Below are 111,959 nucleotides of genomic sequence, written 5' to 3' on the forward strand. Positions count from 1 at the left end.
TGGGCTCAGCGCGTGCTCGGCTTGGCCGGCGCACGACGGCGATCGGCCGCCGGTTGATAGGCCACCCGCGAGTGCTGGGCGCAGTAGGGCAGGCCGGAGAGCGCCTTGCCGCCGCAGAAGAAGAAATCCGGGCTCGAGGGATCGCCGACCGGCCAGTGGCAGGTGGCTTCGTTCAATTCGAGCAGCGAGAGCCGCTGGCTCATCGGCACCACGTTGTCGTAGGTAACAGGCTCGGCCTCGACCTCGACCTCGAAGGCCTGCGCCAGCGCGGTGTTGCCGCGTGCGATGGGGCGGCTCACCCGCATCATGTGCTGCGCTGGACGCGCCTTGCGCGGCCGGGGAGCTGCTGACGAGGGGCTCTTGGCGCGGCCGGACAGGCCGAGCCTGTGCACCTTGCCGATCACGGCGTTGCGGGTCACGTTACCAAGCTCAGCGGCGATCTGGCTGGCCGAAAGTCCGGCCTCCCAGAGCTTTTTCAGCTGCTCGACGCGATCATCTGACCAGGTCAAAACCGTCATTGCACCCTTTCCTTCGCCGGCGCCAGCCATCCTGGGGCCTCACGACGAATGCCTAAGCTTCGAAAAACCCGTGCCGCCAGAATCCCTTAAGGCTCGCCGGGCGCACCAGATGCGCCCGAACGTTTACGCCGGTACATGAGGACTTAAGGGATCAGAACCGCTGCACGAGATGTCGTATCTGACAAGCCAAACGCTACAATATGGCGTGACTCACGCGCAAGAGTCCGCCGACTCGCTTCCACATGTTCCGTGGCGAAAATCCCGTAAATTTAGCACCGCAAGACTACGGAATCAGCGTTTCCTGGGGCTTTCCGGGCGGCATTGACACCCGTGGTGCCAAGCATAAGATAGTTGCGCGTGCCGCCCTTAAAAGGCGGCACGTTTCGTTTTCCGGGCTAAATGACGCGCTGCGCAAGGCGCGTTCAGGCCGTCCGAAACACCCTGAGTGACCACCAAAGAGACCGTCATGACCAACAGCGCAGCGCCGCATTTGCTCCCCGTTTTCGCCAGGGCCGACATCGGTTTCGAGCGCGGTGAAGGCGTCTGGTTGATCGCAACCAATGGCGACCGCTATCTCGATTTCACCTCGGGCGTTGCCGTGAATGCGCTCGGCCATGCCCATCCCGCGCTGGTCAAGGCGCTGCAGGAGCAGGCGACGAGGCTCTGGCACATGTCGAACCTGTTCCAGAGTCCTGACGGTGAGAAGCTCGCTGCGCGCCTCTGCAACGAGAGCTTTGCGGACTTCGTGTTCTTCTGCAATTCCGGCGCCGAGGCGCTGGAGGGCGTGATCAAGCTGGTCCGCCATCATCACTTCTCCAAGGGCCATCCCGAGCGTTACCGCATCATCACCTTCGAAGGCGCCTTCCACGGTCGCACGCTGGCGACGCTGGCCGCGACCGGCTCGGCAAAATATCTCGAAGGCTTCGGTCCGCCGATGGACGGCTTCGACCAGATCCCGCATGGCGACATCGAGGCCGTGAAGAAGGCGATCGGCCCGCACACCGCCGGCATCCTGATCGAGCCGATCCAGGGTGAGGGCGGCGTACGTCCGGCGACCCCCACCTTCCTCAAGGCGTTGCGTCAGCTCTGCGACGAGAAAGGCCTGCTGCTTGCGTTCGACGAGGTGCAGACCGGCATGGGCCGCACTGGCGAGCTCTTTGCCCATCGCCGCACCGGCGTCACGCCTGATGTGATGTCGCTGGCGAAAGCGCTCGGCGGCGGCTTCCCGATCGGTGCGATCCTGGCGACCGCGGATGCGGCCGCCGGCATGGGCCCCGGCTCGCACGGCTCGACCTTCGGCGGCAATCCGCTGGCGATCGCCGCCGCGAACGCCGTGCTCGACGTCATGCTCAAGCCCGGCTTCTTCGACCACGTGCAGAAGATGTCGCTGCTGCTCAAGCAGAAGCTCGCCTCCGTGATCGACCGTCACCCCGATATCGTCAGCGAAATTCGCGGCGAGGGGCTCTTGATCGGCATCAAGGCCGTGGTGCCATCAGGTGATCTGGTCGCTGCGCTGCGCAACGAGAAGCTGCTCACCGTCGGCGCCGGCGATAATGTCGTGCGCTTCCTGCCGCCCTTGATCGTCACCGAAGCCGAGATCGAGGACAGCATCATCAGGCTCGAACGCGCCTGCACGGCGCTGTCGGGCAACAAGCGGGCGGCAAGCTGATGAGCAAGGCACCCAAGCACTTCCTCGATATCAATGAGCTGCCGCTGTCGGAGCTCAAGAGCATGCTCGCGGCCTCCTCCGCCATGAAGGCGAAGCAGAAGGCGCATCAGCCGGTGCGTCCGCTCGAGGGCAAGACGCTGGCGATGATCTTCGAGCGCCCCTCGACCCGCACGCGCGTCTCGTTCGACGTCGCCATGCGCCAGCTCGGTGGCGAGCCCATCATGCTCACCGGTGCCGAGATGCAGCTCGGCCGCGGCGAGACCATTGCCGACACCGCGCGCGTGCTGTCGCGCTATGTCGATGCCATCATGATCCGCATCCTCAACCACGAGGCGTTGCTGGAGCTCGCGGCCTACGCGACCGTACCCGTGATCAACGGCCTGACGCGGCGCTCGCATCCCTGCCAGGTGATGGCCGACCTCATGACCTATGAGGAGCACCGCGGCCCGATCGAAGGCCGGACCGTGGCCTGGACCGGGGACGACAACAACGTGCTGGCGTCCTGGGCGCATGCCGCCGAGCGCTTCAAGTTCAAGCTCAATGTCGCAACGCCGCCGGAGCTTGCCCCGAAGAAGGTGATGCGCGACTGGATCAAGGCGACCAATGCGCCGATCGTGCTCGGCACCGATCCCGAGGCCGCGGTGAAGGGCGCCGATTGCGTCGTCACCGACACCTGGGTGTCGATGGGCGACAAGGAAGGCGAGCACCGTCACAACGTGCTCAAGCCGTACCAGGTCAATTCCAAGCTGATGTCGCTGGCCAAGCCCGATGCGCTGTTCATGCACTGCTTGCCCGCCCATCGCGGCGAGGAGGTCACCGACGAGGTGATCGACGGTCCGCAATCGGTCGTGTTCGACGAGGCCGAAAATCGCCTGCACGCGCAGAAGGGTATTTTGGCCTGGTGCTTCGACGCGGTGAAGTAGCGGGTGGTTGGCGTCGCGCCGGCCACAAACACCGCTGTCGTCCCGGCTCTACGCTTGCGCTTGTCCGGGACGACACCGAGTTTGAGAGTGCCGCTGCTCACACCCCCTTCCATTTCCTGCCCTCGACCCCAGATAAAGCGCCATGGTTTCCCAATCCCCTGACATGAAAACCAGGCCCGAAGGCCCGGTTCGCGCGCCTTCCGCAGTTCCCGTCGATGACGCCGTGCTGCCTTACGAGGTCGATGCGCTCGATGTGCGCGGCCGTCTGGTGCGGCTTGGCCCCGCACTCGACGAGATCCTGACCAAGCACGATTATCCCGCACCGGTCGGCAAGTTGCTCGGCGAAGCCATCGTGCTGACGACGCTGCTCGGCTCGGCGCTGAAATTCGAGGGCCGCTTCATCCTGCAGGCCCAGACTGACGGGCCGGTGTCGTTCCTGGTGGTCGACTATCAGGCGCCCGATCGCTTGCGCGCCTATGCGCGCTTCGATGCCGAACGCCTCGGTGATGCCAGGGACTCCGGCACGCTGCTCGGCCGCGGTCATCTCGCCATGACCATCGACCAGGGGCCGGACATGAGCCGTTACCAGGGCCTGGTTGCGCTCGACGGCGGCAGCCTGGAAGACGCCGCCCACGAATATTTCCTGCGCTCCGAGCAGATCCCGACGCGCGTGCGCCTTGCTGTCGGCGAGGAATGGCGCTCGAGCGACGGCGGCAAGCACCGCTGGCGCGCTGGCGGCATGCTGATGCAGTTCCTGCCGAAGGCGCCGGAGCGCGCGCGGCAGGCCGATCTGCATCCCGGCGATGCGCCCGAGGGCCTTGAGGTTCACAGCGTCGCCGAAGACGACGCCTGGGTTGAGGCGCGCTCGCTGATCGAGACGGTCGAGGATGTCGAGCTGATCGATCCCGATCTCTCCGGCGAACGGCTGCTCTATCGTCTCTTCCACGAGCGCGGCGTGCGCGTGTTCAATCCGCTGGTCCTGAGCGCGCAATGCTCCTGCTCGCGCAACGCAGTCGCGTCGATGCTGAAGAGTTTTTCGCCCGACGACCGCTCCGCGATGGTCAAGGACGACAAGGTCGTCGTGACCTGCGAGTTCTGCAGCTCGGTGTATGAGTTCACGCCGGACGAAGCGGGCGTCGAGGACGCGTAGGCACGGGAGCTGCCCGCCACAAGCGGGAAGTCGTAGGGTGGGCAAAGCGACTTGTCCGCCGTAGCTCGACGAGCGAAGGCGGAAGCGTGCGCGCCTTTGCCCACCCTCCGGCACCGTCATCCGCCCCTAATTCAACACCCGCTTGTTGTCGGGGCTGTCCAGCGAGAACGTCGGCACGTCGATCTCGAAGCGCTCGCCGCTTTCGCTGACCATCAAATAGCGACCGGTCATGAAGCCGGAGGCGGTGGAGAGCGGCACGCCCGAGGTGTATTCGAAGCGCTCGCCGGGGGCGAGGGTCGGCTGCTCGCCGACGACACCTTCGCCCCTGACCTCCTGCTGCCGGCCCGAGGCATCGGTGATGATCCAGTGCCGCGTCTTGAGCTGCACGGTCTCGTCGCCCGAATTGGTGATCACAATGGTGTAGGACCAGAAATACCGCGATCGGTCGGCCGAGGACTGTTCCGGAACAAAGTTCGGCTCGACGGTCACTTCGATCTGGCGGGTCACGGCGCGGTACATGGTTGCCATCATAACGAAAACCCCTCCAGGAACCAAACGCCGCAGGCCGTCCTGGCGACATCGTCCCGCCCGAATTCACGAGGAAGTAGACCCGAATTGTGATCCGGCCGCTTTGCGAGGCGGCGCCTGGACCGGTACACTCCTGAAACGTCGCGATTTGCGGAAGGGTTTTTGGCCCCCAATGACCATTGCCGATCAAGTGACGGGATCGACGATCGCGGGAACCGCTGGCGCCAAGCCTGCGGAGGTCAAATCTGTCGACGCCAAGCCGCGCATTGCTGCGCCGGCCATCACGCTGCCGGCCATCGGCGAGCGCGAGCTCAGGCTCGATCTGTTCCGCGGCCTCGCGCTGTGGCTGATCTTCATCGACCATCTGCCGCCGAATCTCCTGACCTGGTTCACGATCCGCAATTACGGCTTCAGCGACGCCACCGAGATCTTCATCTTCATTTCCGGCTACACCGCAGCCTTCGTCTACGGCCGCGCGATGCTGGAGAACGGTTTCGTCATCGCCACCGCGCGGGTTCTGCGCCGGGTCTGGCAGATCTATGTCGCCCACGTCTTCCTGTTCACGATCTTCCTCGCCGAAATCTCCTACGTCGCGACCAGCTTCGAGAACCCGCTCTACACCGAAGAGATGGGCATCATGGATTTTCTCAAGCAGCCCGACGTCACCATCGTGCAGGCGCTGCTGCTGCGCTTCCGTCCCGTCAACATGGACGTGCTGCCGCTCTATATCGTCCTGATGCTCGCGCTGCCGCTGATCCTGTGGTCGATGAAGTGGCGGCCCGATGTCACGCTCGCGCTCTCGGCGCTGCTTTACGCCGCGACCTGGGAGTTCGACCTCTACTTCTCCGCCTATCCGAACGGCTTCTGGGCCTTCAATCCTTTTGCCTGGCAGTTGCTGTTCGTGTTCGGCGCCTGGTGCGCGCTTGGAGGCGCGCGACGCATGTCGCGCATCCTGGCGTCGCCCGTGACGATGTGGATTTCGATCGCCTATCTCGCCGCGGCGTTCTATGTGACGCTGACCTGGTATGTCCCGCAGCTCTCGCACTTCATGCCGAAGCTGATCGAGCAGTGGATGTATCCGATCGACAAGACTGACCTCGACGTGCTGCGCTTCACGCATTTCCTGGCGCTGGCCGCGCTCACCGTGCGTTTTCTGCCGCGGGAATGGCCGGGTCTGAAATCGCCGTGGTTACGGCCGCTGATCGTGTGCGGCCAGCATTCGCTGGAGATATTCTGTCTCGGCGTCTTCCTGGCCTTTGCCGGCCATTTCATCCTGGCCGAGGTCGCGAGCGGCCCTGCCATGCATGCGCTGATTAGCCTCTCCGGAATTCTGATCATGTGGGCGATGGCCTGGGTGATTTCGTGGTACAAGCGCGTAGCTGACAAGAGCGGTGTAAAAACCAAAAACGCCGTCGGCAACGCCGATCTGGCGGGAGGGGGCTGATGAAGGCGAAGGTTCTCCTGAGCCTGATCCTGCTGTGCGGATACCTTGCCGCGCCTTCGGCGCGCGCGGACGATGCTGCGCCCGCGGTCCCTGCTGCCTGCGAATTGCCGCCTTATCTGCTCGCCACCGAGAGCCAGCTCCACAAGGTCGCCGACGCCGTGACATCAGGCAAGCCGCTTGAGATTCTGGTGGTCGGCAGCCGCTCCACCACCATTCCGTTTTCGGAGGACAGCTCCTACCCGGCGCGCATGCAAGCCATCTTGAAGGAGAAGCTGCCGCCTTCGGAGACGGTCCACGTATCCGTAGAAATACAGAGCAAGAAGACGGCGGAGGAGGCCGCCGGAACCTTCGTTAAGCTGATGGAAGCAAAATCACCTACTTTGGTCATCTGGCAGACCGGGACCGTGGATGCTATCCGATCGATCGATCCCGATGATTTCCGCGGCGCCGTGACCGATGGGGTCGCTGCGCTGCAAAATGCAGGGGCTGACGTCGTCTTGATGAATTTGCAGTACAGCCCACGTACCGAATCCATGATCTCGGCGCCGCCCTATCTCGACAATATGCGGGTTGTGGCGCAGGAGCATGATGTCCCGCTGTTCGATCGTTTCGCGATCATGCGGCAGTGGAATGATCAGGGTCAGTTCGACCTATTCAGTCCCTCTCGCGGCCCTGAGCTGGCGAAGCAGGTCCATGATTGCATTGGCCGGGCGTTGGCGCAGTTTGTGCTCGACGCGGCCCATCTGGGCTCGGCCCAGCAGCAAAATTGAGGTCTAGCGTTAATGAGTTCTCTCCGCCCTTTTGGCCTGTCGACATGCTTGGCGGCGCCTGCAGCGGCAATGCTGCTGATGCTGACGCCTGTGCTGCAGGCACCCGCTCAAGCTCAGGCCGCCCTGGCGACTCCAGCGCCGCAGCAGGCTGCTAATCCCGCACCCACATCGCCGTCCCAGACCACGGTTGCTGCGACGACCCCGCAGTCCACCGATCAGCGCGGCCTCACCTCGCGCGCCATCGACAAGGTGAAGCAGGTCGCGAAATCCGCCGGCGATATTTTCAGCCGCGTGCCGTGCCTGCCGCCAAAGGGCGGCGCGAAGACGATGGGCTCGCTGCCGCATGTCGCGAACAAGCTCATTGCCGGCCAGCCCGTCGTGATCGTCGCGTTCGGCTCGTCCTCGACCGCAGGCTATGGCGCGAGCTCGCCCGACTTCAACTATCCGAACCGCCTCGCCGCGCAGCTGCGCCGGCAATATCCGACCGCTAACATCACCGTCATCAATGCCGGCGTCGGTGGCGAGGATGCGCCCGAGATGATGAAGCGCCTCCAGAAGGAGGTGATCGATGTGCATCCGGATCTCGTGATCTGGCAGGTCGGCACCAACGCCGTGCTGCGCAATCTCGATCCCGGCGACACCGCCAAAATGGTCGAGGACGGTATCACCCGCATCCAGGCGGCCGGCGATGCCGACGTCGTGCTGGTCGATCCGCAATATTCGCCGCGCGTCACCGAGCGTCCCGAAAGCGCAGGCAAGATGGTGAAGCTGCTCGGCAAGGTCGCCGAGCTTCGTCACGTCGGCATCTTCCCGCGCTTCGAGGTGATGCGCGACTGGCACGAGAAGCAGGCCCTTCCGGTCGAGAGTTTTGTGATCGCCGATGGCCTGCACATGAACGATTGGGGCTATGCCTGCTTCGCCCAGCTGCTCGGCGACGACATCATCCACTCGGTCGGCCAGCTCAAGCTCGGCGTGAACGTGCCCGCGGACGTGCGGACCTATCGGCCGATGTAGGCGACGGTGCCGTAGGGTGGGTTAGGCGAAGCCGTAACCCACCTCTTTAGTTTCCGCGGCGACAGAAGTGGTGGGTTAAGCCGAGCAGATGCGCTTCGCGCATCTGCAGGGCTAACCCACCCTACGATTCCGCGCTCACCTCACGCCTTCTCCAGCGCCGCAGTCAGATCCTCGATCAGATCGTCCGCATGCTCGAGCCCGGCCGAGAAGCGGATGAATCCCTCGCTGATGCCGAGCGCGGCGCGATCCTCGGGCTTCAGCCGTTGATGCGTCGTCGTCGCCGGATGCGTGACGAGGCTCTTGGCGTCGCCGAGATTGTTCGAGATCTTTGCGAGCTTCAGCTCGTTGAGCACGCGGAACGCTGCCGCCTTGCCGCCCTTGACCTCGAAGCCCACCAGCGTCGAGCCGCCGCGCATCTGCTTCTTCACCAGCGCCGCCTGCGGATGATCCTCGCGGCCGGGATAGACCAGCCGCGAAATCTTCGGATGGCTTGCCAGCACGTCGGCCACGCGCGCCGCGGTCTCGGTCTGTGCGCGCACGCGCACGGCGAGTGTCTCCAGGCCCTTGAGCAGAACCCAGGCGTTGAACGGCGAGATCGACGGGCCAGTCTGGCGCATGAAATTGTGGATGTGCTCGGCGATGAAGGCTTCCGAGGACAGGATGATGCCGCCCAGACACCGGCCCTGGCCGTCGATGTGCTTGGTCGCGGAATAGACGACGACGTCGGCGCCGAGCGCGAGCGGGCTCTGCCAGATCGGCGTCGCGAACACGTTGTCGACGACGAGCCGCGCGCCGCCCTTGTGAGCGATCTCGGCAATCGAGGGAATGTCGAGCACGTCGAGCGTCGGATTGGTAGGGCTCTCCAGGAAGAACGTCTTGGTGTTCGGCTTCACCGCGCGCTGCCACTGGTCGAGATTGGCGCCGTCGACCAGCGTGGTCTCGATGCCGTAGCGCGGCAACAGATCCTGAATGACGTAGAGACACGAGCCGAACAGCGCGCGCGATGCCACGACATGATCGCCGGCCTTGAGCGGCGCGAGGATCGCCGTCGTCACCGCGGCCATGCCTGTCGCCGCCGAGCGCGCCGCTTCAGCGCCTTCGAGCTCGATCATGCGGCGCTCGAACATCGCGATCGTCGGGTTCGAATAGCGCGAATAGATGAAGCCGGGATCTTCGCCCTTGAACCGCGCCTCGCACTCCTCGGCGCTGTTGTAGACATAGCCCTGGGTCAAAAACAGCGACTCCGACGTCTCGCCATATTGCGAGCGCAGGGTGCCGGAATGGACCAGGCGGGTTTCGGGGCGGTAACTGGCAGGCGACTTCGACATTGAACCCTCCGATATGACCGTCTTGTCGAAAACGGTCACAAAAAAACCGGCCTGGATATCTCCACGGGCCGGGATCACAGAGGTCCCCGGCCTGTTTAGCGACTTATTTAACGTGGCTGCAAGCCGGCCGGCTCAAATCACCACGGGATAAGTGATGCTCATATTCCGCAATGCCCTTTCCGTCAAGGCGTCCATCGGATAGCCGTAAAAGGCTCGTATTTCCCGCAAGTCCGGGCGTGCGTGCCCCCTGATGAGGACCCCCGGTTGACGTTCACGGTTGCCGCCGACGCCAATGGTATCCTGCCCGACCGCATGATCGCGGCGATGGCGGAAGCGGGCCTCATCCTGCCTGCCTATGATTTCGTCGAAAGCCAGATCCAGCCGGCGAGCCTCGATTTGCGCCTCGGCGACATCGCCTATCGCGTGCGCGCGAGCTTCCTGCCCGGTCCCGGCGCCACCGTCGCCGAGCGCATCGACCGGTTGAAGCTGCACGAGTTCAGCCTCGCCGACGGCGCTGTGCTCGAGACCAACTGCGTCTACATCGTGCCGCTGCTGGAGAGCCTCGCGCTGCCGCCGGAGATCGTCGCGGCCGCGAACCCGAAAAGCTCGACCGGCCGGCTCGACGTCTTCACTCGCGTGATCGCCGACGGCACGCGTCGTTTCGACATGATCGGCGCCGGCTATCACGGCCCGCTCTATGCCGAGATCAGCCCGAAGACGTTTCCCGTGCTGGTGCGCGAAGGCTCGCGCCTGTCCCAGGTGCGCTTCCGAACCGGCGATGCCATCCTCAATGCCGACGCGCTCGAAACTTTGCATGCCACCGAGCGCCTCGTCGACATCGACGATGCCGATCTCACCGGCGGCGTTGCCGTCTCGGTCGATCTCTCGGGCGAGAAGGGCAGTGGCTTCGTCGGCTATCGCGCCAAGCGCCACACCGGCGTCGTCGATGTCGATCGCCGCTCCGGCTATGCGGTGGAAGATTTTTGGGAGCCGATCTCGGCCCGTCCTGATGGCAGCCTGATCCTGGATCCCGGCGAGTTTTATATCCTCGCGTCGAAAGAGGCCGTGCAGGTCCCGCCCGACTACGCCGCGGAGATGGTGCCGTTCGATCCGCTCGTCGGCGAATTCCGCGTGCACTATGCCGGCTTCTTCGATCCCGGATTCGGCTATGCCGGCGCCGGCGGGCAAGGCGCGCGCGCCGTGCTGGAAGTGCGCTCGCGCGAAGTGCCGTTCATTCTCGAGCACGGCCAGATCGTCGGCCGCCTGGTCTACGAGAAGATGCTGGCTCGCCCCGACGCGATGTACGGCCAGCGCATCGGCTCCAACTATCAGGCGCAGGGCCTGAAGCTGAGCAAGCATTTCCGGGTGTAGCTGTATCTTCGTCCTCCGCTGTCATTCCCTGCGAACCGGCTACGCTAAGGCTTCGCCGAGGTTGAGGTCCAGGAGCGCCGAAGCTTTAGCGTAGGCGGCAAGCGGGGAATCCAGTACGCCGCGGCCTGTCGATTTGATCACCGCTGTCTCGGAGTACTGGATCGCCCGATCAGGTGTTCAGGTCGGGCGATGACATCGAATGTGTGCCAGGATGTGCAAAATCCAACGAGATCTCGCCATGACCGATCCATCCCAACTCGACGCAAATATCCTCAACGACGCCGCCGACGCGGTGATCTATGCCGATCGCTCCGGCACCATCACGCGCTGGAATCATGCATCCACCGCGCTGTTCGGCTTCACCGCAGAAGACGCGCTCGGCCAGAATCTCGATCTGATCATTCCCGAACATTTACGCGCTGCGCACTGGAAAGGTTTTGAAGCCGCGCTTGCGAGCGGCGCGATGAAGCTTGCGGGCCGGCCGACGCTGACTCGCGCGCTGCACAAGAGCGAACGCAAGCTCTATATCGAAATGACTTTCGCATTGGTGCGTGACGCCGGCGGCAACGTGCAAGGATCGGTCGCAATGGCGCGCGACGTCACCGAGCGCGTCGAGCGGGAGCGGGCGGCTAAGGCATCGCAAACTTCGTGATGCGGAATTGACCTGATGTCGTGCAGGGCCTCTTGCGCGCATCATGTTGCCTGTCATCCGGCACAGTGACACACTCGATCAAAACAACGATCGGGAGTGAACATGACCGCAGCAGATACAGCGCAGGAAGCGCAATGGAAACGCTGGCGCGCGGTGGCCGATCTCTACCATGCTTACTTCACCGGTCTGATCCTCACCGTGGTCACCCGGCGCGGCACGGCCGATGCCGCCGAATTCGTCTTCCGCGTGTTCCGCCGCCAGCAGCAGGAGCGCTTTCTGCCGGGGCTTAGGAAGCTCGGGATCGATCACCTGCCGCCGGCGGTGGCGGCGGCGCAATATCATTATCTCTCCAACTGGATCGGCGGCGTGCACGTCGAATACATGTACGAGAGCGACACCAAAGCCTGGATCCGCTATCCGCCGCCGCGCTGGATCTGGAAGGGCCCGGCGATCTGCGGCGTACCCGGCGAGGTTAGCCGCGCGATGCTGCGCGGCTGGCACGCCAACAACGGCGTCGTGCTCGGTGATCTCAGGCTCGGCTTCGTCTGTACCAAGCAGAGCGTCGACGGCCAGGACGGCCTCGAGGGTTATTATCACCAGTACGACCATCCGCTCGAACCGGACCAGCGCCTGGTCTACGCGCGGCATCTCGAAGCGCCGCTGTTCGACGCCAAGGCCGCGCCGGCGCTGCCTGTCGCGAGTTGGCCGAAGCCGCGGCTGGAAAAGGCCTATCGCAACTATGCCATGGAATATGTCCGTACGGCCGCGCCGGTGATGGTGCAGCTGTTCGGCCCGGAAGATGCCGGCTATCTCCTGCACATCACGGGCAAGCTGATCGGCATGCAGTTCTTCGATGAGATCGCGGAGCCGCTGGCGATGCGCAGCGGCGGCGCGAGCGAGTTCGCGTCCTTCCTCGGCGCACTGTTCGCCGCGCAGGATGACGCGGCCGAGACCACGCAATCCGAAGGCACGTTCGAAATCCGTCAGCAGAGCTGGAAGCTGATGGACGACGTCGCCGATTATCACGGCGCGTGCACCAAGTTGCTGGAGGGAATGTTCGAGGGACTCGCCGCCGGATGCGGCCGGCACATCGACGTACACCTTCGCCCAACGACAGGCCGCCGCGCGCCGCTGGCTTGGACGGTCGGTTAATTCCACCGGCTGAAATGCGCTGCCGCAGGGCACGCCTGCACCTAACGCAGGAGGAATCGGTAACCAGCGTGCTAACAAGTGCTCGTCGCGCCTTACGCGCGAGCAAATTGATTGATGCACCTAAGCATTGCCACGCCGCAAATGGCGCATTTGTCCGGGAGAGGAAATGACTGAGGTCGCCGAGATCCCGGTCGATGAGCAGGAACGTCCGCTACCGCCGCCCGCGCGCCCCGTACGGAGCGCGCTGACCGACGGGCCAATCCTGCGCACGCTGCTGGGGCTCGCCTGGCCGAACGTGGTTGCGCTCTCGGCGGGCACCTGCGTGGTGATCGCGGAGACCTCCTATATCGGTCGTCTCGGGGTGGAAGCGCTGGCCGCGATGGCGCTGGTATTTCCGACAGTGATCCTGACCATGACAATGTCGGGCGGTGCCATGGGCGGTGCGGTCGCCTCCGCCATCGCACGTGCGCTCGGCGCCGGCGACCGCGAACGCGCCGGGACGCTCGCCGCGCACGCACTGCTGATCGGCATCACCTTCGGCCTTGTTTTTATGCTCGGCATGCTGATCTTCGGACCCAAGGTGCTCGAGATGCTCGGCGGCCGCGGCACTGTGCTGACGCATGCGATCGCCTATACCCAGGTGTTCTTCGGCGGTGCCGTGCTGCCCTGGACGCTCAATACCATGGCGGGCGTGCTGCGCGGCACCGGCAATATGCGGCTGCCGTCGCTTCTCATCCTCAACTCGGCCGTCTGGCAGATCGTGCTCGGCGGCACGCTGGGCCTCGGGCTCGGGCCATTTCCGCAACTCGGCATGCGCGGCGTCGCCGCCGGCGCGCTGATCGCCTATTCCATGAACATCTGCGTGATGGGCTGGTATCTCTTTTCCGGCCGCGCCCGCGTCGTTCCAAAACTCCGCGGCCTGCACATCCAATGGGTGATGTTCTTCGACATCCTGAAGGTCGGTGCCATCGCCTGCTTCTCGCCGCTGCAATCGGTGCTGACGATCTCGATCTTCACCCACATGCTGGCCAAGTTCGGCACCGCGATCCTTGCCGGTTATGGCATCGGCGCGCGGCTCGAATTCCTACTGACCTCGATCGCGTTCTCGTTCGGCATCGCTTCGGTACCGATGATCGGCATGGCGGTCGGCGCCGGCCGGATCGCCCGCGCGCGGCGCATCGCCTGGACCGCAGGCGCCAGCGCTTTCGTTGCCGTAGGCACGCCGGCCTGCCTCGTCGCGATGTTCCCCGATCTCTGGGTCAATATCTTCACGGATAGTGCCACGGTGCGCGCGACCAGCCATCAATATCTGTCGACGGTGGCGCCGTTCTACGCCTTCATCGGCCTCGCCTCGACGATGTACTTCTCCTCGCAAGGTGCAGCCAAGGTGATCGGCCCGGTGCTGGCGCAGACGGCGCGGCTGATCTACATCTCTGCCTGCGGCTGGTGGTTGTCGACGCACGACGCCACCGCACAAAGCTTCTTCTGGCTCGCCGCGAGCTCGATGGTCGTGCTCGGCGTGCTCTCATGCTCCAGCGTGGTGCTGACGCGCTGGGGGCCGCGCCAAGCGAAACCGTCGGTCCGTCCGGCGCTCTCGGCCGCCGACTAGCGATGCTTGTGGCGGCGATGGCCGCCACCGCCGAGATTGGCGAGCCGCATGATCTGCGGGATCATCGCCATCATGTCGCCGCCGCCGGCGCCGCCGAGCATGCCCATGATATCGCCGCCGCCCATGCCGCCCATTCCCATCGGGACTGTGCCTCCGCCCATCGGCGCATAACCGGCGCCGTAATTGGGTGCGCCGAACCCGCCGCCGAGATTGCCGCCGGCGAGGCCGCCCATGCCGCCGCCCATCATGCCGCCGAACCCGCCGCCACCGTTCTCCATCATGCGGCTCATCATCGGGCCCATGGTCTGCATCAGCATGGCGAAGCGGCGCTTGCCCATCTTCGCCTTCATCATCTCCAGCATCGGCGCCATCTGGGTCATCATGTCCTGCCCTCCGGCACCTCCGCCGCCGAGGAATTGCGCCTTCGCCGGCGCGCTCGAAATCGAAAGCAGCAGCAACACGGCAGCTGCCTGGCAGATCACCTTGTCCGCACCTCTCATGGCATGCTCCTCGCGTGCGTGGCGCCGCCGGGAGAGCGAGGCCGTCAGGACGCACGCGGCCATGGTTACGGCCGATGAGGCGCGGGCTCTGTGAGAAAGATCACGCAGGAAATGCTTTGTGCATGGCGGCGACAGCCGCCTTGGTCTGCTCCTGCACGTAAGTCGCAAGCTCGTTCGGCAGCATGTCGATGGTCCAGACCAGGCGGCATTTCGTCTCGCCCTCGGCGATCACCTGTACCGAGGCGCTGTAGTGCTTCAGCCGCTCGTTGTTGATGGCGTAAACCAGCCGCTGCCTGATATCATCGCAATCGACTAGCACCTCGCGGGCGTCAGAGCCATTGGCGAAGGTGACGATACGCGCATCGCCGTCGAGCCGGCATGCCGTGACGAAGCCCGGCACCAGCCGCTGAGGCAGCGCGCCAAAATCGCGCACTGCGTCCCAGACGTCGCGGGCCGGGGCGGGGAGGGAGACGTCGTTGTGGATGGAGGCCATGAAAGTATCCTTGATTTCGGTAACTGGTCGCCAAGTCCTCCGTCATTGCGAGCGCAGCGAAGCAATCCAGAAATGTCTCCGTGGAAACAGCCTGGATTGCTTCGTCGCATGGGCTCCTCGCAATGACGGAGGAGAGAGCTCACGTGCAAACCGCCTCGACATTGTTGCCGTCGGGATCGATCAAGAACGCCGCGTAGTAAGTCGGACTGTAATCCTTGCGCGGGCCGGCGCCGCCATTGTCATGGCCGCCGCTCTTCAGGCCCTCGCGGTGAAACGCCTTCACGGCATCATGGTTCTTGGCGCGAAACGCGATGTGTGCGCCGTCGGCCTTACGGCCCTTGTTCAGATGCAGCCAGAGCGCCGGCTCGCCCTTCGGCCCGAAGCCGGCATAGCCGTCGCCGCTCGAGCACAGCACGTAACCGAGCGGCGCCAGCGCCGCGGTGTAGAAGCGCGTGGCGGCGTCGAGGTCGGCAACGCGCAATCCGATATGGTCATACATGGTCGTCTCCATTGCAAAGCGCGCCGCTCGTGGCGCGCGCCGGAGAGGACCCTAGTCAGTTGAGCGCCAGCCGTTCTTGGAGAATCTTGCGCTTGCCCTTCGAGGCCTGCCGGAACTTGGTCGGCGACAAGCCGGCGGCGCGATGGAAGGTGCGGACGAAGTTGGAGAGGTCGCCGAAGCCGACGTCATAGGCGATGTCGGTGACCGCGATGTCGTCGTCGGTGAGCAGGCGTGCCGCGTGCCGCAGCCGCGAGCGCACCAGATATTGATGCGGAGTGACGCCGAGCACGTTGGAGAACAGCCGCAGGAAATGGAACGGGCTCAAATCTGCCAGGCGTGCAGCCTGTTCGAGATCGATCTCCGCGTGCGAATTGTCGTCGATCCACAACGCGGCCTCGACCGCACGGCGGCGATCGCGCGCCGTCGGCGTCGCCGGCTTTCGCCGCTTGCCCGACACCACGTCAACAAAGCGGCTCGCAAAAATCTGGCCGACCTCGTCAAGGCCCAAATCGCTGTTGCCATCTGCCGCCGTCTGGGCAAGCTCGCCCAGCACCATCAGCTCGGGCAGCGGCGGTGTCGCCCCAACCTGCCAGGTCTCACGCCGCCCGCCGAGGGCATCGACCAGAGTCTCGCTGAAGAAGAAGCCGAGGCAGACGTCGCCCGACACATGCTCATGCGTGCAGGTGTATTCCTCGCCGGGCGCGCCGACCAGCAGCGAACCCGCCACCAGCTCGAAGAAGCCGGCGCGGCAATGGCAGCCAAAGCTGCCTGAGCGGACATAGGCGATGGAATGGCCGGTGCGGCACTCGGCAAACGGCGTGTCGCCCGGCCCCGCGTCGCAGCGAAACTCGGAGACCGTCATCGTCTGTGTCGTCAGCAGCGTGGTCGCATCCATTCCGAGTATTTAGGAGGCGGACCGCGGCGGGGCAACGGGCAGCAACACCTCGAACAGCGTCTTGCTGGCGATCGGGTGGGCGCCTTCCAGCGCCAGCAGCCGTCGTTTGGAGATCACCCCGCCGTATGGCGAGATCCGGTCGGCATAGCCGCCCGCTTCCAGCACCCGGTGGCAAGGCACGATGATCATGTAGGGATTCTTGGCGATCGCTTGCGCCACCGAATGCGCGGCGCCGGAGGCGCCCAGCGCCTTGGCGATCTCGTGATAGGTGCGCGTCTCCCCCCGCGGGATGGTGCAGGTGTATTCGTAGACTCGCCGGTTGAAAGCCGGCACGTCGCCGGCATCGAGGCTGACCTCGGAAAAATCGGGGTCGCTGCCCTGCAGCAGGCCCACGATGCCCTCAATGGCGAGCTCGGTGTTGACAGGCACCGCCTGCTCACGCGCTTCGGGATGGACCTGGAAAATCCGTCGGCGAGTGTCGATCTCCCGCGCCTCGGGCAATTGCACGGCGACCACGCCGGTGCTGCTCCAGATGATGCCGCAGCGCCCGATCGTCGTGTCGAATATCGTGTAGGCACGCCCCACCATGCACACGCCCCACTCAGTGCACGTTTCTCCCCCGACAGAGCAATCATAACACTGCCACAATTCGGCGCACCTGGAATCTTGCCAGGACGTTAACATCGGTCCGGCCTGACGCGCCAAACCGCTTGGCGCCGGACACCGTCTCGGCTAATCAGGGTGGGCGCAGGACACGCGCATAGGGCGGGCGTAGTTCAATGGTAGAACGGCAGCTTCCCAAGCTGCATACGAGGGTTCGATTCCCTTCGCCCGCTCCAATCCCCGGGACAGCAAATGGCCGACAACGACGAAACCACGCGCTTGGTCGCGATTGCCTGTGATCACGGGGGCTTTGCCCTCAAGGAAGCGCTGAAGTCAGCGTTGCCCGATGTGACATGGCTGGACCTCGGCACCGATAGCGCCGCGTCCGTCGACTATCCTGACTTCGCCCACAAGCTCGCCGACGCCATCAAGGACGGCAGGGCGGGGCGCGGCATCCTGATCTGCGGATCGGGCATCGGCATTTCCATCGCTGCCAATCGTCATGCCCATATCCGTTGCGCGCTCGTGCATGATGTCACCGGCGCACGGCTGTGCCGCCAGCACAATGACGCCAATGTTCTGGCGCTCGGCGGACGCACGACGGGCGACGTGGTGGCAAAGGAATGCGTCGAAGCGTTCCTGGGTACGGCCTTCGAGGGCGGGCGCCATCAAAAGCGCATCGACAAGCTGGGGCCCTGCTAGGGGCCGCTCAACGCGGCAAGCTCCGCAGGAAGTCGACGAGCGCCGCATTCACCTCGGCTGGCCGCTCCTGCTGCGTCCAGTGTCCGCAACCCGGCAGCATCTTGATCTCGCGCAGCTGTGGCACCCATTGCTTCATGTTGGCGAGATGCTCGGCCGCGCCGGGAAAGGCGATGACCATGTCGAGGTCGCCGGCGATGAACAGCGTGGGCACGGTTACCTTCACGCCCTCGAAGGCGCCCATCAGCTCCCAGTTGTGATCGATGTTGCGGTAATAGTTGAGCGGTCCGCGAAAACCGCTGCGGGCGAATTCGGCGGCGTAATAGTCGAGGTCGGCGGCGCTGAGCCATGACGGCAGCGGCACCGGCACTTTCGGCAGCAAGCCGTCCTTGCGCGAGACCATGCCGACGCCTTTTGACGTCTGGCCGCTCGCAGCCGCCATGGCGCGAATGGCGGTGACGCCCTCGCCGGAGCCCCCGAACAGCATCGCGGCGAGCGTCTTGCGCGGGTCCGCTTCGAACTCCGCTTCGGCGACGCCAGGCTGCTGAAAGTAAAGTTGATAGAACTGGGCTTCCTCAGTCTGCGGCATCACGCTGGTCGGGCGCACGTCGCTGCGCGGGCGATAAGGCACGCTGAGAATGGCGGCGGCGCGAAAGCGGTCGGGGCGTAGCCGGGCCGCGTGCCAGGCGATCCCCGCGCCCCAGTCATGGCCGACGATGATGGCGCTCTTTGCCTCGAACGCATCGAGCACGCCGACGAGATCGCCGATCATATGGAAAATCGTGTACTGGTCGATCGCCTCGGGCTTGTCGCTCTTGCCATAGCCGCGCATGTCGGGCGCGACGGCATGGTAGCCGGCCGCCGCCAGCGCCTCGATCTGATGGCGCCAGGAGTACCAGCCTTCGGGAAAGCCGTGGCAGAGCAGCACCAGCGGACCCTCGCCCTGTTCGGCGACGTTGAGGCTGATGCCATTGGCCTTGATCGTCCGCTGCGTCGGTCCGCTCATGTCGTCGCCTCCCGCTCATCGTTGTTGCGCGCATTCTAATCAAGGCTACAGGCCCGGCAAAGATTCTAATATATTAACCTCTCGCGTCCGGCATTCACGGCCCGCCCGGCCTAAGCTGCTGTCGCCCTCATGGGTGCGGTCCTCATGTCGGGCAAATCTGGATGAAGACCAAGGCCTACGACAAAATGGACCAGCAAAAACTCGACCGCGCGATCGGTCGCCGCTTGAAAATCTTGAGGACGCAGGCCGGCATGACCTTGAACGAACTCGCCAGCCGCTCGGGTGTCAGCCGGGCCATGATCGGGCGGGTGGAGCGGGCGCAGAGCAGCGCGACCGCGGCGCTGCTCAACAAGCTCTGCGCAGCGCTCGACGTCTCGCTCAGCGACGTCGTCGCTCTCTCGGAGAAGCCGCCGGAGCGGCTGACGCGGCTCGCCGATCAGCCGCAATGGCGCGATCCCGAAAGCGGCTACCGGCGGCGCCATGCCTCGCCGGTCGACGCAGCCAGCGGCATCGAGATCATCGTCGTCGACATGCCGGCCGGCGCGCGTGTACCTTACAGCCCTTGGGGCCGCAACGCCTTCACCCAGCAGCTGCTGATGCTGGAGGGCGCGGTCTGCGTGCATATCGACGCCAAGACGGTGCGGCTGCGCGAAGGCGACTGTCTCGACTTCGACGTGATGCGCGCGGTGACCTTCGAGAACGAAACCAAACAGGATGCCCGCTACGTCATCATCACGCGGCGCGGCACATCTTACGGGAAATTATGATGTCGCTGATCGTACGGGACGCAACGCTGGAGGATGCCGCGGACATCCTCGCCATCTACAATTTCGCCGCGATCAACACCACGGCGGTCTGGACCGACGGCCCGGCCGATCTCGACTCGCGGCGCGAATGGATCCGCACAAGGCAGCAGGCGGGCTATCCGGTGCTGGTGGCGATGAGGGGCGGGGACGTCGTCGGCTTCGCCTCGTTCGGCGATTTCCGTCCCTTCCCCGGCTATCGCCACACCGTGGAGAATTCGGTCTATGTCGATGAGCGGCATCATCGCGCCGGTATCGGCCGCAGCCTGGTGGCCGCGCTGATCGAGCGCGCCACGACGCTGAATAAGCACGCCATGATCGCGGGCATCGAGGCTCTCAATGTCGGCTCGCTCGGCCTGCACGCCTCGCTCGGCTTTGTCGAGGTCGCCCGCATGCCGGAGGTCGGCTGCAAGTTCGGCCGCTGGCTCGATCTCGTCTTCATGCAGAAGCAACTCGCAAGTGACGTGAGGCCCTGACGATGCAGATTCGCATTGGCGACACCTTCGATCCGCGCGTCGTCGCATTGCTCGACCATCACGTCACGGCGGCGCGGGCGCAGACCGCTCCGGGCAGCGCCCATGCGCTCGATCTCGCCGGACTTCGCGCCAGCGACGTCGCGTTCTGGACCGGCTGGGACGGCGAGACGCTGGTCGCGACGGGCGCACTGAAGACGCTCTCGGCCCGGCATGGCGAGGTGAAATCGATGCATACGCTGCAGGCCACGCGCCGCCGCGGCTTTGGTGGCCTGATGCTCCGCCACATCATCGCCGAGGCGCGCAGGCGTGACCTGACGCGGCTGAGCCTCGAGACCGGCTCCTGGGACTATTTCAAGCCGGCGCATGCGCTCTACCAGGCCCACGGCTTCGTGCCTTGCGCCCCGTTCGAGGGCTATGTCGAGGATCCCAACAGTCTCTTCCTGACGCTCGATCTCCGCGCAGAAGCGTTTTCAAGCGAAGTGGATAACGGTTAGCGCAAATAAAACGCGTCAAAACAAAGAGCTAGGCGAAGTCCCGGCGCAACCGGCACTCGAAAATGCCGTCATGTCCCTCAAAATGAGTTGCGCACCTCAAAACGCCTCTGCTAGCCTTCAGTCATGGCCGAAGAGACCGCCTCCGCCGCGCTGACGCTGAAGGACATCGCCCGCGAGGCCGGTGTCAGCCTGGCTACGGTCGATCGCGTCTTGCATAACCGTCCCGGCGTGCGGCCGGACACGGTCCGGCGTGTCCAGGAGATCATCGCGCGCAACGCCTTTCAGCCCCATGTGGCCGCAGCCGAGCTCGCCCGCGGCCGCGCCCGCCGGTTTGCCTTCGTGATGCCTGTCGGTGCCAACCCGTTCATGCTGCAGATCCAGGCCTATCTCGGCGAGATGTCGGCGTGGCTCTCCGCCCGCCGCCTCGCCGTTGAGATGGTCATCACCGACGTGTTCGACCCTTCGGTGCTGGCGGCCTCGCTGGAGGAGCTCGCCGGGAGCGAGTATGACGGCGTCGCCGTCGTCGCGCTCGACCATCCGAGCGTGCGCGCCGCCATCAACGATCTGGTCGATCGTGGCATCAAGGTCGTGACGCTGGTGTCCGACGTGCCGTCCTCGCGCCGTCACCACTATGTCGGCATCGACAATATCGCCGCGGGCCGCACCGCGGGTGCGCTGGTCGGAAGGCTGGTCGGCCAGAGGTCCGGCAAGATCGCCATCATCGCGGGTTCGCAGGGCCTGCGCGACCACGCCGAGCGCATTTTTGGCTTCAATCAGGTGATGGCATCGGAGTTTTCGCACCTCGACATCCTGCCCCTGCTCGAGGGGCGCGACGAGGACGACCGCTCGCAGCAGCTGATTTCGCGGCTGCTCGCCAAGCACCCTGATATCATCGGCCTCTACAATGTCGGCGCCGGCACGCAGGGCGTGGCCACGGCCCTGACCGAGGCGGGCCGCGACAAGCAGATCGTCTTCATCGCTCACGATCTCACGGCGATGACACGAAGATTGTTGCTGCAGGGCACGCTGGATGTCGCGATCTCGCAGAATCCGGGGCACGAGGCGCGTGCCGCCGTGCGCGTGCTGCTGTCGCTTGCGCGTAACGAACCGATCTTGAGTGAGCAGGAGAAGATTCGCATCGACATCCTGATGCGGGATAATCTGCCGTAGCCGAAGGGCTCGGTGCGTTGTGTGTTGAGTTGAGTGATTGCGGAAAGCGCGACGTCAGATCGTGCACCGCGCCAGCGTGATCCGGAACAGTATGGTTTCCGGACGGACCACGCTCAAAACGAAGAGGGAGGGACGCGTTTGTTTATCGGATTGGACATCGGCACGTCCGGTGTGAAAGCGGTGCTCGTGAACGAGGCTGGCGCGGTTGTCGCGACGGCTGCGCGCGAGCTTGCGCTGTCGCATCCGCAGCCGCTGTGGTCCGAGCAGGATCCGGATTCCTGGGTCGAGGCTGCCATTGGCGCCGTCGACGATCTCGCCGCCGCTCATCCCGGTGATGTCGCGAGCGTGCGCGGCATCGGCCTGTCGGGCCAGATGCATGGCGCGACGCTGCTTGGCGCTGACGGACACCCGCTGCGGCCGGCGATCCTCTGGAACGATGGCCGTTCGCATGCTGAATGCGTCGAGCTCGAGCGCCGCTGCCCCTCGCTGCATGCCATTGCCGGAAATCTGGCGATGCCCGGCTTTACCGCGCCAAAACTGCTGTGGGTCGCGCGGCATGAGCCCGATGTTTTCAAGCGTGCCGCCAAGGTGCTGCTGCCAAAGGCCTATGTCCGCTATCGCCTGACCGGCGAGATGGTTGAGGACATGTCGGATGCCGCAGGCACGCTCTGGCTCGACGTCGGCCATCGCCGCTGGTCGGCGCTGCTGCTGCACGCCACCGGGCTCGATCTGCACCACATGCCGCGCCTGGTCGAGGGCAGCGAGGCGAGCGCGACGCTTGCGGGCGAGTTCGCGCAGCGCTGGGGCATGGCAAAGAACGTCGTCGTTGCCGGCGGCGCCGGCGATAACGCGGCGAGCGCGATCGGGCTCGGGGCGATCGCACCGGGCGATGCCTTCCTGTCGCTCGGCACCTCCGGCGTCATCTTCCGCGTCACCGACAAGTTTGCGCCGGCGCCGGCCTTCGCCGTGCACGCCTTCTGTCATGCGCTGCCCGGCCTCTGGCACCAGATGGGCGTGATGCTCTCGGCCGCCGCTTCGCTCGCCTGGCTCTCCGCCGTGATGGCGACGCCGACGGCATCGCTGCTCGCGCCGCTCGGCGACAGCGTGGCCGGACCGGGCCCGGTGAAGTTCCTGCCCTATCTCGATGGCGAGCGCACGCCGCACAACGATGCCGCCGCGGCCGGTGCCTTCGTCGGCCTGCGCGGCGCCACCGGGCGCGACGCAATCGTGCAGGCCGTGCTCGAAGGCGTCGCCTTTGCCGCGCGCGACAATCTTGCCGCGCTCGGCAGTGCCAGCTCGGCCATCTCGGAACTCGATCTCGTCGGTGGCGGTTCGCGCTCGGCGCTGTGGGCGCAGATCTGCGCCGACGTGCTCGGCATTCCCGTGCATCGCGTCGAGGAAGGCGAAGTCGGCGCCGCGCTCGGCGCTGCCCGGCTCGGCCGGCTCGCCGCCACGGCGGAAAATCCCGCGCAAGTCTGCACGCGTCCGCGGCGCCTTGCGACTTTCGCACCCAACCCGTCGCGCACTGCGGCCTATGGCGAGGCCTATCACCAGTGGCGCAAGCTCTACCCCGCGCTGAAGGAGTTTTCACTGTGAACGCGTTACCAAAATTCTTCGGCGCAGCCGACCCGGTCGCCTATGGCGGCAAGGACGCCAAAAATCCGCTGGCCTTCCGCTGGTATGACAAGGATCGCGTCGTTCGCGGCAAGCGGCTCGAGGATCATCTGCGCTTCGCGGTCTGCTACTGGCATTCGTTCTGCTGGCCGGGCGGCGATCCCTTCGGCGGCGAGACGTTCCTCCGTCCATGGCATCACGGCACCGACGCCATGGCGATGGCGCGCGCCAAGGCCGACATCGCCTTCGAGCTGTTCCGCCTGCTCGACGTCCCCTTCTTCACGTTCCACGACGTCGATGCCGCGCCCGAAGGCGCGACGCTTGCCGAATCCGTCGCCAATCTCAACGCGATCGGCGATCTCTTCGAGAAGAAGATGGCGTCAGCGAAGGTCCGGCTGCTGTGGGGCACCGCGAACCTGTTCACGCATCGCCGTTACATGGCGGGAGCCGCGACCAATCCCGATCCTGATATCTTCACCTATGCCGCCGGGCAGGTCCGCGCTGCCTTGGAGGTGACGAACCGGCTCGGCGGGCAGAACTACGTGCTGTGGGGCGGCCGCGAAGGCTACGAGACCCTGCTCAACACCGATCTCAAGCGCGAACTCGACCAACTGGGCCGCTTCGTCTCGCTCGTCGTCGAGCACAAGCACAAGATCGGCTTCAAGGGCCCGCTGCTGATCGAGCCCAAGCCGAAGGAGCCGACCAAGCATCAATATGATTTCGACGTCGCCACCTGCTACGGCTTCCTGCAGCGCTATGACCTGCTCAAGGACGTCAAGCTCAACATCGAGCAGAATCACGCCATCCTCGCCGGCCATTCCTTCCAGCATGAGGTGGCCTTGGCCCAGGCGCTCGGCGTGTTCGGCTCGCTCGACATCAACAGAGGCGACGATCTGCTCGGCTGGGACACCGACCAGTTCGCCATGAATGTGCCGGAGCTGGCCCTGGTGTTCCACGACATGATCAAGGGAGGCGGCTTCAGCACTGGCGGTCTCAATTTCGACGCCAAGATCAGGCGTCAATCGATCGACCCTGACGATCTGATCCACGCCCATGTCGGCTCGATGGATGCCTGCGCACGGGCGCTGCTCGCCGCGGCCGACATGCTCGACGCCGAGGCGCTGACCGGGCCGGTCACCGAACGGTATGCCGGATGGACCAATAGCGAAGGGCAGGCCATCATGGCAGGCAAGCGATCGTTGGCCGATCTCTCTGATCGCGCGCTAGCCCCCGGCTTCGATCCGCAGCCGCGGTCGGGCCGTCAGGAATATCTCGAATCTCTCGTCAACCGCTACGTCTGAGTGAGGCCGAGCATGACAACCTCTTCCACAAGCGGCCAGCCGGTGCTGGAATTGACCGGGATCGGCAAGGAGTTCGGCGCGATCCGCGCGCTGCATGACGTCGATCTGCATGTCCACCCGGGCGAAGTGGTCGGTCTGATGGGCGACAACGGCGCCGGCAAGTCGACGCTGGTCAAGATCATCGCCGGCAACTTCCGCCCAACCCACGGTGAGATCCGCTTCGACGGCGCCGCGGTCCATTTCAACCGGCCCATCGACGCACGCGCCGTCGGGATCGAAGTCGTCTATCAGGACCTTGCGCTCGCCGACAATCTGACGGCCGCGGCCAACGTGTTCCTCGGCCGCGAGCTCAAGCGCAAATTCGGCCCCCTCGCGCTGCTCGATCACAAGGCGATGGCGGCACGCGCGCTGGATCTGTTCGGCGAGCTGCGCTCGGAAACCAGGCCGCATGATCTGGTCAAGCAGATGTCGGGCGGCCAGCGTCAGGCGGTGGCGATCGCGCGCACGCGGCTGTCCAACGCCAAGCTCGTGATGATGGACGAGCCGACGGCCGCGATTTCGGTGCGCCAGGTCGAGCAGGTGCTCAGCCTGATCCACCGTCTGAAGGAGCAGGGCGTCGCCGTGATGCTGATCTCCCACCGCATGCCCGACGTGTTCGCGGTTTGCGACCGTGTGATCGTCATGCGCCGCGGCGAGAAGCGGGCCGACAAGCCGATCCACGACACGTCCCCCGAGGAAGTCACCGCCCTCATTACCGGCGCGAAGGAGGCGGCGTAATGTCCGTACCCATGGAAAACCCGATCTCCTTCGCCAATGTCGGCCGCAGCAAATGGTGGCACCGCGGCATATTTGCCTCGCAGACCGGCTACGTCCTGCTGGCGCTCGTGGTGCTGATGATCGTGATGCGTTTTGCCAGCCCTTACTTCTTCACCGAGGGCAACATGCAGAACGTGGCGAAGAATTTCTCATTCATCGCCATCGCAACGCTCGGAATCACGTTCGTCATCATCACTGGCGGCATTGACCTCTCCGTCGGCTCGATGATGTGTTTTTCCGCCATGATCACCTCCATGGTCATGGTCGAGCTGTCGACACCAGGATCGTATTTCGTCCACATGGCAGCGGACGGCAAGACGGTCATCGCCAATTTGCCCGGATTGATCCTGGTGATCTCGGTGCTTGCCGGGCTGTTCGCCGCGTTCATCGTCGGGATTATCAACGGCTTCTGCATTGCGGTGCTCGGGCTGTCGCCCTTCGTCACCACGCTCGGCATGCTTTCGATCGTGCGCGGGCTCGCTTATGTGGTCTCGAACGGCCGTGGCAGCTTTCCGGGCGGGCCCGATGCGGATCTGTTCTACGCGTTGACCTCGGGTGACGTATACGGCGTGCCCGCGCCGTTCATCTACCTGATGATCCTCGCCGTGGTGATGGCGGTCGTGCTGCATCATACGACCTTCGGTCGCCACGTCTTCGCGCTCGGCGGCAACGAGAAGGCGGCGGAATTGACCGGCATCCCGGTCGTGCGCGTGAAGATCGAAGTCTATGTGCTCTGCGCGCTCGCCGCCGGCCTGCAAGGCATCATCATCTCGGGCTGGCTGGGATCCGCGCCCGCGAACATGGCGACATCTTACGAGCTCAACGTCATCGCCGCCGCGGTCATCGGCGGCGCCAACCTCGCCGGCGGCCTCGGCGGTCCGTTGGGCGCCATCGTCGGCTGCGTGCTGCTGGAGGTGATCCGCAACGGCCTCGTGCTCGCGCAGGTCAACTCCTACTGGCAGCAGACGCTGGTGGGCGTGATCATCATCCTTGCCGTGCTGGTCGATCGCATTCGCTCGCGCATGACTTAACACTTAACCAGTTACTCCGGCAGGACAACGAAAGATCGTCTATCCGCCTGCCGGGGCATCACATCACAAATGGATAGGCATCACTGTGTGGAGGGAATAGTATGAAGAAGCTTCTGTTGGCCGGCGTGACCATCGCGATGATGGCAACCCCGGCATTTGCCCAGACCTATAAGTTTGCCGTCGTTCCCAAGGCGATGAACAATCCGTTCTTCGACGTGGCGCGTGACGGCTGCCTGAAGCGAGCCAAGGAGCTCGGCAATGTCGAGTGCATCTACAAGGGGCCGATCGAGCACGAGCCGGCGACGCAGGCGCAGATCATCCAGGACTTCATCACCCAGAAGGTGGATGGCCTCGCGATCTCGGTGGCCGACGTTGCGTCCATGACCAAGTCGATTGAGGCTGCGACCGCGGCCGGCATCCCCGTCATCACGTTTGATGCGGACGCGCCGGGCTCCAAGCGCATCGCCTATATCGGCACCAACAACAAGGACTTCGGACTTGCGCTGGGCAAGCAATTGCTGCAGCTCCGGCCCGAGGGCGGCAAATACGCCATGGTCTCCGGTGGCCCGGGTGCGAAGAACCTTGCGGAACGCGTCGATGGCGTCCGCGAGGCGCTCAAGGGCTCGAAGTGGGTCGAGGTGCAGGGTTCGCCGACCTTCTGCAACGACGATTCCGCGCTTGCGGTCCAGCAGATGACGGACTTGCGGACCGCGACGCCGGATCTCGCCGCGATCGTTCCGGTCGGCGGCTGGCCGATGTTCGCGCCTGAGGGCTTCAAGGCCTTCGTCAACAAGAACAAGAAGGAAATCGATAGCGGCAAGCTGACGCTCGTCGTCGCCGATACGCTGAAGATGCAGCTCGAGCTGCTGCGCGACGGCTACTCCAACGCGCTCACCGGCCAGCGCCCGTTCGAAATGGGCGAGAAGTCGATGGACACGTTGCTCGCGATCAAGAAGGGCCAGAAGGTTCCGGAAGTGATCTACACCGGCCTCGACCTCGTGACCAAGGATAACGTCGCCAAGCTGTTGAAGTAGGAACGTTACCAGCCCAACGTTCCTGCGCTACACTCCCTCTCCCGCTCGCGGGGGAGGGAGTGCTACTTTTTGCGCATGGGAAGGACATTGCAATGAAGCGTACGCAGTTGGCTCACGGTCTCGATGTCACTTCAATCGGCCTTGGCTCGGCGCCGCTAGGCGGCCTGTTCTCGGCGGTCAGCGATGCGGACGCGGAGGCGACCGTCGCCAAGGCCTGGTCGCTAGGTGTCCGCTTCTTCGATACCGCGCCGCTCTATGGCTTCGGCCTGGCGGAAGAACGACTAGGTGCTTTCCTGCGGCAACAGCCGCGCGAGTCCTATGCGATCTCGACCAAGGTCGGCCGCTTGCTGCGCACGCCGGACAGTACGACGGTCGAGGACGATCATTTCAAGGACGCGCCTGCGCTGCGGCCGAAATTCGACTTCAGCTATGACGGCGTGATGCGCTCGGTGGAGGAGAGCCTCGACCGCCTCGGGCTAGATCGCGTCGACGTCCTGCTCGTGCATGACCCCGACGATCATTATGATGCCGCCGTCAATGGTGCCTTCCGCGCGCTGATGCGGCTTCGTGACGACGGCACCGTGAAGGCGATCGGTTCCGGCATGAACCAATGCGAAATGCTCACGCGTTTCGCCGAAGCCGTCCCGGTCGACTGCTTCCTGCTTGCCGGCCGCTACACGCTGCTCGACCAGGGCGCGCTGGACGCGCTGTTCCCGGTCTGCGCTGCGAAGAACATCGGCATTCTGCTCGGCGGTATCTACAACAGCGGTATCCTTGCCAATCCGCACACGGGCGCGAAGTTCAACTATGAGGACGCCGGCGCGGCACTCGTGTCGCGCGCGATCGAACTCGACCAGCTCTGCCGCAAGCATGGCACCGAGCTGAAAGCCGCCGCGCTCCAGTTCTGCATGGCCCATCCGGCTGTGACGGTCGCCGTGATGGGCGCGCGCAACGCGAGCGAGGTCGCCGACAATATCGCGATGTCGGAGCGCGCGGTGCCGCAAGCCTTCTGGCAGGAGCTGCGCGCCAAGAACCTCGTGGACGCCCGGGCGCCGCTGCCGGGCGGAGCGTGAGCCATGCCCATCGACGCCCACCAGCATTTCTGGGATCCCGCGCGCGCCGACTACCCCTGGATGATGGCGCCTGAGCTTGCGCCGATCCGCCGCGCCTTCGGCCCCGCCGATCTGGCGCCGCTGCTGCAGGCGAACGGCATCGATGCAAGCATCGTGGTGCAATGCCGCTCGTCGCTCGCGGAGACCGAGGAGTTCTTGGGCGTCGCGCACGCCACGCCCTCCGTCATCGGCGTCGTCGGCTGGGCCGATCTGACCGACGCCGCGCTCGGCGATACCATCGATCGCCTGCGCACCTTGCCGGGCGGCTCAAAGCTGGTCGGCATCCGCCACCAGGTCCACGACGAGGCCGACCCCGATTGGCTGCTGCGCGGCGACGTCCGGCGCGGACTGGCTGACATGTTCGCCCGTGATCTCACCTACGATTTCCTCGTCCGCACCCGCGAGCTGCCTGCCGCGATCGCGACTGCAAAGGCCTTTCCGCAAGCCCGCTTCGTGCTCGACCACGCCGCAAAACCGCCGATCACCGACGGCGGCAGCGCCGAATGGTCCGAGCGCATCGCGACGCTGGCTGCCTGCGACAATGTCTGGTGCAAGGTCTCGGGTCTTGCGACGGAAGCGAAGTGGGATGATTGGGACGCCGAGCGGCTGTTTCCCTTCGTCCAGCACGTCGCGAATTGTTTCGGCGAAGACCGCCTGATCTTCGGCTCGGACTGGCCGGTGTGCCTGCTCGCCGGCGGCTACGGCGAGATCAAGAGCGCGCTGGAGGTGTGCCTGGCGAAGCTCGGGCCGAGCGTGCGCGAGAAGGCATTCGGGGTGAATGCGAAGGCTGCGTATCGGTTGGTAGATTAAGCCGAGCACGAGCCACATCACAGCTGTCGTCCCGGCGAAGACCGGGACGACAGCGGAGTTTGAGGCGATGCTCGTCCCTCATGCGCCCGCGGGCACCTGATCCAGGAATCCCGTGATGCTCCTGATCCGCCCGTCCTTCAGCACGGCGAAATCTGTCCCCTTGATCGGACTGTCGACGCCATCAGGGCCGAGGCCCCATGAGAAGCGGACATGGTCGCCGTAACCGTTGGGCTCGCCGATCAGGCTGAACCTGAAGTCAGGAAAGCGCTGCTGCACGCCCGATATCAAGGCATCGATGCCATCTCGTCCATCGCCCTTCATCAGCGGATCGACATAGCTTGCATCCGTCGTCCAGAACTCGCTGAGCAATTCGCGGCGGCGAACTTGCGCGCGCTCGTTCCAGAGATCGATATAGCGGCGGGCGATGGTGACGTGGTCGCTCATGGTGCTCTCCTGCGATGGCGCCGTTCTGTTTCGGCTGAGCGGACTATCGAAGGTTCGCGCGCAGGGATCGATTACCTCGGAGATCATGTGCCCGCAAAAAAAGAGCGCGATGAGAATCTCATCGCGCTCCGGTCGCATGTTGATGCTGCGCGAATTACTTCGCTGCGGTCACCATGATCTCGACGGTGTACTGCGGCGCGGCCAGCTTGGCTTCGACGGTGGCGCGGGCCGGGGTGTTGCCGGGCGAGACCCAGCCGTCCCACACGGCGTTCATTTCCTGGAACGTCTTCATGTCGGTGATGTAGATCGTGGCCGACAGCAGCTTCGACTTGTCGGTGCCGGCCTTGGCGAGGTGGCCGTCGATGGTCTTCAGGATGTCCTGAGTCTGCTTGGTCACGCTTTCGCCGGCCGCGTTGCTGGCGACGACGCCGGCGAGATAGACGGTGTCGCCGTGCACGACGACCTGGCTCATGCGCGGGCCGGTTTCAAAACGCTGAATGCTCATTTGCGGGATCTCCTTCAGGGAATGGCGGCCCTGTCTAGCGCAGCCCCCCGCGCTGTGCCACCCCCGGTACGCATTTGCGTTGCCCGCCATGCATGAATGGCCGGCGACGCATGCGCTGGTTCACCGAAACCGGCTGAAGAAAGCCCAAATCGTCTCGGCGCCGTCGATATCGCCATTCTGCGGCCCGAGCAGGCCGGTCGCGACCTTCGGGAAACGGGCATCCGGCGCAAAGCCGGGCATGCGGTGCCCGCCGCCGTTGATGCGATAGAGCACGACGTCGTGCCCCGTTGGACAGCGCGAGGAAATCCGCGTGACGGTGGACTGGTCTGCGGGCGCCTTGTCGGGCATGTCCGTCACATCGGCGTCGTCGATCTCGCAGCCATTGAGCTCGCGCCAGAAAGCCACGGTCTTCTCGGTTGACCAGAACCCGTCTGCGGCAAAATAGCTCGATCCGCGTCCGCCCTCGTAGGGGATCAGCGGATCGGCCGTGCCGTTCATGAGCAGCATCGGCAGCGGTCGCGAGGGGTGGCAGGTGACTGCAGACTCATCGGTGAGATTCATGATCACGCTGGCGCCGGCGACAAACAGATCGGCGCGCGCGCAGACCAGCGTCATCACCATGGCGCCGCCGTTGGAGACGCCGGTGACATAGACGCGCTTGGCATCGGCCGTGCCATCGGCCACCAGCCTGTCGACGAGCTTTGCGATGAAGGCGACGTCATCGGTGCCCGGAGGCGGACCACGCAGCTCGGGCCCGGCCTTTGTCCGCGCATCGGCCCAGGCATGGTTGAGGCCATCAGGAAAGACCACGGCAAAACCTTCGCGCTTCGCGACCTGCGGCCACGCCGTCCGCGCGATCATATCGGCGCCGCGCTGGGTCTTGCCGTGGAGCACGACCACGAGCGGCGCCGGCTTCTTCGTGGGCGATTGCACGGTGAAGGAGCGCATCGTGCCATTGACGTCGATCGTATCGGCGGATGCGGATGGCGGTGCTGCGAGGGCCGCAACAAGCAGCAAGATGCGCATCTGCCACCGCATGGTTCAGCCCACCGCTTTCGCCGCGGCGCGGCCGGCATTGCGGCCGGAGAACAGGCAGCCGCCGAGGAAGGTGCCCTCCAGCGAGCGATAGCCGTGCACGCCGCCGCCGCCGAAGCCTGCGGCTTCGCCCACCGCATAGAGCCCGGGAATGACACTTCCCTCGGCGCCGAACACGCGCGAGTCGAGATCGGTCTCGAAGCCGCCCAGCGTCTTGCGGGTGAGGATGTTGAGCTTCACTGCGATCAGCGGTCCCTTCTCCGGATCGAGGATGCGATGCGGCGAGGCGGTGCGGATCAGTCTGTCGCCGATGTAGCGCCGTGCGTTGTGGATGTTCATCACCTGCGCATCCTTGACGTAGGGGTTGGCGATCTCGCGGTCGCGCGCCTCGATCTGCGTCCTGATGTGCTCGAGCTTGAGCAGATCGTTGCCGGCAAGCTTGTTCATGGCGGCGACGAGGTCCTCGAGCTTGTCGCGCACGATGAAGTCGACACCGTGGCTCTTGAACGCCTCCACCGGCGCCGGCGCGCCCTTGTTGGTGGCGCGGCGCAAGGTCATGCGCCAGCTCTTGCCCGTGAGGTCAGGGTTCTGCTCCGACCCCGACAGCGCAAACTCCTTCTTGATGATGGCCTGGGTCAGGACGAACCAGGAATAATCATAGCCAGATGACATGATGTAATTGAGCTGCCCGAGCGTGTCCGAGCCCGGGAACAGCGGCGCCGGCAGCCGGGCGCCGGTGGCGTCGAACCACATCGAGGAGGGCCCGGGCAGGATGCGGATGCCGTGGCGCGGCCAGATCGGATTCCAGTTTTGGATGCCCTCGACGTAATGCCACATGCGGTCGCGGTTGATCAGCCGCGCGCCTGTCTTCTCGGTGATGCCGATCATGCGGCCGTCGACATGCTCCGGCACGCCTGAGATCATGAATCTCGGGGGATCGCCGAGCCGCTTCGGCCAGTTCGCGCGCACCAGGTCATGATTGCCGCCGATGCCGCCGGAGGCGACGATCACGGACTGCGCCTTCAGTGCGAACTCGCCGACGACATTGCGCGACGAGCTCTTGCCGCGCTCGACGTTATCGGCTGCGAGGATCGCGCCGCTGACGCCGTCCACCGTGCCGTTGGTGACGGACAGCGCGTCGACGCGGTGACGGAACTTGAAGACCAGGCGGCCGCTCTTTGCGGCCTCGCGGGCGCGGCGTTCGAACGGCTCGACGATGCCGGGGCCGGTGCCCCAGGTGACGTGAAAGCGCGGCACCGAATTGCCGTGGCCCATCGCGTCATAGCCGCCGCGCTCGGCCCAGCCGACCACGGGGAAGATGCGATGCCCCATCGCGCGCAGCCAGTCGCGCTTCTCGCCGGCGGCGAACGCGACGTAAGCCTCGGCCCATTTCCGCGGCCAGTGATCTTCGTCGCGATCGAAGCCGGCGGTGCCGAGCCAGTCCTGCATCGCGAGCTCAAACGAGTCCTTGATGCCGAGCCGACGCTGCTCCGGCGAATCAACCAGGAATAATCCGCCGAACGACCAGAACGCCTGGCCGCCGAGCGACTGCTCCCCTTCCTGGTCGACCACGATCACGCGCTTGCCGGCGTCGGCGATCTCGGTCGCCGCCACCAGTCCCGATAGTCCTCCGCCGACGACAATGACGTCGGCCTGCTCGGTCGAATGCCCGGCCATGAGTTCCCCCCTGTAGTTGCCCGGAATTGAAGCCAGTTGCCGTAACTGAGATCAAGGGCGTGTCGCGTAAGGCATCGTTAACTTGTTCCACTTTGGGATTGAGGCTGCCTGAGTGCAGCGCGGACGCAACACTGGATTTGAATTTGTTTTGATCGAGCCGGCCTGCCTAGACAAAACCACGGTAACGACCGACGCTAGGCACGCATCACCACCTGACACGCAGATTCGAAACGACTGGGGCGGGGGCCAATGAAGTTTCTGACGGGGTTGCTTGCGGCGGTTTGTTTGATCGCTTGCATGGGGGCGTCTCACGCGGTGGTTCGGATCGCGGATGACCGCGGCGGCCGGATCGGAACCTACGTCGACAAGTACCAGGACCTGCGGCAATCAGGCGACACCGTCATCATCGATGGCCTGTGCGCGTCCGCCTGTACCATCGTCCTCGGCGCCATCCCGCGCGATCGGATCTGCGTCACCTCAAACGCGACCCTCGGCTTCCACGCCGCCTGGGATTTCGGCAGCAACGGCCGCGCCGTCACCAATCCCGAAGCCACCCAGATGCTCTATGCGATGTATCCCTCGCAGGTGAAGCGCTGGATCTCACAGCGCGGCGGCCTCACGCCGCATATGCTGTTCCTGAAAGGCAGGCAGCTTCAGGCGATGTACAAGCCCTGTTACCTCGACGCGCAGGCCTCGGCGATCAAGCCGTCGCGCCGGCCCCTGCCGCAATCTGATCAGCTCGACTCCGCCCGGGGCCAGCTGCTTCACTGACATCGGCTAACGGCATCGTTTTGGCCCGCCGGCGGCGCCTTGCCCGCCGGCGGGCCAAGGCATATCTGAAGGTCTGGAACCCGGGCCCCCCGCCCCGAACCTTGTCATGGCTCAACCAGCGCATCCGGTACGTCAGCTACAGGACAATTCGCCCACTGCCGGGCGCACGCCATCCGTGCTGCTGTGGACGGGGGCCGGCGTCGGTGGGCTTTTGGTGATCGGCGCGCTCGCGCTCTGGTTCCACTACGGCACCCAGGTGTTCTTCGAAATGATCAGGACCGGCTTTGCGGCCTGCTTCTGACCCGCGACAGGAAGTTTTCCGCTCATGAGTTCCACTGCCCGTCCGCTGGTGATCGCGACCGCCTTCGCCTCGAGCCTCGTCGTCGGCCTGCTGGTGCTGTTCTGGGCCATGGGCGGGGTCAGCAAGGTGACGCAGCCGGCGGCGATCGGCGGCCCGTTCCAGCTCACCGACCAGAACGGCAAGGCCGTCACCGAGGCGAGCCTCAAGGGCAAGCCGACCCTGATCTTCTTCGGCTACACCCATTGCCCTGACGTCTGCCCGACCTCGCTGTTCGAGATGTCGGAAGTGCTGCGCGCGATGGGCAAGGATGCCGACAAGGTCAACGCGGTCTTCATCTCGGTCGACCCCGAGCGCGACACGCCCGCCACCATGAAGGACTATCTCTCCAGCTTCGATCCGCATCTCGAAGGCCTGTCCGGCGATCCCGCCGAGACCGCCAAGGTGATCACCTCCTACCGGGTCTATGCCAAGAAGGTCCCGACCAAGGACGGCGACTACACCATGGATCACACCGCGCTGATCTACCTGATGGACCGCGACGGCCGGTTCGTCTCGCCGTTCAACCTGAAGCGGACCCCGGAAGAGGCGGCGGCGGATTTGAAGAAGTATCTCTGAGGGGGCGGGCATGACGGCGGAGTAACCACATTCCGCGCTCGCGTTCCCGGCCGGATGGTCTATAAGGCCTTCCGATCCCAACGAAATTCATTCATTTCCGGCCGATGGCTCCATCGCAACAGGCGAAATCGTCCAAATCTGTCCGTGGCTTGCTGACGGGGCTGGCTGTCGCCGCGTGCCTGTTGGCAAGCATGTCCGGCGCTAGTGCGCAGGCTCCAGCCAAGCAACCCCCCGCGGCGCCCCAGACGACCACCCCGACCGCACCCCAAGCCGCCCCCCAGGCGGTGCCAGGCTTCTGGGATCCGCGGCGGCGCCCGGAGCGGCCGGACCTGTCGCGCCTGACCGTGATCCGCTTTCTGACCGAGACCGACTACCCGCCGTTCAACTTCACCGGCGCTGACGGCAATCCGGCTGGCTTCAACGTCGATCTCGCACGCGCGCTGTGCGAGGAGATCAAGGTCAGCTGTACCGTGCAGATGCGCCGCTTCGAGACGCTGGTCGATGCGCTCACCTCGAACCGGGGCGATGCGATCATCGCCTCCATGGCGGTGAGCCCGCAGCTGCGCGCCCGTGTCGATTTCACCGATCCGTATTACCGCGTGCCGGCGCGCTTCGCCTCGCGCAAGGATGCGGTGATGCCGGAGATCCGGCCCGAATATCTCGAAGGCAAGAAGGTCGGCGTCATCGCGGGCTCCGCGCATGAGGCCTATCTGAAAGCCATGTTCACCGATGCCGAGCTGCACGCCTATCCCAACGACGACGCGCTTCGCGCTGCGCTCCGCAAGGGCGAGGTCGATTTCATCTTCGGCGACGCCATCTCGCTGGCGTTCTGGATCAATGGCACCGACTCAGGCGATTGCTGCGCCTTCTCCGGCGGCCCTTTCGTCGAGAGCCGCTTCTTCGGTGAAGGCATCGGCATCGCCGTGCGCAAGGGGAACGACGTGCTGCGCCAGGCCCTGAACTGGGCCCTGTTTCGCGTCTGGGAAAAAGGCCGCTACACCGACCTGTGGCTGAAGTATTTTTCGGTGAGCCCGTTTTAGCTTCCTCGCCTCTCCCCGCCTGCGGGGAGAGGCGGAATTTGCGAGAGCAAATTCCGGGTGAGGGGGACTCTCCGCGAGTCCAGCTCTCACCGTGATTGTGGAAGCAGTCCCTCACCCCAACCCTCTCCCCGTAAGAACGGGGCGAGGGAGTCAGAGCGGCGATCGTCGCGCCAACTTTTGCATTCTGCCCGGAAATCGCTATTTTCCGCGGCCCGGAGGCCCCTTGATGTCCGTTATCGATCCCAACATGACCCCGAGCGATCTTCGTGCGCTCGCCGAACAATCCAACGCCTGGCCGTTCGAGCAGGCGAAGGCCATTGTCGCGCGGCTCAAGAAGAGCCCGAAGGACGAGGTGTTGTTCGAGACCGGCTACGGTCCCTCCGGCCTGCCGCATATCGGCACGTTCGGCGAGGTCGCGCGCACCTCGATGGTGCGTCATGCCTTCCGCGTGCTGACCGAGGACAAGATCAAGACGCGCCTCTTGGCCTTCTCCGACGACATGGATGGCTTCCGCAAGGTGCCTGACAACGTGCCGAACAAGGATCTGCTGGCGCAATATCTGGGGCGGCCGCTGACGTCGGTGCCGGATCCGTTCTCGAACGAGCATCCGTCGTTCGGCGACGCCAACAATGCGCGCCTGCGCGCGTTCCTGGATCATTTCGGCTTTGACTACGAGTTCGCGAGCTCGACCGTCTATTACAAGTCCGGCCGCTTCGATGCGACGCTGCTGAAGATGCTCGCCGCCTACGACAAGATCATGGACATCATCCTGCCGACGCTTGGGCCCGATCGTCGCGCGACCTATTCGCCGTTCCTGCCCATCAGCAAGACCACGGGCATCGTGCTGCAGGTGCCGATGATCCGCCGCGACGTCGCGGCTGGCACGGTGACCTATGTCGACCCTGACACCAACGAGGAAGTCGAAACGCCGGTCACCGGCGGAAATGTAAAATGTCAGTGGAAGGCCGACTGGGCGATGCGCTGGGTGGCGCTTGGCGTCGACTACGAGATGGCCGGCAAGGACCTGATCGATTCCGTAAAACTGTCCGGCGCCATCGCCCGGGCGCTCGGTGCCACGCCGCCGGAAGGCTTCAACTACGAGCTCTTCCTCGACGAGAAGGGCCAGAAGATATCGAAGTCGAAGGGCAACGGCCTCACCATCGACGAGTGGTTGCGCTACGCCTCGCCGGAATCGCTGTCGCTGTTCATGTATCGCGAGCCGAAGGCGGCGAAGCGGCTGTTTTTCGACGTCATCCCGCGCCAGGTCGACGACTACCAGCAATTCATCGACGGCTTCCCCAGGCAGGATGACAAGCAACAGCTCGGCAATCCGGTCTGGCACATCCACAACGGCAAGCCGCCGCAGGGCGATATGCCCGTCACGTTCCAGCTGCTGCTCACGCTGGTGTCGTCGTCGAACGCGGAAAACGCCGAGACGCTGTGGGGCTTCATCGGCCGCTATCGTCCGGGCGTGTCGCCGCAGACGCATCCTAAGCTGGACGCGATGGTCGGCTACGCCATCAACTACTATCGCGACTTCGTCGCGCCGACGAAGCAGTTCCGCGAGCCGACCGAGGTTGAGCGCGCCGCGTTGCAGGATCTGCGCGATGCGCTCTCGCAGCTTCCGGCGGAGGCCTCGGCCGAGGACATCCAGAACGTCGTCTACGAGATCGGCCGCCGCGAACCATTCCTCGACCAGGTCAAGAAGGGTAAGGACGGTCGCCCGGGCGTGACGCTCGATTGGTTCAACATGCTGTACCAGGTGCTGCTCGGCCAGGAAAAAGGCCCGCGCTTCGGCTCCTTCGTCGCGGTGTACGGCGTGCAGAACGCGGTGAACATGATCGACGGTGCGCTGGCCAGGAGTGCGTGAGGGCGAGTTGCTCGCCGCTCCACACTCCGCTGTCGTCCCGGCGAACGCCGGGACCCATACCGCGTGATCTATCGCGGAATCGCGGTCTTCGTACCGAAGAACGCGTAACTCCTACCCTTCGCAAAACTTCTCCCCGTGGTTATGGGTCCCGGCGTTCGCCGGGACGACACTGGATGCGGGGCGACAGCCTTGCGCCTCACTGGCTCGCCCATACGATCCGTGCGACCCACGCCACATCCCCCGCCGCCATCGCCCGTTCTCCTAGCGTCGCATCGAGCGGCTGCAACTCCAGCGCCTTCGCCGTACGGCGCTTCAGCGTTGCTATCATCATCTCGCCCGCCTTCGTCTTCACCACCACACGGTCCCCCTTGCGGACCGGTGCGCCAGGCGAGACCAGGATGACGTCGCCGTTGCGATAGGCCGGCATCAGCGCGTCCCCGGAAATCTCCAGTGCAAAGGCGCTGATGTCATCACTGGTCGGCAGCGCGATCTCGCTCCAGCCCTTGCCGGACGGAGAGCCCTGCTCGTCGAACGCGCTGTTCGCGCTGGCTTGCGCGAAGCCGAGCAGCGGTATCGTGCGGCCGTCGCCCCTGTCGTCATCGATCAGCCTGGCAAAGATCTCGATCGACGCTTCAGCGGCCGCCAGTGCCTTCGCAATCGATTCGGTGGAGGGCCAGCGCTCGCGGCCATCGGAGGTGACGCGCTTGGACTTGTTGAAGGTGGTGGGGTCGAGCCCGGCCCGCTTGGCAAGACCTGATGGCGACAGTCCGGCGCGCGCGGCCAGCCGGTCCAGCGCGGCCCAGATCTGGTCGTGGGTCAGCATCCTCTGCGCTTTGGCCTGTTTGACCATGGAAGGTCCAGCCCGTCGCAACTCAGGAAAACTATCCTCAAATCAACCGGTTTTCCGTTTTTCGCGCAAGGGGTGTCGGGGAAAGCGTTTTCAAGCGAAGTGGATAGCGGTTCGCGTCCAGAAAACGCGTCAAACCCAGAATCTAGAGCTCCGTTCCGATGAAATCGGAGCGGAAAAGGCTTGAGGTCTTGAGTTCGGGAGGGGCGGCCTTTACGGTCGCGCCGGGTTTTGAGACCCGTACAAGACGAAAAACCCCAAGAGAGTCAAAGAGCTGACTCAGCGAGCAAACAGGGCTCCGGTAAGCGGTGGTCAAGATCTACAAAATCTGTCTGGCCTCGGCCTGGCGCGAAGCGGAACGGCAGGGCGTGTACCGGGGCAGCGCGGACGACGTGCGCGACGGATTCATCCATTTCTCGACCGCGAGCCAGGTGCCTGAGACTCTGCGCAAGCACTATTTCGGCCAGCGCGCGCTGTTCCTGGTCGAGGTCGACGGCGATGCGCTTGGCGCAGGCTTGCGCTGGGAGCGCTCGCGCAATGACGAGCTGTTTCCGCATCTCTATGGCGAGCTTGATCTCGGCGCCGTGCTTGCGGTGATGAACCTCAGCATCCGCTCCGATGGTGGCCACGACACGCCGGAGCTTGCGCCGTGATCCGCGCCTTCGATGCATTCTCACTGCCGGTGCTGCGCTGGCTCGATCCGGAGGACGCGCACCGCCTCGCCATCCAGGGCCTGCGCTTCCTGCCGCCGGTGAAGCCGCGCACCGACGATCCCAAGCTTGCGGTGCGCGCCTTCGGGCTCAACTTCCCGAACCCGATCGGCATGGCCGCGGGCTTCGACAAGAGCGCGGAGGTGCCCGACGCGTTGCTGCGGCTCGGCTTCGGCTTTGTCGAGATCGGCTCGGTGACGCCGAAACCGCAGGCGGGAAATCCGCGGCCGCGGCTGTTTCGGCTCGAGCGCGACGAGGCCGTCATCAACCGCATGGGCTTCAACAATGACGGCGCCGAAGCCGTGCTGCGCCGGCTCGCCGCGCGCGCGGCGAATGGCGGCATCGTCGGCGTCAATGTCGGTGCCAACAAGGACTCGCCCGATCGCGTCGCCGACTACGTCAAGCTGATCGAAACGTTTGCGCCGGTCGCCAGCTATTTCACCGTCAACGTCTCCTCGCCGAACACGCCGGGCCTGCGCAATCTGCAGGAGGGCGCGCTGCTCGACGATCTGCTCGGACGCGTGATCGACGCGCGCGAGCGTGTCAGGCAGAAGGCAGGCGATACGCCGGTGCTGCTGAAGATCGCGCCGGATCTGAGCCTCGCCCAGCTCGACGACGTCGTCCAGGTCGCGCGCTCGCGCAAGGTCGATGGCATGATCGTGTCCAACACGACCATCGCGCGGCCGAGCACGCTGCGCGAGGAGATGCGGGCGAAGGAGCAGGGCGGCCTGTCCGGCCGGCCGCTGTTCCGCCTGTCGACGCGCATGGTCGCGGAGACCTATGTGCGCGTCGAGGGCGCATTCCCGCTGATCGGCGTCGGCGGGGTAGACTCCGGCGGTGCGGCGCTGACCAAGATCCGCGCCGGCGCGAGCCTGATCCAGCTCTATTCGTCGCTGGTCTACAAGGGCCTCGGCCTCGTCGACGAGATCAAGCGCGATCTCACCTCGACGCTGCTGCGCACGGGTCGGGACTCGCTCTCCGAAATTGTCGGCGCCGATGCGGCGACACTGACGGCGGAAGACTGGCCGGGGATCTAGCTTCTTCGCCTCTCCCCGCCTGCGGGGAGAGGCCGGATTGCATCGAAGATGCAATCCGGGTGAGGGGCACTCTCCGCGAATCCAACTCTCACCGCCCTTGCGGAGACTCCCCCTCATCCCGACCTTCTCAGAGCGAGCTCTGTTCGTCTCGTCCCCGCAAGCGGGGAGAAGGAGAAGAAAACGTCGCCCGGTACAGCGCCGGATACCGCGCGCCCTGCAACCCTCCGCGCGCGACATAGAACGCGAGCAGCGCGCACCACAGTCCGGCATTGCCGAACGACTGCAGCGCCCACCACACGCCTAGGAAGATCGCGAGCGAAGCCAGCATCAGATTGCGCATCTCGCGCGCCCAGGTGGCACCGACATAGATGCCGTCGAAGCCGAACGCGAACACGCCGGGGATCGGCGCCAGCACGATGAACGGCAGGAACTCGCGCGCCGCGCGGCGGACATCCTCGCTCGCGGTCATGAAGTTGATGATACCAGGCCCGAACAGCGCGAACAGCACCGCGACGACCAGCGCGAAGCCGAGACCCCACAGCAGCACCAGCCGGGTCGAATCCGCAAAGCCCTTGGCATCGCGCGCGCCGAAAGTGCGGCCGCAGAGCTGCTGGGCGGCATTGGCGAGGCCGTCGAGGAAGAACGCGCTGACCAGCAGGAAATTGTTGAGCACGGAGTTCGCGGCCAGCGTCACGTCACCGGCGCGCGCGCCCTTGGCGGTGAAGAACAGGAATACGGTGATCAGCGCCGCAGTGCGGATCATGATGTCGGAATTGACCGCCAAGAGGCGCATCAGCTTGGCGCGGTCGAACAGCGTCGCGCGGGGCACGGCAAAGCCGCCATAGGCATAGCGCCGGCAGACGATGACGCCGAGGGCGAAGCCGATGCCCTCCGACAGCAGCGCGGCGATCGCCGCACCCGCGATGCCGGTGTCGTAGACCAGCACCAGCAGGATCGTCGCCGCCATGTTGATGAGGTTGATGACGACCTGGACCGCGAGCGCCGGATTGGCGCGGGCCTGTCCGACCAGCCAGCCGAGGATGACGTAGTTGGCGAACGCGAAGGGCGACGACCAGATCCGGATCATGAAATAGGTTTTTGCGGCGTGCGTCACGCCCGCGCTGCCGCCCATCAGATCGAACAGCACGCCGGCCAGCGGCAGTTGCAGCACGATCAGCGCACCGCCGATCAGGCCGGCGACGATGAAGCCGCGCACCAGGATCACGGTCTCTTCGCGCGTCTCGCCGGCGCCGAGCGCCTGCGCGGTGAAGGCGAGCGTGCTCATGCGCAGGAAGCCGAACAGCCAGAACAGGCAGTCGAAGATGACAGAGGCCATCGCGACACCGCCAAGCAGAGCGGCATCGTCGAGCCGGCCGATCGCAGTGGTCGAGACCACGCCGATCAGCGGCGTGGTGAGGTTTGCGACCATCGCGGGACCGGCGATGGCGAAGACCTGGCGGGAGCCGACCCTGGGATGGACGGGCGCGTGCATGTCAGAACACCAGCACCATGCCGTCTTCGGCCGCCAGATGCTCGATCGCGTCGAGACGCGACAGCACGTCGTCGCTCATATGGGTGAGCACGAGACGTTTGGCGCCAATGGTAGGAAGATGCTGTTCCAAGGTCTTCAGGCTGAGATGGTTCTTGACCACCTTCTCGTACATATAGGCCTCGGCGATGAAAAGGTCCGCGCCATGCGCCAGCGGAATGAGTGTATCAGTCCATTCGGTGTCGGCGCTGTAGGCGAGCGTGCGCCCCTCGGCCTCGACTCGGTAGGCGAGGAACGGCCCGCCGGATTCGCCGTGCACGACGGCGTAAGGCGTCACATTGACTGCGCCGAAGCTCTGGCTTTGTCCGGGGACGAGTTCGACCAGGTTCAGCTCGAAACGGTGCTTGGTCTTGGAGGAGTGCTCGAACAGCACTTCCATCGCCTGGGCGAGCCGTGTCTCGATGCCTTGCGGGCCTGCGATCGTCAGCGGTCGTGTCCGCCGCGAGAATTGCGCGTCGAGCAGAAAGAACGGCAGCCCGGCAAAATGGTCGCCGTGGAAATGCGTGATGAGGATGAGGTCGATCTCGTTGCGCTCGATCTCGAGCCGCTTCAGCGCCGGCAAAGCCGACGCGCCGCAATCGATCAGGAAATTGGCTTCGCGCCCCGAGACGTGAAAGCAGGTGTTGAGCCTGCCACCGGAGCCGAAGGCGTCGCCGCAGCCGACAAAACGCAGTTGCATCGGCCGCTAGCCTCCTGAGCCAGACTTAGCGTCGCGGTGAACCGAAGATGCGCGACAGCAGCCAGATCGGGATCACGATGACGGCGCCGAGCAGGAAGTAGCGCCACAGCCAGTTCACGGCATCGAAGCCGAGATCCCAGATGCGCTGGAACAGCAGGCGAATGCTGATGAGGATGTTCCACGGATCGAAGCCGATCGCCGCCAGCACGACGCCAACCAGGATCGAGAGCAGCACCAGGCGAAACGCGACCGCCAGCGGCGAGCCGCCGAGAAAGCGGTGCAGGCCATCGCTGTGGCCCGCCGGCAAATCTCTGACGTCTTGGACCATCTCAAACTCCTCGTGGGGATTCGCCCCGATTATAGGTCACGGCGGGGGACATGGGGAACCCGCAATGGGCCGTCAATGACCGTCGGCGGACGCCGCAACCTTAATTGTTGGTAGGGATTCGTCCGCTTTCAGCATTTTTTCCAGCGTCTCCAGCCGGTCGGCCTCCCGCGGCGGCTTGTCCCAGCGCAGGCGGCTGATGCGGGGAAAACGCATGGCGACGCCGGATTTGTGCCGCGGCGAGCGCTGCAGGCCCTCGAACGCGACCTCCAGCACCAGCCCCTTGTCCGCTTCGTGCACGACATGACGGACGGGGCCGAATTTTTCCGTGGTGTTGCGGCGGACGAAGCGGTCGATCTGCAGCAGCTCCTCGTCGGTGAAGCCGAAATAGGCTTTGCCGACCGGCACCAGCTCGTCGCCATTCTCGGTCTCGGTCCAGACGCCGAAGGTGTAGTCGGAGTAGTAGGACGAGCGCTTGCCGTGGCCGCGCTGCGCATACATCAGCACCGCGTCGATGATGTGCGGATCGCGCTTCCACTTCCACCACTGGCCTTTCGGCCGTCCCGGCAGATAGGGCGCATCGCGCCGCTTCAGCATCACGCCCTCGACGGCGTCGGCATCCTCGCCCGCGCCGGCGCTCGCGGGATCGGCGCGGGCAGCAGTGAGCGCGTCCCAGCTTGCGAAGGGGACGGTGGGTGAGAGATCGATGCGCGGGTCGCCAAGCTTTGCGATGAAGGTCTCCAGCCGCTCGCGCCGGTCAGCAAACGGCAGCTCGCGCAGATCGTTCTCGTCGTCGCCGAGCAGATCATAGGCGCGCAGATGGATCGGAAATTCCTTGATCAGCTTTGGCGAGACGATCTTGCGGTTGAGCCGCTGTTGCAGAACGTTGAAGCTCTGCACGCGCCCTTCGCGCAGGATCAGCAGCTCGCCATCGATTGCGCCCGGCAGGCGCAGCGACGGCACCAGATCCGGAAAGCTGCCGGTGATGTCTTCGCCGGTACGCGAATAGAGCCGCGCAGTGATGTGCCCATGGTCGTCGCGGCCGGCGACCGCCTGCACGCGGATGCCGTCCCATTTCCATTCGGCGATGTAGTCGGCGGGATCGAGGCTCGCGAAATCACTGTCCTCGATCGCATGCGCGAGCATGACCGGGCGGAACGGCGCGGGGTCGCGATTGACAGGCTTTTCCGCGCGGCCTTCCAGCCAGGCGAACAGATCGAGATAGGGTGGCGCGAGGCCCGGCCAGATCAGCTCGACCTCATGCGGATCCTTGCCGCCGAGCGCGGCGGCCGCGGTCTTGGCCAGACGCGCGGAAATGCCAATGCGCATGGCGCCAGTGACGAGTTTCAACAGCGCCCAGCGGCCGGTCTCATCCAGCTCGTCGAGCCAGCGCTCGAGCTGCTTCGGCAGCTCGCTCTTGCCGAGCGTGCGGAGCGTGGTGACGACCTCGGTGAGGGTAGGGGGAGGCGGGTTGTTGTGGGCCGCCATCGCGGCCTTCGGCCACATCAGCGCCACCGTCTCGGAGAGATCTCCGACATAGTCGTAACTCAGCCCAAACAGCACCTCATCGGTGCGCGCGGCAATGAGGTCGCGGATCAGCGCGGGCTTGGCGTGCTTGAAGCTGAGCGCGCCGGTGAGTGCGGCCAGCGCGTAGCCGCGGTCGGGATCGCCGACCTCGCGGAAATAGCCTTGCAGCAGCCGCAGCTTGTTGTTGCGGCCGGGCTCGTAGGCGAGGCGGTCGAGCAACTCGGCGAAGCGGTTCATGCTTCGGCCTCGCCTGGAGCTGGCGGCTCGCTCTCCTCTTCCTCGCCATAGCCGACGAGATCGAGCGGCCGCGCGCGCAGGCCTTGCGTCTTGCACCAGTGCACCAGCGCATCTTCCTGACCGTGGGTGACCCAGATCTCGCCGGCGCCGGTCGCCGCGATGGTCGCGGTGAGGCCGTCCCAATCGGCATGATCGGAGATCACCAGCGGCAGTTCGACACCGCCCTGCCGCGCGCGGGCGCGCACGCGCATCCAGCCCGAGGCGAAGGCAGTGACGGGGTCGGGGAAGCGCCGGGCCCAGATATCCGACGTCGCCGACGGCGGAGCCAGCGTGATGGTGCCGGCGAGTGCCGCCTTCTTCATGCCCATCACCGGCCGCAGCTCGCCGAGATCGATGCCGCGGCTCTGATAGTACTCGGTGATCTTCTCCATCGCCCCATGCAGATAGATCGGCGCGTCATAGCCGGCCTTGCGCAGCAGTGCGATCACGCGCTGGGCCTTGCCGAGCGAATAGGCGCCGACGAGATGCGCGCGCTCGGGAAACAGCGCGACGGAGGCCAGCAGCTTTTTCACCTCGTCGCTCGCATCGCCATGGCGAAACACCGGCAGCCCAAAGGTGGCCTCGGTGATGAAGACGTCGCAGGGCACCAGCTCGAACGGGACGCAGGTGGGGTCCGGCGCATCCTTGTAGTCGCCTGATGCGACGATGCAGGTGTCCTTGCAGGTGACCGCGATCTGCGCCGAGCCGAGCACATGGCCGGCGGGGTGGAATTTCACGCGGGTATCGCCGAGTCGGATCTCTTCGCCATAGCTGATGACCTGCGTCGATCCGGCAAAATTCTCGCCATAGCGCAGCCGCATCATGTCGAGCGTTTCCTGCGTCGCCAGCACGGCGCCATGACCGGCGCGAGCGTGGTCGGAATGGCCGTGGGTGATCAAGGCACGCTCGACCGGGCGGACAGGGTCGATATGGAAGCCGCCGGGCTTGCAGCACAGGCCGTCAGCAGTTGGCAGCAGGATGTCTTGCGGGCGCATGCCCTGCTATATAGGTCGCTCGACCGCATCTTCGAGTCATCACCTGGTTCCCAATGCCGCTCCGCCTGTTCCTGACCTCCGGCGATCTCATGGCCGACCGCCGTTTCGAGTTCGCGCGCGACCTCCAGCTCAAGGGCGATCTGCCCGCCGCCGCCGATCTCCTGGAGCAGGCGATCGAGCTCGCGCCAAATTTCACCTCGGCCTGGTTCACGCTCGGCGAGATCCGCCAGCAGCTCGGCGAGCGCGACAAGGCGATCGCGGCGTTCCGAGAAGCGCGGCGATCCGACCCCGAGGATCAGCACGGCGCCGGCCTGCATTTGATGCGGCTCGGTGACGCCGAGATGGCGGAGATGCCCAAGGCCTATGTGCAGGCGCTGTTCGATCAATACGCGCCGCGCTTCGAGCACGCGCTGATCAACGATCTCGGCTATCGCGCCCCTAGCGTGATCTTCAAGGCCGTGCTGGCCGCGCGCGTCGCTGCCAAGAAGCCTGCCTTCTTCAAGCGCACCATCGATCTCGGCTGCGGCACTGGCCTTGCGGCGGCGGCTTTTGCAAAACAGGTCGACCATTTCATCGGCATCGATCTGTCATCAGGCATGATCAAGGAGGCGCGCGCCACCGGGCTCTATGCCGAGCTCGAGGTCGCCGACATGATCGAGGGCCTGCGCACCAAGCCCGACGGAAGCGCGAACCTCGTCGTTGCCGCGGATGCGTTCGTCTATCTCTCCGATCTCGCGCCTGTGCTCACCGAGGCCAAGCGCGTGCTCGTCTCCGGCGGCGTGCTCGCCTTCACGCTGGAGACGCATGACGGCGATGGCATCGTGCTCGGCGAAGGCCTGCGCTATGCCCATTCGGCGGAATATGCGCGGGGTGCGATTGCGAAGGCCGGGCTGAAGCTGCTCACGCTGGAGCCGTGCTCGCCGCGCAACGAGAACAACGAGCCGGTGCGCGGCCTCGTCATCGTCGCCGAGAAAACTTGAGTCTAGGCGCTAAACGCCCGGCAATTTAAGCGTCATTGCGTCGCAAACCGACGACTTCCTGCTTGCGAGCTGCGCTGCGTTCCCAGCACAATGCGCGCACCAGGGAGAGAGACAAAACAATGACCAAGAATCCATCGCGCCGTGATGTCAGCGCCGCCGCATTCGCCACCATCGCCGCATCCGTTCTGCCGGCGCCTTACGTCTGGGCCGCGGAGAAGAAATACGATTCCGGCGCCAGCGACACCGAGATCAAGATCGGGCAGACCGTGCCGCATTCCGGCCCCGGCTCGCTCTACGGCGTGCTCGGGCGCGTCGGCGAGGCCTATTTCCAGATGCTCAACGAAGGCGGCGGCATCAACGGACGCAAGGTCAACTTCCTCACGCTCGACGACGCCTACAGCGCGCCGAAATGCGTCGAGGCGACGCGGCGCCTGGTCGAGCAGGAGGAGGTGCTGGCGCTCTACGGCTCGCTCGGCACAGCGCCGCAGACCGCCGTGCACAAATATCTGAACTCCAAGGGCGTGCCGCAGCTGCTGCTCAACACCGGCGCCTCGAAGTGGAATAACCCGAAAGAGTTCAAATGGACGATGGCGGGCCTGCCGCTGTATCCGACCGAAGCGCGCATCCTGGCGCGGCATGTCGTTGGCGTGAAGCCGAATGCCAAGATCGGCATCCTCTACCAGAACGACGATTTCGGCCGCGACTTCCTTGGGCCCTTCAAGAAGGTGCTGGCCGATGCCGGCGGCACTGCCCAGGTGATCATGGAGCAGACCTACGATCTCACCGATCCGACGGTCGATTCCCAGCTGATCAATCTCTCCAAATCCGGCGCCGACGTTTTCTACAACATCTCCACCGGCAAGGCGTCGTCGCAGTCGATCCGGAAAGTGGCTGAACTCGGCTGGAAGCCGCTGCAGCTGCTCTCGGCCGGCTCGACCGGCAAATCCATCCTCAGTGCCGCCGGCTTCGAAAATGCCAAGGACATCGTCTCGATCAGCTATGCGAAGGATGCCGGGCCCGGCCGTTGGGAAAAGGATGCGGGCCCCATGGCGTTCGAGGAGCTGCGCAAGAAATATCTGCCGAATATCGCGCCCGACAACACCATCGCCTATGCCGGCTACGGCCAGGCCGTCACCATGGGCGAGATCCTGCGCCGCTGCGGCGATGAGCTGACGCGGGCCAACGTGCTGAAGCAGGCATCGAACCTCAACGGCTTCCACTCGCCCTTCTTCCTCGACGGCGTCACTTACAGCTACACGCCCGACGACTACACGCCGATGAAGACGCTGTTCATCCAGGTCTTCAACGGCAAGGACTGGGAGGTCTCGGACAAGCCGGTGGTGGAGTAGGCGCTCCTCTCTCTTCCCTCTCCCCGCCGGCGGGGAGAGGGAAGGAAGTCCCACCCCTCGACGAACCCTGTCCCACGGCTTACCTCTTACGCCGTGCCGCCCCGCATCCTCAAAATCCCGGCCGAGCCGGCCGCGCTGCTGCCCGACCGCTTCCAGCAATGGTTCGCGGCCCGCGGCTGGTCGCCGCGCGAGCATCAGCTCGCGCTGCTGGCGAAGGCGCGCGAGGACCGTTCGGCACTGCTGATCGCGCCGACCGGCGCCGGCAAGACGCTGGCGGGATTCTTGCCGACGCTGGTGGAATTGAGCACTGCGCCGACTTCTCCCGCGAAATCCGTCGTCTCCACCGGCCGCAGCGTACAGCGCAGCGCCGGCCTGCACACCCTCTACATCTCGCCGCTGAAAGCGCTCGCCGTCGACATCGCCCGCAATCTGGAGCGGCCGATCGCGGAGATGAACCTGCCGATCAAGGTCGAGACCCGCACCGGCGACACGCCGGTGTCGCGCCGCCAACGACAGCGGCGCTATCCGCCTGATGTCCTGCTGACCACGCCCGAGCAGCTCGCGCTGCTGCTCTCCTCGGATGACGCACCGTTTTTGTTTTCCTCGCTCAAGCGCATCGTGCTCGACGAGCTGCACGCGCTGGTGACGTCGAAGCGCGGCGATCTCTTGTCACTCGGCCTTGCGCGGCTGTGGCGCCTCGCGCCGCAGATGCGCGCGATCGGCCTGTCGGCGACCGTGGCCGAGCCGGACCAGCTCGCGCGCTTCCTGGTGCCGCAGCCCGAGGGCAAGGAGCGAGCGGCCGACATCGTCGTCGCCGGCGGCGCCGCGCCGCCGGAGGTCGAGATGCTCGACACGCGCGAGCGGTTGCCCTGGGCCGGCCACAGCGCGCGTCACGCGCTCCCTGAAATCTACGAGCTGATCAAGCAGAACAAGACCACGCTGGTTTTCGTCAACACCCGCAGCCAGGCCGAGATGCTGTTCCAGAATCTCTGGAGCATGAACGACGACGGCCTTGCCATCGCGCTGCATCACGGCTCGCTCGACGTCGCCCAGCGTCGCAAGGTCGAGGATGCGATGTCGGCGGGGCGCCTGCGCGGCGTGGTCTGCACCTCCTCGCTCGATCTCGGCGTCGACTGGGGCGACGTCGATCTCGTCGTCAATATCGGCGCGCCCAAGGGTTCCTCGCGCCTGATGCAGCGTATCGGCCGCGCCAACCACCGCCTCGATGAAGCCTCGCGCGCGGTTCTGGTGCCCGCAAACCGCTTCGAGGTGCTGGAGTGCCGCGTCGCCATCGACGCCATCGCGGAGAATGCGCAGGACACGCCGCCCTTGCGCACCGGCGCGCTCGACGTGCTGGCCCAGCACGTGCTCGGCTGCGCCTGTGGCGAGCCGTTCCTCTCCGATGAACTCTATGCCGAGGTTCGCACCGCCGCGCCTTACGCCGACCTGTCGCGGCAGGATTTCGACGACGTCGTCGATTTCGTCGCTTCCGGCGGTTACGCGCTGAAGACCTATGAGCGCTTCGCCCGCATCAAGCAGGACAAGCAGGGACGCTGGCGGGTTGCCAACCCAAAGGTACGGCAGAGCTACCGGATGAATGTCGGCACCATCGTCGAGGACGATATGCTGAAAGTGCGGCTGGTGCGTTCGCGCGGTAGCGGTCGCGGCTCCACGGGTGTGATCGCGCGTGGCGGCCGTCTGCTCGGCGAGATCGAGGAGGCCTTCATCGAAGGACTCTCGCCCGGCGACACCTTCGTGTTCTCAGGCGAGGTTGTGCGCTACGAGACCCTGGTCGAGGATCAGGTCTATGTCTCGCGCGCGCATGACAAGGACCCGAAAGTGCCGTCCTATATGGGCGGAAAATTCCCGCTCTCGACTTATCTCGCCGAACGCGTCCGCCGTCTGCTCGATGACTTCAGGGCGTGGAAAGCCTTGCCGGAGCAGGTGCGCGACTGGCTGTCGCTGCAAAAGGACGTCAGCCGAGTGCCCGCCGTGCGCGAGCTGCTGGTCGAAAGCTTCCCGCGCGCCAACAAGCATTACATCGTCTGCTATCCCTTCGAAGGCCGCCTCGCGCACCAGACCCTCGGCATGCTGCTGACGCGCCGGCTGGAGCGCGCCCGCGCCCGGCCGCTCGGCTTCGTCGCCAACGAATATGCGGTGGCGATCTGGGGGCTTGGCGATCTCTCCTCCATGATCAGGGATGGCCGCATCGATCTCAACGCGCTGTTCAATCCTGATATGCTCGGTGATGACCTCGAGGCCTGGCTCGCCGAATCCGCGCTGATGAAGCGCACCTTCCGCAATTGCGCGATCATCTCCGGCCTGATCGCGCGCCGCCACACCGGCGAAGAGAAGAGTCGTCGCCAGGTGCTGTTCTCGACCGACCTCGTCTACGATGTGCTGCGAAAGCACCAGGCCGACCACGTGCTGCTGCGCGCCGCGCGCGCGGATGCTGCCACCGGCCTGCTCGATCTGCGCCGCCTGAGCGACATGCTGATGCGCATCCAGGGCCGCATCACCCACCGGGAACTCGATCATGTCTCCCCGCTCGCCGTCCCCGTGATGCTGGAAATCGGCCGCGAGTCAGTTTATGGCGAAGCTGCAGACGAGCTGTTGGCGGAAGCCGCCAACGAGCTGGTCAAGGAAGCGATGGGATAGAGCAGGTTTTGACGTGACGGTGGGTGCGCTGGTTTCAGGAGATGACGGGGACATGCGCGTATCCAGGGTCAGCATCAGCGATGTGACCTTCGCCGCCGATCTCTCCGGCGCGCTGTTCTGGGACGAGCAGAACCTGCTCGTCGTCTCCGATCTGCATCTCGAAAAAGGGTCCAGCTTCGCCACGCGCGGCGTGCTGCTGCCGCCTTACGACACGCTGGCAACGCTCAGCCGTCTCGCTGCTGTCATCTCCCGCCATAATCCCAGGACGGTCATCGCGCTCGGCGACAGTTTTCACGATCGTTCCGCGCACGAGCGCCTCTCGGCCGACGACCGCGCCGCCGTCGCCGCGCTCCAAACCGGGCGCGACTGGATCTGGATCTCAGGCAATCACGATCCGATGCTGCCGCGCGATCTCGGCGGCACCATCGCCGACGAAGTCGCTATTGGACCGATCACCTTCCGCCACGAACCATCAGGTGCGCCTGGCGAGATCGCCGGCCATCTCCACCCCAAGGCCCGCGTCTCCGCGCGCGGCCGTTCGATGGAGCGGCGGTGTTTCGCCAGCGACGGCCTGCGCGCCGTGATGCCCGCCTTCGGCGCCTATGCCGGCGGGCTGAGCATCCGCGACGCCGCGTTTGCGAAGATCTTTCCGAGAAACGGCTTTGTCGCGCATCTCCTCGGCGACCGCCGCGTGCACGCGATCGCCGCGTCAAGGTGTTACTAAGGGCCGCGCTCTCGTAGGGTGGGTCAGCCGAGCAGATGGGCGGATCGCCAGGCGCTGGAAAAACTACGGCGCGCTCACTGCCTCATCAGTCGTAGCCCACCTGTTCCGGCTTGTCGGTCCAAGGGTCGACGCACGCGCCGGCGTTGGTCGAGACGAGGTGCCGGTGACGGGCGAAATGAACCCGCCACGGGATGTCCGACGGAAGGATCACGAACGACACGACGTCGCGATGTTCGCGCAGCGGGGACGTAGCCTTGTGCAGCACCTTCCCGTTCTCGAACAGGATGCGCGTGCCGGGCGGCCCTTCGATGATTTCCGTGGTCGCGCCGTTCTCCAGGTCGGCCTGGACGCGCTGGATCTGGTTGCGATTGCGGAAGCCCTTGGACCGCAGCTGGTCGGTCAGCGCCTTTTTCTTGAGCCGGAAAGCGCCCGTGTCGTTGGTGACGTCGTCGAGATAGACCATCAGCTTGATCTCGGGACCCGGACAATTGTCCAGATGCCAGAGGAAGCTCGACTGCGGCTTCGTCGGCGTCGGCACGATCCTGTAGAAATAGACGCCGAAATTCTTGAAGTGCGACTGGAAGTAGCTTTCGAGCACGTGCTCGAGCTGCGCGTCAAACACATTCATGACCGATGGCAGGCGCTCGATGCCGTCGATCAGTCGGAACGCACCGTCCATCAGCGTGTGGCAATTCGCTGGCTTCGCCAAGAGCTCATCTGTCTGGTGCGCCACGTCGCTGCCGTTGAAGGCCGCGGCCGGAGGTAGGGCGAGATAGCCATTCTCGCTGAACTCCTTCGCAAGCGCCGCGTCCGACGACCCAATGCCCCTCGGCTTCCAGTGTCTGCGAGCTTCTGCATGGTACAGTGCATAGCGCAGATTGACCGCCATGGGCTGGTTGTTACGAAACAGTTTGTCGCGCACGGCGTGGCGCATGTCATGGGCTGCGAGCTTGAGCGTCCTCACTTGCGTCTCCCAAATGAAATTTGTCGACATGCAATGGACGTCTGGGGATCGGCGGGTTGCGCCGGTGAGTAAATTTTGCTCTGCAACTTAGGGACGAGTCAATTGGCATTTCGTCCCCACGGCGCGGCCCTGGTGGACCGAGCGGTGGAACTACGGCGCGCTCACCGCTTGAGGATAGGCTAGAGGCTTGCGCGCCTTACCGCCGGCCCGTCGCGCATTTGCTCGGCGATCGCCGCGTGCATGCGGCGTCAAGGTGTTACTGAGGGCCGCGCTCCTCATTTGGGTTACGACTCTCGCGACTCGCACAACTGCGTTCCCTCCCCCACAAGGGGGGAGGGAACGCACCGACCTCGTGGCGCCTACGCCGCCTTCGCCTGCACGTCCTCGCAAAACTCCGCCAAGCGATCCGCCAGCCGCAGCGTCGCGGAGCTTGCATTCGGCGCGGCCATCAGCGCCACCTCGGTCTTGTTGATCGGCGCGAAGCCGTCCTTCGCCGTCAGGACGCGGTGATCCGATTGAATCGACATCTCGGACAAAATGCTCAGCCCCATGCCGGCAGCGACGGCGGCCTGGATGCCGGCGAGGCTCGACGACATGTAGGACATGTGCCAGGCGCGGCCGGCGCTTTCCAGCGCGTGGATGGCGCCGGCGCGGTAGAGGCAGCCGAGCGGAAAGCCGATCAGCGGCACTGACGGCAGGTTGACGTCGACGGGATGGCTTTTGCTGGTGACCCAGTGCACCTCCTCCGGCCACACCGCGATCGCATCCTTGCCGCCGGCCTCGCGCTTGAACAGCGCGAGATCGAGCTCGCCGCGTTCGAGGTCGCGGGCGAGGTTCTTGCTCTGGTCGGCGCGCACGTCGAGCCGCAGGTTCGGATGCGAGCGTGCGAACGCGCCCAGCAATTTTGCCAGACGGTACGCCGCGAAATCTTCGGGAATGCCGAGCCGGACTGCGCCGCCGTCGGGCTCGCGCAACACGTCGCGCGCTTCTTCCGCTAGCGCCAGCAATCGCCGCGCATAGGAGAGCAGCCGCTCGCCGGCCTCGGTCGGGCGCACGTCCTTGCCGTCCCGGTGCAGCAGCACCTGGCCGACATCTTCCTCCAGCCGCTTGATCTGCTGGCTGACCGTCGATTGCGTGCGGTGAACGCGCTCGCTGGCGCGGGTGAAGCCGCCGGCCTCGACCACCGAGACGAAGCTGCGCAGAAGCTCCAGATCGAGCATGGATGGCCTCATTCGAAAATCCACTGATTTCGAGTTAATCATTTAATTTCCAAATGGCAAGCGGGGTGCCTAGATCGGGGCCAGAAGAAAAACATCCGAGAATGCCTCATGTCCCTCGCCACTTCGCTTCCCGCTCCCCGGAGCCGGTTCAACACCCTGCCGCTCGCCATCGGCCTGTTCTGCCTGCTCTGGAGCTATGCCTTCGTCGCCGGCAAGATCGGCGTCACCCATTGCCCGCCGTTGATCCTGCTCGCCGCGCGCTTCTCGCTCGCCGGCATTTTGATCCTCGGTACCACTTCTATCCGCGGCGACTGGTCGTTGTCGTGGCGCGATGCGGTGATCTTCGCCGTGCTCGGGATTGCCAACAACGCGCTCTATCTCGGGCTCGGTTACACCGGCCTGCAATCGGTCTCCGCCGGCCTCGGCGGCCTGATCGTCTCGGCCAATCCGGTGTTCACCGCCGCACTTGCTGCGCTGCTGCTTGGCGAGGGCATGACCTGGCGCAAGGCCAGCGGCCTGTTGCTCGGCATCATCGGCGTCACCCTGATTGTCTGGCACCGGCTCTCGGTCGGCACCGATTCGTTGCACGGCATCCTCTTCACGCTGGCCTCGCTCGCCTCCATCGTCGCCGGCACCATCCTGTTCAAGCTGCTCGCGCCGAAGGGAAGCCTGTGGATTGGCAACGGCGTGCAGAATCTCGCGGCCGGCATCGTGCTGACGCCGGTCGCGCTGACCTTCGCGGATGTCCACGCCATCGATGTCACCCCAAGCCTGATCGGCGCCTTCGCGTTCCTCGTGCTCGGCGGCTCGATCCTCGCTTACTGGCTCTGGTTTCATCTCCTGAAAGTGTGTGGCGCGACCGCGGCCAGTGCCTATCATTTCCTGATGCCGCCGCTCGGCATGCTGTTCGCCTTCATCGTGCTCGGCGAACATGTCGAGGCGCGCGATCTGCTGGGGATCATTCCGGTGGCGCTCGGCATTTACCTGGTGACGCGTCCCGCAAAGCCCGCCGCGTAAGAGGAGTTCCCATGCCCGTTTCCATCACCCTGATCGGCGGTCCCACCGCCTTGATAGAGATCGACGGCTTTCGCCTGCTCACCGATCCCACCTTCGATGCGCCCGGCGCTTATCAATTGCCGCATGTAAAGCTGGAGAAGACCGTCGGCCCGGCGATGAAGGCCGATGCGATCGGCCCCATCGATGCCGTGCTGCTCAGCCACGACCAGCATTCGGACAATCTCGACACCTCCGGCCGCGAATTTGTGCTCAAAGCGCCGCGCGCGCTGACCACGGAGGCTGGCGCAAAACGCCTCGGGGGCGATGTCGAAGGCCTCGCGCCCTGGGCGACCGCGCATCTGAAGGACGACGACGGCAACACGCTGACCATCACCGCGACGCCGGCGCGTCACGGTCCTGCCGGCATCGAGCCGCTGTCGGGCGACGTCATCGGTTTCGTGGTGCAGTCGAGCCGCAAGGATACACGTCCCGTCTATATCAGCGGCGACACCACCTGGTTTGACGGCGTCGCCGAAGTCGCGCGCCGCTTCAAATGCGGTGTGGTGATGCCCTTCGCCGGCGCCGCGCAGACTCGCGGCCCGTTCCATCTCACCATGGACACCAACGACACCATCGAAACCGCGCGCGCTTTTCCCGATGCCATGATCGTGCCCGTGCACACCGAAGGCTGGGCGCATTTCCGCCAGAACGGCGAGGATTTGCGCAAGACGTTTGATGTGCTGGGATTCGGACCGCGGCTGAGGCTGCTGGAGCCCGGCGTGCCGACAGTGATCGAGGCGCCGTGATCTTGCTCCGCTGTCATGCCCCGGCTTGACCGGGGTATCCAGTACGCCGCGGCGGTTGTTGTGAGAGCGAGCTATCTGACGAGCGTCTCTGGAATACTGGGTCGCCCGGTCAAGCCGGGCGACGACGAAGGAGAATGCGGACGCTCTTTGGTTAACTTGTCCGCGCTCAATGCGCCGCTGACGCTGATTTCTTCGTCGCGACCGGCTTCGGCGCGGGCTTTGCGGTTGCTTGCGGGGCGCTGTCCCAGCCGCCGGCGGGCGTCTGGACGTTGACGGCGTCGTCGGGCTGCGGCTCGGCGCTGAAGGTCTGGATCGCGAGCTTGGCGGCGGCGAGCGATTGCGGGTCGAGACGCTTGGCGACGTCGTCGCGCTTGGTCGCCGCGTCCGCGTCGCCCTGCCCGGCGGCGAGGGTGAACCATTTGTAGGATTCGGCCAGGTTCTGCTCCACGCCGATGCCGCGCGCATAGAGGATGCCGAGGTTGAACTGGCTGTCGGCGACACCGCGATCGGCGGCTTTCCGGAACCACTGCGCCGCGCTCTTGTAGTTGGCGCCGCGTCCGCCGCCGTCGGCATCGAGCACCGCGAGATTGTGCATCGCCTTCGCGTTGCCGCGCTCGGCGGCTTGCGTGTAGTAGCGGCGAGCGATGTCGGCGTCCTTCTTCACGCCGAGGCCCTTTTCATAGAGCGTGCCGAGGCGGAAGGTCGCGGGCACCACGCCGGCCTGCGATGCGCGGTCGTACCACTTCGCGGCTTCGTCGTAATTTGCAGGCACGCCCTTGCCCTCGGCAAAGCGCACGCCGATCTCATAGGCCGCCGTCGCATCGCCCTTCATTGCAGCGACGCGCAGGGCGGGACCGGCGATGCCGTCAGGCAGCTTCTCGCTCGGCGGGATCTGGACGACACCGAGCCGCGCACGGCTCGCGCCCGACAGCGCGCCGGTGACGTCGCTGTTCGCCGCAGCCGGCGAGGCTGCCGCAGCGGGCGCGGGAATTTCGACCGAAGCCGTGCTGCTGGAGTTCGCTGGCGCAGCATTGTTCAGGGACTGCTTGCCGATCGGCGTCGGCGAGGTCATCGATGGGGTGACCTGCTCGGGCGCGGCGGGCTTGCTCTCGGCCGGCGGCGGCGCTTGTGGTGCCGGTTGGCTCGTATTTTCCATCGCCTGCGGCGCCGGCGGCGGGCTGCCGCCGTCGAGCAGGTTCATCGCCATCTTGAAAGTGCCGAGCACGATCACGACCACGCTGGCGCCGACCAGCAGCGAGCGGATTTTCGACGTGATGGTCGAGCCGCCTTCCGAACCTGCGGCCTGTGCTTTTCCTTGAGCCTTGTCCTTGGTGCGCGCTGCGATCGCGGCCTTGACGCCGCGGGCGGGCTTCTCGGGCGGCTGCGCGGCGGCAGCTTGCGCGGCGCGGCGCGCGGCTGCGATGAAGCTCGACGACGACACCGGCTCTTTCGGTGCGGCCGGGATTTCGCTGATCGCGCTTTCGGACGCGGCAATGCGCTCGGACGGCGTGGCGGGACGGCCGCTCGGACGCGTGCCGGGTTCGAGCGGATGATCCGGCGGCAGTTCGGGCGCGATCGCGTTGCGCGCCGGCGCCGTGTGCGGCTCGAGGATCTCGCTGATCGCCCGCGGCGGCAAAGGCGGTGTAGCTTGCTGTGCCATCGGCACCGGCGGCGGCGCTGCGGGCGCGGCGGCGTGGAATTCGCGCGGCGCGGCGACGAAGCCGGAATGCGCGTGCTGCTGGGCGGCGGGATTCGGCAGCTCGGGCTTTGGATCGAATTTCGGTTGCGGCGGCTGTGGCTGCCATTGCTCGCGCGCCATCGGCGCCGGCTCGAGCTGAGCCGCCATCGGCATGGGCGCTGGCATGGGCGCAGCCATCGGCATCGGCGCAGGGGCCGGCGGTGCTGATCGCACCGCGCGCAGATCGCCCTCGATCATGGCGAGGCGATCGACGACATGGCCGAGCGTGTTGTGCACGGCCTCCAGCGAATCCTGGGTGCTGCGGTTGGTCTCGGCCTGGCTGAAGCGGATGTCGGAGAGCTCGCGCTTGACGAGATCGACCATGCCGGAATCGGGCGGCGGCGCCGAATTGCGGCTCTCCGCGAGCGCGGAATAGGTCGCCTGCTGGCGCTCAAGATGCCTGAGGATATCGTGCAGTCCGTCCTCGACGCGGCTGAAATTGCCGCCGCGCTGATCCGAGGTGGCCTCGATCCGCTCCAGGAGATAGGAGACGCGCTGCTCGAGATGCGCAAAGGTGGAGGCGGAGTCGTTGCCGACCTGCATGCGGTCGAAACGGTCGGACAGCGCGCGGATCGCGGCTTCCAGATGTTCGGTGCTCTCGGCGGGTTGCGGCCGCTCGCGCGTTTCCAGCGCGGCGGTGAGCGCGGCGATGCGCTGCTCCAGCACCGCAAAGCTGTCGCCGCGGTCCGGGGCGCGATTGACCTGGTCGACCTTGGACGACAACAGCTGCACGTCCTCGGAGAGGCGTGCCAGTGCTTCGTTGGAGGCGACGTTGGAGACGATGCCGCGCAGCGCGGAGATCGCGCCTTCGAGCTGGCGCACCGTCGACGGATCGTCATTGGCGCGCAGGATCAGGTCGAGCTTGGCGCCGAGATTGCGGATCGCCTCGTCATATCCGGTGAGCTGCTCGGCCGGGGTCAGCGTGCGCAGCACCTGCTTGATATCGGACAGGGCGCGCTCGATGCCTGACAGCACCTGGCCGTCGGTGCCGTTGGAGCGGGTCTCGTCGATGCGACGGTGCAGCGAGCGGATCTCGTTCTCGATCGATTCGATCGCGCGGCGCGGCATCGCCTCGGTGATGGCGTTGCGGATCTCGGCGAGCTCGGCGCGGAAGCCGTTGATCGCCTGCTCGGTATGGTCGGGACGCTGCAGCGATTCGATCTGGCTCGTGATCTTGAGCAGATGGCGCTCAAGCGAGGAGAAATCCGGGCCTGCCTGCGGTGGCGGCGGAGCATAGGCAGGCGCGGGCGGTGCCATGGGCGCCATCGGAGGCGCGTAGGGAGCCGCGGAGGGTGCGATCGACGGCGCGGCGCGCGGCGGCACCTGCCGCGGTGCGAATCCGTCAAGCTCGCTCTGCCGTGCGGTGATCTCGGCAACGGCGACGTCGAACGACGCCGGGCTCAGCGGAGGCGAGTTGCGATAGACCTGCGCTGCCGCGCGCTCGACCGCATCGGTCTGGCGATGGCGCGTTTCAACGGGGGAGGGCGCAGGAGCCGGGCGCGGCGACGGAGGCTGCTGCGGCTGCGGTTGCTGGGGCCGCGAGATCTGCGACAGCCGCGCATCGAGCCGCGATATCGCATCGTTGAGCTGGCGCGCTACGCCCTGCTCGCGCGAGACGTCTCTTTCACGAGAAGAGTCCTGTCTCTCACCTTGGCGAGGCGCGGCGGGCTTTGAAATCCGTTCGATCTGCTGGGTGATCGCGTCGAGCCGCTGATGGATGTCGGCGACTTCGCGACTCTCCTGGCTAAATCCTTGGCTCTGCATTTGTGCGGCGCGCGGATCGGGACGCTGCTCCTGGCGCGGCTGCTCGTAAGGCCCGCGAAAGTTCGGCGGGGCAGTCTCGCCGAGCGTGGAGTTCAGCCAATCGTTGAGTGACATGCCGGCACGGCGCGCAGCAGCTTCGGCCCGCTCCCTGACGGATGGATCGATACCGTCAACACTCCACGATACGCGCGAATTCATGACTCTGTCCGGTTCCGACTCCGGCGCCCCACCCGACGCCTCCAGTCTCCCCACGCGTGCCAGTTGCAAAGACAATCGGATTTAGCGCGGGTCGTCTGCCTCGAAGACCGACTTTTTCCTGTTACGGTAAATAACGGGTTAAGGAAGCCGTCGCCGGTGTCTTAAAGTTGGGCGGCCTCGACCTGCTCCGCTGGTTGGATGGGCTCGGAATCTCGCCCTGCCGGGAACTCTCTGGTTGCTGGCAGCTTGGAACTTCAACAACGAAGGATGGCTCAAGATGGCAGGTCTGACCGAGGAAGACGTCCGTAAGCGCGCCTATGAGATCTGGAAAAGTGCCGGCGAGCCCAGCGGGAAAATGGACACCTTCTGGTATGAGGCCGAAAAGGAGCTTCTGGCCGAACGGTCAGCGCAGGGCGAAGTGCCGCCCGGGATGACCGACAATTTGCCGGTCTAGCGGACTCAACCCTTCCCCTCCCGCTTGCCGTCCTCCAGCGGCACCACCGTGCCCTTGCCTGATATCGCGGACAGCGCCTCGAGCGCCTCTTCGCAGAAATCGGCCACCATCTGCTCGTGTCGGGCGCCGAGCTTGAGCAGCAGCAGATTGCCGAGGTCGAGCCGGCCTTCCGCCGTCCCGTCCGGAAAACGCTTCTTCAGGATGCGCTCGTAATTGGCGTGCCGGTCGCGGTGATGCTCCAGCCGGTCCATCAGATCGGTGCGGATCGGCCCGATGTCGATGCTGTCGAGCGCATGCAGCCGGACCAGCAGATCGTCCTTGATCGAGGGCGGCGTGCTCGGCCGCGCGGCCCAGTGCCGCAGCGCTGTTCGGCCTTCCGGAGTGAGCGTATAAATGAGCTTATTGGGCTTGCCAGTCTGCACGACCTCGCGGCCCTGGATGTAGCCGCGGTCGCGCAGCTTGGAGAGCTCGCGGTAAATCTGCTGGTGGTCGGCCTTCCAGAAGAAGCCGATCGAGGAATCGAACGTCTTGGCGAGCTCGTAGCCCGTCATCGGACGTTCCGTCAGGCATGCGAGGATCGCGTCGCCCAGCGCCATGTGACCTGCCTCCCTGTACCCTTAACCAACCAGCTTGACTTTATGCGCATCGGCGCATATGCGTCAATGTGCATATGAGGTGGGGCTTCAGACCCCCGGACAAGCACCCCCGGCACTCCCTTTGGCGCTACTGTGCATCGGGTTGTTTTCGCGTTTTTGCCAAAGCCCTTTGGGAGGCACCTGACAATGACCGGCCTCGACTCCTGGTACGCCTACATGACGTCTCACGACACCAAGGCGTTGTGGGAGCTGCTCCATCCTGACGCCGTGTTCGAAAGCCCCGTCGTGCACACGCCGCAGCGCGGGCGCGACATCACCTTCAAATATCTCGCCAGCGCCGAGAAGGTGCTGGGCGGTCCCGGCTTCACCTATGTCGGCGAATGGCGAAGCGACAGCGGCGCCGTGCTCGAATTCAAGACCATGATCGACGGCATCGAGATCAACGGCGTCGACATCATCACCTTCGATAGCGAGGGACGCATCACCCATTTCAAGGTGATGGTGCGTCCGCTCAAGGCCATCAACATGCTGCATCGCCTGATGGCGGAGCAGCTCGCCGCCCAATCCTAATTCAGCATCATCACTTCAAGGCCTGCCGGGAGACCACCATGCCGATCTACAAAGCCCCCGTCGAAGACGTGAACTTCCTGCTCAACGACGTCTTCCAGATCGACCGCTACGACAACCTCGCCGGCTTCTCGGACGCGTCGAGCGACGTGCGCGAAGCGATCCTCGGCGAAGCCGCCAAGCTCGCTGAAGAGGTGCTGCAGCCGCTGAATCGTGTGGGCGATCTCGAAGGCTGCAAGCGCGCGGACGACGGCAGCGTCACCACGCCGAAGGGCTTCAAGGACGCCTTCAAGCAGGTCGCGGAAGGCGGCTGGCTCGGTCTGTCGGCGCCGACTGAATTTGGCGGCCAGGGCCTGCCGGTGACGCTCAGCCAGGCCGTCAACGAATTCCAGATCTCCGCCAACATGGCGTTCTCGATGTATGGCGGCCTCACCATGGGCGCGACCGCCGCGCTGATCGTTCATGGCTCGCCGGAGCAGAAGCAGACCTACGTTCCGAAGATGGTGGCCGGCGAATGGACCGGTACCATGAACCTGACCGAGCCGCATTGCGGCACCGACCTCGGCATGCTCCGTACAAAGGCGGTGCGTCAGGCCGACGGCAGCTTCAAGATCACGGGCACCAAGATCTTCATCTCGGCCGGCGAGCATGACCTCGCTGACAACATCATCCACCTCGTGCTCGCCCGCATCGAGGGCGCGCCCGCCGGCATCAAGGGCGTCTCGCTGTTCGTGGTGCCCAAGTTCCTTGTGAATCCGGATGGCTCAGTCGGTGCCCGCAACGGCGTCGTCTGCGGCTCGATCGAGCACAAGATGGGCATCCACGGCAATTCGACCTGCGTGATGAATTACGATAACGCCACCGGCTGGCTCATCGGCGAAGAGAACAAGGGCATGCAGGGCATGTTCGTGATGATGAACGAGGCTCGCCTCGGCGTCGCCGTTCAGGGCCTCGCGCAGTCCGAGGTCGCCTATCAGAACGCCGTCGCCTACGCGCGCGAGCGCATCCAGGGCCGCGCGCTCACCGGCGTGAAGGCGCCGGACAAGCCGGCCGATCCGATCATCGTGCACCCTGACGTCCGCCGCACGCTGCTCTCGATCCGCGCCTTCAACGAAGCCGCGCGCGCCTTCGTGATGTGGACCGCGCTGAAGAGCGACGTCGCCCATCGCTCCGAGGACCCCAAGGACCGGCAGGCCGCCGACGATCACATGGGCCTGATGACGCCAGTGCTGAAGGGCTTCCTCACCGACTACGGCTTTGCCAACGCGGTGCAGGCGCAGCAGATGTATGGCGGCCACGGCTACATCGCCGAGCAGGGCATGGAACAGTTCGTGCGCGATGCCCGCATCGCCATGATCTATGAAGGCGCGAATGGCATCCAGGCGCTCGATCTCGTCGGCCGCAAGCTGCCGCGCGACGGCGGCCGAGCCATCATGGCCTTCTTCGGCGAGGTCATGGCCTTCGCCAAGGAGAACGGCGGCGACGAGGCGATGAAGCCCTTCATCACGCCACTCTCGACCTCGCTCGGTCATCTGCAGCAGGCCACGACCTGGCTGATGCAGAACGCGATGATGAAGCCTGATAATGCGGGAGCAGCCGCAACCGATTACCTGCATCTCTTCGGCTTCGTCGCGCTCGGCTATATGTGGGCCAAGATGGCGAAGGTGACGCAGGCCAAGATTGCCGAGAGCGGGGCGACGCCCTATCTCTCGACCAAGCTCGTCACCGGCCGCTTCTTCATGGAGCGGATGCTGCCGGAGACCGCGGCCAATCTCGCGCGCATTCAGTCCGGCTGCGCCACCATCATGGAATTGCCGGCGGAAGCGTTCTGAGCCTGCTTCCGCACCAATAGAATTCGAACAACAGATCAGGAGGGCGTCATGCCTGAGGCATTCATCTACGATCACGTTCGCACCCCCCGTGGCCGCGGCAAGGCTGACGGCGCGCTGCACGAAGTCACCGCGCTGGCGCTCGCCACCGTGCCGCTGAAGGCGCTGAAGGACCGCAACAATCTGCCGGAAGATTCGGTCGACGACGTCGTGCTCGGCGTGGTCGATCCGGTCGGCGAGGCCGGCTCCGACATCGCGCGCTTTGCCGCGCTGAAGGCGGGTCTCGGCGAAGCCGTCCCCGGCGTGCAGATCAGCCGCTTCTGCGCCTCCGGTCTCGATGCCGTGAACTTCGCCGCCGCGCAGGTGATGAGCGGCCAGCATGAGCTCGTGATCGGCGGCGGTGCCGAATCGATGAGCCGCGTCGGCATCGGTGCCTCCGGCGGCGCCTGGCCGATGGATCCCTCGATGGCGGTGCCCGCTTACTTCATGCCGCAGGGTGTCTCGGCCGATCTGATCGCCACCAAGTACGGCTTCTCGCGCGACGACGTCGACGCCTATGCCGTGCAGAGCCAGCAGCGTGCGGCTAAGGCCTGGGACGAGGGCCGCTTCAACAAGTCGGTCGTGCCGGTGAAGGACATCAACGGCCTCACTATTCTCGCCAAGGACGAGCACATGCGTCCCTCGACGACGATGCAGTCGCTGGCGCAGCTGCAGCCGTCGTTCACGATGATGGCGCAGATGGGCGGCTTTGACGGCGTCGCGGTGCAGTCGCATCCGGAGATCGAGCGCGTCAATTACGTGCACCATGCCGGCAACTCCTCCGGCATCGTCGACGGCGCCGGCGCCGTGCTGCTCGGCAGCAAGGAGGCCGGTGCGAAATACGGCATGAAGCCGCGCGCCAAAATACGTGCATTCGCAAACATCGGCTCGGAGCCGGCGATGATGCTGACCGGTCCGGTCGACGTCACCGAAAAGCTGTTCGCGCGTTCCGGCATGAAGAAGTCTGATATCGACCTGTTTGAGCTCAACGAGGCTTTTGCCTCGGTCGTGCTGCGCTACATCCAGGCCTTCGACATCGACAACGCAAGAATCAACGTCAATGGCGGCGCCATCGCGCTCGGCCATCCGCTCGGCGCCACCGGTGCAATGATCCTGGGCACCGTGCTCGACGAGCTAGAGCGCACCAACAAGTCCACCGCCCTGGTCACGCTGTGCATCGGCGGCGGCATGGGCACCGCGACCATCATCGAGCGCGTCTAAGGGGTAGGGAGCAACCACCATGTCGTACAAGAACTTCAAGGTTGAGACCGATTCCGACGGCATCGCGCTCGTCACCTGGGACATCCCGGGCCGTTCGATGAACGTGCTCGACGAGACCTCGACCAGCGAGCTCGATGCGATCGTCAAGGAAACCACTGGTGACGCAGCTGTGAAGGGCGTCGTCATTACCTCGGCGAAAGAGGCGTTCTGCGCCGGCGCCGACCTGTCCATGCTCGAGGGCATGAACCAGGCCTACGCAAAGGTCTTTAGGGAGCAGGGCGAGACCGCCGCGAACCAGATGCTGTTCGACCAGAGCCGCCGCTTCTCGCTGGTGCTGCGCTCGATCGAAACCTCAGGCAAGCCGTGGGCCGCCGCAATCAACGGCCTCGCGCTTGGCGGCGGTTTCGAGATCACGCTGTGCTGCCACTATCGCGTGGCGGCCGAGAATCCCAAGACGCGTCTCGGCCTGCCCGAGGTCAAGGTCGGCCTGTTCCCCGGCGCCGGCGGTACGCAGCGCGTGCCGCGCCTGGTGCCGCCGCAGGATGCCGTGACGATCCTGCTCAAGGGCGATCCTGTTACGATCGAGAAGGCGAAGCAGCTCAACCTGATCCACGCCATCGTTCCCGCTGCCGATCTCATCAAGGCCGCCAAGGACTGGATCAAGGGTGGCGGCAAGGCCGTGGCGCCCTGGGACGAGAAGGGTTTCAAGCTTCCGGGCGGTCCGGTGTTCTCGAAGGCCGGCATGATGATGTTCCCGGCCGGCAACGCGATCTATCGCCGCGAGACCTACGATAACTATCCGGCCGCGCGCGCGATCATGAGCTGCGTCTATGAGGGCCTGCAGTTGCCGATCGATGCCGCGCTTCGCGTCGAGTCGCGCTACTTCACCTCGGTGCTGCGCTCGAAGGAAGCGGCCGCGATGATCCGCAGCCTGTTCCTGTCGATGCAGGAGCTCAACAAGGGCGCGCGCCGCCCGAAGGACGTGCCCGCAACCAAGGTGAAGAAGATCGCCGTGATCGGCGCCGGCTTCATGGGCGCCAGTGTTGGCTACGTCTCGGCCCGCGCCGGCCTCGACGTCGTCCTGATCGACCGCGACCAGGAGAGCGCCGACAAGGGCAAGGCCCATGCGCAGAAGGTGATCGAGGATCAGATCAAGAAGGGCCGCGCCAAGCCCGATGATGCCGAGAAGCTGCTCGCGCGCATCACGCCGACCGCGGACTATGCCGCGCTGAAGGACGTCGACCTCGTCATCGAGGCCGTGTTCGAGGACCGCAAGGTCAAGGCAGAGACCTTCGCCAAGGCGCAGGAATATCTCAAGCCGGACGTGATCTTTGCGTCGAACACGTCGACGCTGCCGATCACCTCGCTGGCCGAGTCGTTCAAGGACCAGGGCAAGTTCGTCGGCATCCACTTCTTCTCGCCGGTCGAGAAGATGATGCTGGTCGAGATCATCAAGGGCAAGAACACCGGCGATCTCGCGCTCGCGACTGCACTCGATTACGTCCGCCAGATCGGCAAGACGCCGATCGTGGTCAACGATAGCCGCGGCTTCTTCGCCAATCGCTGCGTCGGTCGCTACGTCGCCGAGGGCAACGAGATGTTCCTCGAAGGCGTGCCGCCGGCGATGATCGAGAACTGCGCCAAGATGGCCGGTATGCCGGTCGGCCCGCTCTCGCTCTCGGACGAGGTTGCGCTCGACCTCGGCCTCAAGATCATGAAGGCGACCGAAGCCGATCTCGGCCCGAACGCCATCAACCCCGACCAGAAGAAGCTGATGGTCGAGATGGTCGAGAAGCAGGGTCGCCTCGGCCGCAAGAACAAGAAGGGCTTCTACGACTATCCCGAGGGCAAGGGCCAGAAGAGCCTGTGGCCGGGCCTCTCGGCGCTGCAGCCGAAGCAACTCGACCCCGACACGCTCGACGTCGAGGAGCTGAAGCAGCGCTTCCTCGTGGTGCAGGCGGTGGAAGCCGCGCGCACGGTCGAGGATCACGTCATCACCGATCCGCGCGAAGCGGATGTCGGCTCGATCCTCGGCTTCGGCTTCGCGCCGTTCACCGGTGGCACGCTGTCCTACATCGACTTCATGGGCACGAAAAAGTTTGTCGAGCTATGCCACAAGCTCGAGGCGAAATACGGCTCGCGCTTCGCGCCGCCGAAGCTGCTTGAAGAGATGGCGGCGAAGGGCGAGACCTTCTACGGCCGTTTCGCGCCGAAGAAGGCCGCGGCCTGATCGGCACCGCGACGATAGAGACAACGAAGGCCGGATCCTTGATCCGGCCTTTTCTATTTTCCATCCCCGAACGGCGAGAATGCGCGGCCCGTGACCGCGTTGTCAGCCAGACTGGCCTTCCAGCGGCCTTCGTCGCCGCGGCCAACGCGCACCTCGAAGCGCCAGCCATTCTGGTTGGTGAAGATGATGTCCGCTCCGCCCTTTGTCTTGGTGTAGCTGCACGGATGTTCGGTCGGCCGGTCCGGAAAGACGATCTTTCCTTCCTTGCTCTCGAACACGGCAGAGGTGATCTGCGGATGGACAATGAAGATGCAATTGCGCTGCGGCGCGACCGGGGTCGACAAGCCGAGCATCGCGAGCGGCGCGCCGGCTGCGGTCATGAGAACGATCATGTTCATGGGAGCAACTGTCTGGTGGCGATGGCCTTTCGACGTCATTGCCCGTGAAAGGGTTCACAACAAAAAGGCCGGATCGTCGATCCGGCCTTTTGCGTTTTCGCAGCCTGTGCGGGCTTACTTCGCCTGCGCCAGCCCTTCCTTGGTCAGCGCTTCCTGCACCTTCGGCCGGGCCGCGACGCGGGCCTTGTAGGCGGTCAGATTCGGCATCGCCGAAAGGTCGAACTTCATGCGGTCGCCCCAGGTCAGCATGGTGAAGAGATAGCCGTCGGCGACCGAGAACTGCTTGCCCATGAGGTAGTCCTTGCCGGCGAGCTGGCTGTCGATGTGCTTCAGCTTGCCCATGACGCGGTCCTTGAAGAACGCCTTGGCGTCGTCATTCAGCGCCGGCGCGAACATCGGGCCGAAGCTCTTGTGCACCTCGGAGGTGAGGAAGTTCAGCCATTCGAGCAGCTTGTAGCGTTCGGAGCTGTCGCGCGCGGGCGCCAGCGCCTTGGCCGGGGCCTTGTCGGCGATCATCTGGACAATGACCGGGCCTTCGGTCACGATCTCACCGTTATCGAGGCCCAGCGCGGGAACCTGACCCTTGGGATTGACCTTCAGGTAGTCTTCACCGTTTTCGAGCTTTTTGGCCCGGATATCGACCTTGACCAGCTCATAGGGCAGGTCGGCCTCCAGAAGCGCGATATGGGGGGACAGCGAGCAGGCGCCGGGCGAGTAATACAGTTTCATGGAATTTCCTCCTCTTGACGCTTGGTTGGGGCGAAAGAACGCCTACATGCATCTGCATCCAATAGTCAAGATTGATGCAGGTGCATCGAGTGGGGTAAGAAGCGGACGACGAGCTTGAGCGGGACCATGAAACGCAAACCATCAACCGAGGCAACCAGTGCCTGGATCCGCCTGATGCGCGTGCAGAGCCGCGTGCTTGACTGCGTGGAGCAGGACCTCAAGAAGGCCGGGTTCCCGCCACTGGCATGGTACGACGCGCTGCTCGAATTGTCGCGCGCGCCGAGCGGAGAGCTGCGGCCGGTGGAGCTCGAGCGGCAAATGCTGATCCCGCAATACTCCACCTCGCGGCTGATCGACCGCCTGGTCGACGAGGGCCTCGCCTCCCGGCGTGAATGCAAGATCGACAAGCGCGGCCAGTTCGTCGAGATCACGGAGGCCGGCCGCGAATTGCAGAAGCGGATGTGGGGTGCCTACTCGGCTGCGATCGAGAAATATGTCGGCTCGAAACTGTCCGATGCCGATGCCGTCAAGCTCAGCGGTCTGCTCGACCGGCTCGGGTGCTCGTGCGGCGAGATGAAGCTGCCGCCCGTCGCGAATGTCAACGAAACCTCGCCGTCGCGATGACCGCGCGGCAAACCAGCTCGTCCGTGCACCCCTGGGGGGTTCGCGGACCGTCCCCATCACCCGCGCGCCTTCGATCGAAGCGCCCTTTTGATTAGAGTTTGATATGGCGCGAGACCAGATCGATATGACGCCGCTGCAATCACGCGACGAGCTCGTCGCGTGGTTCGAGGCCGGCTGCAAGGACCCGTCCGAATTCCGTATGGGTACCGAGCACGAGAAGACGCCGTTCACGCTCGAAGGGCACCGTCCCGTGCCGTACGAAGGCGCACGCGGCATCGGTGCGCTGCTCGAGGGCATGAAACTCCTGCTCGGCTGGGAGCCGATCATGGAGAAGGGTAACATCATCGGTCTCTACGACGTCACCGGCGGCGGCGCGATCTCGCTCGAACCCGGCGGACAGTTCGAACTGTCAGGCGCGCCGGTCGAGAACGTGCACCAGACCCAGAGCGAGCTGATGGCGCATCTGGCGCAGGTGCGCGAGATCGCGACTCCGCTGGGCATCGGCTTCCTCGGCCTCGGCATGACGCCGTCCTGGTCGCGCGCCGACATCCCGGTCATGCCCAAGGGCCGCTACAAGATCATGACCAACTACATGCCGAAGGTCGGCCAATACGGCCTCGACATGATGTACCGGACCTGCACGGTGCAGACCAATCTCGATTTCTCCTCCGAAGCCGACATGGTCAAGAAGCTGCGCGTCTCGCTGGCGCTGCAGCCGGTCGCGACCGCCCTGTTCGCCAATTCGCCGTTCACGGAAGGCAAGCCGAACGGCTTCCTCTCCTTCCGCTCCGAAATCTGGCGCGACACCGACAATGCGCGTGCTGGCATGATGCCGTGGGCGTTCGAGGACGGCATGGGCTTTGAGCGCTATGTCGACTACGCGCTCGACGTGCCCATGTATTTCGTCAAGCGCGGCGACGATTACATCGACGTGTCGGGCTCCTCGTTCCGCGCCTTCTTCGACGGCCGCAACAACAATCTGCCCGGCGAGCGTCCGACGCTGTCGGACTGGGCCAACCATCTCTCGACGATCTTCCCGGAGGTACGGCTGAAGCGTTACCTCGAGATGCGCGGCTCCGATGGCGGCCCATGGGGCCGGTTGCCGGCGCTGTCGGCGTTCTGGGCTGGACTGCTCTATGACGACGTGTCGCTCGATGCAGCCTGGGACTTGGTGAAGCACTGGACTGCACATGAACGCCAGGCGCTACGCGACGATGTGCCGCGCTTCGGCTTCAAGGCCCGGATCAAGGACCACTATCTGTTCGAGATCGCCAAGGAATGCCTCGTACTGGCACATGCGGGCCTGCGTCGCCGCGGTCGCATCGACGCCATCGGCCGCGACGAAACCCGGCATCTGGAGCCGCTCGATCGCATCATCGATTCCGGTCGGACACCGGCCGAGGAGATGCTCGAGAAGTTCAACGGCTCCTGGAAGGGCTCGGTGGAACCGGCCTACGCGGAATACGCGTTCTAGCTCTAGGCAAATAGACCAACGACCAGGTTCTAGGCCGTTCATCGCCCGTACAGGTTTACGGCGATCAAATGACCGGCCGAAAAAACCTGAGCGTCGTCAATAACTCGAAAGCTGTTCCGATGGGGAAGGGCCGCCCGCCTGGGGCCGTCATGGCAAAGGTCGTGATGGCAAGGGCTTTGGCTTGCGTCGTGGCCTGTGCCGCGCTGCTTGCGCTCGCCTTTGCGAGCGTCCCTGCCCGAGCCCAGACGGCGTTTGACCGGCCCGGCGGCGATTATTTCAGCACGCCGGTCACGTCGGGTGATCCCGAGGATTGCGCATTGCTTTGCGAGCGCGATCGCCGCTGCCGCGCCTGGAGCTTCAGCTATCCTGATATCGATGGGGCCGCGGCTGTATGCTGGCTCAAGAATACCGTGCCGCCGCGACAGCCAGCCAATTGCTGTATCTCCGGCGTGCGCGGCGCCGGCGTGATCGAGCCGCGTGTCGAGGGCGTCGAGACCTCGATCGACCGCCCCGGCGGCGATTTGCGCAATTTCGAGCTCAAGGAGGGCGAGGGCGAGGAAGTCTGCAAGGCCGCCTGTACGGCCGACAACAAGTGCCGCGCCTTCACCTATGCCCGCCCCGGCTATACCGGGCGCGAGGCGCGCTGCTTCCTGAAAAAGGACATCAAGCCGCCGCGGCGGAAGGCCGGGTTCACGTCGGGCGTGGTGCGGTAGGCGCAGCCTTTTCCACCGACATTGCGAGCGCAGCGAAGCAATCCAGCGTCTCTCCGCGGAAGGATTCTCGATTGCTTCGCTGCGCTCGCAATGACGATGTGGATGCATCGCGGGGAAAGACGACATCTCACTCCGCAGCAATGACCGTAAGCTCCGGCCATAGCGCCTTCCATCGCGCCACCTTCGCCGCGTAATTTGCCGCGGAAAAATTCGGGCCGGGATTGGGGCGCGCAATCAGGTCCGCGACGTCGCCAAGCCCGTTCGGCGCGTAGACCTCGTAACCGTCACCAGCAGGCTTCACGCCCACTTGCGTGTTCTGCGTCAGGAAACGGTCGATGCCGTCAGTCGAGCACGACAATGGCGGATAGGGCAGGGCGTGCTTGGTCGGGTACCACAGATGCACGCGGGCCTGGTTGCGGGTCTCGATCTTGACGCCGAGATGATCGAGCTGCGCCTGCAGTTTGCGGATCACCGCGTCCTCCGCGTCCCAGGAGGTATCAGGATCGAAGTAGAAGATGTCGTAATCGGCGATGCCGTGATCGATGGCGCGGCCCGTGAGCACATTCCATACCGTCTGCACCAGGCATCCCGAGACCAGCCACGCATCCGGCAGCGCGAGCCGATCAAGCTCATCAAGGATCGCGACGTTGACCGGGTTCTTCAGCGCCAGCGCAAGAAAGCGCGGCTCATCCATGAGCGTCATGCATTTGCGCGCGCATCATAGTCGGCTCGCGCTGCCTTCGATGCCAGCACGCGCCAGCGCCGCCGCAAAAGCGTCTCCACGATCGCGCGCTTCGCCTTGGACAGGCGGATCAGAACGATCGGATAGTCCGCGTAATGATCGGTGAAGTAGAAGATCTTCGGTTGGCTCTCGACCAGCATCGCGCGCTCGTCGATCGGCACGTCAGGCATCACCAGGCTGTCGCCGTCCTCTTTCAGGCGCGCCAGCATCTTCTTGCGCACCTTCAGAGCGGGGGTGCCGTAGGAGGTGCCGTCCTCGACCTCCGGCCACGTCAGCGCAAATCTTCTGACGTCGTCGAAGGTCATGAGACCTCCTCAGTGCACGGCGGTGAAGAACCGCGCGAGCCGGAAGCCGGAGAGCCAGGTCCAGACCGGTTGGCCGCGCATGCCGAGATCCCAGGAGCCGAGCACGGCATCGGCACGGCCGACGAGATTGTCGACCGGCAAGAGGCCAACGCCGCCAGAGCGCAGCGGCACGCGGCTGTCGGCGGAGTTGTCCCTGTTGTCGCCGAGCACGAACAGATATCCCGCCGGCACCTTCACCTCGGGCGTGTTGTCGAGCGGACCGTTGTCGCGCATCTTGAAGATGAGATGCGAGACGCCGTTCGGCAGCGTCTCGACGTAACGATAGGCCGGCTCGCTGCCGCCATTGTCGTCCTCGGCGGCACCAACGCCGTCAGGCTTCAATTCGGCGGGACGGTCGTTGATGAAGAGCTGCCCCTGTCGCATCTGGATGCGGTCGCCGGGAAGGCCGACGACGCGCTTGACCCAGGCCTGCGAGCGGTCGCCGGGCCAGCGGAATACGACAACGTCGCCTTGCTTCGGCGTCTCCGCGAAGACCCGGCCGGTTTCCGGCAGGTTGATCTGGATCGGCAGCGACGAGGTGCCGTAGCCATAGGGGAATTTCGAAGCGAGCAGCGCATCGCCGATCAACAGCGTCGGCTCCATCGAGCCCGACGGCACGTAGAACGGCTCGGCGAGCGCGCCCTTGGCGATGAAGACGGCGGCGACGATGCCGGCGAGCTGCACCAGCTGTGCGACAAAGCCGGAGCCCTTCCGCTTGGGAGCGGCAGTTACCTTCTCAACGCTCATGCGCCCGTTCCACCCACCGTAATGCGTTCCATCAGAAGCGACGGCTGGCCCACGCCGACAGGCACGCCCTGGCCGTTCTTGCCGCAGGTGCCGATGCCGGTATCGAGCGCGAGATCGTTGCCGATCATGCGGATGCGATGCAGGTCGGTCGGCCCATTGCCGATCAGCATGGCGCCCTTCAGCGGCGCGCCCAGCTTGCCGTTCTCGATCTTGTAGGCCTCGGTGCACTGGAACACGTATTTGCCCGAGGTGATGTCGACCTGCCCGCCGCCGAAATTCGCGGCAAACACGCCGTTCTTCACCGACGCGAGAATCTCGGCCGGGTCGCGGTCGCCCGCGAGCATGTAGGTGTTGGTCATGCGCGGCATCGGCACATGGGCATAGCCCTGGCGCCGGCCATTGCCGGTCGGCTTCATGTTCATCAGCCGCGCGTTCTGGCGGTCCTGCATGTAGCCAACCAGGATGCCGTCTTCGATCAGCACGGTGCGGTTGGTCGGCGTGCCCTCGTCGTCGATCGACAGCGAGCCGCGCCTTGAGGCGATGGTGCCGTCGTCGACCACGGTGACGCCCTTCGCGGCGACCTGCTGGCCCATCAGGCCGGCGAAGGCCGAGGTCTTCTTGCGGTTGAAGTCGCCCTCGAGGCCGTGGCCGACCGCCTCATGCAGCATCACGCCGGGCCAGCCGGCGCCCAGCACGACGTCCATTTCGCCCGCGGGGGCCGGAATCGATTCCAGATTGACCAGCGCCTCGCGCAGTGCGCCGTCGGCGGCTTCGCGCCAATTCTTGCTCTCGATGAACTCGGCATAGCCGGCACGGCCGCCATAACCCTTGCTGCCGCTCTCCTGGCGGTCGCCTTGACCGGCGACGACGGAGATGTTGATGCGCACCAGCGGGCGGATGTCGCGATAGCTCTCGCCGTCGGGACGCAGGATCTCGACGACCTGCCAGGTCGCGCCCAGGCTGACGCTGACCTGCCGCACCCGCGGATCCTTGTCGCGCAAGTAAGCGTCGATCTCGGCGAGCAGTTTTACTTTCGTCTCGAAGCCCGGGGCATCGAGCGGGTTTTCATCGCCATAGAGGCGGACATTGGTGTGTGGGGGCGGGGCGGCAAAGCTGCCGGAATAGCCACCGCGCACGGCCGCGACTGCGTCGGCGGCGCGAATCAGCGCGGGCAGCGACACATCGGAGGAATGCGCATAGCCGACCGCATCGTCCTTGACGGCGCGCAGGCCAAAGCCCTGCGAGGTGTCGTAGGTCGCTTGCTTCAGCCGCCCATTGTCGAACATCAGCGCTTCGGTCTGGCTGTATTCCAGGAACAATTCGCCGTCGTCGGCACCGGAAAGCCCACGCGCGACCTCGTTGCGAACCTGGTCGCGGTCGAGATTGGCGCGGTCGAGCAGGGAGGTTGTGGCAGGATTGGTCATGCGTCCGTCCATTATCGGGGGATGTGAGGCAAGATAATGGTTTTGGATTGGTTCCGCGAGGGCGCGACGCCTCACATTACGGAAACAATAGGTTCGCCGCTGGCTTAGCCCTATGGCAGCTTGTCATAGCCCTCGCCGAGTCCGTTCAGGCTGAGCGGGAAGCCGATGCCTTCTTCCGGCGTCTCGAAGATGATGAAGGTCGCGGTCTTGGCGCTGCGGAGCTGGCCGAGCAGCTTGTCGTCCATGACGACCTCAGCGACGCAGCCATTGGGCAGGCAGCGGACGAAGCCGGCACGGCCGACGTCCTGGTTGTCGAGCTTCAGTCCGAGGCCCGAGGGCAGCAGCACGCCTAAGGGCGCGACCACGCGCATCAGGCGGCTCTTCTGATCGGCGGTCTTGAGCACGATCACGGTGAGGCCGGCATTGGAGCGGTCTTCCGCCACCACGCTCTGGATCAGGGCGCATTGCTCGGCCTGGGCGCCCGGCGGGGTGTCGCAGCGGATCTGCCAGTCGCCATGAACGGAGCGCACCGCGCCCTGCGCATGGGCGAGGCCGGGTAAGGCAAGGAAAAGGGCGACAGCCAGGAGGCCGATCAGCGTCGTGAGACCCTCAGTCGGCCATAGAACCGATCTTGGAACCGATCTTGCCATGCATCTCGAAAGCCCCATCGGGGTCGGTCCCTCTGCTCGCTTGGGTCGCTCGCGCTGGAGGACTGATACGGGAATGACGGCGTCTTGAAGGCAATTCACAAGCAAATTCCGCGCCGCCTCGGCTGCCATTGCCGCCACGAATCAGGTTCCTGCGGGGCCCTGCGCCTGTGCCTACAGCGGGCAATCCGGCTGTCAAGCCGCGGCATCCCGGGAAACGGTATTTTTGTCTGATGTTACTAGGAAATATCTTGCGGGTGATCGCAGACAGAGGGGCCTCAAGACTGCATTGCGATAGATCAAGAATTATGGTTTGAGAGGCTTGATTTCGGCGTTCTAGCGATCTGGCCCCAATTCCTCTTAGAGGTATTCTTGCGCGGCGGTTTGTCAGACGGGCGGATCGAATAAGCGTTCCCCAAAAACAGGGGAAGGCACTTGGGGTGATTTCGTTAGGGGAGCGCGAACGGCATGAAGATGTCGATGGGCCGGGTGGGCCGACACTTGCTGGGATTGGCCGTGGCGGGTCTGACGCTGGCGACGGGCGGTGCGGCATTTGCCGAGGCTGAGCTCGGGCAGCCGGCGCCGTGGGAATGGCACCTGCAGGGCTCTGCTTCCCCGGTGATGGACAACATCGTCTGGTTCCATAACTTCTTGTCCGTGCTGATCATCGTCATCACGCTGTTCGTGCTGGCGCTGCTGGTCATCGTGGTGATGAAGTTCAACGCGAAGGCCAATCCGGTGCCGTCGCGGACCACCCACAACACGCTGATCGAGGTGGTGTGGACCCTGGTGCCGGTGCTGATCCTGGTCGGCATCGCGGTGCCGTCCTTCCGCCTGCTGTTCCTCGAGCTCGACGTGCCGAAAGCGGACCTGACCATCAAGGCGACCGGCAAGCAGTGGTACTGGTCCTACGCTTACCCTGATAACGGCAAGTTCGAGTTCGACTCGTTGCTGGCTCAGGACAAGCAGCCCCGCCTCCTCGGCGTCGACAACGAGATGGTGGTTCCGGTCAACAAGGTGATTCGTGTCCAGGTCACCGGCGCCGACGTCATCCACGCGTTCGCGCTGCCGGCGTTCGGCGTCAAGATCGACGCCATACCGGGGCGCCTGAACGAGACCTGGTTCAAGGCCACCAAGACCGGCATGTTCTACGGCCAGTGCTCGGAGCTTTGCGGTAAGGACCACGCCTTCATGCCGATCGCGATTCGCGTGGTGAACGATCAGGAGTTCGCCTCCTGGGTTGAATCGGCGAAGAAGAAGTTTGCGAGCGGCGGCACCAGCACCTTCGCCTCCGCGGCCGGCCCGACGCAGTAGGCGCCGGGCGACGGCTCAAAGGGACTGAAAGCGATACAAAGGGCGGGACCTCCAAAGGTCCGAACGGGACGCAAGGCAGGATTTGAAAATGGCAACCAGCGCAGCGGCACACGGCGATCACGCGCAAGACCACGGACATGACCACGAGCACGCCCATCCGACGGGATGGCGTCGCTACGTCTATTCGACCAACCACAAGGACATCGGCACGATGTACCTGATCTTCGCGGTCATCGCGGGCATCATCGGTGCCGCGATGTCGATCGCGATCCGTGCCGAGTTGATGTTCCCGGGCGTCCAGATATTCCACGAAACGCACACCTATAACGTATTCGTGACCTCGCACGGCCTGATCATGATCTTCTTCATGGTCATGCCCGCGATGATCGGCGGCTTCGGCAACTGGTTCGTGCCGCTGATGATCGGCGCGCCTGACATGGCGTTCCCGCGCATGAACAACATCTCGTTCTGGCTGCTGCCGGCCTCCTTCGCGCTGCTGCTGCTGTCGAGCTTCGTCGAGGGCGAGCCCGGTGCCAACGGCGTCGGCGCCGGCTGGACCATGTACGTGCCGCTGTCGGCCTCAGGCCACCCGGGCCCGGCCGTCGACTTCGCGATCCTCTCGCTGCATCTGGCGGGCGCCTCGTCGATCCTCGGTGCCATCAACTTCATCACCACGATCTTCAACATGCGCGCGCCGGGCATGACCCTGCACAAGATGCCGCTGTTCGTGTGGTCGATCCTGGTGACGGTGTTCCTGCTGCTGCTGTCGCTGCCGGTCCTCGCCGGCGCGATCACCATGCTGCTCACCGACCGTAACTTCGGGACCACCTTCTTCAATCCCGAGGGCGGCGGCGACCCAGTGCTGTTCCAGCACCTGTTCTGGTTCTTCGGTCACCCCGAGGTGTACATCCTGATCCTGCCCGGCTTCGGCATGATCAGCCAGATCGTCTCGACCTTCTCGCGCAAGCCCGTGTTCGGCTATCTCGGCATGGCCTACGCCATGGTCGCGATCGGCGGCATCGGCTTCGTGGTGTGGGCGCATCACATGTACACGGTCGGCATGTCCTCGGCGACGCAGGCCTACTTCGTTGCCGCCACGATGGTGATCGCGGTTCCGACCGGCGTGAAGATCTTCTCCTGGATCGCCACGATGTGGGGCGGCTCGATCGATTTCCGCGCCCCGATGATCTGGGCCGTGGGCTTCATCTTCCTGTTCACGGTCGGTGGCGTCACCGGCGTCGTGCTGGCGAACGCGGGCGTCGACCGCGTGCTGCAGGAGACCTATTACGTCGTCGCGCACTTCCACTACGTGCTGTCGCTCGGCGCGGTGTTCGCGATCTTCGCCGGCTGGTACTACTGGTTCCCGAAGATGACGGGCTACATGTACAACGAGGCGATCGCGAAGGCGCACTTCTGGTTCACCTTCGTCGGTGTCAACCTGGTGTTCTTCCCGCAGCACTTCCTCGGCCTGTCGGGCATGCCGCGCCGCTATGTCGACTATCCGGATGCGTTCGCCGGCTGGAACCTGGTCTCGTCGATCGGCTCCTACATCTCCGGCTTCGGCGTGCTGATCTTCCTCTACTGCGTGTTCGACGCCTTCATGAAGAAGGTCCCGGCGGGCGACAATCCCTGGGGCGCCGGTGCCACCACGCTGGAATGGACGCTGCCCTCGCCGCCGCCGTTCCACCAGTTCGAAGTGCTGCCCCGCGTGCAGTAAGCAACAAAACTCCCGCGGCGCCCGTGACGGGCGCCGCGGCTCTACAACGAAACGAGCAGGTTTAAGTGTCCGTCCTCGATCAGAACGCCATCGACATCAATCCCCGCATCTCCGAGGCGGAGGTTGGTGACTACCTCGCGCTGCTCAAGCCGCGGGTGATGTCGCTCGTGATCTTCACCGCGCTGGTCGGGATGGCGATGGCGCCGGGACATTTCCACTGGGTGCTCGCAATCACCTCGCTGCTCTGCATCGCCGTCGGCGCCGGCGCCTCGGGCGCGCTCAACATGGCGCTCGAGGGCGATATCGACGCGAAGATGTCGCGCACCGCGAACCGTCCGATCCCGCGCGGCCGCATCACCCGGCCCGAAGCGATGGCGTTCGGCATGACGCTCGCCTTCTTCTCGGTGATGACGCTCGGCATCCTGGTCAACTGGATCGCGGGTGCGCTGCTCGCCTTCACCATCTTCTTCTACGTCGTCATCTACACGATGGGCCTGAAGCGCTGGACCGCGCAGAACATCGTGATCGGCGGCGCCGCCGGCGCGCTGCCGCCGGTGGTGGCCTGGGCTTCTGTCACAGGCACGGTCGATGTCGAGCCGCTGCTGCTATTCGCCATCATCTTCTTCTGGACGCCGCCGCACTTCTGGGCGCTGGCGCTGTTCCGTTCCGACGACTATGCCCGCGCCGGCATTCCGATGCTGCCCAATGTCGCCGGCCCCGACGCGACCCGCCTCCAGATCCTGCTCTACACCATCGTGCTGATCGCGGTGGCCGCAGCACCCTGGGTGCTTGGCTATTTCGACGCCGTCTACGGCATCGTCTCGCTGATCCTTGGTGCCGGCATGCTGGTGCTCGCGATCAACGTCTATATGCGCCGGACGCGAGCTGCGTCGCTGCGCGCGACGCGAAAGCTGTTCGCCTTCTCGATCCTGTACCTGTTCGCGCTGTTCGCGACCTTGCTGGCCGAGGTCGTGTTCCGGGCGCTTGCTCCGATGGTTGGGGGCGCATGAGGCAGGAATGGCTGACAAACCCGAGCCAGATGGAATCGTCCTTACCGAGGCGCAGAAGAAGAGCCGTCGCCAGCGCTCCATTGCCATTGCTTTGGCGCTCGGTGTGCTCGTCATCCTTTTCTTCGCCGTCACCATGGTCAAGGGACCGGCGGTTCTAGTTCGGCCGCTGTAGGGGAAGATGGATCAGAAGCCGACCATATCGCAGGATCAGAGCCGGACGGCCAGGAAGGGGCTCGGCCGCGATGTGCTGGTCGCCTCGATCTGCGGCGGCGTGGTCGCATTGATGGTCGGCGCGTCCTACGCAGCGGTGCCGTTCTACAACTGGTTCTGCCGCGCGACCGGCTTCAACGGCACGACCCAGGTCGCGACCTCTGCGCCCGCCACCGGCCCGATCGCGCGCAAGATCGCGGTGCGGTTCGATTCCAACGTCGCCCCCGGCCTGCCCTGGAAGTTCGAGCCCGAGCAGACCGAAATCGAGGTCAATATCGGCCAGGTCACGACGATCTATTACACCGTGACCAACCAGGCCGCGCGTACCACCTCAGGCCAGGCCGCCTACAATGTCGCGCCGCTGACGGTCGGGTCGTACTTCCAGAAGATCAATTGCTTCTGCTTCACCGAGCAGACCATGGCGCCCGGCGAGAAGCGCGAGATGCCCGTGGTGTTCTACGTCGATCCGTCGATCGTCAATGACCACGACAATGACGGGCTCAGCACCATCACGCTGTCCTACACGTTCTATCCAGTGAAGGATCCGGTGGTGAAGCCGATCGCATCCGGCGACGACGACAAACGCAAGGGAAATCTCCAGCCGCCGGGTTGACGCTCAGGGGTTGGACTAAGGGGATAAGTGCCGGATAGGCACGGGATTGAGGAGACAGACCGCAATGGCTACCGCGCAAGGCAAGCATCACGACTACCATCTGGTCGATCCGTCTCCGTGGCCGGCGGTCGGCTCCGTCTCTGCCTTCATCATGGCGGTCGGCGCGATCACCTGGATGCACCACATGGTCTCGGCCGCGCCGATCATCTTCGGCATCGGCACCGTCGGCGTGCTCTACACCATGGCGAGCTGGTGGGGCGACGTGATCAAGGAAGCCCAGTACAAGGGCGACCATACCCGGGTCGTACAGATCAGCCATCGCTACGGCATGATCCTGTTCATCGCCTCCGAGGTGATGTTCTTCGTTGCCTGGTTCTGGGCCTATTTCAACGCCGCGCTGTTCCCGGCCGATGCCGTCCACGCCACCCGCGACGCCGTGTTCGGCTGCGGCCTCGGCACGGCTGCCGGCGCATGCTCGGCCCCGGGCACCTGGCCGCCCCATGGCATCGAGACCTTCGATCCCTGGCATCTGCCGCTGCTGAACACGCTGATCCTGCTTACCTCGGGCACCACGGTCACGTGGGCGCACCACGCCCTGCTCGAGAACGATCGCCAGGGCCTCAAATATGGTCTGATCCTCACCGTCCTGCTGGGCGCGACCTTCACCGCCGTGCAGGCCTACGAATACAGCCACGCGGCGTTCTCGTTTGCCGGCAACGTCTACGGCGCGACCTTTTTCATGGCGACCGGTTTCCACGGCTTCCACGTGCTGGTCGGCACAATCTTCCTGATCGTGTGCCTGGCGCGCGCCTATGCCGGCCACTTCACGCCGAAGCAGCACCTCGGCTTCGAGTTCGCCGCCTGGTACTGGCATTTCGTCGACGTGGTCTGGCTGTTCCTGTTCCTGTGCATCTATGTCTGGGGACACGGCGCCGAGACCATGGCCCACGGCGCGCACTGAGCCGCGGCTGATCATCTGCAAAGGGCGGCCGCAGGGCCGCCCTTTCGCTTTTCAGCGGCCGGAGTTTTGGCCGAAACTGTGATAGGCTTGCGTGCGATGAACGACACCGCCGACACCCCAGAGGCCCAGCCCACTGTCCTGCAAAGCGCGCTGCGCGGGCTCGCCTGCAAATGCCCGCGCTGCGGCGAGGGCAAGCTCTATGCGGGCTTCCTGACGCTGGCGCCCTCCTGCAACTGCTGCGGCCTCGACTACGGCTTCATCGATGCGGGCGACGGTCCGGCGATCTTCATCATCATGCTGGCCGGCGCGATCGTGGTCGGCTGCGCGCTCGTCGTCGAGGTCAAATATCAGCCGCCATTCTGGCTGCATGCGGTGCTGTGGCTGCCGCTGATCCTCGCCACCACGCTCCTGCCGCTGCGCTCGATGAAATCCCTCCTGATCGCGCTGCAATTCCATCACAAGGCGGCCCCGGGCCGGCTGATCGACCGCGGGAAATGAACGAGACTTTGCGCAAGCCCGGTGTGGCTGGCTTCATGCTGTTCACGCTTTTGCTGACCGCGGCTTTCGTCGCGCTCGGCGTCTGGCAATTGCAGCGCCGCACCGCCAAGCACGAGCTGATCGCTGCGCTCACCGAGCGCCTCGCGGCAGCACCCGTTGCGCTGCCGCCACCTGCGCAATGGCCCGCGCTGACGCCTGCGCGTGACGAGTTTCGCCGCGTCAGCTTCACCGCGACCTATGCGGCTCTGCCGGATGCGATGGTCTATTCGTCCGGCTCCGCCGTGCGCAAGGATGCATCCACCCCCGGCACCTGGGCTTTTCTGCCGGCGCGGCTGCCGAGTGGTGAGATCGTGGTGATCGATGCAGGCTTCGTCGAGAACACAATGCAGGAGCGCGGGGTCGAGGATCGCGCGGTGCAGAAGCTTGTCACCGGCGCGCCCGTTACGCTCACCGGCTATCTCCGTTTCCCGGAAGAGGCGGGCTGGCTCACGCCGGCCGAAAATCGCGACAAGCGGTTGTGGTTCGTGCGCGATCATCTGGCAATCGCTAGCGCCCTGGGCTGGGGCACGATCGCGCCTTTCTACGTCGATCTCGAGCAGCCGGTGCCGGCGAACGGCATTCCGCGCCCGGGTCCGCTCGACGTGCATCTGAAAGACGACCATCTGCAATACGCGATCACCTGGTTTGCACTTGCCGGTGCCGTGCTGATCGCATTTGTCGTGTGGGTGAGGGGACGACGAAAGAGCGAAGTCCGTCCGTAGGTTCCCGGTGGGAACCCGGTATCGTCCGGTCTTTATTATTCAGCGCATATTCACGAGGGTGATCTTAAGCCGCCTCCAAGTTTTTTCAGCGGTAAACAGGATTGCTGGCGTTGAGCGATTTCGATCAGATGGGACTTGTCATTGATTGGGTGGATGCCTGCCGCAAGGGTGACCTCCCGACGCTGCTCGACCTCTATGCCGACGATGCCGAGCTGAAATGCACCTGCAACGGCACGCAGAACTATCGCGGCCGGCGCGAGCTCGAAACCTATTGGGGACCGAAGCTCAGCGCCTTTTCCTCGGCGGGTTTCGGCCTGGAGGAAATCCGTCCGGCGCAGAACGGCATCGATCTCGAATATTCCGTCGCAGGTGCGTTGCGCGTCCGCGCCTCGTTTCGTTTCAGCGCGGAAGGCAAGATCCACAGCACGCTGTGCGAGCCGGCGCAGCAGGGCTCGCACGATTGCTGTGCGTGCTAGAGCATGATCCGGAAATGTGTGAAGCGGTTTTCCCTCGCGACATCAGCGGGACGCGTTTGCGCGGAGATCATGCTCAAACAACAACCTGAAGCGCGACGACGATTCATCCCAATCTCATCGCGCTTTAGCCCGAGATCGGCTCGCCCCTGATCTCCCCGAGTGGAAGGCGACAGCGCACATAGGTGCGTTCGTCCGCACGCAGCAGGGACAGCGAGCCGCTGAGCGCGCGGACGCGCTCGTGCATGCCGGTCAGGCCGCGGCCGAAAACATTGTCGGCGGGAAAGCCTCCGCCGTCATCGGAGACTTCGACGGTGAGCGCACCGCCCGATATCGCCGCTTCCACATGGGCATTCTTCGCTCCGGCATGGCGCAGCACGTTGGTCAACGCCTCCTGAATCACACGGTAGACGGTCCGGGCCAGTGGCCCGCTGATCCCGTTGAGGTTAGAATCTATCGTTGCGGTGAGGCCGATATGCCGCGCTTGCGAGCGGAAATTGCGGAGCAGCGTCTGCACGCTGGCCTCGAGCCCCAATTCCTCGATGTAGAGCGGCCGCAACCGGTCGAGGATGCGGCGATTGGTCTGCTGGAGCGCCTCGATGGATCGCATCACCTCCTGCACGGAGTTGCCGAGATGTCCCGTCTGCGGCGAGGCCTCGCTCAGTGCGATCGTGCCGGCACGGATGCTGAACAGCAACGGGCCAAGCTCGTCATGCAGCTCGCGGGCGAGATCGTGCCGCTCATCATCCTGGAGCGACACCAGGCGATGCAACAGGTCGCGATTGTGCTGGCTCAATTGCGCGAGCGTTGCGGCAAGGGCATTGGCCTCCTCACAGCTCTGCCGGATTTCCGGCGGCCCTGCGACCGGGATCGGCGTCGCATAATCGCCGCGCCGAATGCGCGTCAGGCCCGCGCCGAGATCTTGCAGCGGCTGCAGCGCCGATCTCGCGAAGAGAAAGGCGATCGTGCCGGTCAACACCATCAGCACGGCGATGAGGCTCGTCAGGGCCAGAAAGCCGATCCATTTCTCGAACAGATCAGCTGACAGGTCGGGCACGAACACGATGTCACCAACGCGTTTGCCGTCGATGATCACAGGAGATGCTGCGTCGATATCAGGGATGGCGATCAGGTCCACAAACCATTGCGGCACGCCATGCACCCTGTGCAGGCCGTCCCTCACGGACGGCGCAGGACCCGCCTCCACAGGCCGGAATTGGATATCATTGGAGGTAGCCAAGGAGCCGACGAATGCGTCGAGCATCTTGCGCGGACTGTCTGACGCGCTCAGGGCGCTGTTGAGTGCGACAGCAACGGTCTGCACTGAGCGTCGACCAGGTTCGTTCTCGTCCGCCAGCTGGCTGGCCGAGAAGCTCTGGAGCAACACGCCCCCCATGACCAGCGCGGCGACAAAGCTCACGCCGAGTGGAAGGAACAACTGGGTTCTGAACGGAAGTCGTTGCCACATTAGGTCAATTCTAACGCGCATTGGCGGGATTCTCTCTTTCCATTTGTTCCCGCCAGTCTATGAGTTACCAAAACAAGAGAGTGCGCGATGCAAGACACAACCAAGCTGGCGACCCGGGTCCTGATCGTCGATGACCACCCCGTTGTGCTGTCAGGTTGTCGCACCCTGTTTGCCTCCGACCATTCGATCCGCATCGACGAAGCGAACGACGCCAAATCCGGACACAAGGCCTATATCAGCAAGCGGCCGGACGTCACGGTCATCGACATCAGCCTGCCCGACGTCTCGGGCTTCGAGTTGATGCGCCGGATCCGCAAGGACGATCCAGGCGCCAAGATCATCATGTTCAGCATGAATGAAGATCCGGCCTTCGTTGTGCGCGCGGTGGAGCTCGGGGCGCAGGGCTATGTCTCCAAGGGCGACGATCCCCGGATCCTGCTCAAGGCCGTACGCAAGGTGGTCGCCGGCGACAATTTCATCTCGCCCCAACTCGCGGAGGCCGTGACGTTCTCGGGCGCTGCGATCAAGGCGAATCCGGCCTCGCAAATGACGCCGCGGGAGCTTGAAATTCTTCGCCTGCTCGGGCGCGGCAACAAGATCGTCGAGGTCGCCGAGGCGCTCGGTATCTCCTACAAGACCGTCGCCAACACTACCTCCCTGCTCAAGCAGAAGCTGGGAGCCAAGAACCATTCCGACTTGATTCGGATCGCGGTGGAAATCGGGATGAATTGACCATTCAGGGGCTGAGCCGGCTGCTCAAGGATGCAGCCGGCTCAGTCGTTGGACCGGTCTGCCGCGCGTCCGGGCAATGTGTGGACGACGGCGGATACCTTCCGCCGACATAATGGGACGGTGAGGCGTTCGTTCCCCGTTCCTTTGCATGGAGTCAGGAGAAAGCGGCAACGATGCCAGGCGCGCGGCGGCGCGATCGCTGGCCCTGCATCTGGGCGTACCGGGAAAAATTGGAACATTTGGCGCCCGCGCCGTTTTTCTCCTTGACGATTTCGTGACAGGAAACGATAGCTCGAACCAATGATTTTCGGGGCCGGCGCCCCAGTGTCGAAAACCGGGTCTGCACACATCAACGACAGACCTTCCAAGAGAGGGGCTGCGGCATCGCCGCAGCCCTTTTTCGTTGGGCATGGTGTGGCTCTCCAAAACACTCTATGGTGCCGCAAAGCCTCTGGCTTGGAACTAGGAACATCGTGAAATCAAAGGCTTAAGCCCGGATTTGGACCGCGCCAGCCTTTGGAGGGCAGTTTGACTCGTTATATCTCGACCCGGGGCGAGGCCCCTGAGCTTGGCTTCTGCGACGTGATGCTGACCGGGCTTGCCCGCGACGGCGGCCTGTATGTGCCCGTGACCTGGCCGCACCTGTCGACCGAGACCATCGCCGGCTTCTTCGGTCGGCCCTATTGGGAGGTCGCGGTCGAAATCATTCGTCCGTTCGTCGGCGGCGAGATTTCCGACGCCGAGCTCGGCCGCATGGCGAACGAGGCCTATGCCACGTTCCGTCATCCGGCCGTGGTGCCGCTGCGTCAGATGTCGCCGCATCAATTCGTGCTTGAGCTGTTTCACGGTCCGACGCTCGCCTTCAAGGACGTGGCGATGCAGCTGATCTCGCGGCTGATGGACCATGTGCTCGCCAAGCGCGGCCAGCGCACCACCATCGTGGTCGCAACATCAGGCGACACCGGCGGCGCCGCGGTCGAAGCCTTCGCGGGGCTGGAGAATGTCGACCTCATCGTGCTGTTTCCGCACAAGCGCATCTCCGAGGTGCAGCAGCGCATGATGACGACGACGGGCGCGGCCAATGTCCACGCGCTCGCCATCGAGGGCAATTTCGACGACTGCCAGGCGCTCGTGAAGGGGATGTTCAACAACCATCGCTTCCGCGATGCGACCTCGCTGTCGGGTGTCAATTCCATCAATTGGGCGCGCATCGTCGCCCAGGTGGTCTACTACTTCACATCAGCGGTTGCCGCCGGCGCACCGGCGCGCGCGGTGGACTTCATCGTGCCGACCGGCAATTTCGGCGACATTTTTGCCGGCTACGTCGCCAAGCGCATGGGCCTTCCGGTCCGCACCCTGCGCATTGCCGCCAACGTCAACGACATCCTCGCCCGCACGCTCAAGACCGGCATCTACGAGGTGCGCGAGGTGCACGCCACCGCATCGCCGTCGATGGACATCCAGATCTCCTCGAATTTCGAGCGGCTGCTGTTCGAGGCGAGCAAGCGCGATGCTTCGAGCGTCCGCCGGCTGATGGAGTCGCTGAAGCAGTCCGGCCGCTTCGTGCTGCCGGATGCGACGCTGGCCGCAATCCGCGAAGAATTCGACGCCGGCCGCGCCGACGAGACCGAGACCGCGGCCGCGATCCGCGCCGCCTGGCGCGAGGCCGGCGAGCTCGTCGATCCCCACACCGCCGTGGCGCTTGCGGTTGCCGATCGCGACACCACCGACACGACCGTGCCCAACATCGTGCTCTCGACCGCCCATCCCGCCAAATTCCCTGATGCGGTGGAGGCCGCCTGCGGCCAGCGGCCGCAGCTGCCGGCCTGGCTCGACGGCCTCATGACCAAATCCGAACAGATGAAGGTGATGAAGAACGATCAGGCCGAGCTAGAGCGGTTCGTGCTGTCGGTCAGCCGCGCCGCGAAACAGGGAGTTGCCGGATGAGCGTCGAGATCTCCAAGCTTGCCTCCGGCCTGACCGTCGTTACCGACAACATGCCCCATCTCGAGACCGCCGCGCTCGGCGTCTGGGCCGGCGTCGGCGGCCGCGACGAGAAGCCGAACGAGCACGGCATCTCGCATCTCCTGGAACATATGGCCTTCAAGGGCACCACCGGTCGCTCCTCGCGCGAAATCGTGGAGGAGATCGAGGCGGTCGGCGGCGACCTCAATGCCGGCACCTCGACCGAGACCACGTCCTACTATGCCCGGGTGATGAAGGCCGACGTGCCCTTGGCGCTCGACGTGCTCGCCGACATCCTCGCCAATCCCGCCTTCGAGCCCGACGAGCTCGAGCGCGAGAAGAACGTCATCGTGCAGGAGATCGGCGCGGCGCAAGACACGCCAGACGACGTCGTGTTCGAGCACCTCAACGAGCTCTGCTATCCCGACCAGCCGATGGGCCGCTCGCTGCTCGGCACCGCCAAGACGCTGAAAAGCTTCAATCGCGACTCGCTGCGCAACTACCTCTCGACGCATTATCGCGGCCCCGACATGGTGGTGGCGGCGGCCGGCGCCGTCGATCACAAACAGGTGGTCGCCGAGGCCGAGAAGCGCTTTGCGAGCTTCGAGGCGACGCCGGGGCCGAAGCCGCAGGGTGCCATGTTCGGCAAAGGCGGCGCCAAGGTCGTGCATCGCGAGCTCGAGCAGGCGCATCTGACGCTGGCGCTGGAGGGCGTGCCGCAGACCGATCTGTCGCTGTTCTCGCTCCAGGTCTTCACCAACATCCTCGGCGGCGGGATGTCGTCGCGGCTGTTCCAGGAGGTGCGCGAGAAGCGCGGCCTCTGCTATTCGATCTACTCGTTCCACGCGCCCTACACCGACACCGGCTTCTTCGGCCTCTACACCGGCACCGATCCTGCCGACGCGCCTGAAATGATGGAGGTCGTGGTCGATATCATGAATGATTCGGTCGAGACCCTGACCGAGGCCGAGATCGCCCGCGCCAAGGCGCAGATGAAGGCGGGCCTGCTGATGGCGCTGGAGAGCTGCTCCTCGCGCGCCGAGCAGCTCGCCCGGCACGTGCTGGCCTATGGCCGGCCGCAGACGGTGCAGGAGCTGGTGGCCCGGATCGATGCCGTCAGCGTCGAATCGACCCGCGATGCAGCGCGTGCGCTGCTGTCGCGCAGCCGCCCTGCAGTTGTCGCATTAGGCAGCGGCAGGGGTCTGGACACGGCGGTGTCTTTTGCGGAAGGATTGACCCGGGCGCGGGCCAAGGCGCGGCTGCATTAGGAGCCGCGCTGGCGGACCGTCCACCCCCGGGAAGCATCACCATGGCCCTGTTTCGCCTGCCATCCAGTGGACCTGCTGCTCTCGCCCCCCGCGGCAACGGATTGTTGCTGCGCGCCCCGCAGATGTCGGACTTTCTGCAGTGGGCGCACTTGCGCGAGAGCAGCCGCGATTATCTGACGCCGTGGGAACCGATCTGGCCGTCGGACGATCTGACCCGCTCCGGCTTCCGGCGCCGCCTGCGCCGCTATTCCGAGGACATCGCCGCGGACCGCTCCTATCCCTTCCTGGTCTTCCGTGAGCTCGATGGCGCCATGGTCGGGGGCATCACGCTGGCCAATGTCCGCCGCGGGATCGTCCAGGCTGGCACCATCGGCTATTGGGTCGGCCAACCCCACGCCCATCGCGGCTACATGACGGCAGCGCTCCGGGTGCTGCTGCCGACGCTGTTCGGCGAGCTCAATCTGCACCGGGTCGAGGCCGCCTGCATCCCCACCAATGCGCCGTCGATCCGGGTGCTGGAGAAGTGCGGTTTCTCCCGCGAGGGGCTGGCGCGCCGCTATCTCTGCATCAACGGGGTCTGGCAGGATCATCTGCTGTTTGGCTTGCTGCACGAGGATTTTCGCGGCTGAGCCGGCTTCCCGTGCGGCCAAAGTCCAATTTCCTGCTGTCTTTTCCTGCCTTGGGTTCGCCGATTTTGGCGATATAACCCGCACGAGCCGGCTGATCGGCCGGATGTTGTGATGGAGTACTGCCGTTCATGAATGAGCTTCGATCATTGCGGAATGCGCTGCGGCGGGGTCCGGTGATCGCGCTGGCGCTGTCGGTATCATTGGCGGCGGTGTCGCCGGTCGCTGCGCAATCGCTGACCGACCGCTTCAAGAGCCTGTTCGGCGGCAAATCCGACGACCCCGCGCCGCCGAAGCCCGCGCCTGCGCCTGGCGCGCCTCAGGCCGACGACGAATATGATTGCCCGCAGGTCACGGTGCGCGCCGGAGCGTCCACCTATGGCGTCGGGGCGAGCGGCAAGCCGGCGGTCGGCAACGACGTGCGTTTCCAGGCCTCGATCTCCAAGATGGCGCGTGAATGCATCCGCAATGGCGGCGAGATCACCGCGCATATCGGCATCCAGGGCCGCGTCATAGCGGGCCCCGCTGGCGCACCTGCGACGGTCGAAGTTCCCTTGCGCGTTGCCGTGGTCCAGGGCGGCGTCGGCGAGAAAGTGATCGCCTCGAAGGCGTACCGGACCACGGTCCAGATGACCGAGGGCGCCAGCGTGCCCTTTACCTTCGTCGCCGAGGATCTGTCCTACCCGCTGCCGTCGGCCGCAGTCGCCGATTCCTACATCTTCTATGTCGGCTTCGACCCGCAGGCGTTGTCGCCCGAGCCGAAGGTGCGGAAGAAGAAGTGAGCCACTCGCCCAGCTGTCATGCTCCGGCTTCGCGGGTGATGACACCGCATTTGCGGGTGCGCTATCGAAAACAAAAAAGCCGGCGCTATCAGCGCCGGCTTTTTGATGGGTGAGGACGGACCCCTCAGTTCAGCTTCTGGCGAACCTCGGTAATGCCCTTGGCGAGCAGATCGTCGGCGACCTGGCCCTTGACCGACTGCGACAAGATCGTGGAGGCGGCCTGCACGGCGGCTTCCGCGGCTGCGGCACGGACATCGGCCAGCGCCTGGGCCTCGGCGAGCGCGATCTTGTTCTCCGCGGTCTTGGTACGACGGGCGACGAAGTCTTCCATCTTCGCCTTGGCCTCGGTCGCGATGCGCTCGGCTTCGCTCCTGGCGTTGGCGATGATATCGGCGGCCTCGCGTTCGGCCGAGGCGCTGCGGGCCTTGTAGTCGGCCAGCACCTTGGCGGCTTCCTGCTTCAGGCGCGTCGCGTCGTCGAGCTCGGCCTTGATGCGCTCGGCGCGCTTGTCGAGCGCCGACATCGCCGACTTGAAGATCCCGAGATAGCCGAACACGACCATCAAGATCACGAAGGCCACGGCGACCCAGGTTTCAGGATCGAAGAACATATCGACTAACCCTTCAAGGACGCATCAACGGCGGCATTGACCGACGCCGCATCCGGAATGACGCCGGTGAGCTGCTGCACGATGGTGCCTGCCGCATCGGCCGCGATGCCGCGGACGTTGCTCATGGCGGTTGCGCGGGTCGAGGCGATGGTTTTCTCCGCCTCGGCGAGCTTGGCCGCCAGCTGCTCTTCCAGGGTCTTGCGCTCGGCTTCCGCCTGCGCATTCGCCTTGTCGCGGGATTCGTTGCCGATCGCCTGCGCGCGCGAGCGCGCCGAAGCGAGCTCGCCTTCATAGGCCTTCAGCGCCGCCTCGGACTGATCCTTCAGCGTCTGCGCTTCCGCGAGGTCACCCTCGATCTTGTTCTGACGCGCTTCGATCGCACCGCCGACCTTCGGCAGAGCGAGCTTGGCCACGATCACGTAGAGCAAGACGAAGAAGATCGCGAGCGACACCAGCTGCGAAGCAAAGGTGCTGCTCTCGAACGGCGGGAAGCCGCCGCTGTGATGACCGCCGTCGGCTTCGGTGTGGGCGTCGGTCGCCGGAGCTTTCGCCCCGCCATGACTCTCGGCCATGGAGTACTCCTGTTGCTGTCACGCGCCGCTTCGGATGAAGCGGCGCGGAAGAAGTCGTTCTTTAGAAAACGAACAGCAGAAGCAGCGCGATCAGCAGCGAGAAGATGCCGAGCGCTTCGGTCACGGCGAAGCCGAAGATCAGGTTGCCGAACTGGCCCTGAGCGGCCGACGGATTGCGGACGGCTGCGGCGAGGTAGTTACCGAAGATCACGCCGACGCCGACGCCCGCGCCGCCCATGCCGATGCATGCGATGCCCGCGCCGATAAGTTTTGCTGCTGTCGGATCCATTTTAGACTCCTTGGAAGAAAGATTGGGTTTTGGGTGGAAATTCCCCGGACCGCTCAGTGTCCCGGATGAATGGCGTCGTTGAGGTAGATGACGGTCAGGATCGCAAACACATAGGCTTGCAGGAACGCGACCAGGATCTCGAGCGCATACAGCGCGACCGTGAGCGCCAGCGGCAGCACGCCGCCGACCCAGCCGACGGCGCCGAGCGAGAAGCCCAGCATGGCGACGAAGCCCGCGAACACCTTCAGCGCGATGTGGCCGGCCAGCATGTTGGCGAACAGACGGATGCTGTGCGAGACCGGCCGCAGGAAGAACGACAGGATCTCGATGAACATGACCAGCGGCAGGATGTAGCCGGGGACGCCGTGGGGAACGAAAATCTTGAAGAACTTCAGGCCGTTCTTGGCGACGCCGTAGAACAGCACGGTGAAGAAGACCACCAGCGCCAGCGCCACGGTGACGATCAGATGGCTCGAGATCGTGAAGGTGTAGGGAATGATGCCGACCAGGTTCGAGACGCAAATGAACATGAACAGCGAGAAGATCAGCGGGAAGAACTTCATGCCTTCCGCGCCGGCGTTGCCGCGGATCGTGGCAGCAATGAACTCGTAGGAAATCTCGGCGACCGACTGCAGGCGGCCCGGAACCAGCTGCGTGCCGCTGGCCAGCATCAGGATCGAGATGATGGCGACGGCCACCAGCATGTAGAGCGATGAATTGGTGAAGGCGATCGTATGATTGCCGATATGGCCCAGCGTGAAGAGAGGCTCGATGTTGAACTGGTGGATCGGATCGATTTTCATCGGCGCGGCATCTCTTGGTCTGCCGGACGAGCCGGCGTGTCTCGGTCTGCCGGCCGGGCCGGCCCGCACCGGCGAAACCGGCGCGACAATTCCTCTCCGTGGATCGGATCGGCTTTACGAACCACCGCGCCTGTTTTGACCCGCGCCCGCCGACCTCACCACATTCACCACGCCGGCCACGAAGCCCAGCAGCAGGAACACGATAAATCCGAAAGGCGACGTCGACAGCAAGCGGTCGAAACCCCAGCCAATCCCCGCTCCGACAGCGACACCGGCGACCAACTCGGAGGATAACCGAAAACCAAGCGCCATCGCCGAGGCTCTGGCCGCTCCGTCTCCACCGTCACCTGCGGGTTGCTCGGTCTTGATCTGGCGGTCGCGAAATTCGGACAACCGCTGATCGAGACTTCCGAGCCGTTCGGAAAGCGCAGCTTCCTCGGGCGATCTATCGCGACCTCCATTCCCGCTGTGTCCCGTGTCTTGAGCCATGCCACGAAGACCCGAAACGCTGCGGTTGAATGGAAATTACGCCCGCCACCCTCAAAAGCCGCGCGGACCATACTGACCGCACATAATCAAGTCAAGCCAAGTCACGATCGCGTCGTGATCGGCTATATAATTGATTTTATTGAGGATATTGACCCGCACGCGAGCGCTGCACACAGCGTGACGCCGCACCGCAGCAGCTCTCCGCGCGATCTGCCGCTGTGGCCGACATTTCGCCGCGCTCTCGGGATCAAAGGGGCGGCCGCCACTGTTGATTCAACGGGTGGGTTTTGACGGCGGATTCGCGCGCTCTGGCGATGCGCCATCGGCTGCAGGGGTATAGAATTCAGGAGCGGGCCACCTGCGCAGCGTGGCGGAGAGGGCGATGAGACCGGCGAAATCATCCACAACATCATGGTGTGCGGCGGCAATCGTCGTGGTGACCGCGGTCGGCGGCGGCCTGGTGGCCGCTCAATCGGCGCCCGACGGCGAAAACGGCCGCTACACCATGACGCCGATCCCCGAAGGCGTGCTGCGGCTCGACACCCGCACCGGCACGGTCTCGACCTGCAGCAAGACCGGCGCCGGCTGGGCCTGCTACGCCGTGCCCGACGAGCGCTCCGCGCTCGATGCCGAGATCGGCCGCCTCCAGGCCGAGGTCGAGAAGCTGAAGGGACAGCTCGCCGCCGGTCCGACTGTATCGGGCAAGATCGACGAGGCGCTGCCGAAGTCCGACTCGCTCAAGAAGGCGGAGCCAAAGGTCGCCGAGGGCGACCGCAAACTCGAGATTCCCTTGCCCAGCGACCAGGACATGGATCGCATGATGTCGTTCCTGGAAAAGGCCTGGCGCCGGCTGATCGACATGGCCAACCGGGTGCAGAAGGACGTGTCGGGGAGGATTTGATCTATCCACCCCACGGGAGCTTTCGCGTTGAGAGACCTTTCATGACATCGGCCAAATCCATCACCCGCTCGGCGCCATCGTCGGTGCAGGCCACCACGATCGTCTCGTCGCTGCTCGCCGTGCAGACGCCTGGCCGCGGCTTCACCGACCTCACCAGCGAGGTCACAAAATTCATCAACGAGGCCAACGCCCGCGACGGCGCGCTGACGCTGTTCATCCGCCATACCTCGGCGTCGCTGACGGTCCAGGAGAACGCCGATCCGTCCGTGCTGGTCGATCTCACCACCGCACTGTCACGGCTCGCGCCCGAAAGCGTGCCGTGGACACACGACACGGAGGGGCCGGATGACATGCCCGCGCATGTGAAGACGATGTTGACGCAGACCTCGCTGCAGGTGCCGGTCATCAAGGGCAAGCTCGCGCTCGGCACCTGGCAGGCGATCTACCTGGCCGAGCACCGGGCGCGGCCGCATCGCCGGGAGGTCGTGCTGCAATTCATCGGCAGCAATCAATCAGTAGACGCCAAACAAAACCGGCCGCGGAGGCCGCGGCCGGTTCGTTTGGATGCTGCTGGCCTCGTACCGGCCAAGGAGCAATCAGGTCGACTTGATATCGACGTCCTTGGTTTCCGGCAGGAACAGGAAGCCGATCACCGCTGTGATGACGGCGAACACAACCGGGTACCAGAGGCCGGCGTAGATATCGCCGGTCGAGGCCACGATCGCGAACGCGGTCGCCGGCAGCAGGCCGCCGAACCAGCCGTTGCCGATGTGGTAAGGCAGCGACATCGACGTGTAGCGGATGCGGGTCGGGAACAGTTCGACCAGCATCGCCGCGATCGGGCCGTAGACCATGGTGACGAAGATCACCAGGACGAAGAGCAGACCGATGATCGCCGCAACCTGCGGACGGAAGATATCGAACGGGTTGGACATCTTCACGATGCCGGGGTCGCCCGCCTTGGGATAGCCCGCCGCCGCGATCGCCGCTGTGATCGCCGGGTTGCCCGCCTTCGCGTCGGGATAGGCGATGTCCTTGCCGTTGACCATGACCTTTACGCCGGAGCCGGCCGCGCCGGCGCTCGTCGAATACTTGACAGACGAAGCGGCGAGGAAGGCGCGGGCAGTGTCGCAAGGCGCGGTGAACACACGGGTGCCGACCGGATTGAACAGGTCGCCGCAGCCCGCGGGATCGGCCACCACCTCGACTTTCGTGGCCTCGATCGCCTTTTCCAGCGCAGGGTTGGCGTTGCTGGAGATCATCTTGAAGATCGGGAAGAAGGTCAGCGCCGCGATCAAGCAGCCGCCGAGGATGATCGGCTTTCGGCCGATCTTGTCGGACAGGGCGCCGAACACGACGAAGAAGCCGGTGCCGAACAGCAGCGACCACGCGATCAGCAGGTTGGCGGTATAGCCGTCGACCTTGAGGATCGATTGCAAGAAGAACAGTGCGTAGAACTGGCCCGTGTACCAGACCACGCCCTGGCCCATGGTGCCGCCGAGCAGCGCCAGCAGCACGAGCTTGCCGTTCTGCCAGTTGGCAAAGGCTTCGGTCAGCGGCGCCTTGGAGCTCTTGCCCTCATCCTTCATCTTCTGGAAGATCGGCGATTCATTGAGGCGCAACCGAATCCAGACCGACACGCCGAGCAGCAGCACCGAAACCAGGAACGGGATGCGCCAGCCCCAGGCCGCGAAGTCCGGCTCGCCGGTCGCGGTGCGGGTGAACAGGATCACCAGCAGCGACAGGAAGAGACCCATGGTCGCCGTGGTTTGGATGAAGGAGGTGTAATAGCCGCGCTTGCCATTCGGGGCATGCTCGGCGACGTAGGTCGCAGCACCGCCATACTCACCGCCGAGGGCCAGGCCCTGCAACAGGCGCAAGGCGATCAGGATCACCGGAGCGGCAAAGCCGATGGTTGCCGCACTGGGCAGCAGGCCGACGATGAAGGTCGAGAGACCCATGATCAGGATGGTCACGAGGAAGGTATATTTGCGGCCGACGATGTCGCCGACGCGGCCGAACACGATTGCGCCGAAGGGGCGAACCAGGAAGCCTGCGGCAAAGGCCAGCAATGCGAAGATGTCGCGGGTTGCCGGCGGATAGGCCGAGAAGAACTGCGCGCCGATGATCGGGGCCAGCGATCCGTACAGATAGAAGTCGTACCACTCGAAGACGGTGCCGAGCGACGACGCGAGGATGACGAACCGCTCATCCTTTGTCATGCCGGTCGACCGAGCCGACGTTGCAGCCATTGTGGACATCGTGAATGCGCTCCCCGTATCTCGTTTCCTCGCGTCCCAGCTGTCCGGGCATGCCGGATCAACCCAGGTCTTGCGCCAAGGTAACATCGGCGTGAAACTGCCCCCAATACGACTTTCGGCCGTGCGCACTGACACGCAACTGACGGTGCTGACCTATAGTGCAGCGTGGCTTCATATGGCTTGCGGATTAACCCCTTTCCGGCAAAGGAATAATGTGCCCTTGCATGCCACGGCCGGTCGGGGAAGAATTGACCATCGCGCCCGTCCGGATTACTGGCGCTGATGTGAACCACAGCAAGAGATCGATGAACGCTCCCTCCACCCATCTCGTCATTGCCGATGACCATCCGCTGTTCCGTGATGCGCTGCGGCAGGCGGTGGCGGGCGTCCTCTCCACGGCGAAGATCGACGAGGCCGGATCGTTCGAGGATCTGACGAAGCTCCTGGAACAGACCTCCGACGTCGACCTGGTCCTGCTCGACCTTTCGATGCCCGGCATCTCCGGCTTCTCCGGCCTGATCTATCTTCGCGCGCAATATCCGGCGATCCCGGTGGTGATCGTCTCGGCCTCCGACGACAGCGCCACGATCCGCCGCTCGCTCGATTTCGGCGCCTCCGGCTTCATCCCGAAGCGATTCGGCGTCGAGACGCTGCGCGATGCCATCCTCAAGGTGATGGAGGGCGACGTCTGGGTTCCCGCCGACACCGACCTGACGGCCGCCGCCGACCCCGACATGACCAAGCTGCGCGACCGCCTCGTGACGCTGACGCCGCAGCAGGTGCGGGTGCTGATGATGCTGTCGGAGGGGCTCCTCAACAAGCAGATCGCCTACGAGCTCGGCGTCTCCGAGGCGACCATCAAGGCGCATGTCTCGGCGATCCTGCAAAAGCTCGGCGTCGAAAGCCGCACCCAGGCCGTGATCGCCGCCGCCAAGATCGCCGGCGGTCAGTGGAAGCAGGGGACGCCTGCGGGGTAGGCCACCAGTGCCGGCGCTGGTCGACGGGCAAAGCACCCAAGCACTGGGTCAACCGGCATAGCTCAAAATATTCCACTTTACCGAAATTCGGATTTGTCGTGTTTTTCGCCCATCCTGATCCGGCGAAAAGGGGCGGTCGTACGTCGTCACGAGACGCGGATCGGGCCGCGGTGGATGCTGGGCGGCGCCGTCGCAGATGTGAGCGCAGGGCGATGTGTTTGCGGTTGAGAGGACCTTGCAGATTCCGCAATCGGATTTCCGCCAGCCTCACAACTTCTCACAAGTCCAAACGGGCTTTCGGCCGCGGGCGCTGCTAGGCAGTCGCGTGACCGCAAGGCTGCCGCCGATCCGATCGGATGGGGCCAACAACCATCAAGAAGGTACCCGACCATGACAGAGTTGATCGACCTGCATCGCCGCCAGTTCCTCGGCATCGCAGCCGGCACCGCCGCCGTCGGCCTCGGTATGATCGACCTGGCGCGCGCTGCAACGGAAGCGCCGCAGTCCTCGGCAACATCAGCATCTTTCGGCACGATCAAGCAGATCAATGCTGGCGTCCTCAACGTCGGCTACGCCGAAGCAGGCCCTGCGACCGGCCCGGTCGCGATCCTGCTCCACGGCTGGCCCTACGACATTCACAGCTTCGTCGATGTGGCGCCGATCCTGGCGCAGGCTGGCTATCGTGTCATCATCCCCTATCTGCGCGGCTACGGCTCGACGAACTTCCTCTCCAGCGAGACGCCGCGCAACGGCGAGCCGGGCGCGCTGGCCTCCGACATCATCGCTTTGATGGATGCGCTCGACATCAAGAAGGCCGTCCTTGCCGGCTTCGACTGGGGCGCGCGTACCTGCGATATCATTGCCGCGCTGTGGCCGGAGCGTTGCCGTGCGCTGGTGTCGGTCAGCGGCTATCTGATCTCGAGCCAGGCGTCGGGAAGCGCGCCGCTGCCGCCGGCGGCCGAGCTGCAATGGTGGTACCAGTTCTATTTCGCTACCGAGCGCGGCCGCGCCGGCTACGAGAAGTACACCCATGACTTCGCCAAGCTGATCTGGAAGCTCGCTTCGCCGCAATGGAAGTTCGACGACGCCACCTTCGATCGCAGCGCGAAGGCATTCGAGAACAAGGATCACGTCGCGATCTCGATCCACAATTACCGCTGGCGGCTCGGGCTCGCCCAGGGCGAGGCGAAGTACGAGGAGATCGAAAAGAAGCTCGCTTCTGCTCCCATGATCAGTGTGCCGACGATCACGATGGAAGGTGACGCCAATGGCGCGCCGCACCCGGAGCCCAGCGCATACGCCAAGATGTTCTCGGGTCGCTACGACTTTCGCCTGATCACCGGTGGCATCGGTCACAATCTGCCTCAGGAGGCACCGACGGCCTTTGCCAAGGCCGTCATCGACGTGGACGGGGCCGCCTGAGAATTGAGACCTGCCTTACTCCGCCGCCACCATCTGCTGCGTGCGCCACTGTCCGAGCAGGGCGCGCAGCGAAGCCGGCTTCACAGGCTTGTTCAGCACCGCGATCTTCTCGTCGCGCGCCGCGCTTTGCACGGCCGGGCTGCGATCGGCGGTGATCAGGATCGCGGGGATAGAGTCGCCGAAGCGGCGGCGGATCTCGCGGATGGCGGCGATGCCGTTGCCACGGTCGAGGTGATAGTCGACGAGCAGCCCGGTCACACGCTTGCCGGCGGCCTCGATCGCAGCGATCGCGCCTTCGGGATCGGCGACCGCGATCACCTCGGCGTCCCAGGCTCTCAGCAGCGTCCGCATGCCGTCGAGGATCGCCGCGTCGTTCTCGATGCAGACGATCAGGGCGCCGGAGATCGGCGTGCGCGCCAGCGGCGTTGCGCTGGTCACCGCCGCGGTGAGCGTCACGGCTTTCGCCGTCGGCACCGTCACGGAGAACAGCGAGCCGCCGCTCGTATTGGCGTCGATGGCGATGCTGTGGCCCAGCACGCGCGCCAGCCGCTCGACGATCGAGAGTCCCAGTCCGAGGCCGCGCGCGATCCGCGCGCCCTGCTCGAGGCGGTGGAACTCCTTGAAGATCTCGCTGCGCTTCGCCGCAGGGATACCGACGCCGGTGTCGTAGACGTTGATCGCGAGCGAGGCGCCGCGGCGGCGGCAGCCGACCAGCACCCGCCCGCGCGGGGTGTATTTGATCGCGTTCGAGATCAGGTTCTGCAAAAGCCGCCGCAGCAGCAGCCGGTCCGACTCGACCGGCAGCGAGCAGGGCACGAAGGTGAGATCGAGGCCCTTGGCGCGGGCGATCGGGGCGAACTCGATCTCCAGCGAGCGCATCAGGTCGGCCATCTTGAAGCTCGAGATCGAGGTTGCCATTGCGCCGGCATCGAGGCGGGAGATGTCGAGCAGCGCGCCGAGGATCTCCTCGATCGCTTGCAACGATTCATCGATATTCTCGACCAGCCGCGTCTCCTCGCCATTGTGCTGGCGCTCGACCAGGCTCGTGACATAGAGCCGCGCCGCGTTCAGTGGCTGGAGAATGTCGTGGCTGGCGGCCGCGAGGAAGCGCGTCTTGGAGATGCTGGCGTCCTCCGCCGCGCTCTTGGCCAGCGCCAGCTCCGAGTTCAATCGCGTCAGCTCCTCGGTGCGGTCGCGCACGCGCTTTTCCAGCGTCGCATTGGCGCGCTCCAGCGCTTCCGCCGCCTCGAAGGTCGGCGTGACGTCGGTGAAGGTGATGACGAAGCCGCCGCCGGGCATGCGGTTGGTGAGCACCTCGATCACCATGTGGCGTTCCGGCAGGCGTTCGAGATAGGGTTCGCCGTCGGTGGTGTAGGCCAAAAGTCGCTGCTCGATCATCGCCTCGCGGTCAGACTGATCGGCGGGATCGCTCACGCCCATGAATTCCAGGATCTCGCGGAGCGGCGTGCCGAACTGGATGAAATGCGGCGGCACGTTGAGCAGGTCGCCGAACTGCCTGTTGGAGCAGATCAGCTGCAGATCGGCATCGAACACCGCGATGCCCTGGCGCACATGGTTGAGCGCGGTCTGCAGGATCTCGCGGTTGAAATGCAGGGCCGCGTGGGAATCGTCGAGCAGCTTCAATGCGGCCTTCGCGGAGACCGTGCGCTTGCGCAGCAGCAGCGACATCACGAGGCGGGAGGACGCGGCTCCGATCGAGGAGGCGATCAGGTGCTCGGCGTGCTGCAGCAGCTCGAAATCGGCGGGCGCCCCCGACTCCAGCCGCATATTGCGCCGCGCCGAGAAGGCTTCGAACGAGTGCTGGGCTCGCTCGGGCCCGAGATATTGCGCGACCGTGGCCTGGATGTCCTGCACCGTGATCGTGGTGCGCCAGCGGCGGAAGTTCGGGGCGATCGGGGCGAGCGTATTGGGCACGAACAGGTCGGCCTGCACCAGCTCGATGGACGAAGGCTGCCGCGCCAGCGACAGCAGCACATAGGTGAGGATGTTGAGCGAGAGCGACCAGACCACGCCATGCATCAGCGGCGACAGGTCGGCGCCGAACAGCGCCTGCGGCCGCAGCGCCTCGATGCCGAAGGGGCCGTGCTGGAGCAGCAACAGGCCTGATGTCGACGTGTCCATGAAGCTCGGCAGGAACAACGTGTAGAACCACACCGCGAAGCCGACCAGCATGCCGCCGATGGCGCCGCGCGCGGTCGCCCGCCGCCACAACAGTCCCCCGAAAAAGGCGGGTGCGAGTTGCGCAATGGCGGCAAAGGACAAGAGGCCGATCGCGGCGAGCTGGGCGTTGCCGAGCGCGCGATAGTAGAAATAGGCCATCACCATGATGGCGAAGATGGCAAGCCGCCGCGAGCGCAGCAGGAAGTCGCCGAAGTCGGTGCCGCCCGCGCGCCCCTCGGGTCGACGTTGCAGCACCAATGGCACCACGAGGTCGTTCGAAACCATGATCGAAAGCGCGACGCATTCGACGATCACCATCGCGGTAGCCGCCGACAGGCCGCCGACGAAGACGGCGACGCTGAGAAGTCCCGCGCCGCCCTCCATCGGCAAGGCCAGCACGTACATGTCAGGGTCGACCGCGCCGAACGGGAAGGTGATGAGGCCGGCGAGCGCGATCGGGATCACGAACACATTGATGGCGACGAGATAGAGCGGGAACAGCCAGCGCGCGCGGCTGACTTCGGCGTCGCTGGAGTTCTCGACCACGCTGACGTGAAACTGCCGCGGCAGCAGCATGATCGCGCACAGCGACAGCAGCGTCATCGTGAGGAAATTGCCGATCGACGGCGTATAGTCGATGGCGCGCACCGCCTCCGGCGTCTTCATCGCGCGCTCGATCAATTCGTGCGGCGAGAACATCCAGAAAGTGACGAAGATGCCGGCGGTGAGGAAGGCCGCCAGCTTGATGGTGGATTCGGTCGCAACCGCCAGCATCAGGCCGTGCTGATGCTCGGTGGCGTCGGTCTGCCGCGTGCCGAACAGCACCGCGAATGCCGCCATCGCCAGCGTCACCATCAGCGCGATGTCACCGAGGATCGGGATGTGGGAGAACGCCTGGTCCTCGCTCAGGATGACTTCGAGCGAGGAGGCGACCGCCTTGAGCTGCAGCGCGATGTAGGGCACCGAGCCGATGATCGCGATCAGCGCCACCGTTGCCGCCACGGCCTGGCTCTTGCCGTAGCGGGCGCCGATGAAGTCGGCGATCGAGGTGATGTTGTGCGCCTTCGCGAGCTGGATCACGCGGCGCAGGACGCCGGCGCCGAGGCCGATCATCAGGATCGGGCCGACATAGATCGCAAGGAAGTCGGTCGAGGTGCGGGTGGCGAAGCCGACCGAGCCGAAGAAGGTCCAGGAGGTGCAGTAGATCGCCAGCGACAGCGGATAGATCAGTCCGGACGCGCGGCCGGGCTTGGCTGACGAGCGGCGGTCGCCATGGCTCGCCACCAGGAACAGGAAACCGATATAGCCGAAGGCGGCGGCAATCACGCCCCAATCGTGCAGCATGGCGAGCGTGCGTCTCCCTGGGCGCAAGGGCGCCCGATCTCATTTTCCCTGCAAATCTAGCGCGTTGGCGGGGTGGAGGCGACAGCGAAATGGCCGGCGAGGGCAGGAACTGGGGTTGTCGTTAAGCCAGGGGTGAGCTGCCTGCTCTCCCACGCCCCGCAAGCGGGGAGAGGCGAAGGGAAACGCCTACTCCGCCGCCAGCGACTTCTCGCTCAGGGGCAGGCCGAGCCGGTCCCACACCTGCAACAGCGCCTCGGCAAGCTGATCGATCAGGCCGTCGTCGTGATAGGGCGAGGGCGTGATGCGCAGGCGCTCGGTGCCCTTGGCGACCGTCGGATAGTTGATCGGCTGGATGTAGATGCCGTGATCCTCGAGCAGCATGTCCGAGGCCTGCTTGCACTTCTCTGGATCGCCGACGAACAGCGGTACGATGTGGGTGTCGTTCGACATCACCGGCAGGCCAGCGGCATTGAGGATCGCCTTGACGCGGGCGGCGCGGTCCTGGTGACGCTCGCGCTCCCAGCTCGAGGTCTTCAGGTGCTTGATCGCGGCTGTCGCGGCCGAGCAGATCGCCGGCGGCAGCGCGGTGGTGAAGATGAAGCCCGGCGCATAGGAGCGCACGGCGTCGATGATATGGCCGTTCCCGGCGATGTAGCCGCCGAGGCAGCCGAACGCTTTCGCCAGCGTGCCCTCGAGAATGTCGATGCGATGCATGACGCCGTCACGCTCGGCAATGCCGCCGCCGCGCGGGCCGTACATGCCGACGGCGTGAACCTCGTCGACATAGGTCATCGCATTATACTTCTCGGCGAGATCGCAGATCTTGGCGAGCGGGGCGACGTCGCCGTCCATCGAATAGAGGCTCTCGCAGGCGATCAGCTTCGGCCGGTTCGGGCCCGCGGCCTTCAACTTCGCTTCGAGATCGGCGAGATCGTTGTGGCGGAAGACCACCCGCTCGCAGCCGGACTGACGGATGCCCTCGATCATCGAATTGTGGTTGAGCTCGTCCGACACGATCAGGCAGTTCGGAATGAGCTTGGCGATGGTGGCGATGCCGGTCTGGTTCGAGACATAGCCCGAGGTGAACAGCAGCGCGGCTTCCTTGCCGTGGAGGTCGGCGAGCTCGGCCTCGAGCTGCACCAGCGGATGATGCGTGCCGGCGATGTTGCGGGTACCGCCTGCGCCGGTTCCGACGCGGGTCGCGGTCTCGACCATGGCGCCGACCACTTTCGGGTGCTGGCCCATGCCGAGGTAATCATTGGAGCACCAGATCACGACGTCGCGCTTGCCCTTCGGCGAGTGCCAGACCGCGTGCGGGAACCGGCCCGCCGTGCGCTCCAGATCGGCGAACACGCGATAGCGGCGCTCGGTATGGAGGCGATCCAGGGCGGAATTGAAGAATTCAGCGTAATCCATCGGTGCAACCTGAGACGGAACCTGACCAAAAGAGCGGATATCCTTAGAGCTTTTCCAGCTCTAATGTCTATGCGCTATCCCACATTTGGCCGTGAGGGGCATTTGGGCAAAATGCCCTATCGTGCGATCTGAAACTTGATCCCGATCAAGTTCGCGTCAGCGTCCAATGCTGCTCTGCAATATCGGCTGCTCTTCCAGGTGGTTCGGCCGGAATCCCGTCACCGGCCCGGCCAAGCGCCTTGGCGGTTAACCCCTAACAGGACGTGTCCATGAAGCGCGTGATGATCCTCAACGGTCCCAACCTCAATATGCTCGGCATTCGCGAGCCGCACATCTACGGCACGACGACGCTCGAGCAGGTCAATGCGAGTTGCGAAGAAGTGGCCACCAGGCTCGGGCTCAAGCTTGCCTTCCACCAATCCAACCACGAAGGCGTGCTGGTCGATCTGATCCAATCGGCGCGGCAGGATGCCGATGCCATCGTCATCAATCCAGCCGGCCTCTCCTTCACTTCGGTCTCGATCATGGACGCGATCAAGACGTTCGAGGGCCCGGTGCTGGAAGTCCACATCTCCAACATTCACGCCCGCGACGAATATCATCGCCATTCGAAGATCTCGTTCGTGGCGACCGGCGTGATCTGCGGCTTGGGCCCGTTCGGCTACATCGCGGCGTTACATGCGATCGCGAATATGAAGTGAGCCGGCTGGGCTTTGGCTCTCACGTCGTCCTGAACTGCAGCACGCCGTCCTTGGTCTCGGCTGTCAGCCGGCCCTCGACGATCATGTAGTTGACGTGGGCGACGAGCTCGCCGGCGGCAAAGCCCATCTGGTGCTCGTCGAGCACGTGCTTGTTGAAGACGACAGGCACCAGCGCGCGCGAGGTCTGTGGCACCTCGCGGCAGGCTTCCGCGATCAGGCGGCAGCGCTCCTCGTGGTGATCGGCGAGCTGCTTGATGCGGGTCTTCAATCCGTAGAACGGCACGCCGTGGCCAGGCAGCACCAGGAGGTCATAGGGCAGAGTGGTAGTGAGGCTCGCAAGCGAAGCCAGATATTCGCCGAGCGAGTTCTGGTCGGGCTCGACCGCCCACACGCTGACATTGGGCGAGATCTTGCTCAGCACCTGGTCGGCGGAGAGGAACAGCTTGTCGTCGGCGCAATACAGCATCACCTGGTCGAGCGCGTGCCCGCCGCCGGTGATCACCTTGAAGCGGCGCGTGCCGATCACGACCTCGTCGCCATGCGAGATGCGGCGGTAGGACGGCGGCAGCACCGAGACGCGCTTGAGATAGTCCTGGCCGCGGCCGAGCAGTTTTTCGGTGAGCGACTCGTCCATGCCGTGGCGGCGAAAGAACAGCCGCTGCGCTTCGCGCCGCTCCTCGGTGCCGCGGTTCTGGTGATAGACCGATTGCAGATACTCCACCTGCGACATCACCAGCGGGCATTTGAACCGCTCGACGATCCAGCCCGCGAGGCCGACATGGTCGGGGTGCGAATGCGTGACGATCAGGCGGGTGATGTTGACGCCCTTCAACGGGCCTTCGAACAGCTTGGTCCAGGCCTCGATCGTCTCTTCGTTGCCGAAGCCGGCGTCGACCATCGCATAGCCGTCGCCGTCGGCGAGCAGGTAGATGTTCACATGGTTGAGGCGGAACGGCAGCTTCAGCCGCGCCCACAACACGCCGGGCCTGATTTCCACGACTTCGTCGTGGCCGGGATGCTGGTCCCAGGGATAGCGCAGGGCCTCGGCCGAGGACTGCACGGTGTCGGTTTTTGCGTTCATGCTACCGGCTTAAACCCAGCGCGGGCGGGGCGCCAGCCGAAAAAGGGCGCGAGGCGGCCGTCGCATGGCCGTCATACCGCGTCGTTTTCCGTAGCCCGGATTACGCTTTGAGCGATCCGGGCCACGGGGTGGCGGGCTTACGCCGCCCACATGTTGTTGAGGAACGCGTCGAATTACGGAATTACGAATTACGGTGACAGTGCATTAAATTGACATTCCGCATTCGCGAGCAGCATGCTGCCATGGCTCGTCTCGCTCGTGTCGTCATCCCCGGCCATCCGCACCATGTCACCCAGCGTGGCAACGGTCGCGCCCGCACGTTCTTCGGCGAGGACGACTATGCGCTCTATTGCGATCTGCTCGGTAAATTACGGCGACAGTGCACTAAATTGACATTCCGAATTACGGTGACAGTGCACTAAATTGACATTCCGCACATTCGCGAGCAGCATGCTGCCATGGCTCGTCTCGCTCGCGTCGTCATCCCCGGCCATCCCCACCACGTCACTCAACGCGGCAATGGCCGCGCACGCACATTCTTCGAGGATGGCGACTACGCGCACTATCGCGATCTGCTCGCTGCGAATTGTCGGGCCGCCGGGAATTACGGTGACAGTGCACTAAATTGACGCCGCCCGCATTCGCTGCCATGATGCGGCATGGCTCGCCTCGCCCGTGTCGTCATCCCCGGCCATCCCCACCATGTCACCCAGCGCGGCAATGGCCGGGCCCGCACGTTCTTCGGCGATGACGACTATGCGCTGTATCGCGACCTGCTCGCGGCGAATTGCAAGGCCGCCGGGGTCGAGGTGTGGGCCTGGTGCCTGATGCCCAACCACGTGCACCTCATCCTGGTGCCGTCCGATCCCGACGGGCTGCGCCATGCGCTCGCACGCGTTCACCGCAGCTATGCCGGGACCATCCAGGCGCGGCGCAAGCGCACCGGTCATTTCTGGCAAGGCCGGTTCGGCGCCGTCGTCATGGACGAACAGCATCTTGCGGCGGCGCTGCGCTACGTGTCGCTCAACCCTGTGCGGGCGCGCCTGGTGCAGCGCGCGCAAGATTGGCGCTGGTCGAGCACGCGTGCGCATTTGCGCGGCAAGGACGATGGCCTGACCGCGTTGGCGCCGATCCGCGATCGTTTTCCGGCGTTCGCCGACTTGCTGGCAACCGAGCCCGAGACCGATCTGTTCGACGCACTGCGGTCTGCGGAAAGCATCGGCCGGCCGCTCGGAGATAACCGATTTCTCGCCCGTATCGAACGCCAGACCGGGCGCGTCCTGAAGCCAGCCAAGCGCGGGCCCAAGCCCTCCGTGGAGGAAGACGGATGATCTATTTAGTGCACTGTCACCGTAATACGGTGCGGCCCCGAATGGGCATGATGGCATAATGCCACTGTTTTGCCCGACAGGTCAAACGATATTCGAAAAATACGAAATTGTATCAGCCCGAATCGCGCCCGACCTGACAGCGCGGCTGGTCACGAAAACGAATCCGCGCCGCCGATGTGGCGATCTTTGCCGGTTTGCTGCCGATTTGCTCGATGCTGCAATGACCTGACCGAGCAGCCCCCATACCGGCGAGCAATCGCGCTTCTACTGTGCATGGGGTTGTTTTGCAGTTTTTGCAGCAAGGCGGCTCGGCAAAGGAGAGGGAGGGGGTACAAGGCCAGAAGGCTCGTCATTCCGGGGCGCGCGAAAGCGCGAACCCGGAATCTGGAGATTGTTGCGCGAGATTCCGGGTTCGCCCCTTCGAGGCGCCCCGGAATGACAGCGAAATCTTACGCCGCCCGCATGTTGTTGAGGAACGCGTCGATCTCTCCGCGCAGCATGTCGGCCTCGCGGCGGAGCGCGTCCGATGCACTCAGCACTTCGGTCGCCGCGGCGCCGGCCTCGGCCGAAGCCGTGGAGACGCCGACGATGTTGCTGGAGACCTCGCTGGTGCCCCCCGCAGCATGCTGGATGTTGCGGGCGATCTCGCGGGTGGCTGCACCTTGCTCCTCGACTGCGGCCGCGATCGTCGTGGTGACGTCGTTGATCTCGCCGATGATCCGGCCGATGCCCTGGATGGCGCCGACGGCCGAGGTCGTGACCTGCTGCATGCTGGCGATCTGGGTGCGGATCTCCTCCGTCGCCTTCGCGGTCTGGCTCGCAAGGCTCTTCACCTCGGACGCGACCACGGCGAAGCCGCGGCCGGCCTCGCCTGCGCGCGCGGCCTCGATGGTGGCATTGAGGGCGAGCAGATTGGTCTGCGACGCAATCGTCTGGATCAGGTCGACCACGACGCTGATGCGGCTTGCGCTGTCGGCCAGGCTCTGCACGGTGGCGTCGGTGGCGCCGGCCTCGTCGACCGCCTTCTTGGCGATCGCAGCCGAGGTGACGACCTGCTTGCTGATCTCCTCGATCGAGGACGACAGCTGCTCGGTGCCCGACGACACGGTCTGCACGTTGACCGAGGTCTCCTCCGCGGCGGACGCGACTGCGTTCACCAGCGCATTGGACTGGTCTGCGGTGGTCGACATGCTCTGTGCGGTGGCCTGCATCGAATTGGCCGATTGCGCGAGATTGTCGAGCGCGGAGCGCACCGTGCCCTCGAACTCGGCGATCTTCGCCTCCAGGTGCGCGGCACGCTCGGCCTTGACGACGCGATCCTTGTCCTGCTCGCTCGCAAGCGAGCGGGCTTCGATCATGCTGTCGCGGAACACCGTCAGCGTTTCCTTCATCGCGCCGATCTCGTCGTCCTGACGGGAGCGGACGATCTCGGTATCGAGGTCGCCGGCGGAGAGCAGTTGCATGGCGCGCTGGAGCTCACGGATGCGGCGCAGGATGTTGCGGCCGACATAGAGCCAGACGAACAGCGCCGAGCCGACCAGCGTCAGCCCGCCCAGCGCCAGCATTGCGGTGGTGGCAAGCGAGATCTCCTGGCGGGCCTGGAAGGTCGACGCGTTGGTCTCTTTCTGCACGCCGTCGACGAGTGCCTGCACGCTGATGCCGAGACCGACATTGAGCTTGCGGGTCTCGTCCAGGATGGTCTGGCCGTAGTCGATGGAGTCGAGCTCCTTCTGGCGGATCTTGAACACGCCGGTCTTGCCTTCGCCGAAGGCGAACAGCTTCTCCACCGCGCCGCGCACCGCCTGCATCGAGGGGATGTTCGGGAGGTCCTCGAGGTTGGACTTGACGCGGTCGCGGGTGGTCTTGAATTCCTTCTCGATCGCTTCGAGCGTGTCACTGCTGTTGGCAGAGAGCGCCGCCATCATGTCGGCGGCCATCAGATTGCCATTGGCGGAGATGGTCGAGACCTGGGCGACGGTGCGCGCGGCCTCGGTCGCGTCATCGGCCGACACTTCCGCCGAACCGAGGATCGCGTTCAGGCGTGTCTGAGTATCGAGCATCGCGGGGCCGGCGGCGCCGACGAACGCGATCTGCGCCTTGCGCAGCGCTTCATACTGCTTCTCGTGCAGCGCGCCAGTGTCGAGCCGTTCGCGCGCCGCCGAGACGAGGCTCTGCGTGGCGTCATCGATGCTCTTGGCCGTATCGCGGAGCGCGTTCGCGGTCTGCTGGTCGGCGCCGAGCTCGATGATCTCGCCGAGCTTGGCCATCGCTTGCTGCTGGATGTCCTTCACGTTCTTGGTGCGGTCGTTCAGGGCGTCGTCGCTGGGAGAGGCGAGCAGGCCGGGGCCTTGTGCCGCGAGCGTCGCGCTTTGCGAGGCGAGCTGAAGGCTGGCGGCGAGGCGCGGGATGTCGCGGCCGCTCAAATCCATCATGGTCGAGCCGAGATGGTTGAACACGAAGCCGGCGCCGGCTGCGATCACGAGGCCCATGCCCGCGATCACGGCGAACGCCGCAATCAGGCTGCCACGCAATCCCCATTTCGGCATTTTGAAGCGCGGCTTGAAACGGCCCAAGCTCAGACGGATTGCCATCGAAAATTCCCCCACACCCGTGATCTCTTATTTTCGCCGCGCAGTATCCTCGGCCCGGGTTAAAAAATCGCAAGTTGCACAAATGCTTGGCAGTTCCGCAGGGCGAAAAATGAAAGGGCCGGCAGCGATGCCGGCCCTTGATAGCGGGAAGCGTTTATGAGGCGCGATCAGTAGCGCGCGACGACCGGGCTTGCCCAGTTGAAGCGGTAGTTAACGCCGGCCTTGAAGGTGTGGTCGTCGGTGGTGAAGTTGCCGGTGCCGACCAGCGGACCCGCGGTGAAGTGCGCGTCGCCGAAATTGTAATACTGGTACTCGGCCTTGGCCGACCAGCTCGGTGCGAACATGTATTCGAGACCGGCACCAACGGTGTAGCCGTTGCTGTGACCGCCAGAGATGATGAAGCCGGTCGGCACGCCGCCAACAGTCACCTTCTCATTGCTGTCGGAATAGGCGTAGCCGCCCTTCACGTAGACCAGGCCCGGGCCCCAGGTGTAGCCGACACGACCGGTGATCGAACCGAGGCCGCGCTGGTCGTTGGTGTAGGCCACGCCGCCCGGGAACACCGCGCCGACATTGCCGGAGAGCCAGGAATACTGGGCTTCGGCGCCGACCACGAAGTTCGGATTGACCTGCCAGTCCGCACCGGCCTGCAGGCCGCCGAGGAAACGGCCATTGCCGTTGTTGCCGGTCGAGAGGCCGTTGAAATTATTGTCGCTGGAGAACGCACCGCCGACATGCGCACCGATGTAGAAGCCGGTCCAGTTGTAGATCGGCGCGGCATAGGCCGGCGCAGCCTTGTTGTAATAGGGGCGGGCGCCGAGATCGGCACCGATCGCCGGCGCAGCCGCGCTCACCATCAGCAGCGCAACGGTCGCAAACAGAATCTTCTTCATAGTCTCGAACTCCAACACTTCAGGTCCCCGGCAGGCGCGCAGTCCGCGCCGCGTTGGTTTTGCAGATAGCTCGCTTTTGATGAAAATGCTGTCACATGCGTGGCACAGCAGCGCCCAACCTAACTTATTGGGTTGCAAATGATTTTCGTGCTTAATGGCGGCTTAAGAAGTGGTGAAGGAAGGCTTAATCGGCTTGGCTTGCGGTAACCTCCCGCACGCGTTCCGTTAACCAAGACGCCGCCGCACCTCGTCGCGCATCTGCGCGCGGAAGGCCGCGCGCTTGGCGGGACGGTCTTCCTCGCGCACGTCGTGGCGATCGAAGATGTCGAACTTCTCCAGGATCGGATAGCGCTCGCTCGCCATCGCGAGTACGCGCAGCACCTTGGTCGCGGCAAGCGTCGGACCGCTCACCTCCCAGCGCCGGATGGTGTCGGCGCCGCCGTGCTCCGGCAGCGCGCACAGCTTCGCCATGTCGGCCGCGGTGAGCTTTCGCTCGATGGCGTCTGAGAGGTCGTTGCGGAGCTGCTTCAGTTCGGGGCCGGTCATGTCACTCGCGTCCAGAGAGGTCAGTGCGATGCCCTAGCGCTGATTCGGGTCGATCCGAAGGCGAGGATCCCGCGGCGCCAGTCCGCGCGGCGCCAGTCTCCGGCACTTTCGTGTGCGCACGGAGTTATGAACGTGTTCCTCTGGAAAATCGTCCGATGCATGAACAGATGGCAGGTGAGGCCCTGACGAGGAAGGGATCGGCCATGACAAGCATAAAATTCACAAGCATCAAATTCGCCGTTGCGGCGTTCGTCACCGCCAGCCTGGTGGCGGCACCTTTCGCGGCTGAAGCGAAGAAGCAGAGATCCAGCAGCCACTACAGCACGCGCGTGCTGGCTCCAACCTATGGCAGCTCGGGCGTGACGGCGGCACAGCCGAGGCCGTCCTATGGTTCATCAGGACAAACGGTGGGCACAGTCACGGCCCCATCGATCGGGACATATAGTTGGCCGTCAGTCGGCGTCACCAATTCAGTTCCGACCTGGAGCAATACCAATCCCAAGTGAGATCGGGCGCGAAAAGGCGGCTAGAGCGTTCCTGTCGCGAGGCCCGAGAGAAGATAGAGCGCGATCAGCAAGGTCGCGACCGATAGCATCGTCGTGACCGAGACCGTGGCCGCAACCAGCTTCTCCTCGACCTTGTGCTCGTGCGCCAGGACGTAGACGGTTTTCGCCGTCGGCACGGCCGCGCAGATGACGGCGGCGACGGTGTAAAGCGGATTGAGGCCTGTCAGCACGCAAAGGCCATAGACGATCAGGGGCATCACCACCAGCTTCACGGCCGCGAGTGCGAACGATGTGCTGAGACTGGATCGAAGGCTTTCGACCGACAGGCCGAGCCCGATGGCAAACAGTGCGCAGGGCGTCAGCGCCGCGGCGATCATGTTCAGATAGGTCGCCACAGTTGCCGGAATCGGCAGCCCCGTGATGGCCCAGACGAGGCCGGTGAGCGTCGACAGCACCATCGGATTGAGCAGGATCTGCTTTGCGAGCGCGGCGGCATGCGCAGTGCCGTGCGCGTCCCGTTCCAGCAGGATGACCGTGATCGGAAACATCACGGCGGCGACGAAGACAGTTGCCACGGCAGCGGGCAAGACAGCGGGCTGGCCGTAGATCGCATGCAGGATCGGTAGCGCCACGAAGCCCGTATTGGTCATCGCCGCCGCCATGCCCTGGATCGTGCTGCTGGCGAGATCGTGCCGTCCGCCAGCGCGGACGGCGAGGAAGACCAGCGCGAAGCAGATCAGCGATCCGCCGCCGAAGGCGAGCAGGAAGCGCCACTCCAGGAGATTGCGTGCCGGCTCCTGCGCGATCGTGACGATCAGCAGCGCCGGCATCGCGACATTGTAGGCGAAATGCACCAGCGCGTCGGCGAGAAAGCGGGAGAGATAGCCCGACGCCCCCGCGAGCCACCCGGTGACGATGATCGCGAATACGGGAAGAACGAGGCTGGCAACCTGCATCCGGTGTCCCCTCTGCCGAGCATGCTCGCCACTCTAGCTTGGCGAGGCCTGCTCGTCACGGTTCAACCGGATCGCGCAATCTCCAACGGGCGATCCTGCGCCGCTAAATTCCCCGGCCGTTCTGCTGACCGATCACGCAGCGCCAGGCGGCGAGGCGCTCGGCCGGATGCTGGTTCATCCAGTCGGCAAGCTGCGGCGCGCCCATCAGGCAGGACTGCACCGAGACCTGCGCAAAGTCGGAGCTGGTGACGAGTTGCTCGTGGCAGTTGGATGGAGAAGCGAGGCTGCAAAGCACGGCGATGATCTTGATCATGCGAGGTTGCCCCTGTCGCCCTGCCGCGTGACAGCGGTCGACTGCTCGCCCGACGAATCCGCCGGGGGAAAAATACTGTCGTAGATCGCGCGCGCTTCCTGGATGAGGCGAAGACGCTCGCGCTCGGACTTCGAGACAAACTGAATAATCTGGCCCATATCGGCCTCCAATAGATGTTCGATCCATCATCAGATGATGGAAATCATTCCATTTGCATGTGGGGTGCCGGCTTCATCGTTGCAGCCGGGCCTGCGGTCACAAGGGATAAAATGCCCGTGACCGATCCGTTCCTAGGCGGACCGGAATACCGGATGGAACCGCGCCTCACGCGGCTGGTGCACGTTCCTTCTGCCCCGGCACCGCGGCCAGCAGCTCTCGCGTATAGGCGTGCTCCGGTGCGGCGAACAGCTGTGCCGTCGGCTTCAGCTCGACGATGGCGCCGCGCTGCATCACCGCGATGCGGTCGCAGATTTGCGCAGCGACCCGTAAGTCGTGGGTGATGAACAGCATCGAGAGTCCGAGGCGGCCCTTGAGGTCTTCGAGCAGCTTGAGCACTTGCGCCTGCACCGAGACGTCGAGCGCCGAGACGGCTTCGTCGGCGACGATGATCTCGGGCTCGAGCGCGAGCGCGCGGGCGATGCCGATACGCTGGCGCTGGCCGCCGGAGAATTCGTGCGGATAGCGATCGAGCGCGCCGGCGTCCAAACCCACCATCTTGAGGAGATCGCGGGCGCGGTCGAACGCGTCCTTCGGATCAAGACCGGCCGCGATCGGGCCGTCGGCGATGATGTGGCCGATCTTGCGCCGCGGATTGAGCGAGGCGAACGGATCCTGAAAGATCATCTGGATGCGATGGCGCTCGGTGCGCAGCGCCTTGCCCGAGAGCTGCGTCAGATCGGTATCGCCGATCCGCACCGTGCCGCGGTCGGCCTCGATCAGCCGCATCACCAGCCGCGCCACCGACGATTTGCCGGAACCGGATTCGCCGACGAGGCCGAGCGTCTCGCCCTTGAGAATGTTGAAGTTGACTGCGCGCGCAGCATCGACGCGACGATCCTCGCGAAACCAGCCGCCGGACGTGACGTAGGTCTTGTCCAGCCCGATCACCTCGACGGCCTTGGCCTGGTCGTCGAGCGGCGCGCGCGGGGGCGGGTGCATCGACGGCACGGCGGCGAGCAGCGCCTTGGTGTAGTCGTGCTGCGGGCCGTTGAACACGGTCGCGGCAGGGCCTTCCTCGACGACCTTGCCATGCCTGAGCACCACGACCTGATCGGCGATGTCTGCGACCACGCCGAAATCATGGGTGATGAACATCACCGCCATGTTGCGGTTGCGCTGGAGGTTGCGGATCAATTTCAGGATCTGCGCCTGCGTGGTGACGTCGAGCGCCGTGGTCGGCTCGTCCGCGACCAGCACGGCCGGCTCGAGCGCGAGCGCCATCGCGATCATGGCGCGCTGGCGCTGGCCACCGGAGAGCTGGTGCGGATAGGCGCGCACGATACGCTCGGGGTCGGGC

The 111,959-nt window shown here is 64.7% G+C and carries 112 protein-coding genes, 1 tRNA gene, 1 pseudogene and 1 riboswitch (1 of these 115 running past the window's edge); of the genes and pseudogenes, 67 read left to right on the forward strand and 47 right to left on the reverse strand.

Going from position 1 to position 111,959, the window contains the following annotated elements:
* Positions 1-5 precede the first annotated feature (5 nt).
* Positions 6-518 (reverse strand): GcrA family cell cycle regulator, encoded by a 513-nt coding sequence (locus XI06_RS05720; RefSeq protein WP_237864169.1) that lies wholly within the window; start codon positions 516-518, stop codon positions 6-8.
* 466 nt (positions 519-984) lie between these two features.
* Here XI06_RS05720 and XI06_RS05725 point away from each other — a divergent pair, with 466 nt between their 5' ends.
* The 3 genes from XI06_RS05725 (at position 985) to XI06_RS05735 (ending at position 4,260) form a co-directional block, all read left to right on the forward strand.
* The gene (locus tag XI06_RS05725) at positions 985-2,187 is read left to right on the forward strand and encodes an aspartate aminotransferase family protein (RefSeq protein ID WP_271604800.1); all 1,203 of its coding nucleotides are present in this window, start codon (positions 985-987) and stop codon (positions 2,185-2,187) included.
* Positions 2,187-3,110, forward strand: coding sequence for an ornithine carbamoyltransferase (gene argF / locus XI06_RS05730; protein WP_237864167.1), 924 nt, complete (start codon positions 2,187-2,189; stop codon positions 3,108-3,110). The genes XI06_RS05725 and argF overlap by 1 nt, the downstream gene beginning before the upstream one ends.
* 142 nt (positions 3,111-3,252) lie before the next feature.
* Entirely contained in the window at positions 3,253-4,260 is a 1,008-nt protein-coding gene (locus XI06_RS05735; protein ID WP_237864166.1) for an Hsp33 family molecular chaperone, read from the forward strand.
* 126 nt (positions 4,261-4,386) lie between these two features.
* Here the strand turns inward: XI06_RS05735 and apaG are convergent, their stop codons facing one another.
* On the reverse strand, positions 4,387-4,779 hold the full coding sequence (apaG, locus tag XI06_RS05740) for a Co2+/Mg2+ efflux protein ApaG (protein ID WP_237864368.1): 393 nt from the start codon (positions 4,777-4,779) through the stop codon (positions 4,387-4,389).
* Positions 4,780-4,960: 181 nt separating this feature from the next.
* Between apaG and XI06_RS05745 the strand changes: the two genes are divergently transcribed.
* Genes XI06_RS05745 through XI06_RS05755 form a run of 3 tightly spaced genes read left to right on the forward strand, consistent with a single transcriptional unit; the run spans position 4,961 to position 8,016 of the window.
* The gene (locus XI06_RS05745) at positions 4,961-6,232 is read left to right on the forward strand and encodes an OpgC domain-containing protein (RefSeq protein ID WP_237864165.1); all 1,272 of its coding nucleotides are present in this window, start codon (positions 4,961-4,963) and stop codon (positions 6,230-6,232) included.
* The gene (locus XI06_RS05750) at positions 6,232-7,002 is read left to right on the forward strand and encodes an SGNH/GDSL hydrolase family protein (protein ID WP_271604801.1); all 771 of its coding nucleotides are present in this window, start codon (positions 6,232-6,234) and stop codon (positions 7,000-7,002) included. The genes XI06_RS05745 and XI06_RS05750 overlap by 1 nt, the downstream gene beginning before the upstream one ends.
* Before the next feature lie 12 nt (positions 7,003-7,014).
* Entirely contained in the window at positions 7,015-8,016 is a 1,002-nt protein-coding gene (locus XI06_RS05755) for an SGNH/GDSL hydrolase family protein (protein WP_271604802.1), read from the forward strand.
* Positions 8,017-8,156: 140 nt separating this feature from the next.
* On the opposite strand, the gene XI06_RS05760 is transcribed toward XI06_RS05755, so the two are convergent.
* Positions 8,157-9,344, reverse strand: a complete 1,188-nt coding sequence (locus XI06_RS05760; RefSeq protein WP_271604803.1) for an O-succinylhomoserine sulfhydrylase — start codon at positions 9,342-9,344, stop codon at positions 8,157-8,159.
* Positions 9,345-9,418: 74 nt separating this feature from the next.
* Positions 9,419-9,498: riboswitch (SAM riboswitch) on the reverse strand.
* 110 nt (positions 9,499-9,608) lie between these two features.
* Here XI06_RS05760 and XI06_RS05765 point away from each other — a divergent pair.
* From XI06_RS05765 to XI06_RS05780, 4 genes are all read left to right on the forward strand, one after another.
* Positions 9,609-10,715, forward strand: a complete 1,107-nt coding sequence (locus XI06_RS05765) for a 2'-deoxycytidine 5'-triphosphate deaminase (RefSeq protein WP_237864161.1) — start codon at positions 9,609-9,611, stop codon at positions 10,713-10,715.
* A gap of 238 nt (positions 10,716-10,953) precedes the next feature.
* On the forward strand, positions 10,954-11,367 hold the full coding sequence (locus tag XI06_RS05770) for a PAS domain-containing protein (protein ID WP_237864160.1): 414 nt from the start codon (positions 10,954-10,956) through the stop codon (positions 11,365-11,367).
* 102 nt (positions 11,368-11,469) lie between these two features.
* Positions 11,470-12,519, forward strand: coding sequence for a hypothetical protein (locus XI06_RS05775; RefSeq protein WP_271604804.1), 1,050 nt, complete (start codon positions 11,470-11,472; stop codon positions 12,517-12,519).
* Positions 12,520-12,685: 166 nt separating this feature from the next.
* Entirely contained in the window at positions 12,686-14,128 is a 1,443-nt protein-coding gene (locus XI06_RS05780) for an MATE family efflux transporter (RefSeq protein ID WP_271604805.1), read from the forward strand.
* On the opposite strand, the gene XI06_RS05785 is transcribed toward XI06_RS05780, so the two are convergent.
* The 5 genes from XI06_RS05785 to XI06_RS05805 form a co-directional block, all read right to left on the reverse strand.
* Positions 14,125-14,628 (reverse strand): hypothetical protein, encoded by a 504-nt coding sequence (locus XI06_RS05785; protein ID WP_271604806.1) that lies wholly within the window; start codon positions 14,626-14,628, stop codon positions 14,125-14,127. The two genes, XI06_RS05780 and XI06_RS05785, sit on opposite strands and share 4 nt — an antisense overlap.
* A 100-nt stretch (positions 14,629-14,728) precedes the next feature.
* Positions 14,729-15,121, reverse strand: coding sequence for an SRPBCC family protein (locus XI06_RS05790; protein WP_271604807.1), 393 nt, complete (start codon positions 15,119-15,121; stop codon positions 14,729-14,731).
* Between the two features lie 139 nt (positions 15,122-15,260).
* Positions 15,261-15,620 carry a VOC family protein gene (locus tag XI06_RS05795; RefSeq protein ID WP_237864155.1) on the reverse strand — a complete coding sequence of 120 codons (360 nt, stop codon included), beginning with the start codon at positions 15,618-15,620 and terminating at the stop codon, positions 15,261-15,263.
* Between the two features lie 55 nt (positions 15,621-15,675).
* A complete protein-coding gene (locus tag XI06_RS05800) occupies positions 15,676-16,515 on the reverse strand; it encodes a helix-turn-helix transcriptional regulator (protein ID WP_271604808.1) in 840 nt (279 codons plus the stop codon).
* A 9-nt stretch (positions 16,516-16,524) separates the two neighbouring features.
* A complete protein-coding gene (locus XI06_RS05805) occupies positions 16,525-17,103 on the reverse strand; it encodes a methylated-DNA--[protein]-cysteine S-methyltransferase (RefSeq protein WP_271604809.1) in 579 nt (192 codons plus the stop codon).
* A gap of 177 nt (positions 17,104-17,280) precedes the next feature.
* Here XI06_RS05805 and XI06_RS05810 point away from each other — a divergent pair.
* Both XI06_RS05810 and rpiB read left to right on the forward strand, forming a co-directional pair.
* A tRNA-Gly gene (locus XI06_RS05810) sits at positions 17,281-17,354 on the forward strand.
* Positions 17,355-17,370: 16 nt separating this feature from the next.
* The gene (rpiB, locus tag XI06_RS05815) at positions 17,371-17,820 is read left to right on the forward strand and encodes a ribose 5-phosphate isomerase B (RefSeq protein WP_237864152.1); all 450 of its coding nucleotides are present in this window, start codon (positions 17,371-17,373) and stop codon (positions 17,818-17,820) included.
* A gap of 7 nt (positions 17,821-17,827) precedes the next feature.
* Here rpiB and XI06_RS05820 read toward each other — a convergent pair whose 3' ends face one another.
* Positions 17,828-18,823 (reverse strand): alpha/beta fold hydrolase, encoded by a 996-nt coding sequence (locus XI06_RS05820; protein WP_271604810.1) that lies wholly within the window; start codon positions 18,821-18,823, stop codon positions 17,828-17,830.
* 161 nt (positions 18,824-18,984) lie between these two features.
* On the opposite strand from XI06_RS05820, the gene XI06_RS05825 reads away from it, so the two are divergent.
* From XI06_RS05825 to XI06_RS05875, 11 genes are all read left to right on the forward strand, one after another.
* A complete protein-coding gene (locus XI06_RS05825) occupies positions 18,985-19,590 on the forward strand; it encodes a helix-turn-helix domain-containing protein (protein ID WP_237864150.1) in 606 nt (201 codons plus the stop codon).
* Positions 19,590-20,102 (forward strand): GNAT family N-acetyltransferase, encoded by a 513-nt coding sequence (locus tag XI06_RS05830; RefSeq protein WP_271604907.1) that lies wholly within the window; start codon positions 19,590-19,592, stop codon positions 20,100-20,102. The genes XI06_RS05825 and XI06_RS05830 overlap by 1 nt, the downstream gene beginning before the upstream one ends.
* Before the next feature lie 2 nt (positions 20,103-20,104).
* Complete coding sequence (locus tag XI06_RS05835; RefSeq protein WP_237864148.1) at positions 20,105-20,596, forward strand: GNAT family N-acetyltransferase; 492 nt, start codon at positions 20,105-20,107, stop codon at positions 20,594-20,596.
* Between the two features lie 123 nt (positions 20,597-20,719).
* Positions 20,720-21,766 (forward strand): LacI family DNA-binding transcriptional regulator, encoded by a 1,047-nt coding sequence (locus XI06_RS05840; protein WP_237864147.1) that lies wholly within the window; start codon positions 20,720-20,722, stop codon positions 21,764-21,766.
* Positions 21,767-21,904: 138 nt separating this feature from the next.
* Entirely contained in the window at positions 21,905-23,362 is a 1,458-nt protein-coding gene (gene xylB / locus XI06_RS05845; protein WP_271604811.1) for a xylulokinase, read from the forward strand.
* Positions 23,359-24,681 carry a xylose isomerase gene (xylA, locus tag XI06_RS05850; RefSeq protein WP_271604812.1) on the forward strand — a complete coding sequence of 441 codons (1,323 nt, stop codon included), beginning with the start codon at positions 23,359-23,361 and terminating at the stop codon, positions 24,679-24,681. The genes xylB and xylA overlap by 4 nt, the downstream gene beginning before the upstream one ends.
* A gap of 12 nt (positions 24,682-24,693) precedes the next feature.
* Positions 24,694-25,458, forward strand: coding sequence for an ATP-binding cassette domain-containing protein (locus tag XI06_RS05855; RefSeq protein ID WP_237864144.1), 765 nt, complete (start codon positions 24,694-24,696; stop codon positions 25,456-25,458).
* Positions 25,458-26,528 (forward strand): ABC transporter permease, encoded by a 1,071-nt coding sequence (locus tag XI06_RS05860; RefSeq protein WP_237864143.1) that lies wholly within the window; start codon positions 25,458-25,460, stop codon positions 26,526-26,528. Before XI06_RS05855 ends, XI06_RS05860 begins: the two co-directional genes overlap by 1 nt.
* Before the next feature lie 101 nt (positions 26,529-26,629).
* Positions 26,630-27,562 (forward strand): sugar-binding protein, encoded by a 933-nt coding sequence (locus XI06_RS05865; protein ID WP_271604813.1) that lies wholly within the window; start codon positions 26,630-26,632, stop codon positions 27,560-27,562.
* Positions 27,563-27,654: 92 nt separating this feature from the next.
* Positions 27,655-28,635: an aldo/keto reductase gene (locus XI06_RS05870; RefSeq protein ID WP_237864141.1), complete on the forward strand. Its 981-nt coding sequence runs from the start codon at positions 27,655-27,657 to the stop codon at positions 28,633-28,635.
* Between the two features lie 3 nt (positions 28,636-28,638).
* The gene (locus XI06_RS05875; RefSeq protein ID WP_271604814.1) at positions 28,639-29,484 is read left to right on the forward strand and encodes an amidohydrolase family protein; all 846 of its coding nucleotides are present in this window, start codon (positions 28,639-28,641) and stop codon (positions 29,482-29,484) included.
* A 78-nt stretch (positions 29,485-29,562) separates the two neighbouring features.
* Here XI06_RS05875 and XI06_RS05880 read toward each other — a convergent pair whose 3' ends face one another.
* The 4 genes from XI06_RS05880 to XI06_RS05895 form a co-directional block, all read right to left on the reverse strand.
* Positions 29,563-29,928 (reverse strand): nuclear transport factor 2 family protein, encoded by a 366-nt coding sequence (locus tag XI06_RS05880; protein WP_271604815.1) that lies wholly within the window; start codon positions 29,926-29,928, stop codon positions 29,563-29,565.
* A gap of 154 nt (positions 29,929-30,082) precedes the next feature.
* Positions 30,083-30,433 (reverse strand): RidA family protein, encoded by a 351-nt coding sequence (locus XI06_RS05885; protein ID WP_057742620.1) that lies wholly within the window; start codon positions 30,431-30,433, stop codon positions 30,083-30,085.
* Positions 30,434-30,553: 120 nt separating this feature from the next.
* Complete coding sequence (locus XI06_RS05890; RefSeq protein WP_271604816.1) at positions 30,554-31,471, reverse strand: alpha/beta hydrolase family esterase; 918 nt, start codon at positions 31,469-31,471, stop codon at positions 30,554-30,556.
* 3 nt (positions 31,472-31,474) lie between these two features.
* Positions 31,475-33,145: an FAD-binding dehydrogenase gene (locus XI06_RS05895; protein ID WP_237864137.1), complete on the reverse strand. Its 1,671-nt coding sequence runs from the start codon at positions 33,143-33,145 to the stop codon at positions 31,475-31,477.
* 249 nt (positions 33,146-33,394) lie between these two features.
* Here XI06_RS05895 and XI06_RS05900 point away from each other — a divergent pair, with 249 nt between their 5' ends.
* The 5 genes from XI06_RS05900 (at position 33,395) to XI06_RS05920 (ending at position 37,742) form a co-directional block, all read left to right on the forward strand.
* Positions 33,395-33,916: a hypothetical protein gene (locus tag XI06_RS05900; protein WP_237864136.1), complete on the forward strand. Its 522-nt coding sequence runs from the start codon at positions 33,395-33,397 to the stop codon at positions 33,914-33,916.
* Between the two features lie 106 nt (positions 33,917-34,022).
* Positions 34,023-34,217: a hypothetical protein gene (locus XI06_RS05905; protein ID WP_237864135.1), complete on the forward strand. Its 195-nt coding sequence runs from the start codon at positions 34,023-34,025 to the stop codon at positions 34,215-34,217.
* 24 nt (positions 34,218-34,241) lie between these two features.
* Entirely contained in the window at positions 34,242-34,832 is a 591-nt protein-coding gene (locus XI06_RS05910; RefSeq protein ID WP_237864134.1) for an SCO family protein, read from the forward strand.
* 104 nt (positions 34,833-34,936) lie between these two features.
* On the forward strand, positions 34,937-35,872 hold the full coding sequence (locus XI06_RS05915; RefSeq protein WP_271604817.1) for a transporter substrate-binding domain-containing protein: 936 nt from the start codon (positions 34,937-34,939) through the stop codon (positions 35,870-35,872).
* A 226-nt stretch (positions 35,873-36,098) separates the two neighbouring features.
* Positions 36,099-37,742: a lysine--tRNA ligase gene (locus XI06_RS05920; protein WP_237870786.1), complete on the forward strand. Its 1,644-nt coding sequence runs from the start codon at positions 36,099-36,101 to the stop codon at positions 37,740-37,742.
* A 196-nt stretch (positions 37,743-37,938) separates the two neighbouring features.
* Here the strand turns inward: XI06_RS05920 and XI06_RS05925 are convergent, their stop codons facing one another.
* Complete coding sequence (locus XI06_RS05925) at positions 37,939-38,592, reverse strand: S24 family peptidase (protein ID WP_237864131.1); 654 nt, start codon at positions 38,590-38,592, stop codon at positions 37,939-37,941.
* A 305-nt stretch (positions 38,593-38,897) separates the two neighbouring features.
* Here XI06_RS05925 and XI06_RS05930 point away from each other — a divergent pair, with 305 nt between their 5' ends.
* Together XI06_RS05930 and XI06_RS05935 are read left to right on the forward strand one after the other, a co-directional pair.
* Positions 38,898-39,242 carry a DUF952 domain-containing protein gene (locus XI06_RS05930; protein WP_237864130.1) on the forward strand — a complete coding sequence of 115 codons (345 nt, stop codon included), beginning with the start codon at positions 38,898-38,900 and terminating at the stop codon, positions 39,240-39,242.
* Entirely contained in the window at positions 39,239-40,336 is a 1,098-nt protein-coding gene (locus tag XI06_RS05935) for a quinone-dependent dihydroorotate dehydrogenase (RefSeq protein WP_237864129.1), read from the forward strand. The genes XI06_RS05930 and XI06_RS05935 overlap by 4 nt, the downstream gene beginning before the upstream one ends.
* Before the next feature lie 127 nt (positions 40,337-40,463).
* Here XI06_RS05935 and XI06_RS05940 read toward each other — a convergent pair whose 3' ends face one another.
* The 5 genes from XI06_RS05940 to XI06_RS05960 all read right to left on the reverse strand — a co-directional run bounded on the left by XI06_RS05940 (position 40,464) and on the right by XI06_RS05960 (position 45,687).
* Positions 40,464-41,828, reverse strand: coding sequence for an MATE family efflux transporter (locus tag XI06_RS05940; RefSeq protein ID WP_237870788.1), 1,365 nt, complete (start codon positions 41,826-41,828; stop codon positions 40,464-40,466).
* Position 41,829: 1 nt separating this feature from the next.
* Positions 41,830-42,564 (reverse strand): MBL fold metallo-hydrolase, encoded by a 735-nt coding sequence (locus XI06_RS05945; RefSeq protein ID WP_237870790.1) that lies wholly within the window; start codon positions 42,562-42,564, stop codon positions 41,830-41,832.
* Between the two features lie 25 nt (positions 42,565-42,589).
* Positions 42,590-42,892: a DUF6460 domain-containing protein gene (locus XI06_RS05950; protein WP_212240614.1), complete on the reverse strand. Its 303-nt coding sequence runs from the start codon at positions 42,890-42,892 to the stop codon at positions 42,590-42,592.
* A gap of 72 nt (positions 42,893-42,964) precedes the next feature.
* The gene (locus tag XI06_RS05955; RefSeq protein WP_271604818.1) at positions 42,965-44,653 is read right to left on the reverse strand and encodes an ATP-dependent DNA ligase; all 1,689 of its coding nucleotides are present in this window, start codon (positions 44,651-44,653) and stop codon (positions 42,965-42,967) included.
* A complete protein-coding gene (locus tag XI06_RS05960) occupies positions 44,650-45,687 on the reverse strand; it encodes a ligase-associated DNA damage response exonuclease (protein ID WP_271604819.1) in 1,038 nt (345 codons plus the stop codon). The genes XI06_RS05955 and XI06_RS05960 overlap by 4 nt, the downstream gene beginning before the upstream one ends.
* A 53-nt stretch (positions 45,688-45,740) precedes the next feature.
* Between XI06_RS05960 and XI06_RS05965 the strand changes: the two genes are divergently transcribed.
* From XI06_RS05965 to pdeM, 4 genes are all read left to right on the forward strand, one after another.
* Positions 45,741-46,667: a class I SAM-dependent DNA methyltransferase gene (locus tag XI06_RS05965; RefSeq protein ID WP_237870796.1), complete on the forward strand. Its 927-nt coding sequence runs from the start codon at positions 45,741-45,743 to the stop codon at positions 46,665-46,667.
* Positions 46,668-46,786: 119 nt separating this feature from the next.
* Positions 46,787-48,016: an ABC transporter substrate-binding protein gene (locus XI06_RS05970; protein ID WP_237864123.1), complete on the forward strand. Its 1,230-nt coding sequence runs from the start codon at positions 46,787-46,789 to the stop codon at positions 48,014-48,016.
* A gap of 93 nt (positions 48,017-48,109) precedes the next feature.
* Complete coding sequence (locus XI06_RS05975) at positions 48,110-50,674, forward strand: ligase-associated DNA damage response DEXH box helicase (RefSeq protein WP_271604820.1); 2,565 nt, start codon at positions 48,110-48,112, stop codon at positions 50,672-50,674.
* 52 nt (positions 50,675-50,726) lie between these two features.
* Complete coding sequence (pdeM, locus tag XI06_RS05980; RefSeq protein WP_271604821.1) at positions 50,727-51,398, forward strand: ligase-associated DNA damage response endonuclease PdeM; 672 nt, start codon at positions 50,727-50,729, stop codon at positions 51,396-51,398.
* A gap of 85 nt (positions 51,399-51,483) precedes the next feature.
* On the opposite strand, the gene XI06_RS05985 is transcribed toward pdeM, so the two are convergent.
* Both XI06_RS05985 and XI06_RS05990 read right to left on the reverse strand, forming a co-directional pair.
* Positions 51,484-52,362 (reverse strand): hypothetical protein, encoded by an 879-nt coding sequence (locus tag XI06_RS05985; protein WP_271604822.1) that lies wholly within the window; start codon positions 52,360-52,362, stop codon positions 51,484-51,486.
* A 359-nt stretch (positions 52,363-52,721) separates the two neighbouring features.
* A complete protein-coding gene (locus XI06_RS05990) occupies positions 52,722-53,582 on the reverse strand; it encodes a LysR family transcriptional regulator (protein ID WP_271604908.1) in 861 nt (286 codons plus the stop codon).
* Positions 53,583-53,690: 108 nt separating this feature from the next.
* Here XI06_RS05990 and XI06_RS05995 point away from each other — a divergent pair, with 108 nt between their 5' ends.
* Both XI06_RS05995 and XI06_RS06000 read left to right on the forward strand, forming a co-directional pair.
* Positions 53,691-54,599, forward strand: a complete 909-nt coding sequence (locus XI06_RS05995) for a DMT family transporter (RefSeq protein WP_271604823.1) — start codon at positions 53,691-53,693, stop codon at positions 54,597-54,599.
* 11 nt (positions 54,600-54,610) lie between these two features.
* The gene (locus XI06_RS06000) at positions 54,611-55,384 is read left to right on the forward strand and encodes an MBL fold metallo-hydrolase (RefSeq protein ID WP_237870806.1); all 774 of its coding nucleotides are present in this window, start codon (positions 54,611-54,613) and stop codon (positions 55,382-55,384) included.
* Positions 55,385-55,550: 166 nt separating this feature from the next.
* Here XI06_RS06000 and XI06_RS06005 read toward each other — a convergent pair whose 3' ends face one another.
* On the reverse strand, positions 55,551-59,084 hold the full coding sequence (locus XI06_RS06005; protein WP_271604824.1) for an SEL1-like repeat protein: 3,534 nt from the start codon (positions 59,082-59,084) through the stop codon (positions 55,551-55,553).
* Between the two features lie 277 nt (positions 59,085-59,361).
* On the opposite strand from XI06_RS06005, the gene XI06_RS06010 reads away from it, so the two are divergent.
* Positions 59,362-59,538, forward strand: coding sequence for a DUF2934 domain-containing protein (locus XI06_RS06010; RefSeq protein ID WP_237864116.1), 177 nt, complete (start codon positions 59,362-59,364; stop codon positions 59,536-59,538).
* Positions 59,539-59,543: 5 nt separating this feature from the next.
* Here the strand turns inward: XI06_RS06010 and XI06_RS06015 are convergent, their stop codons facing one another.
* Complete coding sequence (locus XI06_RS06015) at positions 59,544-60,134, reverse strand: PadR family transcriptional regulator (RefSeq protein ID WP_237864115.1); 591 nt, start codon at positions 60,132-60,134, stop codon at positions 59,544-59,546.
* Positions 60,135-60,320: 186 nt separating this feature from the next.
* Between XI06_RS06015 and XI06_RS06020 the strand changes: the two genes are divergently transcribed.
* The 4 genes from XI06_RS06020 to XI06_RS06035 are packed head-to-tail and all read left to right on the forward strand — an operon-like array spanning position 60,321 to position 66,020.
* Positions 60,321-60,704 carry a nuclear transport factor 2 family protein gene (locus XI06_RS06020; RefSeq protein ID WP_271604825.1) on the forward strand — a complete coding sequence of 128 codons (384 nt, stop codon included), beginning with the start codon at positions 60,321-60,323 and terminating at the stop codon, positions 60,702-60,704.
* A 38-nt stretch (positions 60,705-60,742) separates the two neighbouring features.
* Positions 60,743-62,533: an acyl-CoA dehydrogenase C-terminal domain-containing protein gene (locus XI06_RS06025; RefSeq protein WP_237864113.1), complete on the forward strand. Its 1,791-nt coding sequence runs from the start codon at positions 60,743-60,745 to the stop codon at positions 62,531-62,533.
* 48 nt (positions 62,534-62,581) lie between these two features.
* The gene (locus tag XI06_RS06030) at positions 62,582-63,790 is read left to right on the forward strand and encodes an acetyl-CoA C-acetyltransferase (RefSeq protein WP_237864112.1); all 1,209 of its coding nucleotides are present in this window, start codon (positions 62,582-62,584) and stop codon (positions 63,788-63,790) included.
* A 19-nt stretch (positions 63,791-63,809) separates the two neighbouring features.
* Positions 63,810-66,020 (forward strand): FAD-dependent oxidoreductase, encoded by a 2,211-nt coding sequence (locus XI06_RS06035; protein ID WP_271604826.1) that lies wholly within the window; start codon positions 63,810-63,812, stop codon positions 66,018-66,020.
* A gap of 53 nt (positions 66,021-66,073) precedes the next feature.
* Here XI06_RS06035 and XI06_RS06040 read toward each other — a convergent pair whose 3' ends face one another.
* Together XI06_RS06040 and gstA are read right to left on the reverse strand one after the other, a co-directional pair.
* A complete protein-coding gene (locus XI06_RS06040) occupies positions 66,074-66,418 on the reverse strand; it encodes a hypothetical protein (protein ID WP_271604827.1) in 345 nt (114 codons plus the stop codon).
* 114 nt (positions 66,419-66,532) lie between these two features.
* Positions 66,533-67,147, reverse strand: coding sequence for a glutathione transferase GstA (gene gstA / locus XI06_RS06045; RefSeq protein WP_237864109.1), 615 nt, complete (start codon positions 67,145-67,147; stop codon positions 66,533-66,535).
* A gap of 126 nt (positions 67,148-67,273) precedes the next feature.
* On the opposite strand from gstA, the gene XI06_RS06050 reads away from it, so the two are divergent.
* The 3 genes from XI06_RS06050 (at position 67,274) to XI06_RS06060 (ending at position 69,958) form a co-directional block, all read left to right on the forward strand.
* Positions 67,274-67,771 carry a MarR family winged helix-turn-helix transcriptional regulator gene (locus XI06_RS06050; RefSeq protein WP_063197904.1) on the forward strand — a complete coding sequence of 166 codons (498 nt, stop codon included), beginning with the start codon at positions 67,274-67,276 and terminating at the stop codon, positions 67,769-67,771.
* A 103-nt stretch (positions 67,772-67,874) separates the two neighbouring features.
* Complete coding sequence (locus XI06_RS06055; protein ID WP_237864108.1) at positions 67,875-69,245, forward strand: glutamate--cysteine ligase; 1,371 nt, start codon at positions 67,875-67,877, stop codon at positions 69,243-69,245.
* Positions 69,246-69,364: 119 nt separating this feature from the next.
* Positions 69,365-69,958, forward strand: a complete 594-nt coding sequence (locus XI06_RS06060) for a PAN domain-containing protein (protein ID WP_271604909.1) — start codon at positions 69,365-69,367, stop codon at positions 69,956-69,958.
* 127 nt (positions 69,959-70,085) lie between these two features.
* On the opposite strand, the gene XI06_RS06065 is transcribed toward XI06_RS06060, so the two are convergent.
* The 5 genes from XI06_RS06065 to XI06_RS06085 form a co-directional block, all read right to left on the reverse strand.
* Entirely contained in the window at positions 70,086-70,652 is a 567-nt protein-coding gene (locus XI06_RS06065; RefSeq protein ID WP_271604910.1) for a nucleotidyltransferase family protein, read from the reverse strand.
* A 5-nt stretch (positions 70,653-70,657) separates the two neighbouring features.
* A complete protein-coding gene (locus XI06_RS06070) occupies positions 70,658-71,005 on the reverse strand; it encodes an MmcQ/YjbR family DNA-binding protein (protein WP_271604828.1) in 348 nt (115 codons plus the stop codon).
* 9 nt (positions 71,006-71,014) lie between these two features.
* On the reverse strand, positions 71,015-71,791 hold the full coding sequence (gene lepB, locus XI06_RS06075) for a signal peptidase I (protein WP_237864106.1): 777 nt from the start codon (positions 71,789-71,791) through the stop codon (positions 71,015-71,017).
* Positions 71,788-73,215 (reverse strand): metalloprotease TldD, encoded by a 1,428-nt coding sequence (gene tldD, locus XI06_RS06080; protein ID WP_271604829.1) that lies wholly within the window; start codon positions 73,213-73,215, stop codon positions 71,788-71,790. Before tldD ends, lepB begins: the two co-directional genes overlap by 4 nt.
* Before the next feature lie 110 nt (positions 73,216-73,325).
* Positions 73,326-73,883: an invasion associated locus B family protein gene (locus XI06_RS06085; protein WP_377807496.1), complete on the reverse strand. Its 558-nt coding sequence runs from the start codon at positions 73,881-73,883 to the stop codon at positions 73,326-73,328.
* Positions 73,884-74,330: 447 nt separating this feature from the next.
* Here XI06_RS06085 and coxB point away from each other — a divergent pair, with 447 nt between their 5' ends.
* From coxB to XI06_RS06130, 9 genes are all read left to right on the forward strand, one after another.
* Complete coding sequence (gene coxB, locus XI06_RS06090; RefSeq protein WP_237864103.1) at positions 74,331-75,176, forward strand: cytochrome c oxidase subunit II; 846 nt, start codon at positions 74,331-74,333, stop codon at positions 75,174-75,176.
* Between the two features lie 88 nt (positions 75,177-75,264).
* Positions 75,265-76,893, forward strand: coding sequence for a cytochrome c oxidase subunit I (gene ctaD / locus XI06_RS06095; RefSeq protein ID WP_237864102.1), 1,629 nt, complete (start codon positions 75,265-75,267; stop codon positions 76,891-76,893).
* Between the two features lie 65 nt (positions 76,894-76,958).
* Positions 76,959-77,903, forward strand: coding sequence for a heme o synthase (locus tag XI06_RS06100; RefSeq protein ID WP_237864101.1), 945 nt, complete (start codon positions 76,959-76,961; stop codon positions 77,901-77,903).
* A gap of 7 nt (positions 77,904-77,910) precedes the next feature.
* On the forward strand, positions 77,911-78,075 hold the full coding sequence (locus tag XI06_RS06105; protein ID WP_128954359.1) for a CoxF protein: 165 nt from the start codon (positions 77,911-77,913) through the stop codon (positions 78,073-78,075).
* Positions 78,076-78,081: 6 nt separating this feature from the next.
* Positions 78,082-78,726: a cytochrome c oxidase assembly protein gene (locus XI06_RS06110; protein WP_271604830.1), complete on the forward strand. Its 645-nt coding sequence runs from the start codon at positions 78,082-78,084 to the stop codon at positions 78,724-78,726.
* A 64-nt stretch (positions 78,727-78,790) separates the two neighbouring features.
* On the forward strand, positions 78,791-79,687 hold the full coding sequence (locus tag XI06_RS06115) for a cytochrome c oxidase subunit 3 (protein WP_237864099.1): 897 nt from the start codon (positions 78,791-78,793) through the stop codon (positions 79,685-79,687).
* Positions 79,688-79,783: 96 nt separating this feature from the next.
* A complete protein-coding gene (locus XI06_RS06120; protein ID WP_271604831.1) occupies positions 79,784-80,185 on the forward strand; it encodes a DUF983 domain-containing protein in 402 nt (133 codons plus the stop codon).
* Complete coding sequence (locus tag XI06_RS06125; protein WP_271604832.1) at positions 80,182-80,946, forward strand: SURF1 family protein; 765 nt, start codon at positions 80,182-80,184, stop codon at positions 80,944-80,946. Before XI06_RS06120 ends, XI06_RS06125 begins: the two co-directional genes overlap by 4 nt.
* A 110-nt stretch (positions 80,947-81,056) precedes the next feature.
* The gene (locus tag XI06_RS06130; protein WP_271604833.1) at positions 81,057-81,422 is read left to right on the forward strand and encodes a nuclear transport factor 2 family protein; all 366 of its coding nucleotides are present in this window, start codon (positions 81,057-81,059) and stop codon (positions 81,420-81,422) included.
* 124 nt (positions 81,423-81,546) lie between these two features.
* On the opposite strand, the gene XI06_RS06135 is transcribed toward XI06_RS06130, so the two are convergent.
* On the reverse strand, positions 81,547-82,887 hold the full coding sequence (locus tag XI06_RS06135; RefSeq protein WP_237870819.1) for a histidine kinase: 1,341 nt from the start codon (positions 82,885-82,887) through the stop codon (positions 81,547-81,549).
* An 87-nt stretch (positions 82,888-82,974) separates the two neighbouring features.
* Here XI06_RS06135 and XI06_RS06140 point away from each other — a divergent pair, with 87 nt between their 5' ends.
* From XI06_RS06140 to XI06_RS06160, 5 genes are all read left to right on the forward strand, one after another.
* Positions 82,975-83,619, forward strand: coding sequence for a response regulator transcription factor (locus XI06_RS06140; RefSeq protein WP_237864094.1), 645 nt, complete (start codon positions 82,975-82,977; stop codon positions 83,617-83,619).
* A 528-nt stretch (positions 83,620-84,147) separates the two neighbouring features.
* Positions 84,148-85,566, forward strand: a complete 1,419-nt coding sequence (gene thrC, locus XI06_RS06145) for a threonine synthase (RefSeq protein WP_237864093.1) — start codon at positions 84,148-84,150, stop codon at positions 85,564-85,566.
* Entirely contained in the window at positions 85,563-86,852 is a 1,290-nt protein-coding gene (locus XI06_RS06150; RefSeq protein ID WP_237864092.1) for a M16 family metallopeptidase, read from the forward strand. Before thrC ends, XI06_RS06150 begins: the two co-directional genes overlap by 4 nt.
* A gap of 41 nt (positions 86,853-86,893) precedes the next feature.
* On the forward strand, positions 86,894-87,481 hold the full coding sequence (locus XI06_RS06155) for a GNAT family N-acetyltransferase (RefSeq protein WP_237864091.1): 588 nt from the start codon (positions 86,894-86,896) through the stop codon (positions 87,479-87,481).
* Positions 87,482-87,609: 128 nt separating this feature from the next.
* Positions 87,610-88,260, forward strand: coding sequence for a hypothetical protein (locus XI06_RS06160; RefSeq protein WP_237870821.1), 651 nt, complete (start codon positions 87,610-87,612; stop codon positions 88,258-88,260).
* A gap of 124 nt (positions 88,261-88,384) precedes the next feature.
* Here the strand turns inward: XI06_RS06160 and XI06_RS06165 are convergent, their stop codons facing one another.
* The 5 genes from XI06_RS06165 to XI06_RS06185 all read right to left on the reverse strand — a co-directional run bounded on the left by XI06_RS06165 (position 88,385) and on the right by XI06_RS06185 (position 91,023).
* Positions 88,385-88,870: a F0F1 ATP synthase subunit B family protein gene (locus XI06_RS06165; protein WP_237870824.1), complete on the reverse strand. Its 486-nt coding sequence runs from the start codon at positions 88,868-88,870 to the stop codon at positions 88,385-88,387.
* 5 nt (positions 88,871-88,875) lie between these two features.
* On the reverse strand, positions 88,876-89,442 hold the full coding sequence (locus XI06_RS06170; protein ID WP_237864088.1) for a F0F1 ATP synthase subunit B: 567 nt from the start codon (positions 89,440-89,442) through the stop codon (positions 88,876-88,878).
* Positions 89,443-89,503: 61 nt separating this feature from the next.
* Positions 89,504-89,731: a F0F1 ATP synthase subunit C gene (locus XI06_RS06175; RefSeq protein WP_092238250.1), complete on the reverse strand. Its 228-nt coding sequence runs from the start codon at positions 89,729-89,731 to the stop codon at positions 89,504-89,506.
* A gap of 53 nt (positions 89,732-89,784) precedes the next feature.
* Positions 89,785-90,534: a F0F1 ATP synthase subunit A gene (locus XI06_RS06180; protein WP_237870826.1), complete on the reverse strand. Its 750-nt coding sequence runs from the start codon at positions 90,532-90,534 to the stop codon at positions 89,785-89,787.
* A 114-nt stretch (positions 90,535-90,648) separates the two neighbouring features.
* Positions 90,649-91,023 carry an AtpZ/AtpI family protein gene (locus XI06_RS06185; protein ID WP_237864086.1) on the reverse strand — a complete coding sequence of 125 codons (375 nt, stop codon included), beginning with the start codon at positions 91,021-91,023 and terminating at the stop codon, positions 90,649-90,651.
* A gap of 114 nt (positions 91,024-91,137) precedes the next feature.
* Here XI06_RS06185 and XI06_RS06190 point away from each other — a divergent pair, with 114 nt between their 5' ends.
* The 3 genes and pseudogenes from XI06_RS06190 to XI06_RS06200 all read left to right on the forward strand — a co-directional run.
* Positions 91,138-91,314 (forward strand): hypothetical protein, encoded by a 177-nt coding sequence (locus tag XI06_RS06190; RefSeq protein WP_237864085.1) that lies wholly within the window; start codon positions 91,138-91,140, stop codon positions 91,312-91,314.
* Between the two features lie 91 nt (positions 91,315-91,405).
* A complete protein-coding gene (locus XI06_RS06195) occupies positions 91,406-91,924 on the forward strand; it encodes a hypothetical protein (protein WP_237870828.1) in 519 nt (172 codons plus the stop codon).
* Between the two features lie 41 nt (positions 91,925-91,965).
* A pseudogene (locus XI06_RS06200) lies at positions 91,966-92,436 on the forward strand (secondary thiamine-phosphate synthase enzyme YjbQ); the annotation flags it as partial.
* 84 nt (positions 92,437-92,520) lie between these two features.
* Here the strand turns inward: XI06_RS06200 and XI06_RS06205 are convergent.
* Positions 92,521-94,146, reverse strand: coding sequence for an MFS transporter (locus tag XI06_RS06205; protein ID WP_237864364.1), 1,626 nt, complete (start codon positions 94,144-94,146; stop codon positions 92,521-92,523).
* A gap of 344 nt (positions 94,147-94,490) precedes the next feature.
* On the opposite strand from XI06_RS06205, the gene XI06_RS06210 reads away from it, so the two are divergent.
* On the forward strand, positions 94,491-95,162 hold the full coding sequence (locus XI06_RS06210; RefSeq protein ID WP_237864082.1) for a response regulator: 672 nt from the start codon (positions 94,491-94,493) through the stop codon (positions 95,160-95,162).
* A 390-nt stretch (positions 95,163-95,552) separates the two neighbouring features.
* On the forward strand, positions 95,553-96,584 hold the full coding sequence (locus XI06_RS06215) for an alpha/beta fold hydrolase (protein ID WP_271604834.1): 1,032 nt from the start codon (positions 95,553-95,555) through the stop codon (positions 96,582-96,584).
* A gap of 15 nt (positions 96,585-96,599) precedes the next feature.
* Here the strand turns inward: XI06_RS06215 and XI06_RS06220 are convergent, their stop codons facing one another.
* Positions 96,600-100,109, reverse strand: a complete 3,510-nt coding sequence (locus tag XI06_RS06220) for a PAS domain-containing hybrid sensor histidine kinase/response regulator (protein ID WP_271604911.1) — start codon at positions 100,107-100,109, stop codon at positions 96,600-96,602.
* A gap of 186 nt (positions 100,110-100,295) precedes the next feature.
* Positions 100,296-101,525: a 5-aminolevulinate synthase gene (hemA, locus tag XI06_RS06225; RefSeq protein ID WP_237864079.1), complete on the reverse strand. Its 1,230-nt coding sequence runs from the start codon at positions 101,523-101,525 to the stop codon at positions 100,296-100,298.
* 269 nt (positions 101,526-101,794) lie between these two features.
* Here hemA and aroQ point away from each other — a divergent pair, with 269 nt between their 5' ends.
* Complete coding sequence (gene aroQ, locus XI06_RS06230) at positions 101,795-102,226, forward strand: type II 3-dehydroquinate dehydratase (RefSeq protein ID WP_237864078.1); 432 nt, start codon at positions 101,795-101,797, stop codon at positions 102,224-102,226.
* A 19-nt stretch (positions 102,227-102,245) separates the two neighbouring features.
* Here aroQ and XI06_RS06235 read toward each other — a convergent pair whose 3' ends face one another.
* Positions 102,246-103,307: an MBL fold metallo-hydrolase gene (locus XI06_RS06235; RefSeq protein WP_271604835.1), complete on the reverse strand. Its 1,062-nt coding sequence runs from the start codon at positions 103,305-103,307 to the stop codon at positions 102,246-102,248.
* A gap of 458 nt (positions 103,308-103,765) precedes the next feature.
* Between XI06_RS06235 and XI06_RS06240 the strand changes: the two genes are divergently transcribed.
* Positions 103,766-103,936 (forward strand): hypothetical protein, encoded by a 171-nt coding sequence (locus XI06_RS06240; RefSeq protein ID WP_237864076.1) that lies wholly within the window; start codon positions 103,766-103,768, stop codon positions 103,934-103,936.
* A gap of 30 nt (positions 103,937-103,966) precedes the next feature.
* Positions 103,967-104,638, forward strand: coding sequence for a transposase (locus tag XI06_RS06245; protein ID WP_271604836.1), 672 nt, complete (start codon positions 103,967-103,969; stop codon positions 104,636-104,638).
* Between the two features lie 449 nt (positions 104,639-105,087).
* Here the strand turns inward: XI06_RS06245 and XI06_RS06250 are convergent, their stop codons facing one another.
* From XI06_RS06250 to XI06_RS06260, 3 genes are all read right to left on the reverse strand, one after another.
* On the reverse strand, positions 105,088-107,229 hold the full coding sequence (locus XI06_RS06250) for a methyl-accepting chemotaxis protein (RefSeq protein ID WP_271604837.1): 2,142 nt from the start codon (positions 107,227-107,229) through the stop codon (positions 105,088-105,090).
* Positions 107,230-107,396: 167 nt separating this feature from the next.
* Positions 107,397-108,122, reverse strand: a complete 726-nt coding sequence (locus tag XI06_RS06255) for an outer membrane protein (protein ID WP_271604838.1) — start codon at positions 108,120-108,122, stop codon at positions 107,397-107,399.
* Positions 108,123-108,347: 225 nt separating this feature from the next.
* The gene (locus XI06_RS06260; RefSeq protein ID WP_237864072.1) at positions 108,348-108,668 is read right to left on the reverse strand and encodes a hypothetical protein; all 321 of its coding nucleotides are present in this window, start codon (positions 108,666-108,668) and stop codon (positions 108,348-108,350) included.
* A gap of 203 nt (positions 108,669-108,871) precedes the next feature.
* Between XI06_RS06260 and XI06_RS06265 the strand changes: the two genes are divergently transcribed.
* A complete protein-coding gene (locus XI06_RS06265) occupies positions 108,872-109,174 on the forward strand; it encodes a hypothetical protein (protein WP_237864071.1) in 303 nt (100 codons plus the stop codon).
* A gap of 20 nt (positions 109,175-109,194) precedes the next feature.
* On the opposite strand, the gene XI06_RS06270 is transcribed toward XI06_RS06265, so the two are convergent.
* The 4 genes from XI06_RS06270 to XI06_RS06285 all read right to left on the reverse strand — a co-directional run.
* Positions 109,195-110,130, reverse strand: a complete 936-nt coding sequence (locus XI06_RS06270) for an AEC family transporter (protein WP_271604839.1) — start codon at positions 110,128-110,130, stop codon at positions 109,195-109,197.
* Positions 110,131-110,233: 103 nt separating this feature from the next.
* Positions 110,234-110,443, reverse strand: a complete 210-nt coding sequence (locus tag XI06_RS06275; RefSeq protein WP_237864069.1) for a hypothetical protein — start codon at positions 110,441-110,443, stop codon at positions 110,234-110,236.
* Entirely contained in the window at positions 110,440-110,601 is a 162-nt protein-coding gene (locus XI06_RS06280) for a hypothetical protein (protein WP_237864068.1), read from the reverse strand. The genes XI06_RS06275 and XI06_RS06280 overlap by 4 nt, the downstream gene beginning before the upstream one ends.
* Before the next feature lie 166 nt (positions 110,602-110,767).
* Positions 110,768-111,959, reverse strand: the 3' portion of a protein-coding gene (locus XI06_RS06285; RefSeq protein ID WP_271604912.1) for an ABC transporter ATP-binding protein. It continues 428 nt past the right edge of the window; the window shows 1,192 of its 1,620 coding nt (coding positions 429-1,620); its start codon lies beyond the right edge, outside the window — the gene reads right to left on this strand; it ends in the stop codon at positions 110,768-110,770.

The organism is Bradyrhizobium sp. CCBAU 11434, from assembly GCF_028128895.1.
GTDB classification, from domain to species: Bacteria; Pseudomonadota; Alphaproteobacteria; order Rhizobiales; family Xanthobacteraceae; genus Bradyrhizobium; species Bradyrhizobium zhengyangense.

Bases quoted from the DNA above. Each gene is read 5' to 3' on its own strand.
- tldD (WP_271604829.1), bottom strand. From the start codon at position 73,215: ATGACCAATCCTGCCACAACCTCCCTGCTCGACCGCGCCAATCTCGAC.
- XI06_RS06140 (WP_237864094.1), top strand. From the start codon at position 82,975: ATGCAAGACACAACCAAGCTGGCGACCCGGGTCCTGATCGTCGATGAC.
- XI06_RS05910 (WP_237864134.1), top strand. From the start codon at position 34,242: ATGAGTTCCACTGCCCGTCCGCTGGTGATCGCGACCGCCTTCGCCTCG.
- XI06_RS05920 (WP_237870786.1), top strand. From the start codon at position 36,099: ATGTCCGTTATCGATCCCAACATGACCCCGAGCGATCTTCGTGCGCTC.
- XI06_RS06125 (WP_271604832.1), top strand. From the start codon at position 80,182: ATGAACGAGACTTTGCGCAAGCCCGGTGTGGCTGGCTTCATGCTGTTC.
- XI06_RS06120 (WP_271604831.1), top strand. From the start codon at position 79,784: ATGAACGACACCGCCGACACCCCAGAGGCCCAGCCCACTGTCCTGCAA.
- XI06_RS06220 (WP_271604911.1), bottom strand. From the start codon at position 100,109: ATGCTGCACGATTGGGGCGTGATTGCCGCCGCCTTCGGCTATATCGGT.
- XI06_RS06215 (WP_271604834.1), top strand. From the start codon at position 95,553: ATGACAGAGTTGATCGACCTGCATCGCCGCCAGTTCCTCGGCATCGCA.
- XI06_RS06245 (WP_271604836.1), top strand. From the start codon at position 103,967: ATGGCTCGCCTCGCCCGTGTCGTCATCCCCGGCCATCCCCACCATGTC.
- rpiB (WP_237864152.1), top strand. From the start codon at position 17,371: ATGGCCGACAACGACGAAACCACGCGCTTGGTCGCGATTGCCTGTGAT.
- coxB (WP_237864103.1), top strand. From the start codon at position 74,331: ATGAAGATGTCGATGGGCCGGGTGGGCCGACACTTGCTGGGATTGGCC.
- XI06_RS06110 (WP_271604830.1), top strand. From the start codon at position 78,082: ATGGATCAGAAGCCGACCATATCGCAGGATCAGAGCCGGACGGCCAGG.
- XI06_RS05860 (WP_237864143.1), top strand. From the start codon at position 25,458: ATGTCCGTACCCATGGAAAACCCGATCTCCTTCGCCAATGTCGGCCGC.
- XI06_RS05955 (WP_271604818.1), bottom strand. From the start codon at position 44,653: ATGAACCGCTTCGCCGAGTTGCTCGACCGCCTCGCCTACGAGCCCGGC.
- XI06_RS06205 (WP_237864364.1), bottom strand. From the start codon at position 94,146: ATGACAAAGGATGAGCGGTTCGTCATCCTCGCGTCGTCGCTCGGCACC.
- XI06_RS06255 (WP_271604838.1), bottom strand. From the start codon at position 108,122: ATGAAGAAGATTCTGTTTGCGACCGTTGCGCTGCTGATGGTGAGCGCG.
- argF (WP_237864167.1), top strand. From the start codon at position 2,187: ATGAGCAAGGCACCCAAGCACTTCCTCGATATCAATGAGCTGCCGCTG.
- XI06_RS05960 (WP_271604819.1), bottom strand. From the start codon at position 45,687: ATGCGCCCGCAAGACATCCTGCTGCCAACTGCTGACGGCCTGTGCTGC.
- apaG (WP_237864368.1), bottom strand. From the start codon at position 4,779: ATGTACCGCGCCGTGACCCGCCAGATCGAAGTGACCGTCGAGCCGAAC.
- XI06_RS05760 (WP_271604803.1), bottom strand. From the start codon at position 9,344: ATGTCGAAGTCGCCTGCCAGTTACCGCCCCGAAACCCGCCTGGTCCAT.
- XI06_RS06270 (WP_271604839.1), bottom strand. From the start codon at position 110,130: ATGCAGGTTGCCAGCCTCGTTCTTCCCGTATTCGCGATCATCGTCACC.
- XI06_RS05750 (WP_271604801.1), top strand. From the start codon at position 6,232: ATGAAGGCGAAGGTTCTCCTGAGCCTGATCCTGCTGTGCGGATACCTT.
- XI06_RS06040 (WP_271604827.1), bottom strand. From the start codon at position 66,418: ATGAACATGATCGTTCTCATGACCGCAGCCGGCGCGCCGCTCGCGATG.
- XI06_RS05855 (WP_237864144.1), top strand. From the start codon at position 24,694: ATGACAACCTCTTCCACAAGCGGCCAGCCGGTGCTGGAATTGACCGGG.
- XI06_RS05745 (WP_237864165.1), top strand. From the start codon at position 4,961: ATGACCATTGCCGATCAAGTGACGGGATCGACGATCGCGGGAACCGCT.
- XI06_RS05755 (WP_271604802.1), top strand. From the start codon at position 7,015: ATGAGTTCTCTCCGCCCTTTTGGCCTGTCGACATGCTTGGCGGCGCCT.
- XI06_RS05890 (WP_271604816.1), bottom strand. From the start codon at position 31,471: ATGCGGTGGCAGATGCGCATCTTGCTGCTTGTTGCGGCCCTCGCAGCA.
- XI06_RS06010 (WP_237864116.1), top strand. From the start codon at position 59,362: ATGGCAGGTCTGACCGAGGAAGACGTCCGTAAGCGCGCCTATGAGATC.
- XI06_RS05840 (WP_237864147.1), top strand. From the start codon at position 20,720: ATGGCCGAAGAGACCGCCTCCGCCGCGCTGACGCTGAAGGACATCGCC.
- XI06_RS05805 (WP_271604809.1), bottom strand. From the start codon at position 17,103: ATGGTGGGGCGTGCCTACACGATATTCGACACGACGATCGGGCGCTGC.
- XI06_RS06185 (WP_237864086.1), bottom strand. From the start codon at position 91,023: ATGGCTCAAGACACGGGACACAGCGGGAATGGAGGTCGCGATAGATCG.
- XI06_RS05735 (WP_237864166.1), top strand. From the start codon at position 3,253: ATGGTTTCCCAATCCCCTGACATGAAAACCAGGCCCGAAGGCCCGGTT.
- ctaD (WP_237864102.1), top strand. From the start codon at position 75,265: ATGGCAACCAGCGCAGCGGCACACGGCGATCACGCGCAAGACCACGGA.
- XI06_RS06070 (WP_271604828.1), bottom strand. From the start codon at position 71,005: ATGACCTTCGACGACGTCAGAAGATTTGCGCTGACGTGGCCGGAGGTC.
- XI06_RS05720 (WP_237864169.1), bottom strand. From the start codon at position 518: ATGACGGTTTTGACCTGGTCAGATGATCGCGTCGAGCAGCTGAAAAAG.
- XI06_RS06210 (WP_237864082.1), top strand. From the start codon at position 94,491: ATGAACGCTCCCTCCACCCATCTCGTCATTGCCGATGACCATCCGCTG.
- XI06_RS06265 (WP_237864071.1), top strand. From the start codon at position 108,872: ATGACAAGCATAAAATTCACAAGCATCAAATTCGCCGTTGCGGCGTTC.
- XI06_RS06195 (WP_237870828.1), top strand. From the start codon at position 91,406: ATGAGACCGGCGAAATCATCCACAACATCATGGTGTGCGGCGGCAATC.
- XI06_RS06115 (WP_237864099.1), top strand. From the start codon at position 78,791: ATGGCTACCGCGCAAGGCAAGCATCACGACTACCATCTGGTCGATCCG.
- XI06_RS05780 (WP_271604805.1), top strand. From the start codon at position 12,686: ATGACTGAGGTCGCCGAGATCCCGGTCGATGAGCAGGAACGTCCGCTA.
- aroQ (WP_237864078.1), top strand. From the start codon at position 101,795: ATGAAGCGCGTGATGATCCTCAACGGTCCCAACCTCAATATGCTCGGC.
- XI06_RS06135 (WP_237870819.1), bottom strand. From the start codon at position 82,887: ATGTGGCAACGACTTCCGTTCAGAACCCAGTTGTTCCTTCCACTCGGC.
- XI06_RS05790 (WP_271604807.1), bottom strand. From the start codon at position 15,121: ATGGCCTCCATCCACAACGACGTCTCCCTCCCCGCCCCGGCCCGCGAC.
- XI06_RS05995 (WP_271604823.1), top strand. From the start codon at position 53,691: ATGTCCCTCGCCACTTCGCTTCCCGCTCCCCGGAGCCGGTTCAACACC.
- XI06_RS05775 (WP_271604804.1), top strand. From the start codon at position 11,470: ATGACCGCAGCAGATACAGCGCAGGAAGCGCAATGGAAACGCTGGCGC.
- XI06_RS05990 (WP_271604908.1), bottom strand. From the start codon at position 53,582: ATGCTCGATCTGGAGCTTCTGCGCAGCTTCGTCTCGGTGGTCGAGGCC.
- XI06_RS05835 (WP_237864148.1), top strand. From the start codon at position 20,105: ATGCAGATTCGCATTGGCGACACCTTCGATCCGCGCGTCGTCGCATTG.
- XI06_RS05875 (WP_271604814.1), top strand. From the start codon at position 28,639: ATGCCCATCGACGCCCACCAGCATTTCTGGGATCCCGCGCGCGCCGAC.
- XI06_RS06260 (WP_237864072.1), bottom strand. From the start codon at position 108,668: ATGACCGGCCCCGAACTGAAGCAGCTCCGCAACGACCTCTCAGACGCC.
- XI06_RS06250 (WP_271604837.1), bottom strand. From the start codon at position 107,229: ATGGCAATCCGTCTGAGCTTGGGCCGTTTCAAGCCGCGCTTCAAAATG.
- XI06_RS05870 (WP_237864141.1), top strand. From the start codon at position 27,655: ATGAAGCGTACGCAGTTGGCTCACGGTCTCGATGTCACTTCAATCGGC.
- XI06_RS06175 (WP_092238250.1), bottom strand. From the start codon at position 89,731: ATGGATCCGACAGCAGCAAAACTTATCGGCGCGGGCATCGCATGCATC.
- XI06_RS05885 (WP_057742620.1), bottom strand. From the start codon at position 30,433: ATGAGCATTCAGCGTTTTGAAACCGGCCCGCGCATGAGCCAGGTCGTC.
- XI06_RS06015 (WP_237864115.1), bottom strand. From the start codon at position 60,134: ATGGCGCTGGGCGACGCGATCCTCGCATGCCTGACGGAACGTCCGATG.
- XI06_RS06055 (WP_237864108.1), top strand. From the start codon at position 67,875: ATGGCGCGAGACCAGATCGATATGACGCCGCTGCAATCACGCGACGAG.
- XI06_RS05940 (WP_237870788.1), bottom strand. From the start codon at position 41,828: ATGCACGCGCCCGTCCATCCCAGGGTCGGCTCCCGCCAGGTCTTCGCC.
- XI06_RS05925 (WP_237864131.1), bottom strand. From the start codon at position 38,592: ATGGTCAAACAGGCCAAAGCGCAGAGGATGCTGACCCACGACCAGATC.
- XI06_RS06005 (WP_271604824.1), bottom strand. From the start codon at position 59,084: ATGAATTCGCGCGTATCGTGGAGTGTTGACGGTATCGATCCATCCGTC.
- XI06_RS06065 (WP_271604910.1), bottom strand. From the start codon at position 70,652: ATGGATGAGCCGCGCTTTCTTGCGCTGGCGCTGAAGAACCCGGTCAAC.
- XI06_RS06020 (WP_271604825.1), top strand. From the start codon at position 60,321: ATGACCGGCCTCGACTCCTGGTACGCCTACATGACGTCTCACGACACC.
- XI06_RS05820 (WP_271604810.1), bottom strand. From the start codon at position 18,823: ATGAGCGGACCGACGCAGCGGACGATCAAGGCCAATGGCATCAGCCTC.
- XI06_RS05770 (WP_237864160.1), top strand. From the start codon at position 10,954: ATGACCGATCCATCCCAACTCGACGCAAATATCCTCAACGACGCCGCC.
- XI06_RS06035 (WP_271604826.1), top strand. From the start codon at position 63,810: ATGTCGTACAAGAACTTCAAGGTTGAGACCGATTCCGACGGCATCGCG.
- XI06_RS05785 (WP_271604806.1), bottom strand. From the start codon at position 14,628: ATGAGAGGTGCGGACAAGGTGATCTGCCAGGCAGCTGCCGTGTTGCTG.
- XI06_RS05880 (WP_271604815.1), bottom strand. From the start codon at position 29,928: ATGAGCGACCACGTCACCATCGCCCGCCGCTATATCGATCTCTGGAAC.
- XI06_RS06235 (WP_271604835.1), bottom strand. From the start codon at position 103,307: ATGAACGCAAAAACCGACACCGTGCAGTCCTCGGCCGAGGCCCTGCGC.
- XI06_RS05725 (WP_271604800.1), top strand. From the start codon at position 985: ATGACCAACAGCGCAGCGCCGCATTTGCTCCCCGTTTTCGCCAGGGCC.
- XI06_RS05915 (WP_271604817.1), top strand. From the start codon at position 34,937: ATGGCTCCATCGCAACAGGCGAAATCGTCCAAATCTGTCCGTGGCTTG.
- XI06_RS06155 (WP_237864091.1), top strand. From the start codon at position 86,894: ATGGCCCTGTTTCGCCTGCCATCCAGTGGACCTGCTGCTCTCGCCCCC.
- XI06_RS06025 (WP_237864113.1), top strand. From the start codon at position 60,743: ATGCCGATCTACAAAGCCCCCGTCGAAGACGTGAACTTCCTGCTCAAC.
- XI06_RS06275 (WP_237864069.1), bottom strand. From the start codon at position 110,443: ATGATCAAGATCATCGCCGTGCTTTGCAGCCTCGCTTCTCCATCCAAC.
- XI06_RS06280 (WP_237864068.1), bottom strand. From the start codon at position 110,601: ATGGGCCAGATTATTCAGTTTGTCTCGAAGTCCGAGCGCGAGCGTCTT.
- XI06_RS06165 (WP_237870824.1), bottom strand. From the start codon at position 88,870: ATGTTCTTCGATCCTGAAACCTGGGTCGCCGTGGCCTTCGTGATCTTG.
- XI06_RS05950 (WP_212240614.1), bottom strand. From the start codon at position 42,892: ATGGTCCAAGACGTCAGAGATTTGCCGGCGGGCCACAGCGATGGCCTG.
- XI06_RS05800 (WP_271604808.1), bottom strand. From the start codon at position 16,515: ATGGATGCGACCACGCTGCTGACGACACAGACGATGACGGTCTCCGAG.
- XI06_RS06180 (WP_237870826.1), bottom strand. From the start codon at position 90,534: ATGAAAATCGATCCGATCCACCAGTTCAACATCGAGCCTCTCTTCACG.
- XI06_RS05945 (WP_237870790.1), bottom strand. From the start codon at position 42,564: ATGCAACTGCGTTTTGTCGGCTGCGGCGACGCCTTCGGCTCCGGTGGC.
- XI06_RS06170 (WP_237864088.1), bottom strand. From the start codon at position 89,442: ATGGCCGAGAGTCATGGCGGGGCGAAAGCTCCGGCGACCGACGCCCAC.
- XI06_RS05905 (WP_237864135.1), top strand. From the start codon at position 34,023: ATGGCTCAACCAGCGCATCCGGTACGTCAGCTACAGGACAATTCGCCC.
- hemA (WP_237864079.1), bottom strand. From the start codon at position 101,525: ATGGATTACGCTGAATTCTTCAATTCCGCCCTGGATCGCCTCCATACC.
- XI06_RS05825 (WP_237864150.1), top strand. From the start codon at position 18,985: ATGAAGACCAAGGCCTACGACAAAATGGACCAGCAAAAACTCGACCGC.
- XI06_RS05965 (WP_237870796.1), top strand. From the start codon at position 45,741: ATGCCGCTCCGCCTGTTCCTGACCTCCGGCGATCTCATGGCCGACCGC.
- lepB (WP_237864106.1), bottom strand. From the start codon at position 71,791: ATGAGCGTTGAGAAGGTAACTGCCGCTCCCAAGCGGAAGGGCTCCGGC.
- XI06_RS06150 (WP_237864092.1), top strand. From the start codon at position 85,563: ATGAGCGTCGAGATCTCCAAGCTTGCCTCCGGCCTGACCGTCGTTACC.
- XI06_RS05970 (WP_237864123.1), top strand. From the start codon at position 46,787: ATGACCAAGAATCCATCGCGCCGTGATGTCAGCGCCGCCGCATTCGCC.
- XI06_RS06240 (WP_237864076.1), top strand. From the start codon at position 103,766: ATGGCTCGTCTCGCTCGCGTCGTCATCCCCGGCCATCCCCACCACGTC.
- XI06_RS06050 (WP_063197904.1), top strand. From the start codon at position 67,274: ATGAAACGCAAACCATCAACCGAGGCAACCAGTGCCTGGATCCGCCTG.
- XI06_RS06030 (WP_237864112.1), top strand. From the start codon at position 62,582: ATGCCTGAGGCATTCATCTACGATCACGTTCGCACCCCCCGTGGCCGC.
- XI06_RS06160 (WP_237870821.1), top strand. From the start codon at position 87,610: ATGAATGAGCTTCGATCATTGCGGAATGCGCTGCGGCGGGGTCCGGTG.
- XI06_RS05895 (WP_237864137.1), bottom strand. From the start codon at position 33,145: ATGGCCGGGCATTCGACCGAGCAGGCCGACGTCATTGTCGTCGGCGGA.
- XI06_RS05865 (WP_271604813.1), top strand. From the start codon at position 26,630: ATGAAGAAGCTTCTGTTGGCCGGCGTGACCATCGCGATGATGGCAACC.
- pdeM (WP_271604821.1), top strand. From the start codon at position 50,727: ATGCGCGTATCCAGGGTCAGCATCAGCGATGTGACCTTCGCCGCCGAT.
- XI06_RS06085 (WP_377807496.1), bottom strand. From the start codon at position 73,883: ATGGGGCTTTCGAGATGCATGGCAAGATCGGTTCCAAGATCGGTTCTA.
- gstA (WP_237864109.1), bottom strand. From the start codon at position 67,147: ATGAAACTGTATTACTCGCCCGGCGCCTGCTCGCTGTCCCCCCATATC.
- XI06_RS06105 (WP_128954359.1), top strand. From the start codon at position 77,911: ATGGCTGACAAACCCGAGCCAGATGGAATCGTCCTTACCGAGGCGCAG.
- XI06_RS05795 (WP_237864155.1), bottom strand. From the start codon at position 15,620: ATGTATGACCATATCGGATTGCGCGTTGCCGACCTCGACGCCGCCACG.
- XI06_RS05900 (WP_237864136.1), top strand. From the start codon at position 33,395: ATGAAGTTTCTGACGGGGTTGCTTGCGGCGGTTTGTTTGATCGCTTGC.
- XI06_RS06060 (WP_271604909.1), top strand. From the start codon at position 69,365: ATGGGGAAGGGCCGCCCGCCTGGGGCCGTCATGGCAAAGGTCGTGATG.
- XI06_RS06000 (WP_237870806.1), top strand. From the start codon at position 54,611: ATGCCCGTTTCCATCACCCTGATCGGCGGTCCCACCGCCTTGATAGAG.
- XI06_RS05830 (WP_271604907.1), top strand. From the start codon at position 19,590: ATGTCGCTGATCGTACGGGACGCAACGCTGGAGGATGCCGCGGACATC.